General features: G+C 48.9%; 110 protein-coding genes, 2 tRNA genes, 1 other RNA gene and 1 pseudogene (2 of these 114 only partly in view). 71 read left to right on the forward strand and 43 right to left on the reverse strand.

Going from position 1 to position 112959, the window contains the following annotated elements; translation table 11 throughout:
- On the reverse strand, window positions 1–340 hold the start of the coding sequence (locus tag ACTHTS_RS03935) for a rod shape-determining protein (protein ID WP_039862245.1). Its footprint begins 698 nt before the window's first position; only the first 340 of its 1038 coding nucleotides appear in the window; the start codon lies at window positions 338–340; its stop codon lies beyond the left edge, outside the window.
- Between the two features lie 224 nt (window positions 341–564).
- Here ACTHTS_RS03935 and gatC point away from each other — a divergent pair, with 224 nt between their 5' ends.
- The 6 genes from gatC to ACTHTS_RS03965 all read left to right on the forward strand — a co-directional run bounded on the left by gatC (window position 565) and on the right by ACTHTS_RS03965 (window position 6608).
- Window positions 565–855, forward strand: a complete 291-nt coding sequence (gene gatC / locus ACTHTS_RS03940; RefSeq protein WP_003685110.1) for an Asp-tRNA(Asn)/Glu-tRNA(Gln) amidotransferase subunit GatC — start codon at window positions 565–567, stop codon at window positions 853–855.
- 150 nt (window positions 856–1005) lie between these two features.
- The gene (gene gatA, locus ACTHTS_RS03945) at window positions 1006–2454 is read left to right on the forward strand and encodes an Asp-tRNA(Asn)/Glu-tRNA(Gln) amidotransferase subunit GatA (protein WP_440369277.1); all 1449 of its coding nucleotides are present in this window, start codon (window positions 1006–1008) and stop codon (window positions 2452–2454) included.
- A gap of 14 nt (window positions 2455–2468) precedes the next feature.
- Window positions 2469–3344 (forward strand): VirK/YbjX family protein, encoded by an 876-nt coding sequence (locus ACTHTS_RS03950; RefSeq protein WP_440369278.1) that lies wholly within the window; start codon window positions 2469–2471, stop codon window positions 3342–3344.
- 28 nt (window positions 3345–3372) lie between these two features.
- On the forward strand, window positions 3373–3993 hold the full coding sequence (locus ACTHTS_RS03955; protein WP_128581776.1) for a trimeric intracellular cation channel family protein: 621 nt from the start codon (window positions 3373–3375) through the stop codon (window positions 3991–3993).
- Window positions 3994–4093: 100 nt separating this feature from the next.
- The gene (gene gatB, locus ACTHTS_RS03960; protein ID WP_315038393.1) at window positions 4094–5524 is read left to right on the forward strand and encodes an Asp-tRNA(Asn)/Glu-tRNA(Gln) amidotransferase subunit GatB; all 1431 of its coding nucleotides are present in this window, start codon (window positions 4094–4096) and stop codon (window positions 5522–5524) included.
- Between the two features lie 79 nt (window positions 5525–5603).
- The gene (locus ACTHTS_RS03965) at window positions 5604–6608 is read left to right on the forward strand and encodes an FAD-binding oxidoreductase (RefSeq protein WP_440369279.1); all 1005 of its coding nucleotides are present in this window, start codon (window positions 5604–5606) and stop codon (window positions 6606–6608) included.
- 338 nt (window positions 6609–6946) lie between these two features.
- Here the strand turns inward: ACTHTS_RS03965 and ACTHTS_RS03970 are convergent.
- Both ACTHTS_RS03970 and ACTHTS_RS03975 read right to left on the reverse strand, forming a co-directional pair.
- Window positions 6947–7970 (reverse strand): annotated as a pseudogene (locus tag ACTHTS_RS03970) (IS5 family transposase).
- Window positions 7971–8077: 107 nt separating this feature from the next.
- Window positions 8078–10189, reverse strand: coding sequence for a LysM peptidoglycan-binding domain-containing protein (locus ACTHTS_RS03975; protein WP_440369280.1), 2112 nt, complete (start codon window positions 10187–10189; stop codon window positions 8078–8080).
- Window positions 10190–10345: 156 nt separating this feature from the next.
- Between ACTHTS_RS03975 and ACTHTS_RS03980 the strand changes: the two genes are divergently transcribed.
- From ACTHTS_RS03980 to ACTHTS_RS04000, 5 genes are all read left to right on the forward strand, one after another.
- The gene (locus ACTHTS_RS03980) at window positions 10346–11005 is read left to right on the forward strand and encodes a class I SAM-dependent methyltransferase (RefSeq protein WP_440369281.1); all 660 of its coding nucleotides are present in this window, start codon (window positions 10346–10348) and stop codon (window positions 11003–11005) included.
- Window positions 11006–11049: 44 nt separating this feature from the next.
- Window positions 11050–11877 (forward strand): DNA-formamidopyrimidine glycosylase, encoded by an 828-nt coding sequence (gene mutM / locus ACTHTS_RS03985; RefSeq protein ID WP_440369282.1) that lies wholly within the window; start codon window positions 11050–11052, stop codon window positions 11875–11877.
- A gap of 64 nt (window positions 11878–11941) precedes the next feature.
- Window positions 11942–12727, forward strand: coding sequence for a 1-acylglycerol-3-phosphate O-acyltransferase (locus ACTHTS_RS03990; RefSeq protein ID WP_440369283.1), 786 nt, complete (start codon window positions 11942–11944; stop codon window positions 12725–12727).
- 188 nt (window positions 12728–12915) lie between these two features.
- Entirely contained in the window at window positions 12916–13653 is a 738-nt protein-coding gene (locus ACTHTS_RS03995) for a redoxin family protein (RefSeq protein ID WP_004520136.1), read from the forward strand.
- A 252-nt stretch (window positions 13654–13905) separates the two neighbouring features.
- Complete coding sequence (locus ACTHTS_RS04000) at window positions 13906–15312, forward strand: dihydrolipoyl dehydrogenase (RefSeq protein WP_049331494.1); 1407 nt, start codon at window positions 13906–13908, stop codon at window positions 15310–15312.
- A 74-nt stretch (window positions 15313–15386) separates the two neighbouring features.
- On the opposite strand, the gene ACTHTS_RS04005 is transcribed toward ACTHTS_RS04000, so the two are convergent.
- A complete protein-coding gene (locus ACTHTS_RS04005; protein WP_440369284.1) occupies window positions 15387–16517 on the reverse strand; it encodes a PilT/PilU family type 4a pilus ATPase in 1131 nt (376 codons plus the stop codon).
- 204 nt (window positions 16518–16721) lie between these two features.
- Between ACTHTS_RS04005 and ACTHTS_RS04010 the strand changes: the two genes are divergently transcribed.
- The 3 genes from ACTHTS_RS04010 (at window position 16722) to lepB (ending at window position 20368) form a co-directional block, all read left to right on the forward strand.
- A complete protein-coding gene (locus ACTHTS_RS04010) occupies window positions 16722–17423 on the forward strand; it encodes a 5'-methylthioadenosine/adenosylhomocysteine nucleosidase (protein WP_440369285.1) in 702 nt (233 codons plus the stop codon).
- Window positions 17424–17555: 132 nt separating this feature from the next.
- Window positions 17556–19349, forward strand: coding sequence for a translation elongation factor 4 (gene lepA / locus ACTHTS_RS04015; protein ID WP_440369286.1), 1794 nt, complete (start codon window positions 17556–17558; stop codon window positions 19347–19349).
- Entirely contained in the window at window positions 19349–20368 is a 1020-nt protein-coding gene (gene lepB, locus ACTHTS_RS04020) for a signal peptidase I (RefSeq protein WP_063068814.1), read from the forward strand. The genes lepA and lepB overlap by 1 nt, the downstream gene beginning before the upstream one ends.
- A gap of 53 nt (window positions 20369–20421) precedes the next feature.
- On the opposite strand, the gene ACTHTS_RS04025 is transcribed toward lepB, so the two are convergent.
- A complete protein-coding gene (locus ACTHTS_RS04025; RefSeq protein WP_440369287.1) occupies window positions 20422–21300 on the reverse strand; it encodes a DMT family transporter in 879 nt (292 codons plus the stop codon).
- 238 nt (window positions 21301–21538) lie between these two features.
- On the opposite strand from ACTHTS_RS04025, the gene ACTHTS_RS04030 reads away from it, so the two are divergent.
- The 12 genes from ACTHTS_RS04030 to greB all read left to right on the forward strand — a co-directional run bounded on the left by ACTHTS_RS04030 (window position 21539) and on the right by greB (window position 30784).
- Window positions 21539–22078: a gamma carbonic anhydrase family protein gene (locus tag ACTHTS_RS04030; protein ID WP_440369288.1), complete on the forward strand. Its 540-nt coding sequence runs from the start codon at window positions 21539–21541 to the stop codon at window positions 22076–22078.
- 14 nt (window positions 22079–22092) lie between these two features.
- Window positions 22093–22692 carry a Maf family protein gene (locus tag ACTHTS_RS04035; RefSeq protein ID WP_440369289.1) on the forward strand — a complete coding sequence of 200 codons (600 nt, stop codon included), beginning with the start codon at window positions 22093–22095 and terminating at the stop codon, window positions 22690–22692.
- An 88-nt stretch (window positions 22693–22780) separates the two neighbouring features.
- A complete protein-coding gene (gene rsmA, locus ACTHTS_RS04040; RefSeq protein ID WP_049329405.1) occupies window positions 22781–23560 on the forward strand; it encodes a 16S rRNA (adenine(1518)-N(6)/adenine(1519)-N(6))-dimethyltransferase RsmA in 780 nt (259 codons plus the stop codon).
- 61 nt (window positions 23561–23621) lie between these two features.
- A complete protein-coding gene (locus tag ACTHTS_RS04045) occupies window positions 23622–23888 on the forward strand; it encodes a hypothetical protein (protein WP_440369290.1) in 267 nt (88 codons plus the stop codon).
- Entirely contained in the window at window positions 23888–24616 is a 729-nt protein-coding gene (locus ACTHTS_RS04050) for an amino acid ABC transporter ATP-binding protein (protein ID WP_003747231.1), read from the forward strand. The genes ACTHTS_RS04045 and ACTHTS_RS04050 overlap by 1 nt, the downstream gene beginning before the upstream one ends.
- Before the next feature lie 63 nt (window positions 24617–24679).
- On the forward strand, window positions 24680–25039 hold the full coding sequence (locus tag ACTHTS_RS04055; protein ID WP_440369291.1) for a hypothetical protein: 360 nt from the start codon (window positions 24680–24682) through the stop codon (window positions 25037–25039).
- Window positions 25040–25043: 4 nt separating this feature from the next.
- On the forward strand, window positions 25044–25496 hold the full coding sequence (locus ACTHTS_RS04060; protein ID WP_440369292.1) for a protein YgfX: 453 nt from the start codon (window positions 25044–25046) through the stop codon (window positions 25494–25496).
- A gap of 38 nt (window positions 25497–25534) precedes the next feature.
- The gene (gene folC / locus ACTHTS_RS04065) at window positions 25535–26818 is read left to right on the forward strand and encodes a bifunctional tetrahydrofolate synthase/dihydrofolate synthase (RefSeq protein ID WP_440369293.1); all 1284 of its coding nucleotides are present in this window, start codon (window positions 25535–25537) and stop codon (window positions 26816–26818) included.
- 13 nt (window positions 26819–26831) lie between these two features.
- On the forward strand, window positions 26832–27989 hold the full coding sequence (gene ftsN / locus ACTHTS_RS04070; RefSeq protein ID WP_440369294.1) for a cell division protein FtsN: 1158 nt from the start codon (window positions 26832–26834) through the stop codon (window positions 27987–27989).
- Window positions 27982–28515 (forward strand): CvpA family protein, encoded by a 534-nt coding sequence (locus ACTHTS_RS04075; RefSeq protein WP_063068803.1) that lies wholly within the window; start codon window positions 27982–27984, stop codon window positions 28513–28515. The genes ftsN and ACTHTS_RS04075 overlap by 8 nt, the downstream gene beginning before the upstream one ends.
- A gap of 152 nt (window positions 28516–28667) precedes the next feature.
- The gene (purF, locus tag ACTHTS_RS04080; RefSeq protein ID WP_440369295.1) at window positions 28668–30218 is read left to right on the forward strand and encodes an amidophosphoribosyltransferase; all 1551 of its coding nucleotides are present in this window, start codon (window positions 28668–28670) and stop codon (window positions 30216–30218) included.
- A gap of 74 nt (window positions 30219–30292) precedes the next feature.
- Window positions 30293–30784 (forward strand): transcription elongation factor GreB, encoded by a 492-nt coding sequence (greB, locus tag ACTHTS_RS04085; protein ID WP_440369296.1) that lies wholly within the window; start codon window positions 30293–30295, stop codon window positions 30782–30784.
- Between the two features lie 86 nt (window positions 30785–30870).
- On the opposite strand, the gene plsY is transcribed toward greB, so the two are convergent.
- Window positions 30871–31482 carry a glycerol-3-phosphate 1-O-acyltransferase PlsY gene (gene plsY, locus ACTHTS_RS04090; RefSeq protein ID WP_440369297.1) on the reverse strand — a complete coding sequence of 204 codons (612 nt, stop codon included), beginning with the start codon at window positions 31480–31482 and terminating at the stop codon, window positions 30871–30873.
- Window positions 31483–31539: 57 nt separating this feature from the next.
- Here plsY and folB point away from each other — a divergent pair, with 57 nt between their 5' ends.
- From folB to ACTHTS_RS04105, 3 genes are all read left to right on the forward strand, one after another.
- The gene (folB, locus tag ACTHTS_RS04095) at window positions 31540–31890 is read left to right on the forward strand and encodes a dihydroneopterin aldolase (protein WP_440369298.1); all 351 of its coding nucleotides are present in this window, start codon (window positions 31540–31542) and stop codon (window positions 31888–31890) included.
- Window positions 31891–31936: 46 nt separating this feature from the next.
- Entirely contained in the window at window positions 31937–32584 is a 648-nt protein-coding gene (locus ACTHTS_RS04100; protein WP_440369299.1) for a nuclease-related domain-containing protein, read from the forward strand.
- Window positions 32585–32669: 85 nt separating this feature from the next.
- Window positions 32670–33206: an NUDIX hydrolase gene (locus ACTHTS_RS04105; RefSeq protein ID WP_440369300.1), complete on the forward strand. Its 537-nt coding sequence runs from the start codon at window positions 32670–32672 to the stop codon at window positions 33204–33206.
- 129 nt (window positions 33207–33335) lie between these two features.
- Here ACTHTS_RS04105 and ACTHTS_RS04110 read toward each other — a convergent pair whose 3' ends face one another.
- Window positions 33336–33974 (reverse strand): alpha/beta hydrolase, encoded by a 639-nt coding sequence (locus tag ACTHTS_RS04110; RefSeq protein WP_440369301.1) that lies wholly within the window; start codon window positions 33972–33974, stop codon window positions 33336–33338.
- 41 nt (window positions 33975–34015) lie between these two features.
- Window positions 34016–34810, reverse strand: coding sequence for a polyamine aminopropyltransferase (locus ACTHTS_RS04115; RefSeq protein ID WP_107810602.1), 795 nt, complete (start codon window positions 34808–34810; stop codon window positions 34016–34018).
- A 215-nt stretch (window positions 34811–35025) separates the two neighbouring features.
- Between ACTHTS_RS04115 and ACTHTS_RS04120 the strand changes: the two genes are divergently transcribed.
- The 7 genes from ACTHTS_RS04120 to ACTHTS_RS04150 all read left to right on the forward strand — a co-directional run bounded on the left by ACTHTS_RS04120 (window position 35026) and on the right by ACTHTS_RS04150 (window position 41695).
- A tRNA-Thr gene (locus ACTHTS_RS04120) sits at window positions 35026–35101 on the forward strand.
- Between the two features lie 36 nt (window positions 35102–35137).
- A tRNA-Thr gene (locus ACTHTS_RS04125) sits at window positions 35138–35213 on the forward strand.
- Window positions 35214–35341: 128 nt separating this feature from the next.
- A complete protein-coding gene (gene panB, locus ACTHTS_RS04130) occupies window positions 35342–36133 on the forward strand; it encodes a 3-methyl-2-oxobutanoate hydroxymethyltransferase (protein WP_049333454.1) in 792 nt (263 codons plus the stop codon).
- A 119-nt stretch (window positions 36134–36252) separates the two neighbouring features.
- Complete coding sequence (gene panC, locus ACTHTS_RS04135; protein WP_063068796.1) at window positions 36253–37089, forward strand: pantoate--beta-alanine ligase; 837 nt, start codon at window positions 36253–36255, stop codon at window positions 37087–37089.
- Between the two features lie 68 nt (window positions 37090–37157).
- Entirely contained in the window at window positions 37158–38108 is a 951-nt protein-coding gene (locus tag ACTHTS_RS04140; RefSeq protein WP_440369302.1) for a DUF4424 family protein, read from the forward strand.
- A gap of 97 nt (window positions 38109–38205) precedes the next feature.
- Entirely contained in the window at window positions 38206–40806 is a 2601-nt protein-coding gene (gene mutS, locus ACTHTS_RS04145; RefSeq protein ID WP_440369303.1) for a DNA mismatch repair protein MutS, read from the forward strand.
- Between the two features lie 37 nt (window positions 40807–40843).
- A complete protein-coding gene (locus ACTHTS_RS04150) occupies window positions 40844–41695 on the forward strand; it encodes a DUF5672 family protein (protein WP_440369304.1) in 852 nt (283 codons plus the stop codon).
- Window positions 41696–41738: 43 nt separating this feature from the next.
- Here ACTHTS_RS04150 and ACTHTS_RS04155 read toward each other — a convergent pair whose 3' ends face one another.
- Window positions 41739–42575 carry a DUF4198 domain-containing protein gene (locus tag ACTHTS_RS04155; protein WP_440369305.1) on the reverse strand — a complete coding sequence of 279 codons (837 nt, stop codon included), beginning with the start codon at window positions 42573–42575 and terminating at the stop codon, window positions 41739–41741.
- A gap of 391 nt (window positions 42576–42966) precedes the next feature.
- Between ACTHTS_RS04155 and ACTHTS_RS04160 the strand changes: the two genes are divergently transcribed.
- The 3 genes from ACTHTS_RS04160 (at window position 42967) to ACTHTS_RS04170 (ending at window position 45998) form a co-directional block, all read left to right on the forward strand.
- Window positions 42967–44016, forward strand: coding sequence for a sulfate ABC transporter substrate-binding protein (locus ACTHTS_RS04160; RefSeq protein WP_440369449.1), 1050 nt, complete (start codon window positions 42967–42969; stop codon window positions 44014–44016).
- Window positions 44017–44093: 77 nt separating this feature from the next.
- On the forward strand, window positions 44094–45152 hold the full coding sequence (gene dinB / locus ACTHTS_RS04165; RefSeq protein WP_440369306.1) for a DNA polymerase IV: 1059 nt from the start codon (window positions 44094–44096) through the stop codon (window positions 45150–45152).
- A gap of 114 nt (window positions 45153–45266) precedes the next feature.
- A complete protein-coding gene (locus ACTHTS_RS04170; RefSeq protein WP_440369307.1) occupies window positions 45267–45998 on the forward strand; it encodes a phosphoadenylyl-sulfate reductase in 732 nt (243 codons plus the stop codon).
- Window positions 45999–46056: 58 nt separating this feature from the next.
- Here ACTHTS_RS04170 and recB read toward each other — a convergent pair whose 3' ends face one another.
- From recB to ACTHTS_RS04190, 4 genes are all read right to left on the reverse strand, one after another.
- Window positions 46057–49713, reverse strand: coding sequence for an exodeoxyribonuclease V subunit beta (gene recB / locus ACTHTS_RS04175; protein WP_440369308.1), 3657 nt, complete (start codon window positions 49711–49713; stop codon window positions 46057–46059).
- A gap of 144 nt (window positions 49714–49857) precedes the next feature.
- On the reverse strand, window positions 49858–53616 hold the full coding sequence (locus tag ACTHTS_RS04180) for a hemagglutinin repeat-containing protein (RefSeq protein WP_440369309.1): 3759 nt from the start codon (window positions 53614–53616) through the stop codon (window positions 49858–49860).
- A gap of 255 nt (window positions 53617–53871) precedes the next feature.
- Window positions 53872–55539 (reverse strand): ShlB/FhaC/HecB family hemolysin secretion/activation protein, encoded by a 1668-nt coding sequence (locus ACTHTS_RS04185; protein WP_440369310.1) that lies wholly within the window; start codon window positions 55537–55539, stop codon window positions 53872–53874.
- A 211-nt stretch (window positions 55540–55750) separates the two neighbouring features.
- Window positions 55751–56659 (reverse strand): Dyp-type peroxidase, encoded by a 909-nt coding sequence (locus tag ACTHTS_RS04190; protein WP_070459946.1) that lies wholly within the window; start codon window positions 56657–56659, stop codon window positions 55751–55753.
- Window positions 56660–56762: 103 nt separating this feature from the next.
- Between ACTHTS_RS04190 and ACTHTS_RS04195 the strand changes: the two genes are divergently transcribed.
- Together ACTHTS_RS04195 and ACTHTS_RS04200 are read left to right on the forward strand one after the other, a co-directional pair.
- Window positions 56763–57851 carry a metallophosphoesterase gene (locus ACTHTS_RS04195; RefSeq protein ID WP_440369311.1) on the forward strand — a complete coding sequence of 363 codons (1089 nt, stop codon included), beginning with the start codon at window positions 56763–56765 and terminating at the stop codon, window positions 57849–57851.
- Between the two features lie 142 nt (window positions 57852–57993).
- Window positions 57994–58584 (forward strand): LemA family protein, encoded by a 591-nt coding sequence (locus tag ACTHTS_RS04200; RefSeq protein ID WP_440369312.1) that lies wholly within the window; start codon window positions 57994–57996, stop codon window positions 58582–58584.
- Window positions 58585–58692: 108 nt separating this feature from the next.
- Here the strand turns inward: ACTHTS_RS04200 and ACTHTS_RS04205 are convergent, their stop codons facing one another.
- From ACTHTS_RS04205 to ACTHTS_RS04220, 4 genes are read right to left on the reverse strand one after another with little or no spacing between them, the layout of a single operon-like run.
- Complete coding sequence (locus ACTHTS_RS04205) at window positions 58693–59805, reverse strand: SGNH/GDSL hydrolase family protein (protein WP_440369313.1); 1113 nt, start codon at window positions 59803–59805, stop codon at window positions 58693–58695.
- A complete protein-coding gene (gene patB, locus ACTHTS_RS04210) occupies window positions 59802–60830 on the reverse strand; it encodes a peptidoglycan O-acetyltransferase PatB (protein ID WP_440369314.1) in 1029 nt (342 codons plus the stop codon). The genes ACTHTS_RS04205 and patB overlap by 4 nt, the downstream gene beginning before the upstream one ends.
- A gap of 10 nt (window positions 60831–60840) precedes the next feature.
- The gene (locus ACTHTS_RS04215) at window positions 60841–62277 is read right to left on the reverse strand and encodes an MBOAT family O-acyltransferase (protein WP_440369315.1); all 1437 of its coding nucleotides are present in this window, start codon (window positions 62275–62277) and stop codon (window positions 60841–60843) included.
- 46 nt (window positions 62278–62323) lie between these two features.
- A complete protein-coding gene (locus ACTHTS_RS04220; RefSeq protein ID WP_070592086.1) occupies window positions 62324–62962 on the reverse strand; it encodes a DedA family protein in 639 nt (212 codons plus the stop codon).
- Window positions 62963–63192: 230 nt separating this feature from the next.
- On the opposite strand from ACTHTS_RS04220, the gene hda reads away from it, so the two are divergent.
- The 4 genes from hda (at window position 63193) to ACTHTS_RS04240 (ending at window position 65848) form a co-directional block, all read left to right on the forward strand.
- Complete coding sequence (gene hda, locus ACTHTS_RS04225) at window positions 63193–63861, forward strand: DnaA regulatory inactivator Hda (RefSeq protein ID WP_003682428.1); 669 nt, start codon at window positions 63193–63195, stop codon at window positions 63859–63861.
- Entirely contained in the window at window positions 63858–64526 is a 669-nt protein-coding gene (locus tag ACTHTS_RS04230; protein ID WP_070646826.1) for an HAD family hydrolase, read from the forward strand. The genes hda and ACTHTS_RS04230 overlap by 4 nt, the downstream gene beginning before the upstream one ends.
- Window positions 64527–64584: 58 nt before the next feature.
- On the forward strand, window positions 64585–64899 hold the full coding sequence (locus tag ACTHTS_RS04235) for a TonB family protein (protein WP_003747161.1): 315 nt from the start codon (window positions 64585–64587) through the stop codon (window positions 64897–64899).
- Between the two features lie 157 nt (window positions 64900–65056).
- Window positions 65057–65848, forward strand: a complete 792-nt coding sequence (locus ACTHTS_RS04240; protein WP_308538305.1) for an endonuclease/exonuclease/phosphatase family protein — start codon at window positions 65057–65059, stop codon at window positions 65846–65848.
- A gap of 157 nt (window positions 65849–66005) precedes the next feature.
- Here ACTHTS_RS04240 and ssrA read toward each other — a convergent pair.
- From ssrA to ACTHTS_RS04255, 3 genes are all read right to left on the reverse strand, one after another.
- Window positions 66006–66368: a transfer-messenger RNA gene (gene ssrA / locus ACTHTS_RS04245) on the reverse strand.
- 112 nt (window positions 66369–66480) lie between these two features.
- Window positions 66481–67695: a pyridoxal phosphate-dependent aminotransferase gene (locus tag ACTHTS_RS04250; RefSeq protein WP_070646838.1), complete on the reverse strand. Its 1215-nt coding sequence runs from the start codon at window positions 67693–67695 to the stop codon at window positions 66481–66483.
- A gap of 84 nt (window positions 67696–67779) precedes the next feature.
- Window positions 67780–67995, reverse strand: coding sequence for a tautomerase family protein (locus ACTHTS_RS04255; RefSeq protein ID WP_063068770.1), 216 nt, complete (start codon window positions 67993–67995; stop codon window positions 67780–67782).
- A 165-nt stretch (window positions 67996–68160) separates the two neighbouring features.
- Here ACTHTS_RS04255 and ACTHTS_RS04260 point away from each other — a divergent pair, with 165 nt between their 5' ends.
- Window positions 68161–68760 (forward strand): MlaC/ttg2D family ABC transporter substrate-binding protein, encoded by a 600-nt coding sequence (locus ACTHTS_RS04260; protein ID WP_254323780.1) that lies wholly within the window; start codon window positions 68161–68163, stop codon window positions 68758–68760.
- 59 nt (window positions 68761–68819) lie between these two features.
- Here the strand turns inward: ACTHTS_RS04260 and efp are convergent, their stop codons facing one another.
- The 3 genes from efp to ACTHTS_RS04275 are packed head-to-tail and all read right to left on the reverse strand — an operon-like array spanning window position 68820 to window position 70890.
- Window positions 68820–69380, reverse strand: a complete 561-nt coding sequence (gene efp, locus ACTHTS_RS04265; protein WP_440369316.1) for an elongation factor P — start codon at window positions 69378–69380, stop codon at window positions 68820–68822.
- Between the two features lie 42 nt (window positions 69381–69422).
- Window positions 69423–70580 carry an elongation factor P maturation arginine rhamnosyltransferase EarP gene (earP, locus tag ACTHTS_RS04270; protein ID WP_440369317.1) on the reverse strand — a complete coding sequence of 386 codons (1158 nt, stop codon included), beginning with the start codon at window positions 70578–70580 and terminating at the stop codon, window positions 69423–69425.
- Between the two features lie 31 nt (window positions 70581–70611).
- Window positions 70612–70890 (reverse strand): hypothetical protein, encoded by a 279-nt coding sequence (locus tag ACTHTS_RS04275; RefSeq protein ID WP_377073023.1) that lies wholly within the window; start codon window positions 70888–70890, stop codon window positions 70612–70614.
- A gap of 102 nt (window positions 70891–70992) precedes the next feature.
- Between ACTHTS_RS04275 and nadE the strand changes: the two genes are divergently transcribed.
- On the forward strand, window positions 70993–71781 hold the full coding sequence (gene nadE, locus ACTHTS_RS04280) for an NAD(+) synthase (protein ID WP_440369450.1): 789 nt from the start codon (window positions 70993–70995) through the stop codon (window positions 71779–71781).
- Between the two features lie 68 nt (window positions 71782–71849).
- Here the strand turns inward: nadE and ACTHTS_RS04285 are convergent, their stop codons facing one another.
- A complete protein-coding gene (locus ACTHTS_RS04285; protein WP_137040909.1) occupies window positions 71850–72050 on the reverse strand; it encodes a protein MIGRI in 201 nt (66 codons plus the stop codon).
- A 116-nt stretch (window positions 72051–72166) separates the two neighbouring features.
- Here ACTHTS_RS04285 and metX point away from each other — a divergent pair, with 116 nt between their 5' ends.
- Window positions 72167–73306 (forward strand): homoserine O-succinyltransferase MetX, encoded by a 1140-nt coding sequence (gene metX, locus ACTHTS_RS04290; RefSeq protein ID WP_440369318.1) that lies wholly within the window; start codon window positions 72167–72169, stop codon window positions 73304–73306.
- Window positions 73303–73884: a methionine biosynthesis protein MetW gene (gene metW, locus ACTHTS_RS04295; RefSeq protein WP_003684992.1), complete on the forward strand. Its 582-nt coding sequence runs from the start codon at window positions 73303–73305 to the stop codon at window positions 73882–73884. Before metX ends, metW begins: the two co-directional genes overlap by 4 nt.
- Before the next feature lie 94 nt (window positions 73885–73978).
- Here metW and ACTHTS_RS04300 read toward each other — a convergent pair whose 3' ends face one another.
- Window positions 73979–74443, reverse strand: coding sequence for a low molecular weight protein-tyrosine-phosphatase (locus ACTHTS_RS04300; RefSeq protein WP_440369319.1), 465 nt, complete (start codon window positions 74441–74443; stop codon window positions 73979–73981).
- Between the two features lie 86 nt (window positions 74444–74529).
- Complete coding sequence (locus ACTHTS_RS04305; protein ID WP_440369320.1) at window positions 74530–75630, reverse strand: conjugal transfer protein; 1101 nt, start codon at window positions 75628–75630, stop codon at window positions 74530–74532.
- 204 nt (window positions 75631–75834) lie between these two features.
- Between ACTHTS_RS04305 and gloA the strand changes: the two genes are divergently transcribed.
- Window positions 75835–76248: a lactoylglutathione lyase gene (gene gloA / locus ACTHTS_RS04310; RefSeq protein WP_039864394.1), complete on the forward strand. Its 414-nt coding sequence runs from the start codon at window positions 75835–75837 to the stop codon at window positions 76246–76248.
- A gap of 53 nt (window positions 76249–76301) precedes the next feature.
- Here gloA and ACTHTS_RS04315 read toward each other — a convergent pair whose 3' ends face one another.
- Window positions 76302–77051: a lysophospholipid acyltransferase family protein gene (locus ACTHTS_RS04315; RefSeq protein ID WP_440369321.1), complete on the reverse strand. Its 750-nt coding sequence runs from the start codon at window positions 77049–77051 to the stop codon at window positions 76302–76304.
- Between the two features lie 58 nt (window positions 77052–77109).
- Window positions 77110–77865, reverse strand: a complete 756-nt coding sequence (locus ACTHTS_RS04320; protein ID WP_440369322.1) for a GNAT family N-acetyltransferase — start codon at window positions 77863–77865, stop codon at window positions 77110–77112.
- 307 nt (window positions 77866–78172) lie between these two features.
- Here ACTHTS_RS04320 and ACTHTS_RS04325 point away from each other — a divergent pair, with 307 nt between their 5' ends.
- The 4 genes from ACTHTS_RS04325 to ACTHTS_RS04340 all read left to right on the forward strand — a co-directional run bounded on the left by ACTHTS_RS04325 (window position 78173) and on the right by ACTHTS_RS04340 (window position 82069).
- Window positions 78173–79504 carry a YadA-like family protein gene (locus ACTHTS_RS04325; RefSeq protein WP_440369323.1) on the forward strand — a complete coding sequence of 444 codons (1332 nt, stop codon included), beginning with the start codon at window positions 78173–78175 and terminating at the stop codon, window positions 79502–79504.
- 93 nt (window positions 79505–79597) lie between these two features.
- Complete coding sequence (locus ACTHTS_RS04330; RefSeq protein WP_440369324.1) at window positions 79598–80530, forward strand: AEC family transporter; 933 nt, start codon at window positions 79598–79600, stop codon at window positions 80528–80530.
- A 182-nt stretch (window positions 80531–80712) separates the two neighbouring features.
- Window positions 80713–81186: an iron-sulfur cluster repair protein DnrN gene (gene dnrN / locus ACTHTS_RS04335; protein ID WP_004519850.1), complete on the forward strand. Its 474-nt coding sequence runs from the start codon at window positions 80713–80715 to the stop codon at window positions 81184–81186.
- A gap of 157 nt (window positions 81187–81343) precedes the next feature.
- Window positions 81344–82069, forward strand: coding sequence for a hypothetical protein (locus tag ACTHTS_RS04340; RefSeq protein WP_107867565.1), 726 nt, complete (start codon window positions 81344–81346; stop codon window positions 82067–82069).
- Between the two features lie 41 nt (window positions 82070–82110).
- On the opposite strand, the gene ACTHTS_RS04345 is transcribed toward ACTHTS_RS04340, so the two are convergent.
- A complete protein-coding gene (locus tag ACTHTS_RS04345) occupies window positions 82111–83076 on the reverse strand; it encodes a tRNA dihydrouridine synthase (protein WP_440369325.1) in 966 nt (321 codons plus the stop codon).
- Window positions 83077–83241: 165 nt separating this feature from the next.
- Between ACTHTS_RS04345 and ACTHTS_RS04350 the strand changes: the two genes are divergently transcribed.
- Both ACTHTS_RS04350 and ACTHTS_RS04355 read left to right on the forward strand, forming a co-directional pair.
- Window positions 83242–83994, forward strand: a complete 753-nt coding sequence (locus ACTHTS_RS04350; protein WP_070826161.1) for a glycosyltransferase family 2 protein — start codon at window positions 83242–83244, stop codon at window positions 83992–83994.
- Between the two features lie 155 nt (window positions 83995–84149).
- The gene (locus ACTHTS_RS04355) at window positions 84150–85478 is read left to right on the forward strand and encodes an anaerobic C4-dicarboxylate transporter (protein ID WP_314575707.1); all 1329 of its coding nucleotides are present in this window, start codon (window positions 84150–84152) and stop codon (window positions 85476–85478) included.
- A gap of 70 nt (window positions 85479–85548) precedes the next feature.
- Here the strand turns inward: ACTHTS_RS04355 and ACTHTS_RS04360 are convergent, their stop codons facing one another.
- Window positions 85549–85974 (reverse strand): DUF4124 domain-containing protein, encoded by a 426-nt coding sequence (locus tag ACTHTS_RS04360; protein ID WP_440369326.1) that lies wholly within the window; start codon window positions 85972–85974, stop codon window positions 85549–85551.
- A gap of 189 nt (window positions 85975–86163) precedes the next feature.
- On the opposite strand from ACTHTS_RS04360, the gene guaB reads away from it, so the two are divergent.
- Together guaB and waaF are read left to right on the forward strand one after the other, a co-directional pair.
- Window positions 86164–87627: an IMP dehydrogenase gene (gene guaB, locus ACTHTS_RS04365; RefSeq protein ID WP_440369327.1), complete on the forward strand. Its 1464-nt coding sequence runs from the start codon at window positions 86164–86166 to the stop codon at window positions 87625–87627.
- Between the two features lie 294 nt (window positions 87628–87921).
- Window positions 87922–88941, forward strand: a complete 1020-nt coding sequence (gene waaF, locus ACTHTS_RS04370) for a lipopolysaccharide heptosyltransferase II (RefSeq protein WP_440369328.1) — start codon at window positions 87922–87924, stop codon at window positions 88939–88941.
- A gap of 143 nt (window positions 88942–89084) precedes the next feature.
- Here the strand turns inward: waaF and ACTHTS_RS04375 are convergent, their stop codons facing one another.
- The 3 genes from ACTHTS_RS04375 to ACTHTS_RS04385 all read right to left on the reverse strand — a co-directional run bounded on the left by ACTHTS_RS04375 (window position 89085) and on the right by ACTHTS_RS04385 (window position 91455).
- A complete protein-coding gene (locus tag ACTHTS_RS04375; RefSeq protein ID WP_440369329.1) occupies window positions 89085–90059 on the reverse strand; it encodes a class 1 fructose-bisphosphatase in 975 nt (324 codons plus the stop codon).
- Between the two features lie 67 nt (window positions 90060–90126).
- Window positions 90127–90480: a hypothetical protein gene (locus ACTHTS_RS04380; RefSeq protein WP_440369330.1), complete on the reverse strand. Its 354-nt coding sequence runs from the start codon at window positions 90478–90480 to the stop codon at window positions 90127–90129.
- Between the two features lie 129 nt (window positions 90481–90609).
- Window positions 90610–91455, reverse strand: a complete 846-nt coding sequence (locus tag ACTHTS_RS04385; protein WP_440369331.1) for a 23S rRNA (adenine(2030)-N(6))-methyltransferase RlmJ — start codon at window positions 91453–91455, stop codon at window positions 90610–90612.
- 125 nt (window positions 91456–91580) lie between these two features.
- Between ACTHTS_RS04385 and ACTHTS_RS04390 the strand changes: the two genes are divergently transcribed.
- Window positions 91581–92195 (forward strand): riboflavin synthase subunit alpha, encoded by a 615-nt coding sequence (locus ACTHTS_RS04390; RefSeq protein ID WP_440369332.1) that lies wholly within the window; start codon window positions 91581–91583, stop codon window positions 92193–92195.
- Window positions 92196–92212: 17 nt separating this feature from the next.
- Window positions 92213–93079, forward strand: coding sequence for an ATP-binding protein (locus tag ACTHTS_RS04395; RefSeq protein ID WP_440369333.1), 867 nt, complete (start codon window positions 92213–92215; stop codon window positions 93077–93079).
- Between the two features lie 65 nt (window positions 93080–93144).
- Here the strand turns inward: ACTHTS_RS04395 and ACTHTS_RS04400 are convergent, their stop codons facing one another.
- On the reverse strand, window positions 93145–93573 hold the full coding sequence (locus ACTHTS_RS04400; RefSeq protein ID WP_049336552.1) for a Spy/CpxP family protein refolding chaperone: 429 nt from the start codon (window positions 93571–93573) through the stop codon (window positions 93145–93147).
- Between the two features lie 277 nt (window positions 93574–93850).
- Between ACTHTS_RS04400 and rpe the strand changes: the two genes are divergently transcribed.
- Window positions 93851–94531 carry a ribulose-phosphate 3-epimerase gene (rpe, locus tag ACTHTS_RS04405; RefSeq protein ID WP_440369334.1) on the forward strand — a complete coding sequence of 227 codons (681 nt, stop codon included), beginning with the start codon at window positions 93851–93853 and terminating at the stop codon, window positions 94529–94531.
- Between the two features lie 105 nt (window positions 94532–94636).
- On the opposite strand, the gene ACTHTS_RS04410 is transcribed toward rpe, so the two are convergent.
- Both ACTHTS_RS04410 and ypfJ read right to left on the reverse strand, forming a co-directional pair.
- The gene (locus ACTHTS_RS04410; protein ID WP_440346290.1) at window positions 94637–96019 is read right to left on the reverse strand and encodes a phosphomannomutase/phosphoglucomutase; all 1383 of its coding nucleotides are present in this window, start codon (window positions 96017–96019) and stop codon (window positions 94637–94639) included.
- Between the two features lie 121 nt (window positions 96020–96140).
- Window positions 96141–96980, reverse strand: coding sequence for a KPN_02809 family neutral zinc metallopeptidase (ypfJ, locus tag ACTHTS_RS04415; RefSeq protein ID WP_440346291.1), 840 nt, complete (start codon window positions 96978–96980; stop codon window positions 96141–96143).
- Between the two features lie 186 nt (window positions 96981–97166).
- Here ypfJ and ACTHTS_RS04420 point away from each other — a divergent pair, with 186 nt between their 5' ends.
- Window positions 97167–97664 carry a YbhB/YbcL family Raf kinase inhibitor-like protein gene (locus ACTHTS_RS04420; RefSeq protein ID WP_440369335.1) on the forward strand — a complete coding sequence of 166 codons (498 nt, stop codon included), beginning with the start codon at window positions 97167–97169 and terminating at the stop codon, window positions 97662–97664.
- Between the two features lie 75 nt (window positions 97665–97739).
- Here the strand turns inward: ACTHTS_RS04420 and ACTHTS_RS04425 are convergent, their stop codons facing one another.
- The 3 genes from ACTHTS_RS04425 to ACTHTS_RS04435 form a co-directional block, all read right to left on the reverse strand.
- Window positions 97740–98249, reverse strand: coding sequence for a peptidylprolyl isomerase (locus tag ACTHTS_RS04425; RefSeq protein WP_004519830.1), 510 nt, complete (start codon window positions 98247–98249; stop codon window positions 97740–97742).
- Between the two features lie 118 nt (window positions 98250–98367).
- Entirely contained in the window at window positions 98368–99783 is a 1416-nt protein-coding gene (locus ACTHTS_RS04430; RefSeq protein WP_440369336.1) for an SLC13 family permease, read from the reverse strand.
- Window positions 99784–99976: 193 nt separating this feature from the next.
- Complete coding sequence (locus ACTHTS_RS04435) at window positions 99977–101149, reverse strand: sugar transporter (RefSeq protein ID WP_440369337.1); 1173 nt, start codon at window positions 101147–101149, stop codon at window positions 99977–99979.
- A 144-nt stretch (window positions 101150–101293) separates the two neighbouring features.
- On the opposite strand from ACTHTS_RS04435, the gene ACTHTS_RS04440 reads away from it, so the two are divergent.
- From ACTHTS_RS04440 to ACTHTS_RS04465, 6 genes are all read left to right on the forward strand, one after another.
- Window positions 101294–101503: a heavy-metal-associated domain-containing protein gene (locus tag ACTHTS_RS04440; protein ID WP_004519826.1), complete on the forward strand. Its 210-nt coding sequence runs from the start codon at window positions 101294–101296 to the stop codon at window positions 101501–101503.
- Between the two features lie 152 nt (window positions 101504–101655).
- Window positions 101656–103818, forward strand: a complete 2163-nt coding sequence (locus tag ACTHTS_RS04445; protein WP_440345710.1) for a heavy metal translocating P-type ATPase — start codon at window positions 101656–101658, stop codon at window positions 103816–103818.
- A 72-nt stretch (window positions 103819–103890) separates the two neighbouring features.
- Complete coding sequence (locus ACTHTS_RS04450; protein WP_440345709.1) at window positions 103891–104373, forward strand: sel1 repeat family protein; 483 nt, start codon at window positions 103891–103893, stop codon at window positions 104371–104373.
- Window positions 104374–104459: 86 nt separating this feature from the next.
- A complete protein-coding gene (locus ACTHTS_RS04455) occupies window positions 104460–104717 on the forward strand; it encodes a hypothetical protein (protein WP_440345708.1) in 258 nt (85 codons plus the stop codon).
- A gap of 122 nt (window positions 104718–104839) precedes the next feature.
- The gene (locus ACTHTS_RS04460) at window positions 104840–105406 is read left to right on the forward strand and encodes an SGNH/GDSL hydrolase family protein (RefSeq protein WP_070460885.1); all 567 of its coding nucleotides are present in this window, start codon (window positions 104840–104842) and stop codon (window positions 105404–105406) included.
- Between the two features lie 119 nt (window positions 105407–105525).
- Window positions 105526–105840: a CsbD family protein gene (locus ACTHTS_RS04465; RefSeq protein ID WP_070460884.1), complete on the forward strand. Its 315-nt coding sequence runs from the start codon at window positions 105526–105528 to the stop codon at window positions 105838–105840.
- A gap of 64 nt (window positions 105841–105904) precedes the next feature.
- Here ACTHTS_RS04465 and trpD read toward each other — a convergent pair whose 3' ends face one another.
- Both trpD and ACTHTS_RS04475 read right to left on the reverse strand, forming a co-directional pair.
- Window positions 105905–106933: an anthranilate phosphoribosyltransferase gene (gene trpD, locus ACTHTS_RS04470; RefSeq protein ID WP_107723128.1), complete on the reverse strand. Its 1029-nt coding sequence runs from the start codon at window positions 106931–106933 to the stop codon at window positions 105905–105907.
- Between the two features lie 88 nt (window positions 106934–107021).
- Window positions 107022–107612: an aminodeoxychorismate/anthranilate synthase component II gene (locus ACTHTS_RS04475; protein WP_440345706.1), complete on the reverse strand. Its 591-nt coding sequence runs from the start codon at window positions 107610–107612 to the stop codon at window positions 107022–107024.
- A 175-nt stretch (window positions 107613–107787) separates the two neighbouring features.
- Here ACTHTS_RS04475 and ACTHTS_RS04480 point away from each other — a divergent pair, with 175 nt between their 5' ends.
- From ACTHTS_RS04480 to kdsA, 3 genes are all read left to right on the forward strand, one after another.
- Window positions 107788–109329, forward strand: a complete 1542-nt coding sequence (locus ACTHTS_RS04480) for a YdgA family protein (RefSeq protein WP_440345705.1) — start codon at window positions 107788–107790, stop codon at window positions 109327–109329.
- Window positions 109330–109407: 78 nt separating this feature from the next.
- Window positions 109408–109791 carry an aspartate 1-decarboxylase gene (gene panD / locus ACTHTS_RS04485; RefSeq protein WP_003678944.1) on the forward strand — a complete coding sequence of 128 codons (384 nt, stop codon included), beginning with the start codon at window positions 109408–109410 and terminating at the stop codon, window positions 109789–109791.
- A gap of 74 nt (window positions 109792–109865) precedes the next feature.
- Window positions 109866–110708, forward strand: coding sequence for a 3-deoxy-8-phosphooctulonate synthase (gene kdsA, locus ACTHTS_RS04490; RefSeq protein ID WP_440345704.1), 843 nt, complete (start codon window positions 109866–109868; stop codon window positions 110706–110708).
- 57 nt (window positions 110709–110765) lie between these two features.
- Here the strand turns inward: kdsA and mutL are convergent, their stop codons facing one another.
- Window positions 110766–112730: a DNA mismatch repair endonuclease MutL gene (gene mutL, locus ACTHTS_RS04495; protein ID WP_440345703.1), complete on the reverse strand. Its 1965-nt coding sequence runs from the start codon at window positions 112728–112730 to the stop codon at window positions 110766–110768.
- A gap of 36 nt (window positions 112731–112766) precedes the next feature.
- Window positions 112767–112959, reverse strand: partial view of a GNAT family N-acetyltransferase gene (locus ACTHTS_RS04500; RefSeq protein WP_440345702.1) — the final stretch only. The gene runs 290 nt beyond the window's last position; 193 of the gene's 483 nt are visible here — the last part of the coding sequence; the start codon falls outside the window, past its right edge; its stop codon occupies window positions 112767–112769.

Below are 112959 nucleotides of genomic sequence, written 5' to 3' on the forward strand. Positions count from 1 at the left end.
CCGGAACACAGATAACCACACGGGGCGGAACCAAAGACCGTCCTTCGGTGGCTTTTTTAATCAACATACCCAGCATACGCTCGGTAATCACAAAATCGGCAATCACGCCGTCCCTCATCGGACGGACGATTTCAATATTGCGCGGCGCACGGCCCTGCATTTTTTTGGCTTCCGTGCCCACTGCCATAATTTTACTTTTATTGCCTGCGCCGGATTGAATCGCAACCATAGACGGCTCATCCAAAACAATCCCTTTGCCGCGTACAAAAATCAGCGTGTTGGCCGTGCCCAAGTCGATGGCAATATCATTGGAGAGGAAACGAGATAACAGACGAAACATAGGATTCCTGAAATTCCGGCCCAGCCCGGATGTGTTTAGCATTATTTAAAATAAGAAAAACAGGTACACGGTTTAAGACGGATAAATGCCCCCTTAAAAGGCCATCTGAATTAAAACACCATGCCAACCTGTTTGGTTTTCGGTTATAATTCTTCGCTTCATAGAAGACGAAATGCAATGATACCCCAAACCTAAGAGGCATTGCTATCAGACAAGGATTTTTTATGGCTTTAAGCTTAAATGATGTGGAAAAAATCGCAAAACTCTCGCGCCTCACTTTAACGGACGAAGAAAAAAACAAAACGCTTGCCGAGTTGAACGACATTTTCGCCATGGTTGAAAACATGCAAAGCGTCAATACCGACGGCATTGAACCCATGGCGCATCCGCACGAAGCCGCTTTGCGCCTGCGCGAAGATAAAGTGACTGAAACCGACCACGCTGCAGAATATCAGGCTGTTGCCCCCGAAGTGCGCAACCGCCTGTATATCGTTCCTCAAGTAATTGAAGAATAAGGTTTCATACGGCCTTTGCTTATCGGCAAGCCCCTATTGCAAGGCCGTCTGAAAGGATACTTTGTTCAGACGGCCCGATTTATTGATTTAAACGGATGTTTTCAATATCTGTTTTGAAAGCAAAAACTGTTTTATAGAAAGTACGGCACAATGACCGCTTACACGCTCAAACAAGCCAGCAGCCTGCTGCAATCCAAACAAATTTCCGCAGTCGAATTGGCGACCGAATATTTGGCCGCTATTGCTGCGAAAAATCCTGCCATCAATGGCTACGTTACCATCGATCAAGATAAAACCCTTGCTGAAGCTAAAGCAGCCGATGCGCGTATCGCGGCCGGTAATGCAACGGCTTTGACCGGTGTGCCGGTTGCTTACAAAGATATTTTCTGCCAAACAGGTTGGCGCAGTGCATGCAGCTCCAAAATGTTGGATAACTTTGTTTCTCCTTATACTGCCACTGTGGTGCAAAACCTGTTGGATGCCGGCATGGTGACCCTTGGCCGTACCAATATGGACGAATTCGCCATGGGTTCGACCAATGAGACTTCATTCTACGGCGCAACCAAAAACCCGTGGAATCTTGAACATGTTCCCGGCGGTTCGTCAGGAGGTTCGGCTGCCGTGATTGCAGCGCGTTTGGCGCCTGCTTCCTTGGGTTCGGATACCGGCGGTTCTATCCGTCAGCCTGCATCGCATTGCGGCATTACCGGCATCAAGCCGACTTACGGTACGGTTTCACGATTCGGTATGGTTGCTTATGCTTCCAGCTTTGACCAAGCCGGCCCTATGGCGCAAACGGCCGAAGACTGTGCGATTTTGTTGAACACCATGGCCAGCTTTGACGAGCGTGATTCCACCAGCTTGGAACGCGACCAAGAAGACTACACACGTGATTTGGACAAGCCGCTCAAAGGTTTGAAAATCGGTTTGCCTAAAGAATATTTCGGCGAAGGCGCTGATGCCGATGTTCAGACGGCCTTGCAAAGTGTTATCAATTTGCTCAAAGTCCAAGGTGCGGAGACTGTTGAAGTTTCCCTGCCTCAAACATCATTGTCGATTCCTGCTTATTACGTTCTCGCCTCTGCTGAAGCAAGTACCAACTTATCCCGTTTCGACGGCGTACGTTATGGTCATCGTGCGGCGCAATTTGGCGATTTGGAAGAAATGTACAGCAACACCCGTGCCGAAGGTTTCGGCAGTGAGGTCAAACGCCGTATCATGATCGGTACTTATGTATTGAGCCATGGTTACTACGATGCGTATTACCTGAAAGCGCAAAAATTGCGCCGTCTGGTTGCCAATGATTTTCAGACGGCCTTTGGTCAATGTGATTTCATTTTGGCGCCGACTGCACCGACTGCCGCGCCAAAACTTGGCAGCGACATCCACGACCCTGTCCAAATGTACTTGTCCGATATTTACACCATCGCCGTGAATCTTGCCGGTTTGCCTGCACTGACTCTGCCTGCCGGTTTCAGCGCAAACGGCCTGCCGGTTGGTGTGCAATTTGTCGGCAACTATTTCTCCGAAGCCAAAATTTTGGGTGCCGCACATCAAGTTCAGCTGAACAGCGATTGGCACACTAAAGCTCCGAAATAAGGTAGGGAGTCTATATGCCTGAAAAGTTTTCTTTTCCGGAATTTAAAACTGTTTATCAGAATGCGCCAAAGTTTAAAACGCAACATTTAAAATTTACATTGCGGACATTGTGGTATCGTAAAGAAATTAAGGCATTTGAGCAGTTTGTAAATGCTTCAGAAATATGCCAAGGTTTTTTTAGTCAAATGCCCCAAGATGCTTATCCTTTGATACATGAGTTTGTTGATAAGAAATTTAGTGGTCAAGATAGGTTAAAAATTATGCAGTCAGATTTTGAGGCTGCAGAAAAGCTGTTTGGAAAAGAAAGAGTAATGGGTATGAAAACCCGTTCCTTTCATATTGTTTTGGCAAAACCTTCAGATGGCCTTGAGATTTGGCTTAACCGAAATGACAATTGCGTCGATGAGGGAATGTGGTCTCTTTCTTTACGAGAAAGCAATGGAAGACGTCTGTATATGACAACATTCGCTTTTGTAAATAATATGCTGCTTGCAGCCTCCCTTCAGGGGCCGGCAGGAGAAGAAGCGAAAGGTACTGTACGAGGTTTAACTAAGAAGCTACATGGATTGCGTCCTCAGCAATTGATGGTGCATGCACTGCAATATTTTGCTATTGCATTAAAGCTGGATGGTGTGATTGGTATCACACAAGATAGGCAAGTTAAGCTACGTTGGCGCTTGAAGAAACGTGTCAAAATGAACTATGACCAATTTTGGCAGGAGCATGGTGCTCAAAAAGGTGTTGATGGATTATGGCATCTTCCAAAAGAGCCGGTACGTAAAGATTTTGAGGAAATTGAAAGCAAAAAACGGTCTATGTATCGTAAGCGTTATCAGATGTTAGATGAAATAGAAGAGCAAATAAGAAATGGTTTAGCGCCTATAAAATAAACTATCATTTGATGAATAAAACATATATATGAATACAACCGACTTCATTCAAATCATTGGGACAGCCGCGTTTGCCATTTCCGGCTATTTGGTCGGCTACAACAAGCGTTTGGATGTACTCGGTGTCGTCATTACTGCGTTACTGACGGCTGTCGGCGGCGGCATGATACGCGATGGCTTGGTCGGCCGGATTCCGCAGGTGTTTTTGCAAACCGATGCGCTGATAGTCGTATTTGCCACGCTTGCCATCGCATGGTTGATAAGGGTGCAACGTTATCGCAGCACCTATTTGGCCGCTGCTTTTATTATTGCCGATGCCATCGGTTTGGCAGCGTTCAGCATTACCGGCGCACAAATCGGTATGGCCTTGCAGCTCAATCTGTTCGGCGTTATTTCTTTGGCTTTTGTGACAGCCGTTGGCGGCGGTATTGCGCGCGATATTTTGGTCAATGATGTGCCGATGATTTTGCGCACCGACCTTTACGGCAGCGTGGCTATTTTGATTGGCGGGCTGATTTATCTGTTCGGGCATTTGGGCTGGATTAATATTTTTACGTTAAACCTGCTCTTTGCCGGCGGATTGTTGTTTCGCTTGACTGCATACCGTTTCCATTGGCAACTGCCCGGTTTCCAACGCCGCAGGAAATAAACTTATCTTACAGACGGCCTGTTATGGTTTTTTATTCAGGCCGTCTGAAAAACGAATCACTCATTTAACCGATTAACTTTTTTTCGACAGAAAGACCCTTATGACTTGGGAAACCGTAATCGGACTGGAAATCCACGTCCAACTCAACACCCAATCCAAAATCTTCAGCGGAGCATCCACTGCATTCGGTGCCGAGCCTAATGCCCACGCCAGCGTGGTTGAGTGTGCGTTGCCGGGCGTATTGCCGGTAATGAACCGTGAAGTCGTCGAAAAAGCCATCAAACTCGGTTTGGCTTTGGATGCGAAAATCAATCAGAAAAACGTGTTCGATCGTAAAAACTATTTTTATCCTGATTTGCCGAAAGGCTATCAAATTAGTCAGTTGGATTTGCCGATTGTTGAACACGGCAAGCTGGAAATCGTAGTGGGCGATGAGGTTAAAACCATCAATGTTACTCGTGCGCACATGGAAGAGGATGCGGGTAAATCCGTACACGAAGGTTTGAATGGTGCTACCGGTATCGACTTAAACCGCGCCGGTACGCCTTTGTTGGAAGTTGTCTCCGAGCCTGAAATGCGATCTGCAGCTGAAGCCGTGGCATACGCTAAAGCGTTGCACGGTTTGGTGACTTGGCTGGATATTTGTGACGGCAATATGGCGGAAGGCTCGTTCCGTGTTGATGCCAATGTGTCTGTACGTCCAAAAGGTCAGGCAGAGTTCGGCACACGCCGTGAAATTAAAAACCTCAACTCTTTCCGTTTCTTGGAACAAGCCATTAATTATGAAGTGGAAGCGCAAATCGAAATCTTGGAAGACGGCGGTAAAGTACAGCAGGCAACCATGTTGTTTGACCCTGAAAAAGGTGAAACCCGTGTGATGCGTTTGAAAGAAGATGCACACGATTACCGCTATTTCCCGGATCCGGATTTGCTGCCGGTCATTATTTCAGACGGCCAATTGCAAAAAGCCAAAGAGCAAATGCCTGAATTGCCGCACGAAATGGCGGCGCGTTTTGTTGCCGATTACGGCGTGTCTGACTATGATGCGCGCCTGTTGACTGCCAGCCGCGCTCAAGCTGCCTACTTTGAAGAAGCAGCCAAAGCCTGCGGCCAAGGTAAATTAACGGCGAACTGGATGAACGGCGAGCTTGCAGCTACTTTGAACAAAGAAGGTTTGGAATTGGCTGAAAGCCCGATTACAGCTCCACGCCTTGCTGAGTTGGTTGCTAAAGTTGCAGACGGAACATTAAGCAGCAAATTGGCGAAAAAAGCTTTTGAAGCAATGTGGGCCGAGCCTGAAGCAGGTATTGCCGAAATTATCGAGAAACATGGTTTGCAACAAATTACTGATACTGGTGCAATTGAAGCGATGGTGGACGAAGTGTTGGCAAACAATGCGAAAGCCATTGAGCAATTCCGTTCCGGCAATGAAAAAGCCTTGAATGCGATTGTCGGTCAAGTGATGAAAGCAAGTAAAGGCAAGGCCAATCCGGCTCAAGTTCAAGAGTTGATTAAAACCAAATTGGCTTGATAGATAGGACAGGCCGTCTGAAAACAGGTTTTATTTTCAGACGGCCTTTGTTTTTGATAATAAATTTATTCTAAATACCATGACACATACCATTACCTTACCAGATCAAACTACATTTACGGCGAATGAGGACGAAACTGTTCTTGCTGCCGCAACCCGTCAGAATTTAAATTTGCCTCATTCTTGCAAAAGTGGTGCCTGCGGGCAGTGTAAGGCTGAGTTGATTAGTGGCGAATTTGAAATGGGCAAACATATTGATAAAGCCATCAGTGAAGAAGAAAAAGCACAAGGTAAAGTGTTATTGTGCTGTACCACTGCAAAGAGCGACCTCAAAATCAATGTGCCGGGTTTTAATCAAAATGCTTTGCCGGTGCGCACTTTGCCTGTACGCATTGAAACGATTGAAATCAAACATGATGTTGCTTTGTTGCGATTGGCTTTGCCTAAAGCGCCGTCATTTGCATTTTATGCCGGACAATATATTGATTTGCTGCTTCCCGGCAATATCAGCCGCAGCTATTCAATTGCCAATTCTCCTGACCAAGAAGGTGTTTTGGACCTGCATATCCGCAAACGTGAAAACGGCGTATGCTCAGAAATGGTTTTTGGTGCCGAGCCTAAAATCAAAGAAAAAGGCATTGTCCGCGTTAAAGGGCCATTAGGTACATTCACTTTGCAACAGGACAGCAATAAACCGATTGTTTTGTTGGCAACGGGTACAGGTTACGCACCTATCCGCAGCATCTTGCTTGATTTGATTCATCAGAATAGCGAACGTCAGGTTCATTTTTACTGGGGAGCACGTCAGCAGGAGGATTTGTACGCATTGGAAGAAGCAGAAGCATTAATAGGCCGTCTGAAAAATGCAAAATTTTCGCCTGTTCTTTCTAAGCCTAATTCCGATTGGAAAGGGGAGAATGGATACGTGCAAAATGTTGCCGCACAAAATTATCCTGATATGGGGCAATATGAAGTTTATGCTTGTGGGTCACCAGCCATGACGGAGAATGCGCAAAGTTTGCTGACTCAAAATTGCGCTTTACCGGAAGATGCTTTCCTTTGTGATGCTTTTTCACCGGCATAATGATGTTTATACAGAATTTATATATTTGAATGCAGGTGTTAAGAGTAGAATTTGATGGCAATCTGTTTGAAAAAGAGTGTGTTTTTGTACACTCTTTTTTCTATGTCGCAGTTATTGAACAGATATTTATGGCTTGAATAACTATTTTGTTATCAAAATTGAATTTATTATTTATCATAAAGAAAAAGGCCGAGACCTTTGCAAAATTCCTTTTCTCCCAACAGCCGAAATCTAAATAAAGATTTTCGGCTGTTTTTGTTTCAAATATCCACTGATTCTATTCAAATACCCCCTTAATCCTCCCCGGACACCCGATAATCAGGCATCCGGGCCGCCTTTTAGGCGGCAACAGACACACTTAGCCTGTTGGCGGCTTTCAACAGGTTCAAACACATCGCCTTCAGATGGCTTTGCGCACTCACTTTGAGCAGCCCGAAATAGGCTGCCCGGGCATAGCGGAATTTACGGTGCAGCGTACCGAAGCTTTGTTCGACCACATAACGGGTTTTCGACAAATATCGGTTGCGTTTGGTTTGCGCTTCCGACAGCGGATGTTTACGATGGGCTTTGCGCATAATGCCATCCTGCAGCCGATGCTCTTCCAGATGTTGCCGGTTTTCCTCACTGTCATAGCCTTTATCGGCATAGACGGTCGTACCTTTGGGCAGTCCTTCCAATGGGCAGTCCTTCCAACAAAGGCGACAGGTGTTTGCACTCATGGGCATTGGCGGGGGTAATATGCAGTTTCTCGATATAGCCTTCCGCATCGGTACGGGTATGCTGTTTGTAACCGAGTCTGTATAAACCGTTTTTCTTTATCCAACGGGCATCGCTGTCTTTACTCGGTGTGGTTTGGCCGCTGACTTGTCCTTCTTCATCGACTTCTATGGCCTGGCGCTGTTTGCTGCCGGGGGTCTGAATAATGGTGGTGTCAATGACGGCGGCGTATACTTTCTCTACTTTTAGGCCTTTTTCGGCCAGTTGGCAGTTAATCAGTTTTAGCAGTTCGGACAGTGTGTCGTCTTGCGCCAGCCAGTTGCGGTAGCGGCATAAGGTGCTGTAATCGGGGATGCTCAGTTCGTCAAAACGGCAAAACAGGTTGAAATCGATGCGGGTGGTGAGGCTGTGTTCGAGTTCGGGATCGGAGAGGCTATGCCATTGTCCGAGCAGGACGGCTTTGAACATGGACAACAGAGGATAGGCGGGACGACCGCGGTGGTCTCGAAGGTAACGGTTTTTTTGACGATTCAGGTATTGTTCGATCGATTGCCAATCAATCACCTGATCCAACTTTAATAGTGGGAAACGGTCGATGTGTTTGGCAATCATGGCTTGGGCTGTTTGCTGGAAGAAGGTGCTCATGGAAAATCCCCTAAATGTCTTGGTGGGAATTTAGGGGATTTTGGGGAATTTTGTAAAGGTCTCAGGCCGTCTGAATATTTCAGACGGCCTTTGTTTTGAAGCAAGTATTAGCTACCGATCAGTTTCAAACGTTGACCAGGGGTCACGGTACGGGTATTGCGGTTCCAACGGCGGATCTCATTAACATCAACATTGAAACGGTTGGCAATGGTGTTCAAAGTATCACCTTTACGTACAGTGTAGGAAACGTTTTGAATCGGGTTGCTGCGGACTTTTGCCGGAGCAGCTGTAACACGGAGGATTTGGCCTTTTTTGATATTGTTACCTTTGATGTTGTTGGCAATAATCAAATCAGCTACGCTCAAGTTGTAACGTTTGGAGATGTTAAACAGCGTATCGCCATCTTCTACGCGGTGTGTGCCTGCTGCAAGTGCTGCAGTTTGTGTGTTTTGTTGTCCATTTACACGTGCAAGACGTGCATTGATGCGTTGTTGTTGTTTAACAGTATTGGCTGCGATACGTGCGGCACGAGCGCTTTCAGCAGTAACAACAGTTTGAATTTGTTTGGCTTCAGGAGTCGCTTCAGCAATAGTCGCTGCAGGTTCCTCTGCAGGTCGGCTTTGTACCAAGGCCATCAGGTCATCATGCTCTTCTTGAACCGGAGCAACAGCAACAGATTCAACTGCAGGAGTAGGGGCTACATCGTTTGCGGCAACAGTCGGCGCAGTCAAGTCGGCAGGGATGGCTGCTTTTGGTGCTTCTGCAACATTTATGGCAGCAGGCTCAGCAGTAGTATAGGGGGGCATGGCTACAACAGGGGCGGCTACTTCCGCATTTGCAACTTGAGGCTGTGCTTTGGTTTCTGTTACTGCTACAGAAGTAACGTTTTCAGCTTTGCTACGTGCAATAAAGTCAACCGGTTTGCTGGACTGTGGTACAACAGGCGCAACAATATTGGTCACGGTATTTTGAGCAACTTTAACCGGTTCTGCTACGCTGGAAGCAATAATTGGAGACATAGCCGGCATATTGGATTGGTAAGTATCCGGCGTATTGTCTTTGTCGATAAAGTTAATAATGTCTTGACTTTGGGTAGCTGAGTTTTTAGCCACCAAAATGCTGCGGCCTTCAGAAATGGCGCTACCGCTCAGGCCATTGAGGCGTTTGAGTTCGGCTACGCTCATGCCGGTATCGTTGGCAATGGCATTAAGTTTTTTGTTGCCCAAAGAAGTATAGATATCCCAAGACATCAGAGTATCTGGATTGGCATTGCGGTAGTTCTTCTCAAATGCGGAAACCGCAGAAACCGGCAACAACAGACGACGATTGTTTTTAGGGATAAATACCGGAGCATTGAAACCTGGGTTGAGTGCCAACAGTTCGCTTTCGCTGATGTTTGCAAAACGAGCGATTGTGCTGTTATCAATAGGTTTGTCGATGCTGACAGATTTGAAATACGGCTGATTGCTGATTTCGCTGATATTCATGCCAAAAGTTTGCGGATTGGCAACGATATTACGTACGGCTAAAAGTTTGGGGACGTAGTTGCGTGTTTCGTTCGGCATACGCAGATTTTCGTATGTCGGTTCCAAACCTTGCGCGCGAGCGCGGTTGACAGCGCGACCGACATTACCTTCGCCCCAGTTGTAAGCGGCAAGGGCCAAAGACCAGTCGCCGAACATACCGTGCAGGTATTGCAGGTAGTTCAATGCGGCATCGGTAGCAGCGTAAATATCGTGGCGGCCGTCATACAAAGGTGTTTTTTCCAAGCCGAAGTGGCGGCCGGTAGCCGGCATAAATTGCCACAGGCCGGATGCGCCGACGTGTGATTTGGCTTTGGTTACGAATGCGCTTTCAATGAAAGGCAGCAAAGCAATTTCGGCGGGCATATTGCGTTTTTTAACTTCATTGGCAATATGGTACATATAAGGTTTGCTGCGGGAGATGGTGCGGTCGAAATATGCGCTGTTTGCAGCAAATTTGTTTTCATGGCGGCGAACCAGTTCTGTGTTGACTTCGTTGATGCGGAAGTCTTTACGCAACGATGCCCATAAGCTGCCGGAGCCGAAGGTTTGTGCTTTGGCTTGATCGAGCAGGGCGGAGTTGAGGCGCATCATGGCCATGCCGACTTGGTTGGGCGTAGCGTTTTGCGCATAGGCTGTGGCGGAAACCGCCGACAGGCTTGAAACGGTCAGAGCGATGGTTTTTAGTTTTGCCATAGTAAATAAAGTTATCAAATATATAATAAAATTTCGTCTTTTTGATAGTATCGTTTCAGCATTTAAACGTCAAGTCGAGCAGGGAATTTGCTTGTGTGATGTGGCCGTGGTGTTAAAATTCTGTCACACAAGTCGGGATGCATAGGGGAGCCTTTAGTGGAAGTTTTTTTTATGCAAACGCCAATGGGGCAATATCTTGCTCAAAAAGAGGCGGATTTTTTCAGACGGCATTTGCAGTATTTGAATAGGCAGGTGGCGGTTCAATTGGGCGGTGTATGGCAGAGGCCGTCTGAAAACATGATTGTAGTGCCTCGCGATGTGCGGATGGATGCTGAAATGTTGGCATTTGAAACGCATTCCGTGGATGTGTTATTGATGCCCCATCTTTTGGAAGTTTCATCTGCAGATTTGGTGTTGCAAGAGGCGTTTAGGATATTAAAACCTGAAGGCAGGTTGATTTTGACGGGGTTCAACCCTAAATCTTTGTGGGGGTTGAGCTCTTGGTTTGATGGGGAAAAGCTGCCTTTGAAATCTCAATGCTTGGCTCTGGCTGAGTTGAAACGAAAAATTGCAGATATTGGTTTTGAAATAGAATATGGGCAGTTTATGGATTATCTGCCTGCTGTGAATTCGCCTTCTGCTTTGAAGTTTTGGCAGTTTATGGAAAAGGCAGGGGATAGGTGGTGGCCGCAGTGTGCAGCGGTTTATGGGATGGTGTTAACGAAACATTTGATTGGTGTCCATCCTTTGCCTGAATTGGAATCTGCATTTGATGGTAATACGGTTGCTTTAAGTACGGCACGTTTGGCCGAATAGTTTTCAGACGGCCTGTATATTAATGATGAATTTGGAGAAGAACGATGCCTGAATTACCTGAAGTGGAAACGACTTTACGCGGAATCGCGCCTCATATTGATGGCAAGAAGATAGAAAAAGTCATTATTCGCCAGTTTAAATTGAGATGGCTTATTCATCCAAACTTGGCGCAAATTTTGGCCGGGCGCAAAGTTTTGGCATGCAGTCGGCGTGCGAAGTATTTGATTATTACTTTTGAAACGGGTATTTTACTTATTCATTTAGGTATGTCCGGCAGTTTGCGGATTTTTACCGCCGATGATGAGCGTATCGCCACGCCGGATAAACATGATCATTTGGATTTTGTATTTAATGACGGTACCGTATTGCGTTATCACGATCCGCGTAAATTTGGTGCGGTATTGTGGTATGAGGGTATTGCCGAACATCATCCGCTGTTGGAAAAGTTGGGGCCGGAGCCGCTCTCGGGTGATTTTGATGCAAATTACCTGTATCAGAAATTGAAAACCCAAAAGCGTGCAGTTAAATTAGCGCTGATGGATAATGCGGTGGTGGTTGGCGTTGGCAATATTTATGCGAATGAAAGTCTGTTTAAGGCAGGTATTTCGCCATTGCGTCCGGCGAATAAGTTGACCAAAAAAGAATGTGCATTATTGGTGGAAACCGTTAAAGCGGTTCTGCAAAGGGCGATTGAAACCGGCGGCAGTACGCTGCGAGACTTCGTTAATAGCGATGGAAAAAGCGGCTATTTCCAGCAGGAATATACGGTCTATGGCCGTCATAACGAGCCTTGCGTTCAGTGTGGCGGGTTGATTTTTAAAGAAACTTTGGGGCAGCGTGGAACATTTTATTGTCCAAATTGCCAGAAATAGTTTCAGACGGCCTTAAATGTCAGAGGCCGTCTGAAAATAATGAATACCATACAGAAGAAATTTTATGTCTAAACAAAAAGCTCCTTTTTTTAAACGACTGGGCAGGCTTTGCCGTTTGGCAGCTTGGTTGTTCCGAACTGGTCGGAATTTGCGTGCCATCGATGGCAATAATGCAGAGGAACGCAATCATGCGGTGGTTGTTTTGGGAAAAGGCGCATTGGATGCTTTGGATATCGAATTGGAAATCGGCGTACCGCCTCAAGGAAATGTGAGCGGTACATTGGTAGTGGCCAACCATGTGTCTTGGTTGGATATTTTTGCCATGAGCGCCGTTTATCCGAGCAGTTTTATTGCCAAGCAGGAAATCAGCGGTTGGCCGGTTTTGGGAAAAATGGGTAAAAATGCCGGCACGGTGTTTATCAACCGCAATTCCCGCCGAGATATCGAGCCGATTAATCAGGCGATTTGTGCGGCATTGAAAGCAGGGCATAATGTAAGTTTTTTCCCAGAGGCGCGCACTTCTTCCGGCTTGGGTATTTTGCCGTTTAAAGCTGCCTTGTTCCAATCGGCTATTGATGCGAAAGCGCCGATTCAGGCGGTAACTTTGCGCTATTATGATGGCGAAGGACAACGGACGGACTTGCCATCTTATGCGGAGGTAAACCTGTTTCAATCTTTATGGCGCATTGTTTCGATGAAGAAAATCCGTATCCGCTTGGATTTCTCGCCTCAATACAAACCGACAGATATGCCGGATAAAGACCGCTATGCTTTGAAGGATATTGCGGAAACAGCCATCGGCGAAATTGTGGCTTCGGATTCGCCCGTTCAGCCCTTACCTAAAAAATAATTTCAGTCAGGTACTTGTTTTATTTCAGATAGCCTTCATTTAGAAGAATAGCTGTTTTCGGTTTAATTGAATTGATAGTTTGATGTAATTAATATTATTTGAACTATAAATTATACAAATCGATAAGCCTGCATTAAAATGCAAGCATTGATTCATTTCTCAAACCTGAATTTTTAAGGAGCTTAAAAATGGCTTTGCAAGATCGTACCGGTCAAAAAGTACCTTCCGTAGTATTCCACACTCGCGTTGGCGACACTTGGAAAGATGTTTCTACTGATGATTTGTTCAAAGGCAAAAAAGTAGTCGTGTTCTCTCTGCCTGGCGCATTTACTCCAACTTGCTCTTCTTCTCACCTGCCACGCTACAACGAATTGTTTGGTGCGTTCAAAGAAAACGGTGTTGACGCAATCTACTGCGTATCTGTAAACGACACTTTCGTAATGAACGCTTGGGCTGCTGAAGAAGAAGCCGACAACATCTACATGATCCCTGATGGCAACGGTGAATTCACTGAAGGCATGGGCATGTTGGTTGACAAAGAAGACTTGGGCTTCGGTAAACGCTCTTGGCGTTACTCCATGCTGGTTAACGACGGCGTGGTTGAAAAAATGTTTATCGAACCTGAAGAACCAGGCGATCCTTTCAAAGTGTCTGACGCTGACACTATGTTGAAATACATTGCTCCTGACTGGAAAGCTCAAGAGTCTGTTGCCATCTTCACCAAACCTGGCTGCCAATTCTGCGCTAAAGCTAAAAAAGCGCTGCAAGACAAAGGCTTGTCTTACGAAGAAATCGTATTGGGCAAAGATGCAACTGTTACTTCCGTACGCGCTATTACCGGCAAGATGACTGCTCCTCAAGTATTCATCGGCGGCAAATATATCGGCGGCAGCGAAGACTTGGAAGCTTACTTGGCTAAAAACTAATTGCCTGTATGCTTGAGACGGCTTGAAAAGGCCGTCTGAAAGACCAAATATAGAGTTATTCAGACGACGTTTGCAAATCGGCGTTCTGAATAACTCTATATTTACAAGTAGAATTTGAGATTATTGTTTTAAATCGATATTTAGGTATTGGCTATTAATTTTTAAATTTTGATAGTTTATGAAGTTTAGGCCGTCTAAAAACGGATAACCTGATGGCAATATCGGTTTGGATATAGACAGTAAGGATAAAATATGAAAAAGATTCAAGCAGATGTGGTAGTACTGGGTGGCGGTACAGCCGGTATGGGCGCATTTCGTAATGCCCGACTTCATACAGACAATGTTTACCTGATTGAAAACAATGTATTCGGAACAACTTGTGCACGTGTCGGCTGTATGCCGTCCAAATTGCTGATTGCGGCTGCGGAAGCTCGCCATCATGCTCTGCATACTGATCCGTTTGGTGTGCATTTGGATAAAGACAGCGTAACGGTAAACGGCGAAGAAGTCATGCACCGCGTGAAGTCCGAACGCGACCGTTTTGTCGGTTTTGTGGTCAGCGATGTAGAAGAGTGGCCTGCCGACAAGCGCATTATGGGTACGGCAAAATTTGTTGACGAACACACCGTCCAAATTGATGACCATACTCAAATCACTGCAAAAAGTTTTGTAATTGCCACAGGTTCGCGCCCTGTGATTTTCCCACAGTGGGAAGTTTTGGGCGATCGCTTGATTGTGAACGATGATGTTTTCTCTTGGGATACCCTACCTAAGAGTGTGGCCGTATTCGGCCCTGGCGTAATCGGCTTAGAGTTGGGTCAGGCTTTGCATCGTTTGGGCGTGAAGGTTGAAATTTTTGGCGTGGCCGGTGCTATTGGCGGTATTTCCGATCCTGTTGTCGCTGAAGAAGCCAAAACCGTTTTTGGTGAAGAGTTGACTTTGCATTTGGATGCTAAAACCGAAGTCAAATTGGACGCAGAAGGCAATGTTGAAGTTCACTGGGAACAAGATGGCGAAAAAGGTGTGTTCCATGCCGAATATGCTTTGGCTGCCGCCGGTCGCCGTCCGAACGTGGACAATATCGGTTTGGAAAACCTGAATATCGAAAAAGATGCGCGTGGCGTGCCTGTTGCCGATCCGCTGACCATGCAAACCAGCATTCCGCATATCTTTATCGCAGGCGATGCGTCCAATCAATTGCCTCTGCTGCATGAGGCTTCCGACCAAGGCAAAATTGCCGGTCACAATGCCGCTATTTTCCCGAATATTGAGGGTGGTTTGCGCCGTAGCGTAATCGGCGTGGTATTCACCAGTCCGCAAATTGCCACTATCGGTTTGAAATACGCGCAAGTTGCGGCGAAATATCAGCCTGATGAGTTTGTCATCGGAGAAGTTTCCTTCCGAAACCAAGGCCGCAGCCGTGTTATGTTGGTAAACAAAGGCCATATGCGTTTGTATGCTGAGAAAGCAACCGGCCGTTTCATTGGTGCGGAAGTTGTCGGCCCTGCTGCCGAACATTTAGCACACTTGATGGCTTGGGCGCATCAAATGAAGATGACGATTCCGCAAATGCTGGATATGCCGTTCTACCATCCGGTTATCGAGGAAGGTCTGCGTACTGCATTGCGTGATGCCGATGCAAAATTGAAACAGGCTTGATTATTTGATGGAATAAAGGCCGTCTGAAACTCGTGGTGAGGTTTCAGACGGCCTTTTTTTATGCTTTGAAGCTGTTAAATCAATTCTAAATCCGGACCGGCATTTTGCGCACGACGGCTTCGTAATTGAATATCTAAGCGCAAATCATGGGCGGAGTCGGCATTTTTAATAGCATCTTGATAGCTGATATCGCCGTTTTCATACAAATCATACAAGGCTTGGTCAAAAGTGATCATGCCCATGCCGGTTGATTTTTTCATCATTTCTTTGATGTTGTGAACTTCGCCTTTTTGAATCAAGTCGGCAATAATCGGCGAATTGAGCAAAACTTCAACCGCCGCCACACGACCCCGTCCGCTTTCACGGGGAATAAGTCGTTGTGAAATAAAGGCTTGCAGGTTGAGCGATAAGTCGGTCAGCAACTGGGTACGGCGCTCTTCGGGGAAGAAGTTGATGATGCGGTCGAGCGCTTGGTTGGTACTGTTGGCGTGCAGTGTCGCCATACACAAATGGCCGGTTTCCGCGAAGGAAATGGCGTAATCCATGGTCTCGCGGTCGCGGATTTCGCCAATCAGAATGACATCCGGTGCTTGGCGCAGGGTATTTTTCAATGCAATCGGCCAATTTTCGGTATCTACGCCGATTTCGCGTTGGGTGATGATGCAGTTTTTGTGTTGGTGGATAAACTCAATCGGGTCTTCGATGGTGATAATGTGGTCGAAGCTGTTTTCGTTTCGATAGTCGATAAGAGAGGCGAGGGAAGTGGACTTGCCCGAACCTGTACCGCCGACAAAAATAATCAGGCCGCGTTTTCTGAGGGCAATGTCTTTCAGAATAGGGGGCAGATTGAGCGTTTCAAATTTTGGAATATTGCTGGTAATGGAGCGGAACACTAAAGCAGTTGCACCGCGTTGAACCATAGCATTGACACGGAAGCGGCTGGTATCGGGCAGGCTGATGGCGAAGTTGCATTCGTTGGTGGAAGAAAATTCTTCGATTTGTTTGGAAGACATAATCGAAAAAGCGATTTCCATACATTTTTCAGCACTCAGCGGCTCATCGCTCAGTCGCGTGATTTTGCCGTCCACTTTCATGGCCGGCGGGAAATTGGTGGTAATGAAAAGGTCGGAGCCTTTGTATTTGTTCATATGGCGTAGCCAAGCGAACAATTCTTCTTTTGCGTCCGGAGTATTTTCGTTAAACATAAGAATTTAGGTATTTAAAATAGAGTTATTTTATTGAGAATAATTATAACAGAAGCAATCATTATTTGCTGTTTTGCCAGCTAGAGTGGCTATCTGTTTTAAATTGAGTGTCGTGCTGGGAATATAGCAGATTTTTCAGCATCCCTGTGATTTTAAATTCTGCTGTTATAATGTTGCCCGATTAGTGAATGGAAAGGTAATGAGATGTCAGTACAAACAATTGCTGTGGTCGGCGCAATGGAACAGGAAATTGAGCTTTTGCGTGAAAGCATGGCCAATGTCAAGCATGTGTCTTTCGGTAAATTCTCAGCGTATGAAGGCGAATTGGCCGGAAAACGCATGGTATTGGTTTTGAGCGGTATCGGTAAAGTCAATGCGGCGGTTTCGACTTCTTGGGTCATTCATCAGTTTGCACCGGATTGCGTCATCAATACCGGCAGTGCAGGCGGTTTGGGCAAGGGCCTGAAGGTCGGTGATGTGGTCATCGGCGAAACTGTGGCGCATCATGATGTTGACGTAACGGCTTTTGGTTATGTTTGGGGACAAGTACCGCAACTTCCTGCCGTGTTTGCATCGGATTCAAACTTGATTCGCCAAGCAGAAAAGGCGGCGCAAGTGTTTGACGGAGCGGCTGTCACGCAAGGCCTGATTGTCAGTGGCGACCGTTTTGTGCACAGCAGCGAAGGTGTCGCGGAAATCCGCAGCCATTTCCCAGAAGTAAAAGCAGTGGAAATGGAAGCTGCGGCGATTGCGCAGACTTGTTACCAGTTGGAAGTGCCGTTTGTGATTATTCGCGCGGTATCCGATTCGGCAGATGAGAAAGCGGACATCAGCTTTGAAGAGTTTTTGAAAACGGCGGCTGTCAGCTCGGCGAAGATGGTAACCGAGATTGTCAAATCGCTATAAAATCATGCAGAAACGTTGAATTTCCGTTAGAATACGGAACGATTCAACCTTATTCTAAGGCCGTCTGAAAACCGAATCCCTGTTTTTTCAGACGGCCTTTCCGACTTTAATTGCATTTATCTTAATAACAATATGAAAAACATACGGAATTTCTCCATTATTGCCCACATCGACCACGGTAAATCGACGCTTGCCGACCGTTTTATCCAATACTGCGGCGGTTTGGATTTGCGCGAAATGAGTACGCAGGTGCTCGACTCCATGGACATCGAAAAAGAGCGCGGTATTACCATTAAAGCGCAAACCGCCGCGCTCAACTATAAAGCACGCGACGGGCAGGTGTATCAGCTCAACCTGATTGATACTCCGGGACACGTTGACTTCTCTTATGAAGTTTCCCGTTCGCTGTCAGCTTGCGAAGGCGCGCTTTTGGTGGTCGATGCGTCCCAAGGTGTAGAAGCGCAAACCGTGGCGAACTGCTATACCGCGATTGATTTGGGCGTGGAAGTTGTGCCCGTTTTGAACAAAATCGACTTGCCTGCCGCAGAACCCGATCGCGTGGAGCAGGAAATTGAAGACATTATCGGCATTGATGCCGTTGGTGCGGTGCAATGTTCTGCAAAAAGCGGCATTGGTGTGGAAGATGTTTTGGAAGAAATCATTGCCAAAATCCCTGCGCCGACCGGCGATGAAAATGCGCCGTTGCAAGCGGTGATTGTCGATTCGTGGTTTGACAACTATGTCGGCGTAGTCATGCTGATTCGTGTGAAAAACGGTACCATCAAGCTGAAAGACAAAGTGCGCTTTATGAGTACTAAGGCGGAAACACAGGTTGAGCAGCTGGGCGTATTCACGCCGAAATCAGTCCAAAAACAAGAACTCAAAGCCGGCGAAGTAGGCTTTTTGATTACCGGCGTAAAAGAATTGGGTCAGGCTAAAGTCGGCGATACAGTTACTTTGGTTGCCAACCCTGCCTCTGAGCCGTTGCCCGGTTTCCAAGAAGTACAAAGCCAAGTATTTGCCGGTCTCTATCCCGTGGAAAGCCACGACTACGAAGCCTTGCGCGATGCGTTGGAAAAATTGCAGCTGAACGATGCTTCGTTGAAATTTGAGCCTGAGGTTTCCCAAGCATTGGGCTTTGGCTTCCGCTGTGGCTTCTTGGGCCTGTTGCATTTGGAAATCGTGCAGGAACGTTTGGAGCGCGAGTTCGACATGGACTTGATTACCACTGCGCCAACGGTGGTTTATGAAGTTGTGTTGAAAAACGGCGAGAAAATCGAAGTTGAAAATCCGTCCAAACTGCCTGAAATCAGCACTATCGAAACCATTCTTGAGCCGATTATCACTGCGACCATTCTTGTGCCGCAGGAATATGTCGGCAACGTCATGACTTTGTGTAACCAAAAGCGCGGCGTTCAGGTCAATATGCAATACATGGGCCGTCAAGTCATGCTGACTTATAATTTGCCGATGAACGAAGTCGTAATGGATTTCTTCGACAAACTTAAATCGACTTCGCGCGGTTATGCTTCGTTGGACTACCATTTCAAAGAATTCCAACCGTCTGATTTGATTAAGCTCGACATTATGGTCAATGGCGAAAAAGTCGATGCCCTAAGCCTGATTGTCCACCGTCAAAGTGCCGTTCACCGCGGTCGTGAGCTGGCAGCAAAAATGCGCGAACTGATTCCACGCCAGATGTTTGATATTGCTGTACAGGCCGCCATAGGCAGTCAGATTATCGCCCGTGAAAACGTTAAAGCCCTGCGTAAAAACGTTTTGGCGAAATGTTACGGCGGCGATATTACGCGTAAGAAAAAACTTCTTGAAAAACAAAAAGCAGGTAAGCGCCGCATGAAACAAGTGGGCAATGTGGAAATCCCGCAAAGCGCGTTCTTGGCGATTCTGCAAGTGAGTGATAAATAATGAGTATAAATCTGACTTTAGGCGCAATCGTTGTACTGCTGGCCGGCTTGGTCCTCAACTTCAAAAGCAGCAAAGAGCGTCAGGAAAACGGAGAATGGAGCTCTGGCCTGCAATGGAGTTATCTCTTGTGCATGGTCGGCGTATTCGGCATTTTGTCCGAATTTATGAGCTTTACCGCCGTATTACTGGTGTTTGTCGTGTTCACCGGTATTGTTTGGGCAATCCATAAAGGCCGTCTGAAAAAAAGCGAGACCGGCGAAGACAATGCGCATTTTACCGACTATATGGGCGGCTTTTTCCCCATCATCTTGGTTATCTTTGTGTTGCGCAGCTTTATTGCCGAACCGTTCCAAATTCCGTCCAGCTCCATGCGTCCGGGCTTGGTCAAAGGCGATTTTATCTTGGTGAACAAATTTTCTTACGGGATCCGCCTGCCGATTTTGAATAAGGTCATTATCCCTGTCGGCAACATTGCCCGAGGCGATGTCGTGGTGTTCAATTACCCACTTCAGCCTGAGATGAATTACATCAAACGTATCGTCGGTATTCCGGGCGACGTTGTGGAATACCGTGATAAGGTTTTGACTGTTAACGGAGAAATTATTTCCGAAAAACCAAATGGCAATTATCAATACGCAGATGATACTGATCCGTCTATGATTCATACGCTTGAGCGTTTTCAGACGGCCTTAAACGGCAAAAATTTTGACGTTATCAAAGAGGCCGGTCAGCCTTCCGTATCTATTGCCGTATTGAACAAATATACTTCCGAAGTGATGCCTGAAAGCAATTACTCGCTTGAAACAAGCGGTTTGGAAAATTGCGAATACGCAGAAGACGGTAATGGCTTTATCTGTAAAGTTCCTGAAGGCCGTTATTTCGCGATGGGCGACAACCGCGACAACAGCGCCGATTCCCGTTATTGGGGATTTGTCGATGACAAACTGATCGTCGGTAAAGCCTTCTTCGTTTGGATGAACTTTGGTGAACTCAGCCGTATCGGTACCAGTATCAAATAAGCAATAACAGATGAAAAGGCCGTCTGAAATTTTTCAGACGGCCTTTTTTGTATCTATTTTTTGTCTTTTAACGAACCTAAATAAATCGCCAATAAAGTCAAAGCGGCGCCACTCCATTGGACGATATTAATCGGTTTATCCAGCCAGAAATAATCGATCAACATGGCGGCGACTGGTTCGGAGAGTAGTAGTAGGCCGGTCAGTGACAAGGATAAAAGCGGGATGGCGTAAGCAATCAATGCCCAAGCAAAACATTGCATAACGATGCCGTAGATGGAGACTAGAATCACATCGTTTAAAGTTTTGGGGTAAAGATGGGCGGCATCGAATAGCAGCGATGGGATAACCAGCGCTATTGCGCCGCCGAAGCTTAAAATCATCATCAGCGGAAACAAACCGACTTTTTCCTGATCATGGGTTTTGCGTACAAAGACCATAGACAGGGCCAGCATGGCACCGGACACTACGCCGCTGATAAATCCCCATGCGGCATTGTTGTTATGACCGAACTCTGGACTGCCGATCAAGGCTACGCCTATGGTGGCCAATATCAAACTTAAAATTTGCAGGGTGCTTAGACGTTCTGAATAAAAGAAGAAGCCAATGGCGGCTAAAAAGAAAATCTGCAGACTGTTGAGCAAGGTGGAAATGCCGGGGCCTACGGCATGGATGCTTTCGTGCCAAAGGGCGAGGTCGAATGCGAGGAAAACGCCGGATAAGATTGCGTAGCCAACCGTTTTTCTTTTTGTGGGCATTTTTTGTCTGAAAAAACGCCCGAGCAGGAAGAATATAGGAGCGGCGATCAGCAAGCGCCAGAATGCGATGGCGTAAGAGCCGACATCGACAAATTTGACGATCAAGCTGCCCAAGCCGAAGACGATGCAGCCGACGACCAATAGGGGCGCTGCATAATTTCCCGAACGTGTGTTCATCGGCTTCTCCAAGAATCAAATGAAGGCGATTATTCCATAAAAGATAGCTGGGGCGCTAATGATAAATAGTCGTAAGCCAAGATAAAGGGTTTATGATGAAAGGCCGTCTGAAAACTGTTTCAGACGGCCTTTTGATGATTTTCTGGCTTGATTTTGTATTGTTGTAGTATAAAATCGTTTTACGCCGTATTTTCAGACGGCCTGATCAGTTTTGGTTTTGAGAAAAGGATTATTGGAAATGGCAAACCCTATTCGTGCGTTTTTGGATTATGTGCCGTCGGTTAATGAGTCTTGTTTTGTAGATGAGACTTCGGTAGTGATTGGCGAAGTGTCGCTGGCGGAAGATGTATCAATTTGGCCTTATGCTGTATTGCGCGGCGATGTGAACAGTATTTCCATCGGTAAGCGCAGCAATGTGCAGGATGGCAGTGTTTTGCATGTGTCGCATAAGAATACGGCAAAGCCTGACGGTTCGCCTTTGATTATCGGCGATGATGTGACGATTGGGCATAAGGTCATGCTGCATGGCTGCCGAATTGGGAATCGTGTGTTGGTGGGCATGGGTTCGATTATTTTGGATGATACGGTTGTCGAAGATGATGTGATGATAGGCGCGGGCAGTTTGGTGCCGCCGCGCAAGCGTTTGGAAAGCGGTTTTTTATACGTCGGCTCGCCTGTGAAACAAGTGCGTCCGCTGACTGATGAGGAAAAGGAATTTTTGACGTATTCGTCCGCGCATTATGTCCGCCTGTCCGGTCAGCATAAAATTTCAAAATAAGGAAAACCAATACAATGAACGCAATTTATCTGGCTTCGGGCAGTCCGCGCCGTCGTGAGATTTTGGAGAATTTGGGTTTCACGGTACGCCGCCTTCCTGCGGATATTGATGAAACCCCTAAAGAAGGCGAAGCCGCAGTAGAGTATGTACGCCGTATGGCCTGCGAGAAAAATCAGGCTGCGGTGGCGCAATGGTTTGCTGCTCATGACGAAGAGCCTGAGTTTGCTGTATTGACGGCGGATACGACGGTGGCGGATGGTGAGGCTATTTTGGGTAAACCGGAGTCCGAGGCGGATGCAGTCGATATGCTGGAACGTTTATCCGGACGGACGCATCAAGTGCTGACGGCTGTATGCGTTTATTGGCAGGGCGTGCGCCATGATGTGGTGCAGACGAGTGAAGTGCGCTTTAAAACGTTGACGGCTGAGGAGATTGCAGCCTATGTTGCCAGCGGCGAGCCGATGGATAAAGCCGGTGCGTATGGGATTCAGGGCTTGGGCGGCGTATTTGTCGAGCATTTGCAGGGCAGTTTTACCGGCGTGATGGGTTTGCCGGTTTATGAGACCGCGCAACTACTGAAATCCTTGGGTTTGGAAGCGCCGCCGTTTGCTTAAAATTAGGCAAATGCCGTCTGAAAGCGTGCCGACAAAAACGCTTGTTTCAGTTACAATACTGCCTTAAACAGCTTGCTTGAAGAAAGATATGAAAGAACATAAGGCCCGGAAACGCTTCGGGCAGAATTTTTTGCAGGATACACGGATTATTAGCGATATTGTCAACGCGGTCAGACCGCAGCCCGATGATATCGTGATTGAAATCGGCCCGGGCTTGGCAGCCATTACCGAGCCTTTGGCGAAAAAACTCAACTGCCTGCATGTTTGCGAAATCGACCGCGACATCGTACGCCGTCTGAAAACCTTGCCGTTTGCAGATAAATTGGTGATACACGAAGGCGATGTATTGCAGTTTGATTTCAACAGCATTGAAGGCAAGAAAAAAATTGTCGGCAATCTGCCATACAATATTTCCACGCCGCTTTTGTTTCGATTGAGCGAAGTGGCAGACGATGTGATCGATATGCACTTTATGCTGCAAAAAGAAGTGGTCGAACGCATGGTGGCGCAGCCGAAAACCAACGACTATGGCCGTCTGGGCGTCATGCTGCAATATTTCTTCGATATGGAAATGTTGATTGAAGTACCGCCCGAGTCCTTTGATCCTGCGCCGAAAGTGGATTCGGCCGTGGTGCGCATGATTCCGGTGAAACACCGTATCGGTAAAGCGGAAGATTTTGAACATTTTGCCAAACTGGTGAAACTGGCTTTCCATCAACGCCGCAAAACCATACGCAATAATCTGAAAGAACTTGCCGGCGATGATGATTTGCAGGCAGTCGGCATCAATCCGCAGGACAGGGCAGAGCACATCGCCGCTGAGAAATATGTGGAATTGAGCAATTATCTGGTTCAAAAGGCCGTCTGAAACAGTGATGGCAATTTTTAAGCAACCTCCTATTCAATGAGGGTTTCTGGGTGATTCATATTTGTGGCGCGAGTTGGCGTATTTTTCCGGTAAGGACATGCCGCCTGATCGGCACCGTTTTGAAGCGGTAATTATCGGCGCAGTTTGGGTATTGACCGGGCATCGTCTCGATAGGGAAGAGCAATTTAAAGTCAATCGGTACAATAAAGGCGGAATCTCCGGCGGCATAGTCAATTGCCGCTTTTGGCTGGAAACGGCCATTCCTTTGCTTTGGCAGCGGCAAGCGCAACTCAAGCCCCGAAAATTTTGGCAGTTTGGAAAGAAATAATGATTAAATTCAAAAATGTACATAAACATTTTAAAGATTTGCACGTTATCAACGGCGTGAATCTGGAAGTCAAACAAGGCGAAGTGGTCGTTGTATGCGGTCCTTCGGGCAGTGGCAAATCGACGCTGATTCGTACGGTAAACCAACTCGAGCGCATTGAAAGCGGCGAGATTTGGGTGGACGGCATCAATGTTGCCGATCCGAAAACCGATTTGAACAAAGTGCGCGAAGAAGTGGGCTTTGTGTTCCAAGGGTTCAATCTGTATCCGCATTTGACTGTCTTGGAAAATATTATTCTTTCTCCGATGAAAGTGAAAAACCAAAGCCGTGAAGAGGCGGAAAAGAAAGCGATGGAGCTTTTGGAACGTGTCGGCTTGGCGCATAAAAAAGACGCGCTGCCCGGCCAGCTTTCCGGCGGTCAGCAACAGCGTGTGGCGATTGCACGCGGTTTGGCGATGGAGCCGCGCGTGATGTTGTTTGACGAGCCGACTTCCGCACTTGATCCTGAAATGGTCGGCGAAGTATTGAAAGTGATGAAAGACTTGGCGGAAAGCGGCATGACCATGATGTGTGTGACCCATGAGATGGGTTTTGCGCGCGAAGTCGCCGACCGTGTGATTTTTGTCGATAAAGGCCAGATTCTGGAAGATGAAACGCCGGAAGAATTTTTTACCAATCCGAAACACGAGCGTGCCAAACAATTCCTGCAACAGGTGATGACACATTAAACTCGGGCCGTCTGGAATTTCAGACGGCATGATCGGTTTGAATGATTTTGAAAGTTGAAAATAATGTATTTTGTTGACCGTACTGCTGTTGTGCTGAAGCCGACCGCCCGTTTTTTGGAATGGCTGAAATCCGCCGATGAAAATATGCCCGACCTGACCGTCGAGCAATTGCGCACCAACTGTTCTGTATTCCTTGTGCCGCAATTTGACGAACCCGAATCCGTCATTTCTTATTTTGACGAACGCTACCAGCAGATTTTTGAAGCCGAATTGGCAGGCTGGGACATCGATAAAAGCAAATGGCCGCAAGACATGAGTTTGAAGGCTTTTTGGGAATTTTTCGATACCGAAATCCACGATATGGTTTTGGATATGGAAGAGGCGGAATTGAACATTACGTCTGTTTTCGACAATATGATGTAAAGCCGTGCGAAGTTTTCAGACGGCCTTAAAGCCCTCGCGTTCTTTGAAAATTCTGATTGTCTTCTTACACCTTTCGGCGTTGGCCTTATGCCTTGCCGAGTTTTACGGTTGGATGATGTGGCTGGGTTTGGCGGCATTGGCCGGCAGTTTTGCCTATGCTTGGCGCAGCGTTAATTTTCAGACTCAAAATGCGGTCAGAAAAATCATCATCGACCGCCAATACCGTGCGACGGTTTACTTGAATGGCAAAGAAGAGGGAAGAAGCGCGGTTTTGCAAGACAGCAGTATGTTGACGGTTTATGCTTTGTTTTTGCAATGGAATATTGACGGAAAAATAGTCAAACACTGCATCTTGCCCGATATGGCCGACCGCGGTGCCTACCGCCGTCTGAAAGTGTGGGCGCGCTGGTGTCGTGAAAAAGAAGACAAAGCAGAACTTGCGGCAGATATGGATTAAACGGCTGTTTCAGACGGCCTTTTGAAGCGATAAATACAATGAAAACATTACAAGACTGGCTGTCTCATTTGGAGACTGCCCATAGTTCCGGCCTTATCGATATGGGTTTGGAACGCGTGGGAGAAGTAAAAAAACGCATGAATTTGGTGCCGCAGTGTCCTGTCGTTGTGGTGGCGGGCACCAATGGCAAAGGCTCTGTATGCGCTTATTTGTCGCATATTTATAAAGAAGCCGGTTTTAAAGTTGGTACGCTGACCAGTCCTCATCTTCTGCGTTACAACGAACGAATCGCCATCAACACTCAGCCGGTTTCAGATGAATTGATTGTTTCCTCATTTGAGCGTATCGAAGCGGCGCGCGGCGAAATTTCGCTGACGTATTTTGAGTTTAATGCTTTGGCTGCCGTTGATATTTTCATGCATGAAAATGTGGATGTAATGATTTTGGAAGTCGGTTTGGGCGGACGGTTGGATGCTGTGAATGTATTTGACGGCGACTGCTCGGTTGTTACCAGCGTGGATTTGGACCATCAGGCATTTTTGGGCGATACTGTCGAGCAGGTCGGTTTTGAGAAAGCCGGAGTGTTCCGTAGTGGCAAACCAGCCGTATGCGGTCAGAATCCTGCGCCTGAATCATTGCTCAAACACGCAGAAGAAATTGGTGCAAAACTGTTGATGGTTCAGCGAGATTTTGATTTTGCGTCAATGGAAAGCGTACAGTGGAACTACCGCTTCCATCCGCAATCTTCAGACGGCCAAAGCCGTAACCGCAATTCCTTGCCGTTTCCTGCTTTGCGCGGTGCCTATCAGTTGTCCAATGCCGCGTGTGCATTGACGGTGTTGGAATGTTTGAACGAACAATTGCCGGTTGATATCGGCGCGATTAAACGCGGTTTGCTGTTGGTTGAGAATCCTGGACGTTTCCAAGTTTTGCCCGGCCGTCCGCTGGTGGTTTTGGATGTCGGCCACAATCCGCACGCAGCCCGTGCTTTGCGCCGCAGCCTGATTAATCTTGCCTTTGCCCAAAAACGTACCGCCGTATTCAGTATGTTGTCCGACAAAGATATTGATGGCGTGCTGGAAATCGTTAAAGATCAGTTTGACGAGTGGAATATCGCGCCTTTAGATGTGCCGCGCGGCATGACGGTAGAGGCTTTGCAGGCCAAATTGGCTGAACACGGTATCGACAATGTAAATGTTTTTGAAACCGTCGCTGCTGCCTACCGCGCTGCTTTGGCGAAAGCAACCGAAAATGATAGAATCGTTGTTTTCGGCTCATTCCATACTGTTGCCGATGTAATGGCTGTTTTGAAAGAACACTAACGAGGAAATTATCATGTCCGACAATAAACAAAAAGAAACTCCAAACGGATACGATTTAGACGGTTACGAACAACTCAAACGCCGCAACCGCCGCCGCTTGGTTTTGGCCTCTGGCTTGGTGGTGGCATCGGGTATGCTGTTCGGTCTGGCACTGACTTCCGGCGACGATAAAAATTCACCGTTTAAGGAAGCACCTGTCGGTCAGAGCCAAGTCAAAACGGCTGATGAGCCCAGCAAGGCTGTTGTCCTAGAGCCGAATAAAGAGGATGTTGCGATGGCTGAAGAAGCAGCCCGCCATGCGGATGCCGAAGCGCAAAGCAAACCTCAAAATGCAGGCGACGAAGAAGACAATGCACCGGTTGAAGTATTGAAGCCAAACCGTGAATCTGCTCCCGAAGATGTCGGTGAGCCGTTGGTTTTGATCAACGATACTTTGGATGACGGTAATATTAAAGGCTTGGAAGAGTCCGAACGTATTCAACGCGCTGAGGCCGCCAAACGCGAAGCCGCGGAGCGCCGAGCCGAAGAACGCCGCCAACGTCAGGCTGAGCAACGTGCTGCTGCGGCCCGTAAAACACAAGCCCAACAGGAAGCTGCTGAGAAAGAAAACGCATTGGCAGCTAAAAAACGTGCACTTCAAGCGCGTGCTGAAAAAGCAGAGCGTGAAGCGGCTGCCGAACGCAATAAATTGGCACAATTGGAAAAAGCAGAGAAAGCCATTGCCGAGCGTAAATCTGCCAAAAATAGCAAAGACAGCAAAGACAGCGTAAAAGACAAGGCAGAATCTGCTAAGAAAGCAGAAGCCAAAGTTGAAAAACCAAAAAATGAAAAGGCTAAACCAGAAACGGCCAAAGCAGAAAAGGCCGATAAGGTAAAAACTGCCGAGAAGCCGTCTGAAAAAGCCAAACCTAAAGCTGAAAAAGAAACAGCAGAAGCCAAGCCTGCTAAAAAAGCCGCTATTCAGGCTGGTTATGCTGAAAAAGAACGTGCGCAGAGCCTGCAACGTAAAATGAAAGCCGCAGGTATCGATTCGACCATTACTGAAGTGATGACCGATAAAGGTAAGGTGTATCGCGTGAAATCAGCCAGTTATAAAAATGCACGCGATGCAGAGCGCGATTTGAACAAATTGCGTGTACATGGCATTGCCGGTCAGGTGACCAGTGAGTAATCTGCCTGTTGCCGATTTGTTGGCTGCCGCCGTCATCGTCATCTGCATCATTATCTCGTTGACACGGGGTATTATTGCTGAAGCAGGGGCGATGGTGGCCTGGGTGGTATCGTTTATTGCAGCCAGAACGCTCGCCGTGCCGTTTGCCGATGTGGTCTTTAAATCGGTTGAGCCGCATTCCTTGGCGGTTGCGATGGGTTTTGCTGCTGTGTTTTTTCTGGCATGGCTGTTGCAGAAACTGGCACGATCGCTGTTGAGCAGTTTGATGTCTGCCGTTGGTTTGGGAAGCATCAACCGTTTGCTTGGCGGCGTATTTGGTGCAGTGAAAGGTGTGATTTTGGTGACACTGGCAGTGATGGTTTTTTCACACACTGATTTGCCGAAAACGGAAGAGTGGCAAAGTTCGCACACAATTCCATATTTTGAATCACTTGCCGATGCTGCGATGCCTTATCTGCCAGGGAAAGATACCGCAATGCCGCATCTTTCGGGTAAAGCAGCTGAAGTTGAAGAGTTGGATGATTAAGTTTGACGGATTCAGACGGCCTATGGGTCATCTGAATCCGTTTTTATTTGCATAAATTTGATATCATATTGTCAACAATTTGAGCAAACTCATCTAAATTATTTTATAATGACAGCTTACCCATTTAATCTTCAAACTCGGAGAAGCACGATATGTGTGGTGTATTAGGTTTGGTTAGTCATGAGCCGGTCAATCAGATGTTGTATGATGGTTTGCAGATGTTGCAACACCGTGGTCAGGACGCAGCAGGCATTGTTACTGCCGAAGGCAATATATTTCATATGCACAAGGGCAAAGGCATGGTGCGCGAAGTGTTTCGTACCCGCAATATGCGCGACTTGGTCGGTAATGCAGGCATTGCACATGTCCGCTATCCGACTGCAGGCAATGCGGGCAGTAGTGCAGAGGCTCAGCCGTTTTACGTCAGCTCTCCATTCGGCATTGTTTTGGCACACAACGGTAATCTGACCAATACTGAAGAGCTGTATGAAAACGTTTGCAACAAACACCTGCGCCACGTTAATACCAGCTCCGATTCTGAAGTCCTACTCAATGTATTCGCGCACGAATTACGCCGCGAAGTCTCTAAAAATACAGCCCCTTATCAACTTACCATCGACAATATTTTCAACGCCGTTTCCGAAGTACACCGCTTGGTGCGCGGCGCATACGGTGTCGTAGCCATGATTGCCGGATACGGCATGCTGGCTTTCCGGGACCCTTTCGGTATCCGTCCGTTGGTTTTGGGTTCGCAAATTGACGAATCCGGCAAAAAATCTTATGCCGTTGCCTCCGAATCCGTTGCCTTTAATGCACTTGCCTATGATTTGGAACGCGATATCCAGCCGGGCGAAGCCGTATTTATTGGTTTTGACGGCACGATTATTTCCCGTCAATGCAGCGATAAAGCCAAATTAAGCCCTTGTCTTTTTGAATATGTTTATTTTGCCCGCCCAGACTCCGTCATCGATGGCGTTTCCGTTTATCAGTCCCGTATGGATATGGGCGTATCTTTGGCAGAAAAAATCAAACGCGAGCTGCCTGTCGATGATATCGATGTCGTGATGCCGATTCCCGATACCAGCCGACCCAGCGCGATGGAGCTTGCTGTTCATCTCGAAAAACCTTACCGCGAAGGTCTGATTAAAAACCGCTACATCGGCCGCACCTTTATTATGCCCGGCCAAGCAACACGCAAAAAATCAGTACGCCAAAAACTCAGCCCGATGGAAACCGAGTTTAACGGCAAAAGCGTTTTATTGGTGGATGATTCCATTGTACGCGGTACGACCAGCCGTGAAATCGTCGAAATGGTACGCGCGGCAGGTGCACGCAAAGTCTACATTGCTTCTGCCGCTCCTGAAGTACGCTATCCGAATGTGTACGGCATCGATATGCCGACCCGTGAAGAACTGATTGCAAACGGCCGCAGCGCAGCAGAAATAGCAACCGAGATTGGCGCAGACGGCATCGTCTTCCAAAACTTAGAAGATTTGGAAGCAGTAGTCAAAGCACTCAATCCAAAAATCGAATCCTTTGATTCTTCATGCTTTAACGGTGTTTATCAAACCGGCGATATTGACGAAGCATATCTGAACCGTCTCTCTACCGAAAAATCAGGTTGTGGTGGCTTGAAGGTACATCCAAGTAAAATGGAACACAGCATCAGTATCAGCGATAGCGATAGTGATGATGAAGAGTAAAGTAAATTGACTTACAATAAAGGCCGTCTGAAAATTAACGTTCAGACGGCCTTTAATTATGTTTTAGACACATCATGAGTACCGAAACCAAAAATTACATCACGCCTACCGGTTGGCAGGCATTGAAAGACGAACTTTATCACCTGGTCAACAAAGAACGCCCGGAAATCGTCCAAATCGTTAACTGGGCGGCAAGCAATGGAGACCGCAGCGAAAATGGTGACTATCTTTACGGCAAACGCCGTATGCGCGAAATCGATCGCCGTATCCGCTTCCTAACCAAACGCTTGGAAGCCGCCGTCGTTGTCGATCCAGAAGCGCGCGAAGCCACGGACCAGATTTTTTTCAGCGCCACCGTTGGTTTATTGCGCGGAGACGGTCGTGAACAAACCGTCAAAATCGTCGGCGTAGATGAAATCGATACCTCTAAAAACAAAATCTCATGGATTTCCCCTTTGGCACGCAGCCTGATTAAAGCACGCGAAGGCGATGAAGTTGTCTTGGATACACCGGAAGGACGCGAGATTATAGAGATTCTGTCGGTGGAATATATTAAGGTTGACTGATTATGCGTGAATAAAGCAAGTGAACTACAAAAGGCCGTCTGAAAAATATACTTTCAGACGTCCTTTGATTGATTGTATCTACGTTTTTAAGATTTTCCGGCTTTATCTCCGATTTTGCTTTCTTTGCCTTGAATCAGGTTTTGAATATTGCTTTTATGGCGGTATAACACCAATGCAGCAATGAATACGGTTGCCCATGCCCAAGAGGCGTACGGCATCATGAAGAAGGCGAAGATGGGTGCGCAGACGGTGGCGACCAGTGCGGCGAGGGAGGACACTTTGAAACCGAACGCCATGACCAGCCAAACCAAGGTGCAGAGCAGGGCGGTTGCAGGGGAGAGGGCGAGCAAGACGCCCAATGCGGTGGCTACGCCTTTGCCGCCTTTAAAATTGAAAAATATTGGCCACATATGGCCGACCAATGCGGCGATGGCAACCAGTGCTATCGTTGCATCAGACAAATTTAAAGCATCTTGCAGACAGCGTGCCAAGATGACGGCAACCAAGCCTTTTACTGCATCGCCGAGCAAGGTCAGTGCGGCCGCTTTTTTCTTACCGCTGCGCAAGACGTTGGTGGCACCGGGGTTGCCGGAGCCGTAAGTGCGCGGATCGTCCATGCCGTAATATTTTGATACGATGACGGCAAAAGACAGGGAGCCGATAAGATAGGCGGCAATAATGGCGAGTACATTGAACATTTTGGGTGCTTTACTTAAAATGGGAACGGTTATTCTATCAAAAAAACGGACAGGCAAATGGATAAAATCTTTTTGTACGGCATGAAGGCCGATACTTTAATCGGCGTATATGATTGGGAACGCGAGCGTAAACAGACTTTGATTTTGGATTTGGAAATCAGTATTCCCGAGCGTACCGGCACGAGCGACGATATCGGCGACACCATTCATTATGGCGAAGTATGCGAAGTCGTACGCCGCAGCCTTGCCGAACAGGATTTTTTACTGTTGGAAACTTTAGCAGAACATATCACCCAATTGATTTTAAATGATTTTGGTGCGGCCAAAGTGCGCGTACGTATTGTGAAACCCGGTATCTTGGCTGATGTGGCGCAGGTCGGTATTGAAATTGAACGCGCTCGGGAATAAACCATAAATATATAAATTTTTAGTTTTAAATAAAAAAGAAAACGTCATGATTGAACAAATATTGGGAAGTATGTCAGGTATATTTTGGATTTTTCTGATCATTATTCCTTTGCTTTTATTAAAAGCACTGCTGAAAAATCCTAAAATAAAGGGAAGCCTGGGGGAAATAGCAGTTCGTTCTGCAATTGGAAAAAATTTAGATGAGAAAACTTATTCTGAGTTTCACGATTTAATTATTCCATCTCGAGATGGTACGACACAAATTGATCATATTTATGTCTCAATTTTTGGGATATTTGTGATAGAAACTAAAAATTACACAGGTTGGATTTTTGGTAGTGAAAAGCAATCTAAATGGACGCAAATAATCTATAAACAGAAACATTATTTTCAAAACCCGTTGCGTCAGAATTATGCTCATATCAAAGCATTGTCAGAACTATTGCAATTTCCTGAGGAAAAGTTTCATTCAATGGTAGTTTTCTTAGGTGATTGTGAGTTGAAATCGAAAATGCCACCAAATGTTTGCCGTATTAGGCAGGCGGCGGCTTATATTAAGAATTTTCAGACGGCCTTATTGCTTCCTCATGAGGTAGAGGCAATAGTTGCTGTATTGTCTTCAAGTGACTACCAAGCAAATAGTGAAAAGCTGCGAACACATACGGAGCGTTTGCAACAACGACATCAGCGGTAACATTAGAAAAGGCATCCTCTGAGTTTATTTCTGTAAAATTTCAGACAGCCTTTAATATTTAATAATTTGGAAATGAGGTAAAAAAATGGATTTGAAAGAAACTAAATTAAGCAGTGAGCCAATCTATGAAGGTTCTTTTGTTACCATCAGCCGCGATCGGGTGCGCCTGTCCAACGGCAACGAAAGCCAACGGGTTGTGATCCGCCATCCGGGTGCTGCGTGTGTATTGGCTGAAACGGAAGACGGTAAAGTTGTTTTGGTGCGCCAATGGCGTTATGCCGCCGATCAGGCGACTTTGGAATTGCCGGCGGGTAAATTGGATGTGGCGGACGAAGATCCTGCCGAATGCGCTTTGCGTGAGTTGGCGGAAGAAACGCCATATGTCGCTGACAGCGTCAAACTGTTGTACTCCTTTTATACTGCAGTCGGTTTTTGCGATGAAAAAATGTATCTCTACCAAGCGCAAGGCGTGCGTTTGGGTAGTGAATTGAGCAATGATGAAGATGAAATTACAGAAACTGTCCTGATGAGCAAGGAAGAGGTGCGCGCTGCATTGGCAAACGATGAAATCAAAGATGGTAAGACTTTGATTGGTTTGCAGTATTGGTTGACTCAGAATTGATATGTTAAGCAGAAAATCCTTGATGGATTTCTGAATACTTGAGCCTGATATTTAGAGAATAAGGTTTCATATAAACAAGGCCGTCTGCAAAAGCTTTCAGACGGCCTTGTTTTATTGTGTAGCCGGATTTTAACCTAATAAAGCCGGTGCAAACCGTGTGATCGTATCGCGCAAAACGATGAGTTTGCCGTGGAAGAAGTGGGACGAACCGGCAATGGTTACAACTGGCAGGCCTTGTGGTTCTGCCCAGGTCAGGGCTTTGTTGATTTCGACGACTTCGTCTTCTGCGCCATGAATCATCAATGTTTGGGCAACGTCGGGAACGTCGGATGGTTCCGGACGGTCGGTGTAGTGATGGACGGCTGCGCCCATCAGCAACAGTAAATCAGGCGTGCGTTCTTGGGCGGCAAAGGTGGAAACGTAGCCGCCGAATGAGAAACCTGCCAGGGCGAATTGCGGTGCGTCTGGATGTTGCGCGCGGGCGTAGTCGATAACGGCAATGCAGTCTTGCGTTTCGCCGCGGCCGTAGTCGTGTTCACCTTCGCTATTGCCTACGCCGCGCAAATTGGGCAGGTAGCAATGGAAGCCGAGTTGCGATAAGGCTTTGGCGGCGGTTTGGATGACTTTGTTGGTGTTGGTGCCGCCTTGCAGGGGATTGGGGTGGTTGATGACAGCAACGCCGCGGGCGGATTCTTGTGTGCTTGGCAGGTAGATGGTTTCCAGTAAACCGGCCGGACCGGGGATTTGAATGATGTCGGGTTTGAGCATGAGTGTGTCCTTGTTTGTTTTTTCAGACGGCCTGAAGCGGTTTACAGATAAAAATTTTTACCGTTGTTTTGATTGTTGGCTTTCAAATCAGCAAGCATCCGTTTGAAATCCAAGCCGTATTTTTCGCTTAATTTTTCGGCGCGTTTTTTTAAGTTGTCGAGATTTTGTTCTTTGGGGCTGCTTTGGAACGCCATGACCGCTACGTTGCCGTGGCTTTCGGCAGGCAGCTCGAGCACGCGGCCGTCAAAGACGTTGAGCAGGCGTTCGACAAAGCGTTGATAACGCTGGTCGCCGCTCCACCAGTTGGTGACAAATACGCCGTCGGGAGAGAGGGCATTGCGGCAGTCTTGGAAGAAGGGCTCTTCCACCAAAGCATCGATAATCTGTTCGCCGTCAAAACCATCTACCAAAATCACATCGGTATTGTGGCGGAACACTTTAATATATTCCGCGCCATCTGCCTCGATAATTTCAAAATTTTCGCCTTCGTGCGGCAATTCAAACAGGCTGCGCGCCACGGCGATGACTTGCGGATTGATGTCAATGGCGGTTTGCTTGGTATCGGGCAGGTAGCTGTCTATCCAACGGGCAAACGAGCCGCCGCCCAAGCCAATTTGGGTGATGTGTTTGGGCGGGGTTTCTGCAAACAGCAGCCAACCCATCATGGCGCGGCTGTACGACAACACAAGCTCGGACGGATGATCGACATTCATGGAGCTTTGAATGGTGTCGCTGCCCAAGTGCAGGGAACGGATATTGCCTTCTTCAGAAATACCAACTTCGGGCAGATGGGATTTGGCTGGGCGCAGGCGGCGGTAAGGATGGCGGGGTGGCATGTGTGCAGACGAAAGATGTGAAAGGCGTTATTTTAACAGAAACCATGATGTTTTGCGCTGGGGCGGTTTTCAGACGGCCTTTGAGCGTGTTGGATGGCAAGATAAGGCATGTATTTAATTTTCTTTAAAATCATTGGTTTTTATAATTTCGTGAGTAACTTTGTTTTAAAATGCTTGCCAAGATGGGAACTTATCGGCATAATGCCGACTTCCTTGCCGGTATAGCTCAGTTGGTAGAGCACCTGACTTGTAATCAGGGGGTCCCGAGTTCGACTCTTGGTGCCGGCACCAGTTAAAGACTGATGGTGCCGCAAGGCATTTCAGTAAGCCGGTATAGCTCAGTTGGTAGAGCACCTGACTTGTAATCAGGGGGTCCCGAGTTCGACTCTTGGTGCCGGCACCAATTAAAAGCCCGATTGTGAAAGCAGTCGGGCTTTTTGCTTATGCTTTAATATTTTAAAAGCAGACCTTATAATACCGCGTTTCCATTACAACAAAGGGCTGCCCGTCGGGCGGAACACACAAAACACCATGATTACCGTAAACACTTTGCAAAAAATGAAAGCAGAGGGCGAGAAAATCGCCATGCTGACCGCTTATGAATCCAGCTTTGCCGCGCTGATGGACAATGCCGGCGTAGATGTATTGCTGGTCGGCGATTCTTTGGGCATGGCGGTGCAAGGTCGTCAGTCCACTTTGCCGGTGAGCTTGCAGGATATGTGCTACCACACTGAATGTGTGGCTCGCGGTACTAAAAATGCCATGATTGTCAGCGACTTGCCGTTTGGCGCGTATCAGCAGAGCAAAGAGCAGGCATTTGCGGCGGCGGCTGAGTTGATGGCGGCCGGCGCGCATATGGTCAAGCTCGAAGGCGGTGTTTGGATGGCTGAGACCACTGAATTTCTGCAAATGCGCGGTATCCCTGTTTGCGCCCACATCGGCCTGACCCCGCAATCCGTGTTTGCATTCGGCGGCTATAAAGTACAAGGCCGAGGCGACAAGGCGGAAGCGTTGCTCAACGACGCCAAAGCGCATGATGCGGCAGGTGCGGCAATCGTATTGATGGAATGCGTTCCTGCAGAGTTGGCGAAAAAAGTAACCGAAACCGTTTCTTGCCCGACCATCGGTATTGGCGCAGGCGTGGATTGCGACGGTCAGGTTTTGGTGATGCACGATATGCTCGGCATTTTCCCCGGTAAAACTGCCAAATTCGTGAAAAACTTTATGCAGGGCAAAGACAGTGTTCAAGCTGCGGTCAAAGCCTATGTGGATGAAGTCAAAGCAAAAACTTTCCCATCTGTCGAACATACGTTTGCCGGATAAAATAAAAACCAGGCCGTCTGAAACTTATTTCAGACGGCCTTTTTAATGAATAAAAGCGTATAATCGGCGCGTGATTTCCGTTGATGAAACAGCGGAAAAGATAAAGGATTTTTCAAACCATGCAAATTATTCATACGATTAAAGAATTGCGCGAGTGGCGCAAAACTGCCGGAAAAGTGGCATTTGTGCCGACCATGGGCAATCTGCACGAAGGCCATCTTGCGCTGGTGCGCGAAGCGAAAAAACGTGCCGATAACGTTGTGGTCAGTATTTTTGTCAACCGCCTGCAATTCGGACAAGGCGAAGATTTCGACAAATATCCGCGCACTTTGCAACAAGATGCCGACAAATTGGCAGGCGAGGGCGTTGCCGTCGTATTTGCGCCTGATGAAAAAGAGCTGTATCCGAATGTGGAACAGCGTTTCAATGTCGAGCCTCCGCACCTGCAAAACGAATTGTGCGGCAAATTCCGTCCGGGCCATTTCCGCGGCGTTGCGACCGTTGTGACTAAGTTGTTCAACATTGTTCAACCCGATACCGCCTGTTTCGGTAAAAAAGACTATCAGCAGCTGGTGATTATCAAAGGCTTTGTCGAAGACTTGAATTTCAATATCGAAATCGTCCCGGTCGACACCGGCCGTGCTTCAGACGGCCTGGCACTTTCCAGCCGCAACCAATATTTAAGCGAAGCAGAGCGCGCAGAAGCGCCACGCCTCTATCAAGAGTTGCAAAACATTGCCGCCGCCCTGAAAAACGGCAATCTGGATTACGCCCAGCTTGAGGCCGAATGTATCCGCCGTTTGACCGATGCCGGCTGGGTGGTTGATTACGTTGAAATCCGCCATGCACACAGCTTGGCAGTGGCTCATGTTGGCGATAAAGAATTGGTGGTGCTTGCCGCCGCCCGTTTGGGTACCACGCGCCTGATTGATAATTTGGAAGTGGCTTTGGCTTAAAACCAAGCTGCTGTTAAAGGCCGTCTGAAACCTGTTTTTCAGACGGCCTGTTTCAAAGGGGTTAAATCATGAAACAAAAAGCTTTAATCTTGCTTTTTCTGCTGGCTGGGGCCGCTCATGCCAATGACAGTATGGGTACGGTCAGTACAAGCGGCATCAAATATCTGAAAAATCCGCATATCGATATGCAGAGCGAAGATTTGCACATCAGCGAAAGGCAAATCCGCGTGCATTACAAGTTTAAAAACACCTCCTCGCAAGACATTACTGAAACTGTTCTTTTTCCTTTGCCCATCGTTCCTGCGGCTACAGTTTCCGACTTTGCCGACACCAAGGGCTTGGTTGACAGCTTCCGCATTTACGCCGACGGCAAACCTGTCCGCCCGCAAGCCTACGTCCGTGCCTATTTTGAACGTAGTAACGGAACGTTGGTGGATGTAACCGCCGACTTGAAAAAATGCGGTTTGAGCGATCAGGAGTTGATGCACCCATGGACGCAAAACAAAGATATCGAAAAGCTCAACAAGAAAATTCGTACTTGCAGCTCGCCTAAAATCAAATCCTTGCTTCCAGCCAGCGAATTGAACACAATGGGCTGGACGTATTGGTCGGCGCAGATTATTTACAGCTGGAAGCAAACCTTTAAAGCCAACGCTGTAACCGAAATCAAACACCAATACACCCCGTTGGTTGGCGGCAGCTTCCTGCCTTCGCTCAAAGCCAAAGACAGCAAAGCATTCATAGATGAGTACTGTATGGATGAAAACTTCCTTAAAGGCTTTAAAAATGTGAAAGAAGCTACGAAGGTCTATCACCATTTGGGCTATGTCCTGACCACAGGTGCCAACTGGGCAAAACCCATCGGTAAATTCACCTTAACTATAGAACGCGAGCCCAATACCGTGATTTCGCTTTGTTGGGACAAATCCCTGCGCAAAGTAGGGCCGAACCGCTTCCAAGCAGTCAAAGAAAATTTCCTGCCGAAAAAAGACTTAGATATTATTTTCGTTTATGACTAATCTTATTCGACATATATAAAAGGTCGTCTGAAAGCTTATTTAGGTTTTCAGACGGCCTTTTGTTACAATAACGCTTTTGCGTTTCTAAGGCTTTTCCATGTCCAAACCCACCGTTTCCCCGATGATGCAGCAGTATCTCGCCATCAAATCTCAACATGCCGACAAGCTGGTGTTTTACCGCATGGGCGATTTTTACGAGCTGTTTTTGGATGACGCGGTGGAAGCGGCGAAGCTGTTGGACATTACCCTGACCACGCGCGGGCAGATGGACGGCGTGCCGATTAAGATGGCGGGCGTGCCGTTTCACGCGGCGGAGCAGTATCTGGCGCGGCTGGTGAAGATGGGCAAAAGCGTGGCAGTGTGCGAGCAGGTGGGCGAAGTCGGTGCGGGCAAAGGGCCGGTGGAGCGCAAAGTCGTGCGCATCGTAACGCCCGGCACGCTGACCGACGCGGCGTTTTTGGAAGACAAGGAAACCAACCGCATTGTGGCGGTGAACACAGACAAGAAAAACGTTGCCATCGCATGGGCTTCTTTGCAAAGCGGCGAATTCAAAACCAAGCTGACGACGGCGGACAAACTCGCCGACGAGCTGGCGCGTTTGCAGGCGGCAGAAATCCTGTTGCCCGAAGGCAAAAGCCTTCCTGATGGGTTTAAGACGACCTCCGCCAACATCACGCGCCTGAACTCGTGGCAGTTTGCCGCCGACGCGGGCGCGAAATTGTTGACCGAATACTTCGGCTGCCAGGACCTGCACGGCTTCGGTTTGGACGGCAAGGAACACGAAGCCGCCGTCGGCGCGGCGGGCGCGCTGTTGAACTACATCCGCCTGACGCAAAACCTGATGCCGCAACACTTAGACGGCATTTCGCTCGAAACCGACAGCCAATATATCGGCATGGACGCCGCCACGCGCCGCAATCTCGAAATCACGCAAACCCTCTCCGGCAAAAAATCGCCGACCCTGTTTTCCATACTCGACGGCTGCGCCACCCACATGGGCAGCCGCCTCTTGGCACTTTGGCTGCACCACCCCCTACGCAGCCGCGCCCACATCCGCGCCCGCCAAGAAGCCGTTGCCGCGTTGGGTTCGCAATACGAAACCCTGCAAGGTCGTCTGAAAAACATCGCAGACATCGAACGAATCGCCGCCCGCATCGCCGTCGGCAACGCCCGCCCGCGCGATCTCGCCGCCCTGCGCGACAGCCTGTTTGCCCTGTCCGAAATCGAATTGTCCGCTTCAGGCAGCAGCCTGTTGGAAACCCTCAAAGCCGTTTTCCCCGAAACCCTGCCCGTCGCCGAAACCCTCAAAGCCGCCGTGATGCCCGAACCCGCTGTCTGGCTCAAAGACGGCGGCGTCATCAACCAAGGCTATTGCGCAGAACTCGACGAGTTGCGCCACATCCAAAACCACGGCGACGAATTCCTGCTCGACCTCGAAGCGCGCGAACGCGAACGCACCGGCCTCTCCACCCTCAAAGTCGAGTTCAACCGCGTCCACGGCTTCTACATCGAGTTATCCAAAGTCCAGGCCGAACAAGCGCCTGCCGACTACCAACGCCGCCAGACATTGAAAAACGCCGAACGCTTCATCACCCCCGAACTCAAAACTTTTGAAGACAAAGTCCTGACCGCGCAAGAGCAGGCATTGGCATTGGAAAAACGCCTGTTTGAAGCCCTGCTGAAAGAAGTTCAGACGGCCTTGCCGCAGCTTCAAAAAGCAGCCAAAGCCGCCGCTGCCCTCGACGTACTTTCTACGTTTGCCGCGATTGCGGCCGAACGCGGCTTCGTCTGCCCCGAGTTTGCCGACTATCCGGTCATCCATATCGAAAACGGCCGCCATCCCGTCGTCGAGCAGCAAGTGCGCCACTTCACCGCCAACCACACCCGCCTCGACCACAAACACCGCCTCATGCTTTTAACCGGCCCCAACATGGGCGGTAAATCCACCTATATGCGTCAGGTTGCCCACATCGTCCTCATGGCGCACACCGGCAGCTTCGTGCCTGCCGATTCAGCCCAAATCGGCCCCATCGACCAAATCTTCACCCGCATCGGCGCATCGGACGACTTAGCTTCCAACCGCTCCACCTTCATGGTCGAAATGAGCGAAACCGCCTACATCCTCCACCACGCCACCGAGCAATCCCTCGTCCTCATGGACGAAGTCGGTCGAGGAACTTCGACTTTTGACGGCCTCGCCCTTGCCCAAGCCATTGCCGAACATTTGCTGCAAAAAAACAAATCCTTCAGCCTCTTTGCCACCCACTATTTCGAGCTGACCAAACTGCCTGAAGCCCATGCAACGGCAGTCAACATGCACCTCTCCGCGCTTGAGCAAGGGCAGGACATCGTCTTCCTCCACCACATCGAGCCAGGCCCTGCTAGCAAAAGCTACGGTATCGCCGTTGCCAAACTCGCCGGCCTGCCCAACCGCGCTTTGAAAGCAGCTCAAAAGCATTTAAACGATTTGGAAAACCAAGTCGCCGCCAACCGTCCGCAGTTGGATATTTTCAGCGCCATGCCGTCTGAAAATGGGGCGGATGAGGAAGGGAAAGAACAAGAAGTTGAGCCTGTTGATAATTTGCAGACCAATGAATTGACTGAAGCGTTGGCGCAAATTCAGCCCGACAACCTCACGCCGCGCGAAGCCTTGGATGCCTTGTATCGTTTGAAAGATATCTGCAATAAGGTGTCGTAAATAACTCAAAGGCCGTCTGAAACAGGAGAAACATATAATGAGTTTTGCTGACATTACCGTGGTTGGTATTACCGGTGCAGATTCTTATACCGAGGGCACGATGTATGCCATTATCCGCAGCTGTGCCGAATTGCCCGGAAGCCGTGGATTGCTGATCAGCCCGAGCTGTCCGCAAGGTTTGCCGGAAAATATCCGACATCAGCCTTGCCGGAAATTCGGTTATCTGGAATACAATCTGTTTGTTTTGTACCAACTAATGTATTACATCAATACTGATTATTGTTTGATTGTTCAAAATGACGGATGGGTATTGAACGGTCAAAACTGGCAGGATGCCTATCGGGAATATGACTATATTGGCGCACCTTTGCCAATTTTGTTGGAAACCGAAGCCGACGGGCAGTTTTTTCTGAAGGGAACCGACCAATATTTGGCCAAACAACATCTGATTCAGACTTCTCCGAATTTGGACGAGCCGCAGAACGGCGGTTTCAGCCTGCGCAGCAGACGGCTTTTAACCATGCCGCGACAGCTGGGCTTAAATGTAGAAATCCGGCCGCCTTTGCCGCCGGAAGACGGAAAAATTGCCGATATGGAATGGCTGGTACGGCTGCACCACGAAGATATGTTTTTGACGGCGCAACACCGTTATAGATTGCAGGACTTGGGTTTGAAATTCGCGCCTCCGAATATTGCGACGCAATTTTCTTCAGAAGTACCGTTGATCAATCAAATGAGGAATGTCCCTTTAGAGCGCGTCTTTGGGGCGCACTGGATGGGTAATGTAGTCTTGACCGGCCGTAACCGTGTCCGGTTTGCCCAATTGAATGAGGATAAATTGGAAACATACTCCCGTTTTTTTAGAAATTTGGGTTATGAATGGGAATAAATTAAGGCCGTCTGAAAGTTCAGACGGCCTTTTTTAATGGCTGTTAATGTTGATGATGGTGGGCATGGCGTGCAGCCGCGCGTTTGGTACCGACAGGCACAATCAGCGTTGCGTAAGCTTTGTCTTGTTGGCATACGCTTTTATCGCTGTAATCGGTCTCGTTCACCACTTTGATTTTCCACAAGCCGTCAATCAGCGTAATCACATTGACCACGCCGTTTTTATCGGTTTTGCCGGAGAAGCCTTGAGGCTCGCGGTGGTCATGGGTCGATTCCAAGTCCATTTCGGCCAAAGTGTCCGAGCTGGCGGTAACGGTGGCTTTAACTAAAGGCTCGCCTTTGTACAGGACTTTGACCGGCAAAATGCCGCCGGCTTTGACTTCGTTCGGATTTTGCAGCGGAACCAGTTCCAGCTCTTGGCCGATAGGGCGGGTCAATACCGCTTCATCAACTGCGCCGTTGCCCACTTGGACAAAGCTTTTGCCGAACATTTGTGCCTGTTCGCAATAGGTGGCACCGGCCAGTTGTTTTAAGGTTTGCTGTTTCCAGCCGTCTTGGTTTTTCGACCAGAAAGTCGGTTTGTAGGTTGCGCTGACCCAGTAGGAGCCTTCAGGCAAAGCGGCTTTGGAAACGTATTGATAGTTCTCGCCTTTATTTACCAAATCAACGGTTTTCTTTGAGCTGCCGGTCAATTGCAGCGGTTTGAAAATATGCACGCGGTCGTCGGCGATTTTTTCGACATTGGGGAAGTCATGGCTGTAACCCAAATCCGCATGCAGGATTTTACCGGCAGGCTGATGTGTCGGTGCGGCCACCCAAACATCGTGCGCCTGCGCCACTGCGCCCAATCCCAGCAATCCTAAAAGCATCCATTGTTTCATAGTTTCTACACTCCATTTTGTTGTTGAATGAAAGGCGAGGCCTTGTATTTTGGCGAGTAGAAACATTACTCTTATTTGCATTTTTTGTAAATAATAAGAACTATATTTTTTAATTATAAATAATTATTTATATTGAATTTTCAGACGGCCTGACGTATTGGTAATGCTGTTTGCAACGTATGTTTATCTTGTATAAATAGCTGCTTTAATCTTTATCTGATTGATGTATATATAATTTATTGTGATTTTTGTCTGAGTGGGCATTTTTTTCCGACTTCCGCCCGGATTGTATATAACCAAAACTGATAAACGCGAAAGCAAACATTATTTCCAGTTTGCATCCAATCCCGATAAAGTGCTCCCATATTTTCAACAGGAGCCGATCATGAATATCCGTACGTTTTCTTTTGCCGCATTGACTGCCGCGCTGGCTTTGAGCGCGTGCTCGCCAAAAGCCGAACAATCCGCCGACAATGCTTCTCAAGCTGCCGGAGGTAAGGGAGGAGAGGTCAAATTGCTGAATGTCTCCTACGATGTCGCCCGCGATTTTTATAAAGAATACAATCCTTTATTTGTCAAAGAGTTTGCCGCAAAAAACGGCGGACAATCGGTTGCAGTCCAACAGTCGCACGGCGGCTCCAGCAAGCAGGCTTTGGCTGTCGCCAACGGTTTGGCTGCCGATGTGGTGACCATGAACCAGACTTCCGATATCGAGCTTTTGGTGAAAAAAGGTTTGGTCAAAGCCGATTGGAACACCCGTCTGCCGGACAATGCCGTACCTTATACCAGCAACGTCGTTTTCTTGGTGCGCAAAGGTAATCCGAAACACATCCAAGACTGGGGCGATTTGTCCAAAGACGGCGTGCAAATCGTTTTGGCCAATCCGAAAACCACCGGTAACGGCCGCTACGCCTTTTTGGGTGCGTACGGTTATGGTTTGAAAGTGAATAACGGCGATGAAGGCAAAACCAAAGATTTTGTGGCCGCATTGCTGAAAAACACGCCTGTGTTTGAAAACGGCGGCCGCGCGGCAACGACGACTTTCAGCCAACGCAATATCGGCGATGTCTTGGTTACCTTTGAAAACGAGGCCAACTACGTCAGTAAAAAGCTGACCCAAGACCAATTTGAAATTGTCTACCCAAGCTACACCATTCTTTCCGAAGCGCCGGTTGCCATCGTGGACAGCGTAGTCGACAAAAAAGGCACACGCGCCGCTGCCGAAGCCTATCTGCAAAACCTCTGGAGCGAACCGGCTCAAGAATTGGCCGCTAATCTTTACTTGCGTCCTCGCAACGCTGAAGTATTGGCGAAACACAAAGCCGATTTCCCTGAGATTGAGACGTTTAATCCGAATGAGAAATTCGGCCCGTGGGAAGAAATCATGAAAAAATTCTTTGCCGACGGCGGATTATTTGACCAGCTTTCCAGTAAAAAATAAGGCTTAAACATAGAGGCCGTCTGAAACTTCAGACGGCCTTTTGTTACAATAAGCCTTTTTCTTATCCATCTTTTCCCATGTCTCAACGCAAAATCATCCATATCGATATGGACGCATTCTACGCTTCGGTAGAACTGCGCGAGCAGCCGCAATTGAAAGGGCTGCCCGTCGTTGTGGCGTGGGACGGTACGCGGTCGGTCATTTGTGCCGCTTCTTATGAGGCGCGCAAATTCGGTTTGCACTCGGCCATGTCGGTGGCGACGGCGAAAAGGCTGTGTCCGCAGGCGGTGTTTGTGCCGCCGCATTTCGATTTGTACCGCCAGGTATCGGCGCAGATTCATGCCGTGTTTCGGCGTTATACCGATTTGATCGAGCCTTTGTCTTTGGATGAAGCCTATTTGGATGTTACCCGAAATTTTGAAAATATCCCGTACGCTAGCGAGGTGGCCAAACGTATTCGTGCCGAAATTTTTGAAGAAACCGGTTTGACGGCCTCCGCAGGCATCGCGCCCAATAAGTTTTTGGCCAAAATCGCTTCCGACTGGCGCAAACCGAACGGGCAGTTTGTGTTGTCGCCGCAAAAAATCATGGCGTTTTTGGAGAGCTTGCCGTTGGGTAAGATTCCCGGTGTCGGCAAAGTTACGCTGAAAAAAATGAACGCCCTCGGTATGCAGACTGCCGGCGATTTGCGCCGTTTTGAGCGCGGCGAACTTTTAAACCATTTCGGCCGCTACGGCTACCGCCTTTACGATTTGGCACGCGGTATCGACGAGCGGCCGGTCAAAGCCGAACGTGAACGCTTGCAAATCTCAACCGAAATCACCTTGCCCGAAGATTTGTCTTTGGCGCAGGCTTCAAGCCATTTGCCGCACCTTGCCGAAGACCTCTGGCGGCAAATCGAACGTAAAAACGTCGAAGCCAAAGGCGTTACCCTCAAACTCAAAACCCACGATTTCCGCATTATCACACGTTCGCTGACGTATTCTTCCGTCCTTCCCGACAGCGCCTCGCTGCTTCAGGCGGCGCATACTTTGCTGCAACGCATACCGCCGCAACGCGAAGACGCCTTCCGCCTGATCGGTATCGGCGTGAGTCATTTGCTGCCGAAAAACCAGCAGCAGACGCTTTGGTTATAAAGAAATAGAAAAGCATTCTTTCCGTTTGAAGATAGGGCGCAGGACAATATTGTTCCATAACATATCGGCAGCCGTTTAAACAGGCCGTCTGAAAATTATTAGGAACAACCAGCCATGTCTTTATTCCGCCCACAATTCTGGAAAATCCCCGAAATCAGCGATGACGAACGCCACCGTCTGCCTGAGTTGGCGGCTGCTTTGGAGTGCCGTTTGCAAGACATTGCCGCGCGCTATCCGCAAGCCGTGTTCGCATCCAGTCTTGCGGTTGAAGATATGGTCATTACCGATGCCGTGTGCCGTCTGAAACTGCCCATCCGCATCATCACGCTCAATACGGGCAAACTCAATCCCGAAACCGCCGCGCTAATTGCCGAAACCAATGCGCGTTATCAAACCGAATTGGAAGTGTTTTATCCCAACCAGCAAACCGCCGCCGAATTTGAAGCGGAGTTTGGTACGGCCGCGATGTACGACAGCGTCGAGTTGCGCCGCCGTTGTTGCCATATCCGCAAAATCGAACCGCTCAACCGCGCTTTGCACAACGCCCCCGCATGGCTGACCGGACAACGCCGCAGCCAGTCCGAAACGCGCAGCGAATTGAATTTTGAAGAGCTGGATACCGGCCGCAACATCGCCAAATTCAATCCTATTTTCGATTGGGAAGAGCAGGATGTTTGGGCATATGCGCACGAGCACAAAGTTCCGCTCAATGCGCTGTATCATCAGGGCTATCCCAGCATTGGGTGCGAACCCTGCACGCGTCCGGTCAAGCTGGGCGAAAATATCCGTGCCGGGCGATGGTGGTGGGAAAGTAAAGACAGTAAGGAATGCGGTTTGCACAAATAATCAAAGGCCGTCTGAAAACGTTTCAGACGGCCTTTTTGACGGTTTAACAATTGATTAATCAAGTATTTGCTTTTCGCTCAACAAAAGTGGAAAGCAGGGCGGTATCGATGTCCCATTTCCAAATGCCTTGATCCGAGCCGTCCATGCCGCGCAGGAAGAGGTAGCGGATGGCGATTTTGGGCAACGGCTTGCCGCGCAGGGCATAGTAGCGCGCGATGGCAACGGCGTAGATCAGGGCTTGCAGGTAGTAGTGATGATGCGCTACGGCTTCGTTCATCGCCTGTTGCGTGTACGCACTTGCATCGTTGCCCAAATGGTTGGATTTGTAGTCGATTAAAATGACATTGCCGTCTGAATCTTGGCAAACCATATCGATAAAGCCGTTCAAATAGCCTTGCAAATCATGGAAATCAAGCAGTTGCGCGGCTTGGACGCATTCAGGTGGCAGGTTTGCTTCGCTTGAGGCAAACCAACGGCGCAAGTCGTCCAGTTTGAAATCGTCCATGTACAGGGTGAACCCCATTTCGGGCAGGCGTCGGGTCGGCGGAATCTGCGACAGGCTTTCGTTGATTAAAGGCGTCAGGCGGCAGGTGTCGAGCATGGCGCTCACCGTCGGCAGCCATTTGTCTTCAAAGCTGTGGCGTTGCAAAACTTCGGCAATCATTTCGGATTGGCTCTCGGCAGAGGCGGCGAAGTCGAGTTTTTCCAACATTTCATGCAAACATACGCCGGCATTGGTACCGCGGGGGAAATGGTGGATATCGAGGCCGTCTGAAAGTGGGGACGGCAGGTTTTCAGACGGCATGGCACGGTCTGCGCTTTCTGCCGGGTCGATGGCAGGTTGCAAAGGCTCGTGTTGTTCGTCGGTTGACTTGGTGTGCCTGCTCAAGCCGGTAAAGCTGGTGTGGCGGATAAAGTCAAAATCGCGGCGTTTGATGCTATGCGCGCTAAAAGCTTGGTCTTGCTGGCGGCTGTATTGATAGACGGTTTCCGGCGGGGCTTCTTCCGTGAAGGCAAACTCTGTATTTTCAGGCGCGTTTTTGATAAAGCGTTGCCAGTTGGTTTTGAGCATTTCCACAACGTCTGTCGCGCTTTTATAGCTTTGGCTGACGCTTTCGCGGCCGGCATCCGGCAAACCTTCGAGCAGATAGGCAAAAGGATTGTTTGGCGTACAGTTTTTGTTGGCGGCGGCGTAGATGTTGAGCTGTTCTTCGGCGCGGGTAAGGGCGACATAAAGCAGGCGTAAATCTTCTGCCGTCTTTTCGTCGGCAAGATGGCTTAGTTCTGCTTCCGAGGTTTGCGATTTTGCCAGCAGTTCGGTTTCGTGGTTGTCCGTATGCAGGATTTTCCAGTTTTCTTTGGAATTGTCTTTGGTATCCCACGCGAAGGGGCAGTACACCAAAGGATATTGCAAACCTTTCGAGGCGTGCATGGTAACGATTTTGACCAATTTTTCGTCGCTTTCAAGACGGATGGTTTGCGCGTCTGATGGGAAATGGCTGCTGCGCGCACGGCTGATTTGTTCGTTTAACCATTTATGCAGAGTGGCAGGGTTGCGGCTTTGGCTGTCTTCTTCGGCCAATAGCTCCAGAATTTGATAGTAGTTGGTCAGGCTGCGTTCGTTGCCGCCTTTAAGCAGGCGTGTTTCGATGTCATGTAGGGCGGCAAACTGCTGCACGGCGGCAAAAATGCCGCCTTTCCGCCATTTTTCCATGGCTTGGGCAGATGACTCCAGCCATTTCAGCAGCTGGTGTTCGTTGTGGTTGAGTTCGTAAATCTCTTTGGCGGTATAGCCGAACAAAACGCCGGTTAAGACAAAGCGCAGCCAGTCGGTTTGCCTTGGGTTGAGCCAAAAGCCGATCAGTGCGGACAGCGAGTCGGCCTCGACGGAATCGAAAACGGACTGGCGCGACAGTAACACGCTTTGGATGCGGCGCTGTTTCAGTTTTCCGGCAATCATCGCCGCTTCGTTGTTGGTGCGCACCAAGACGGCAATATCGCCGGATTCCAGCGCGCGGCCTTTGAAATTCAGACGGCCTTCGGCTGCTTCATTGAGTGCAAAGGCAATTTCATCGCCGCAATATTCGGCGGCACGGCCGCGCAAAATCTCCTTGCCGGTTTGGTCGTCCGTATTGAGCCAGCGCACTTGAATGGCAGGGCGGTGTGGCGACAGCCGGCTTTCGGCGCGGCTGGCGGAGACATCGCTGTAATCGATGTTTTCCAATACAAAGGGGTGTTTTTTTTGTTTGAACAAGGCGCTGATGCCGTTAATCAGCTTGGCATGGCTGCGGTAGTTGACGGCAAGGGTGTAATGCCTGTCCGCATCTTGTGCGGCTTGCAGATAGGCGTAAATGTCCGCACCGCGAAAGCTGTAAATTGCCTGTTTGGGGTCGCCAATAAGAAACAGCGGGCAGCCTTGTTCGATAAAAATTTGGCGGAAAATTTCGTATTGCAGCGGGTCGGTATCTTGGAATTCGTCAATCAGCGCGATTTCCCAGTTTGCCGCCGCCGCTTTTGCCAACGCGTTGCCGTGTTCATTGGTGGTCAATGCCTGATGGACATCCAGTAGCAAATCGTCAAACACGCGCTCACGGCGTGATTTTTTTTGTTCGGCAATGGATTGGTTGATGTAGGAAAGGAGGTCGAGTTGCAGGCAGATGAAGACCGCTTCTTCCGCGCTTTCCATTGCCTGCAAATCACGACCGAGATTGGCTAAGGCTTGCAGCTGAATAATTTCCGGCGCATCGGCATCGGCTTTATATTCTTTTTTCAGTTTGCTGTTGAGTGTATCGACACTGAAATGGTTTAGTTTTCCTAGTGTTTGTTTGCTCAGGCGGGGCAGACGGCTGGATTCGGCGTTTGTTTTTAAATCGGTAAAAACATTTTCAAAGGTATTTCTTTTGTAGGTCTGGCCGTTAAGTTTGGGCAAGATTGTCCAAAACGCTTTTTCCAAGTCTTCCAACTGGCCGCAAACTTTTTGCCATGTTTCTTGAAGGTTGGCTTGGGCTTCTTTCAAATCGCCTTCAGGCCGTCTGAATTTCAGATAGGGGCGGCCGGTATAGCTTTTGATTTCGGCAAGCATTTCTTCAGGCGTGCATTTTCGGTCAAAAACCAATTGTGCCAATGTGGCATCGGTTACCACTTTCTGCCGCCAAAAGTCCTGTGCAGGAATCAGCAGCCTCTCGCGCGAGTCGTCCGACAGCTCGACATCCAAAGGCGCGCCGCACAAAAACGCATAATCGCGCAAGACGCGCTGACAGAAGCCGTGGATGGTGTAAATCGATGCGTTGTCAAACTGGCTCAGCGCGGCTTTGAGGCGGAGAACCAGGCGATGGCAGCTTTCTTGTCCGTCTTGCTCGCCTAAAGCCAAAGGAATCAAGCGATTGAGAAAGTCATCGGGGGATTTTTTTTCTTTTTCGTAATATTTGTTCAGGCCGTCTGAAATATGTTCCGGCTCGCCGCCCAAGGTTTGGATTTCGTTCAAAACCTGCAACACTTCGTCCAAACGCGCGCGCAAACGGGTTTTCAGTTCCGCCGTCGCCGCTTTGGTAAAGGTAACGACCAGAATTTTCTCGATGTCTTTTTTTTCTAAAACAATCAGTCGGGTAAAGAGCGCGGCAATGCCGTAGGTTTTCCCCGTACCGGCAGAAGCTTCGATTAGGTTGGTGCCGTCGATGGAAAGTGTGAGCGCGTCAAAAGGAAGGGCGGAAGACATGGTAGGAACGGAATAATATTAGCGAGGCATTATCATAACAGAGATAGTGTGTTGTTTTGCATTGATGATAAAAATGCCGTCTGAAAACTTTCTGTTTTCAGACGGCATGTCTTAATGGCTATTAAATGACTTCAATAGTGCATCTTAGTAGCGCAAACGGCGTCTGGCGTAGCTTGGTTGGCGAGGACGGTAGGTATAACGGTTCGCCGCAGGAGCTTTACTGTCGTCATAGTAGTACGCAACATTATTACCGTTGATGGTCGTATTGTTGACGCTCAAACCGGTTGGAGAGCCGGTAGTAATAACAACATTGTCGCTTTGGATGACGTTTGCCGTATTGGTTACGGTGGCTTCGTTTTTACCTTTGGCGTTGATGCCGCCGTTTGGTTTGCCTGAAGCGTAGCTGCCGTTGACATTGACGGTCAGATTTTTTTCGTTAACGCTGCTGATCGCGCCGGAAGTATTGACTTTGTTGCCTTCTACTTCAACGGAGTTGTTGGATACCAAGTTGGTACCGTGCAGGTTGACGTCGCCGTTGTTGGCATTGATTTTAATGTCGTTGCCGGCCGCTACATTTGCGCCTGTGGCGGTAGAAGAAGCGTTATCAGTTTTGTTGACGCTGACAGAGCCATTGACGTGCGGAACGGCAACACCGGTTTCAACATTGATTGTCGCGCCAGCGCCGATACCGACATTAACGGCTGTACCTTGGTTGGAGGCAGTATTGGCTGACTCGGTGAAGGTTACGCCGTTGCCTGCGGTAATGTTGACGTTGTTGTTGGCAGTAATGTTGGATGCGATTTCAGCAGAGTCTTTGGCGTTGATGACAACATTGGTCGCATTCATATCGCCTTTGACGGCGGTAGATTCTTTTTTGTTTTCATCAGCGTAGTTGACGTTCAGGTTGGCATTCACATCTACGTTTGAACCGTCTTTGGTGTACGCGCCGACAGTCAAAGAAGCACCGCCTTGTTTGCTGCTGCTGTTGCTGGTGTTGTGGGCGGCAGTGTTGTGGTATGAACCTGCATCAATGTTGATCGCACCGGTAACATCATATTTTGTACCTTCATCAGACACTTTGTCATTTGCCAAAACGATGGCATTGCCTGCGTTGATGGTGGTTACGGTTGCAGTGGATTCATTGTGGGTCGAAGAATTGCCTTGACCTTGTGCAGTGATTTCACCGCCGATGCCTTTGTTGGTGCTGATGCCGGCAGAAACGACCAAACCGCCGCCGTTTTGTTTCACATCGGATTTTGCACCGCTGTGTGCCGCTGCATGAGTAACGTTTTTGGCAGCTTCAACCACATTGCCAGTCGCATTAATCACGGTACCTTCTTGATTAATATTGCCGTTTGCAGTGATGGTGGTGTTGCCGCCGGTGTTGATGTTGGATACATGAGATGTATTCGTTACGGTAGTCGCATCTGTTTTGGTGCTTGTAATGCCGACAGATACGCCGACTCCTGCAACGTTATTTTTTTCGTATGCAGTAGCAGATACGCCCAAATCGGTTACGCGGCCGGATTCGGTCACAGTGTTGCTGCCTTTGGATGCAACAACATTGACGTCATTGGCTGCGGAAATGTTGACGGATTCTTCGCCGTTGACTTGGCTGCCGCTGACGGTAACGTTTGAGTTGGAAGACAACTGGGTGTTTTTACCGGTCAAAATGCTGCCGTTCAGGCCGACAGAATGAGTATCGGTGTGGGTATCGGTGAATTTGATACCGGCTTTGGCAGTCACGCTGCCGTTTTCTTTATTGGTTTCGGTGCCAGAGTAGCCTTTGATGGAATACTCGTTGACCTGTTTGTTTTCTACCGCTTTGGCAGCATCAATGGTCAAATCGCCTGCGGAAGAAAGTTGCAGTTTTTGTGCCGCAAACAATGCAGAACCGATCACATTGATGTCTTTGTTGGAAACAACGGTCAGGTCGGCATTGGAAACCAGGGTGGAACCGGTTACTTTTTCAATGCTGCTGTTGCTGCTGGTTTTAGAGGTCGTGATATTGAAAATCGTACCTTTACGCGCGCTTTGTGCGGAAGTGTCGGTGCTGGTGGCGTTTTTAATATCAACATTGCCTGCTTTGGAGCTGACGAATGTACCGGCTTGGCCTTCAACGGTACTGCCGTAAACGTTGACGCCGTTTTTTGCACCCAAGACTACGTTTGAGTTGGCAGTAATGCTGCTGCCGTGCAGGTTTTCGGTACGGTTGTTTTGAACTTGGCTTTCACCGCCGAACAGGCCGCCCCAGTATTTTTTCTGGTCGTCGAGGTTGTTGGTGTTGATGGTGGTTTGAGTGCCCAAGTTGATGTTGTTGACATCGGTAACGACATTGCCGTTTGCCGCAATGCTTGCGCCGTAAGTGCTCAAATCGCCTTCGGAAATCAAACCGATATCACCGGCTGCGGAAATTTTGGTTTGATGGGCGGTAGAGTTTTTGGAAGATTTTGTAGCGATACCGGTTTTCAGGGCAGCAGTTTCATTTTTGAAGCTGACATAAGTCGAGCTGCTGTCGGTTTCGCTGTTGCTGCTCAATACGATGCCTTGTTGGGCGGCAATGCGAGCATCAGCAGCCGAGTTCAGTTCGGTCGCGTCCAATTGGACTTTGCCTGTGGTGGCAATATTGACAGAACCGGCATTGATTTTGGTTTGATGCAGGCTTTCGTCAGCAGAAGAGCTCAGGTTGTTGTTGTACCAAAGGCCTTTGCTTTGAGTATGGTCGGATTCTGTACGGTTGGTTGTTTTTACCGCGTTAGAATTGATGTTGCCCGTGGCAGATGCAGTCAGCGCACCGGCATTGATGTTGGCCGCGCTCAGGTTGAGGCTGCCGCTGTTGTTCAAAGTCAATGACTCGGATGCATTGATATTGCTGGCGGTAAAGTTTTCCGTTTTGTTGCGGTCTGAACGGAAGTGTTGAACATTTTTTGCCTCTTTGCCGCTGGAAGATTTGTTGGCGGAATGGCTGGTAACCGTGCCTTTGATGTCGGTATCACGAGCAAATAATTCCATTTGTGCGCTGGTCAGATTGGCTGACTGGATGCTCAGGTTGCCTTTGCTGTCGATATTCAGGTAGCGGGTGCCGGTAATGGCGGCATTTTGAATGTTTTGTTTGGCGCGTTTGTCGGTCGCGTGGATGCGGATGGTACCGGCGCGCATACTGCCGAAGATATGGCCGTCAAGCACCGGCGCATTTGAAGCAGCGTCCAATGCTTCGATTTGTGCGGTTTTGTAGTCGAAGTTGCTTTTACCTGAAGAAATGTTGATGGCGTCGGCGGCATTAACGTTGGCTGATTTGCCGACTACAACTTGCGGCGCGAGCAGGTCAACTACGCGGTTGCCGCTCAAATTGCCGTTTACTTGCAGTTGTTTGCCATTGTCGCTGATATTGAAAGATTTCAATGCGCCGTCTGAAACAGTTGGCGTACCGACAACCAAGGATGCGCGGTTGGCATTCAGGATGCTGCCGCCGTTGTGGGTAATGCCGTTAGGGTTTGCCAAAACATAGTCTGCGGCAATACCGAAGATCTCTTGCTGACCCAAGATCAGGGAAGGGTTTTTGCTGACCACTTCATTCAAGATCACAGATGCGGCCTGACCTTGGAAGTTTTTGTTGGCAGACAGGTTTCCGGCCAGTTGGGATTTACCGGCAGACAGGGCATTATTCAAAACGGCGCCGTGTTGGGAAACGTTGTACTTATTATATTGGTTGTGAGAAAGACCTTGGGCCGTCGGTGCGGCAATGTTGACGATGTCAACATTGTGCTGCTGCTGTACCGAAGTTTGGCCGATGGCTTCGATATTGGCGGCTACCGCTGCATTTCCCAGGAATGCAAAGCACACGGCGACAGTTACTTTGCCGGAAGCTGAGAGCTTAGGCTGATATAAAGTGTCGATTTTCATGGATTTTAATCCTTATTTATCGTGATGGAGATTGAATCAGAAATCCCATATCGAGTATTGGATTTCTGTTGAGGAAATTTTTGAATGTATTAACATTGTTATGAAATTTTTTACAATCATACCACCAGTATGGCCTTGTGTGCACTATTTCAAATGCAAATAAAAACCGCTCATCTCATTGATATTAATGGAAAATTAATAACGTTAAGATGGGCGGTTTATATATTGGATAAAAGGATATGTATTTACATAACTTTAAAATGGAATGCGTAAAGAAACGGTCACATGATCCTGTATTTCGCTGTTTGATTGGTTGGGCATGCGCGCAAAACCTTTGCCGTAGTCGGCAGAAAGCTGCCATTTGTCCGCCTTGCCCAAATTCAAACCTGCAACCACACCTATAGCGCGTTGCGAACCTTCGTTATTGTTTTTGGCAACGCCGATGTCCGCGCCCAGATAAGGCTCGATATAGATGCCGTGAGGCGTATTGCGGCGGAAATAAACGGTATTGCTTAACAGGACTGCGCTGTTTGCGCTCACAGAAGTCGAACGGAAACCGCGTACATTTTGATAGCCGACGATGTCCATTTCTTTGGCGGCAAACAAATCATGAGGGCTATATTGGGCATCGATTTGGTGATGGTTGCGCACGATCCATTTACCCAATGGACGGTTTTGAATCAAATTGCTTTGCAAGGATACAGAGGTATAGCGTTTGTCGAACGGCGTATGTTCGGTATTTTTCGCAAACCCTTGTTCCACGCCGATATTGTTGAGCCAAATGCCGTTTGGCAGGATGGCTGTATGCGACAGGCCGACTTGTGCCGAATAGATTTCAGGGCTTTGCAATTCCAGTTTGCTGTCGGCAAATTTTGCAGTCTGTTTCACATAATCGATGCCGGCATAGGCGGAGGCAATGTGTTTTTGACTGCGTGAGAATACGCGGTCTGCTTTGATTCCTGCCGCTTTGGATTGGGAGCGGTAGGCGTAGCGCGTTACGCTGGGTGTTAGGATGCTTTGCGATTGCGACGCGGCAGCGTAAGTGCTGAATGTCCATGCGCCATAAGGAACTTGGTAGAACAGGCTGCCGCCGCGACTGTAATGGCTGTCGTGGTTGTTTAGATTGGTGTAGCCGTTTAGATAAAGGGAGTCGCTCAATCCCAACGGGCTGCCGATATTCAGGCTGCTGCGCAGTGTCGTGGTATTGGGTTTGCTGCCTTTATTGTCGATAGTCACGCTACCGCCCCAATGTTTTTCGGCATCGTTGTTGAGTTGGATGGAGGCGGTGCCGTCATCATGCGGATAAACATCGATGCTGACGTTGTTGCCGGCAACATGGTTTGCCTGTTCGATACCTTGGTCGAGGTATTGAATGTTCAGCGGTTTGCCTTGATGATTGGGGAAGAGGGTGTCGACGTTGACCGTACGGGAGCCGCCGGTAATCTCACGGATTTTGCCTTCGATGACGGCCAATTTCAGGATGCGTTCAGGCGTGGTTTCAAATTTGATTTGCGTGTGCGGATAGCCTTGAGCGATATATTCGGCAACGATATCCCGGTTCAGTTGGTTGATGTTGTTTTGATTGATGCATTTGGGGAGCTTGGCTTCAATCTTTTTGGAATCGATGAGCGTAATGCCGGAAAGTTCGATACCGGTGTAATCCAAACATTCGGTATTGTTTTCAGACGGCACCTCTTGTGCAACCGTGTCGTTATCTTGTTTTTTCTGTAAATCCCATGCCGACTGCTCGCGTTTTTGGATTTCGACCGAATGAATCTGATCGAGATTGTCGCGGAAGTCTTTGTCGAATTGGTTGGGTACGTTTTTATCGATTTGATTAAGCGGATTCGGTGTATTGGCCGCATAGGCGTTTAGCGCGGAGAGAATCAATACGGGCAGGGGAAGAAGGCGGGATTTATACATGGTGTCGTAATTTTATAGGGATAATAATTGGGTTTATTTTATCGAAAATAGCTGCTTGGGGCGTATCGGTTTTTATCCTTGTCTGCAATCAGGGTTTATTAAGCAACAATGGGATAAATTTTTATGATAATACCATAAAAATATTAAGGGAATTTAAATAACAAAAACCTGCCTTTGAAAAAGCAGGTTTTTTCAGACGGCCTGTGAGCCGTTAAAGATTTTGCAAACGCTCGACAGAAGGCGCGTAGTAGTAAGCACCTGATACGGCTTTAGACAAATGTTTCAACAGCAAGTCGGTTTTGCCGTCAGATTCGCCGAACATATTGAGCAGTTGAACTTCAATATTGTGCAGCGTGTTGCAATAGGAAGTGAACATCAAACCATGTTCGCCGCTGAGTTTGCCGAAGGGCAGGCTGCGACGGACGATTTTCAGGCCAACGCCGTTTTCTTTGACATTGACGCGGCCAAGATGGGAGTCGGGCAGGCGTACATCTTTGCTGAATTCGTCATTGGTTTCTTTGCTGCGGCCAACGCTGGCTTCTTGTTCGGCAGTAGGGACGGCATCCCATTTTTTCAAATCGTGCAGGTATTTTTGCAGCAAAACATAGCTGCCGCCGGCATCCGGTTTGCCTTCGGGAATAATGGCGACATTGCGCACATTGTCATCGCCCTGCGGATTTTCCGTACCATCGACAAAACCGTCCAAACCACGGTCTTCATACAGGCGCAGGCCGTGTTCTTCAGTGGCTACGCGGATGCTGTCTCCGAATGCGCTGAAAACAGATTGTGCCAAGGCATAGGCGGCTTTTTGCTCGGTGGCTTGAATGTGGATATAGAGATCGTGTTGGGTGGAGGGGGCGAGGCCGTTGCCCAATTCAGGGAAAGGTTTGATTTCACTGCCTTCGTCAGTATGGCCGAACGATTGCCATGCGCGGCTGCCAAAGGCAATGGTCAAACCCAAAATATCATTTGGAAAACGGGTTTTTAATTTGGCCAGAGCCTCCAAAGAAAGACGGCAGGCGGATTTGATGTCTTCGTTGCGGCCGTCTGAAATGTCTGCTTCGATAAAAATACCGGCTTGTGCGTGATCAGGAATAATAGCTGATTGAGGGTGGCTCATGATGATTCCTTTCAAAATATTATGGGTTTTTACGTGGGGGATTATACACTGAAAGTTTCAGACGGCCTAAAATCTGCCTTTTGATTTTTTAGGGCGGAAAGGCATGTTTGGCAAGATGTTTTTTGTGAGCGTCATTCTATTGCAAGTGTTTACATTCGGGCTCGGGCGTTCGCTGCAATGGCTGTTTGCGCCTTGGATTGGCAAAGTCGGCAGACGTTGGCTGATGGGTATTTCCTATTTCATTACAAACGGCTTGTTGGTCGGCTTGCTGCTGGAGTTGGGACATATAATGTTCCGCGTGGTGGCGTTTTGGATGGTAATCTTACTGTTTGTGATGTATGCCGCGTTGGCGACATTTATCCTGTATCTTTTGCTGCGCCGTTTTATGGCGCGCCAACCGCTGTCACGAAGTCTGCGGCTGTTTGCACCTTTGTTTGTGGCCGGTTTACTCGGTTTTGGGATGTATAACGCCTATACGCCCGTTGTCCGCCATCAAACCGTATTCATCAATAAGAAAATGGATAAGCCGCTGCGTATCGGCGTGGCCAGCGATTTGCACTTGGGGATTTTGTTTGGCGCGCGTCAATTAGACAAGCTGACGGACATCATGAAGCAGGAACAAGTCGATATGGTGTTGCTGCCGGGCGATTTGATGGACGATACCGTCGACGCGTACTTGAAAGAAAACATGAAACCGCATTTGCAGAAGCTGACTGCACCGATGGGCGTTTACGCCACTTTGGGCAATCATGACTGGTTCCGCGATCAGAAGCGTATCAAGCATGAATTGGAAGCGGCAGGTTTGACGGTTTTGGCCAATCAGGTTTTGGAAGTGAATGGTGTGTTGCTGGTAGGGCGGAGCGATGATTTGGATCGCAAGCGCCCCAGTGCGGAGCAGCTTTTGGAAGGTCAAAATACCCAATTACCGGTTTTATTGATGGACCACCGTCCTACTTCAATCGAAGCCCATGCCCGGCTGCCGATAGATGTGCAAGTTTCCGGCCATGTTCACAACGGACAAGTTGCACCTGCCAACCTTATTGTCCGTACGCTTTATCGTCTTGCTTACGGTTATGAGGCGATCGGCAACGGCCATTTCTTCACCACTTCGGGCTACGGTTTCTGGGGCATTCCCCTGCGTTTGGGTTCGCAATCAGAAGTGTGGGTTATTGACATCAAGTCAAAGCATTGAAATAGAAATATAAACTTCAGGCCGTCTTAATTTCAGACGGCCTTTTTTATGAAAATTGGGAAAAAATATTGAAATTGGATTATAATCGATGTTAATAAAATCAGCCACCGATATGAGTGGCATCATAACTAGGGAACTCACTATGGGCATTATTAGTCTTGTACTTATCTTCGTATCAATCGCCGCCGTCTTATTGTATTTCAAACAACAGTTGAAAGACCGCAAAAAAGACTGTCGCGAATCCTTTGTCTCTTTGCGCATTGCGCTCGACTGCCGACATCAGGCCGTCCGTCATGTATTGGATGCATACAGCAAACACCTGCAAGAGCAGGACATTGTATCGGATCAAAACGTTCAGCAGATGTGTGCCGAAGTCGAAACCGCATTGGCGCAAACCGCCAAAACATTTTCCGAGTCCAAAATCAAACATCTGTGTGAAGCCGAAACAGCATTGAATCATGCGCTGAAAAAATTGCAAACTGCCATCAACGGCATTTTGAAACAGTATCCTGATGAGAAATTGGCCGGTTTGATGGAAATGCTGGATGCAGCAGAAGCTGAGGTCGCATCGGCACGCCGCACTTACAACCGCAGAGCCGGAAGCTACAACCATCATTTAAACAAGCTGCCCAACCGTCTTGTCGCCAAGCCATTAGGCTTTGACAAGCAGGCAAGATTGGTTCGTTTTACGGAAAACCAAACGCAACGAATGAGCAGCAATATGTTGGCTTAAATATTAAGCAGTTTGCTGAATAAGCGATAAACAAAAGGCCGTCTGAAATATTAATTTCAGACGGCCTTTTGTGTGCTGTTAATGAAAAGCACTTAGGCTTTTGCCAATTTATTGGGCAAAGCGGATCAGGCTGTCGGCAAGCTTATCAGCTGCAGTTTCATAACCTTGTGCAGAGAAGTGAACGCCGTCTTTGGCTGCCAAGCCTTGAGCCATCCAGTTTTTCATACTGCATGCTCCGCCCATCGCATCCTGCCAAGACCAAAACATGATTTTTTCGTCACGGGCAACGCGTTGCTGCATTTGTTGTACTTCGCTGAGCAAGACAGGACGGTTGCCGCAGCTGCCGTAGGCGGTTTTCAAAGATTCCGGAGCACCGAGGATCAGGATACCTGCGTTGGGCAGGGTGTTTTTGATTTGACGGATGTAATTGCGCCATGTCCGCTCGGTAGAGGAAATATCGAGGTTGCCGGAAAAGGCTTCGTTGGTACCGTAGGCAAGGATGATTAAATCGGCTTTGGTTTGTGCCAAATCTTCCCACATACCCGGCCGCCATTTTGACCATTGAGATAACTGTGCGCCGTTGATGCCCATGGCGGAAACGGTTACGCCGCGTCCGGGGCGTTCGATATTAATGAAACCGATTTGCCAAGGCATGCTGCTGCTTAGGGTCATCGGCAGGGAAGCATTGGTACGTATCAGTTGCCAACCGTTTTGTGTGGCAGGGATTTCGCGGCCGTTGACGGTCAGGGTTTGCTCGGACCAAACCGGTTTGCCGAAAATGGAGATTTGTTGCATATCCATGCTGCCGTCGGCTGCGCTTAAGGTAACGCTGCCGCCATCGGCGCGTGCTTCAATACCGCCGAAAGAAAAATCGCTGTGTGATTTGCGGCTGCTGATGGTGTTCCAACCGCTGCCGTTGTAACGGACGGTTGCCATACGCTGGCCTTTGACAGTGTTGGGATAAACCCAACCAATGCCGCCGTTGCCCCATTGTTGTTGCAAACGGCGACGCAGGCGGTCGGTGAAATAGTCGCCGGCGGTGTGGGAGTCGCCAACTTGGATAATGCGGAATTTGCCGTCTGAAGTATGGTTGAGCTGTTGCAGTTTGTTCAGCCAGGCAGGGTGGTTGGAGCCGTAGTTGCTTAACAGGCCGTCATTGGTTGCGCAGGCGGTAATAGGGAGAGCGAGAAGCGTGAGGAGTAAGGTTTTATTAAATTTCATGGTTGTGTATCGTGTGTAAAATTAATTTTTTCCATAATTTTTCCGGCCAATAGTTTTTGGCCTTCTGCGGAAAAGTGAATGCCGTCCTTGCTGCGGTAACGGATGATTTTTCCATCTACTTTGACAGAGTCGGCATATTCTTCTGCGCCATTGCTCAATAGTTTGTCGGTCGGCAGCCAGATGGCTTGAGGCGACACCGTACCCGACAGGATTTTGTCGAGGTAGCGCATCTGTTCGTTGAGCTTGGCTTTTTTCATGTAAGGAATGCCCAGCCAAATGACTTGGACATCATGTGTGGAGGCTGCATCAAGAATACGGCGGACGCGGTTGAGATATTCTGCCTCCCATTCGGGGGAGGCGAACTTCAGGTATTTTTTACCCATCGGGAAATCCCAAGGGTCGTTGGGGCCTAAGAATACAACCAAAACGCGGATGTCGGGTTCTTTTTGCAAAGTTTGTTCGATGGTTTTCGGCCAGTCGAAGAAATTGGGGTAGGATAAACCAGTGCTTTGTTTGCTGAGGTTGACTGATTGTACGCCATATTCTTGCTTGAGGTGTTTTTGTACGAAAGGTGCAACGCCCTGCATCAGCGAGTCGCCGGCAAAGAAAACTTTATTGCCTTTTTTCAACACGACCTGTGTTGCCGACTGATCGTCCTGATTGCTTGGATCGCTGGCTGTGGTATCTGTATTGTTAGTCGCATCGGAAGCAGCAGAGTCTTTTTGATTGTCGGATACTTCAATGTTTTCCGTATTTTCAGACGGCCTTGTTGTTTCAATATCAGAGTCTTCTGAAGCTAAAGCGTCTTCTGCTTCCAGCGAAGCTTTCAGGCCGTCTGAAAATTCGTAAGCTTTTTGTTGCCAATCCGCACCGATACGCCACCAAGCGTATTCGGATAAAGGCTCAAGCGGACTATTCTCATGATAGGTCTGCTGCCAATAGGCATTGATGGAGTTTTGGGCAAACCACGTCAGCGCAACTGCACTGAGCAGAATAGAAACAAACAGGGAGATAAAGCGTTTCATGTTCTGCTCCTTAGAAGTTGGCGTAAATAAAGCCGGGAATGCCGGACGGGGCGAAGACGATAATCAGGGCAAGGATCAGCGTGATGGGGATAAACCACAGCCATGCAGGCAGTTTGTCCAAGCCTTTTACCGATGCTTTAAATAAGCGAAGCAAATACGGGTACAGTAAAAGCATCAGTGCAAATGTACCCAGCAACATGAGGTCGGTCGGCAGAGGCGCGTTCCAACCTTTGTCATTGGCAAATAAGGCGCTGAACAGCATTTCCGTATCGGCAAGCGTTGCGCTGTTGAACACGACAAAAGCGAAACAAACGAAATGGAAAGTAAACAGCCAGGCGAGCGGTTTGCCGATTTTCAGACGGCCTAAGGCATTGCGGCCGACGATTTTATCGCCGCAATTAAGAAATACTAAAGCCGCACCGTGCAGCGCGCCCCAAATTAAAAAGCTCCAGCCATAGCCATGCCAAATGCCGGAAAGCAACATGGCAATCATCAGATTGAGCTGGGTGCGGCCGAAGCCTTTTTTGCTGCCGCCCAAAGGGATATAGATATAGTCGCGAATCCAAGTGGACAGGCTGATGTGCCATCTGTCCCAGAAGTCGCGGATGTTGATGGCGCGAAGCGGCGCGGCAAAGTTTTTCGGCAGCTGGAAGCCGAGCAGCATGGCCAGGCCGATGACCAAATCCGAGTAGCCGGAAAAGTCGAAAAAGAGTTGGAAGGTGTAGCCATAAATCGCAGACAACACGCCCCAGCCGTCGAACTGGGCCGGATTTTCAAAAACAGGCGATACCCAGCCTTCCGCCAATACGCCGGCAAGCCACCACTTTTTGGCAATGCCCAACACAATCAGGCCGACCGCCAACGCTGGATAAATCAGTTGGCGTGCCTGTTTGGTGCGGATTTGCGCCAATGCGCCTGCCTGTTCTCCGTCTATGCTTTTAAAAGCGGCCGCACGGATAATCGGGCCGGATGTGATGGTGGGGAAGAAGCTCAGATGCAGTAGGAGCTCGTGCCATTCAAAACGGTCTCCCTTAGGCTCGCGGTAGCAATACACCAAGTAAGCCAGCGATTGGAAAGTGTAATAAGACAAGCCCAGAGGCAAAAGGATGTCGATGACGGTGCTTTGCCCCGTATATTGCTGAATAATCGGGCGGAAAAAGTCAAAATATTTGAAGAAACACAAAACAGTCAATGCCGCTGAAATACCGCAACCCAGCCAAAATTTGCGGATATTCTCGTTTTCAGAAAACATCAGTACGCTGACCAGGTAAACCACAGACGAGTAAACCAAAATCAGCGCGGCAAAAATAGGGTCGATACGGTAAAGCCAGCCCAGTCCGGCAACCAAAAGTAAAACATTTTGAACTTGCGGCAAACGTGCAAATGCCCAGTACAACGGCAAAAACATGATAAAAAATACCGCAAATTCAATAGACAGCAACGGCATGACAATTCCTTGATGTGTTTAAACTTTCAAACTTTTCGATTGATTGTTATTTTTTGGCGTTAAGTTTGGCACGGATAACTTCGACTACCGCGGGTAAAATCGAAATCACGATGATTGCCGCCATGACTAAGCCCAGATTGTTTTTGACGACGGGGATATTGGCGAAGAAGTAGCCTGCATAGGAAAACGACAATACCCACAACACTGCGCCGATAATGTTGTAACGGATAAACGTGCCATAGTGCATATCGCCCATGCCTGCGACAAATGGCGCAAACGTCCGCACAATCGGCACAAAGCGCGCAATGATGATGGTTTTGCCGCCGTGTTTTTCATAGAACGCATGGGTTTTTTCCAAATACGAACGGCGGAAAATTTTGGAATCAGGATTGGCAAACAGTTTTTGTCCAAAATACTTGCCGATCATAAAATTGGCCGCATCGCCTAAAATGGCGGCCGCTAAGAGCAGCAATACCATGACGTGGATATTCATGCCGCCGATGGCCGCAATACCGCCTGCGGCAAACAGCAGTGAGTCGCCGGGTAAAAATGGCGTTACGACCAAACCGGTTTCGCAGAAAATTACAACAAACAAAATCGCGTAAATCCACGGGCCGTATTGGGCAGAGAGGTGGACAAGGTGTTGGTCGATATGGAGGATGAAATCAATAAGGGTAGAAATCACTAGGGTTCCCCAAATAAAAAGGCCGTCTGAAAAAGAACAGACAAATGTTTCGGCGAGAAGTTCGACATTGTAAAACCAAAGCGGAATAAAACCAATGCCGTGAGCGCGTCAAGATATGTTTAGAAGTGCAGATATGTTGCAGGTATAGGCTTCAGACGGCCTTTATCCTTGATGGTGGACGGCAAAACAACGTAAAATAAAGCCGATTTCAACCTAACCGGTGCGCCTTTGTGAACCAGCTCATCTTCGATTTTGCCAGCCATGATTATCCCGGCTTCGACAAGTTTCTGGGAACAGAAAATGCCGAGCTGGTGTATGTGTTGCAGCACAAACATGGGCAATTTATCTATGTTTGGGGCGAAGAGGGCGCAGGCAAAAGCCATCTCTTGCAGGCATGGGTCGCCCAGGCGCTCGATGCCGGACGAAATGCCCTCTATATCGATGCCGCCGCCACGCCGCTGACAGAAGCCGCGTTGGATGCGGAATATCTTGCCATTGACCAAATCGAAAAGCTTAATAATGAAGAACAGGCTTTACTGTTTGCCATCTTCAACCGCTTCCGCAACAGCGGCAAAGGCTTTTTGCTTTTGAGTTCCGAATATACGCCGCAGCAACTCGTTATCCGCGAAGACCTGCGCACACGCATGGCGTATTGCTTGGTTTACGAAGTCAAACCGCTGACCGACCGGGAAAAAATCGATGCGCTCGTCAGCATGGCCGCCGCCCGCCAGGTAACCATCGATCCGGAAATCTTCGAATACCTGCTGAACCATTGGCGGCGCGATATGGACAGCCTGATGCAAATGCTCGATACCCTCGACAACTACGCCGTTATGATGGGCAAGCGCATTACTTTGCCGCTTTTGCGCCAGCTTTTAAAACAACAGGAAACCCAATGAAAAACCTTGCCATTTTCGACCTCGACAATACTTTAATCAATACCGATTCGGATCACTCCTGGCCGCAATACCTGATTAAAAAGGGCATAGTGGATGCGGCTGAAACCGAGGCGCAAAATGAAAAGTTCTACCAAGACTATCAAAACGGTTGTCTTGATATCGATGCTTTCCTCAAATTCCATCTCGCGCCTTTGGCCCGTTTCAGCAAGGAAGAATTGGCTGAGTTTCACCGCGAGTTTATGGCCGAATATATTGTTCCGCATATTTCACCGATGCAGCGTATGTTGGTGCAAAGCCATCAAATGGCGGGCGATGAAATGTTGGTTATTTCTTCGACCAACGAATTTATCATTACCCCTATCTGCCATCTTTTCGGTATTCACAACGTCATCGGCACACAGCTTGAAACCGGTGAAGACGGCCGATATACCGGCAACTATGTCGGTACGCCCAGCCTGAAAGAAGGCAAAATTACCCGATTGAACCAATGGCTTGCCGAGCGAGGCGAGACCTTTGAAAGCTACGGTAAGGTTTATTTTTACAGCGACTCCAAAAACGATTTGCCGTTGCTGCGTATTGTGGACGAACCTGTCGCCGTCAATCCGGATGCAGAGCTGGAAAAAGAAGCCAAAGCAAAAGGTTGGCCGATTTTGAATTTCAAATAACGACGAATCAGGCCGTCTGAAATATTTAACCTAACCACAACCTAATAAGGACTAAAACATGAAAACGACTAAACTCCTCGCCTCAGCCCTGTTGTTTGCCGCTGTATTCGGTACTGCACAAGCAGCCGATACCGAAACTCTGGAAGCCATGAAAGCGCAAAACGGCAGCGTTAAAACCGTTTTGATGGATGTCTTCACAACTCCTGCCGGCAACGTTGACCGCGTGAATATCATTCAATCCAGCGGCAATCCTGAAATGGACGAACGCGCAGTGAAAAGCGTTTCTAAATATCCTTATCCGAAACGCAAAACCGCCTCTAAATACCAACATACCGTTACTTTTGAGACCAATGTTGAAGTAATCAACAACTGATTTGGACGCAAGGCCGTCTGAAAGACAGAAGGCGTTTTGATTGGGAAATTCCCTGTCAAAACGCCGTTTTATTCTTTAAACAAGTATAACCAAAATTGCCGTAAAACCACACGTTCCGGTGCTATACTGAAACAAATAAACCGCTTCATCACACATCATGTCTCCCCGTTCAGTTACCATTACTTCCTACAATATGCACAAAGGCATGTCTGCGCTCAACCGCAAAGTGCAGGTCAACCGCATGGCTGACGCGCTGGGTGCATTGGGTTCGGACGTTTTGTTTTTACAAGAAGTCCAAGGACAACATCTCAACAGAAGCCGCCGTACCGACTTCCCCGATGCGCCGCATTACGACATCATCGGCGACAGCCTCGATTATCATCGCAGCTACGGCAAAAATGCCGTGTATCCCAAACGACACCACGGCAACGCCATTCTCAGCCGCCTGCCGCTGAAAACGGAAAACAACCTCAACATCAGCGTCAACAAACTCGAACAACGCGGTCTGTTGCATTGCGAAGTCGTGCCCGAAGGTTGGGAAGATCCGCTGGTGTGTTTGTGCGTCCATCTCAACCTGCGCGAGCCGGATCGTCTCAAACAATACCGAGCCATCAGCGACTACGTTGGTCGATATATTCGTCCGGAAAGCCCGTTGATTATCGCCGGAGATTTTAATGACTGGCGGCAGAAATCAGCGCGTGAGCTGGGCAGGGCATTAGATTTGAACGAAGTATTTGTCGATAATACAGGTAAACGCCCCAAAACCTTCCCTTCGCGCCTGCCCATCCTCAGCCTCGACCGCATTTACACGCGCAATCTTGATGTCATCGATTCTGAAATCCACAACAGTAAAGACTGGCAGCATTTGTCAGATCATCTGCCATTGAGTGTAACGGTTAGACCTCATCGTAAAATGAATATGAAATCAGATAGAAAAATGCAAGGCTGAAATTTTTTTAAAACACTATTGGCAATAGATTGAAAGAAAAAGTTTTTTCGCTCAGATATTTGAGACAAAAACAGGCCGTCTGAAAAATTTCAGACGGCCTGTTTAAGTTTATAAAAAAGCGCAAACCTTTTTATATCAAAAGTTTGCGCTTTAAATCTGGTGGAGGCGGGGGGAATCGAACCCCCGTCCGAAAGTCCTCTACAGAGCGTTCTACATACTTAGTTGTGTCTATTTAGAATCTCGTCCCCATCATGCCGACCAACAGGCCTTCAGAGAACCAGTTACCTTAAATCTCGTTTCCTGCCAAGTAACCCGACAGAAAACCAGTCAATGTAGAATGACGTTGCGGTAGCTTGCGCTACACAGCCCATTGACCAACTGCTGCAACGGCAGGCCTTAAGCGGCCAGTGCGTAAGTTTCGTCGTTTGCGACTATTTAAATTCAGTGTTTAACGGGAAATCTGAGACCCCGGTATGCCCGCATCTGCTTTGCAACCCCCGTCGAAACCAAGATCGCCCCCAGATAGGAAAGGTTGATTATACGCATGTCAGCAGGCTTTGCCAAGTTGCTGTTTGATTAAAAAGGCCGTCTGAACAGCGGTTTGCTTTTTCAGACGGCCTCTTTGTTTAGGTTTATTGATGGTAGTTTTGCAAGAAGCGTTTGAGTTTGTCCATGGCTTCTTCGATTTGATGAACGGGCGGCAGGGTAACGATACGGAAGTGGTCGGGGCGTATCCAGTTAAAGCCTGTGCCTTGTACGAACAGGACTTTTTCACGTACGAGTAAGTCGTAGATGAATTTCATGTCGTCGTGGATGCTGTACATTTCGGTATCGATTTTGGGGAACATATACAATGCGCCCATGGGTTTGACGCAGGATATGCCCGGAATCTGGTTGACCAGTTCCCATGCTTTGTTGCGTTGCTCGAGCAGGCGGCCGCCGGGGAGGAGGAATTCGTTGATGCTTTGGTATCCGCCCAAGGCCGTCTGAATGGCGTGTTGCATGGGTGTGGTGGCACAAAGGCGCATAGACGAGAGCATGTCGAGGCCTTCGATATAGCCCTTGGCATGATGTTTCGGGCCGTTGAGTACCATCCAGCCTTGGCGGAAACCGGCCACGCGGTAGGCTTTGGAGAGGCCGTTAAACGTAATGGTCAGTAAGTCGGGGGCGAGGGCGGCAATGTGATGGTGTACGGCACCATCGTAAAGAATTTTGTCGTAAATTTCATCGGCAAAAATAATCAGGCCGTGTTTACGCGCCAATTCGGCGATTTCAAGCAGGATTTCTTTGCTGTACACCGCGCCGGTAGGGTTGTTGGGGTTGATGATGACGATGGCTTTGGTTTTCGGTGTAATTTTGGCTTCTATATCGGCCAGATTCGGGAACCAGTCGTTTTCTTCGTCACACAAATAATGACGCACATTGCCGCCGGCCAGTGTTGCAGCGGCGGTCCACAGTGGATAGTCAGGTGCAGGAATCAGGATTTCATCGCCGTCGTTGAGCAATGCCTGCATGGACATGGTGATCAGCTCGGACACGCCGTTGCCGATGTAAACGTCGTTGACGGTAACGTCGAGCAGTCCTTTGGTTTGATAGTAATGAACGATGGCTTTGCGTGCGGAATAAAGACCTTTGGAGTCGCAATAGCCTTGAGAAGTGGGCAGGTTGCGGATAACGTCAACCAAAATTTCATCAGGCGCTTCAAAGCCGAACGGGGCAGGGTTGCCGATATTGAGCTTGAGGATTTTGTTGCCTTCTTCTTCCAGTTGCAGGGCTTTTTTATGAACCGGGCCGCGGATGTCGTAGCAAACGTGGTCCAGTTTTGATGATTTGGGGAATTTCTCCATGATGTGTGTTCCGTAAAATTGTAGACAATGGGATAAATGTACTCTTTTTGCGGGTAAATTAAAAGGGTTTCAGACGGCCAAAGCTTACTTATTGTGCGCTTCGGCACGGCGAACCGTCACGCTTTTGCCACCTATGCCCCAGTTGTCCATATCGATTTCGTCAATAACGACGACGGTCGTCTCGGGATTTTTGTTGAGAACGCGTGAGAGTAATTCGGTTACTCCGCGGATTAATTCGGCTTTTTGCTCTGCACTCGGGGCTTCGCTGCCGCCGGTTACTTTGATGTTGACGTAGGGCATGGCTTTTTCCTTTTAAAATAGTGTTCACATGTTATCTTATTTTTATCAGGCCGTCTGAAATTTGATTGCAGGATTTTTCATTGCTCATGACTGCTTTTACAAAGAATTAAGTTTTTTGGAATAGATTGTTTTTACAATGCGGTTTTATTTTGGATGGATATCGTCATGAACCGTTTTCTTCAGACTTTGATTGTGGCTGCACCGATGGTGATTGCCGCGCCTTATGTGGCGGCGGAAACGCATCCGGCGCAAAAACAGATGCAGCAGAACATTGATGCCGTGTTGAAAATTGCACGTAACACGTCTTTGACAGAAGCGCAGCGTGTGAAACAGGTTGAGCAGTATGCCAACCGTTATCTGGATTATGAGCGTATTTCGGCTTTGGCTGTCGGCGCGCCATGGCGTGAATTTTCTGCCAAACAGAAAACCGATTTTATCCGTGCATTCAAAGATATGGTGATTGCGATGTACTCGCATTCTGCGTTGATTGGTGCGGCGGATGCGAATGTGCGCCTGTTGCCGAAGATGACGGCAAACGGCAATAAGTTTGACGTTTTCTCAGAAATTCAAACCAAAAAAGGCACCAAGTATGAAGTAGCCTACCAGCTTTACCAAAGCGGCGGTGCGTATAAGATTTACAACATCCGCGTGGACGGTACCAGCTTGGTAACGGTATACCGAAATCAATTTGGCGAGCTGATTAAGAACAAAGGCATTGACGGTACGATTGCGACTGTCGAAGCCAAGGGCTTGAAGAAACAATAAGGCAGATTGATAAAAAGGCCGTCTGAATATTCAGACGGCCTTTTTGTGTTACGGGCTGATTAAGCACGTTTGCGGAATTCGCCGGTACGGGTATCGATTTCGACTTTGTCGCCGTTTTCGATGTAAGACATCACTTGGATTTCAGTGCCGCCAACCAGACGTGCGGTTTTCATTACTTTACCGGAGGTATCGCCTTTAACGGCAGGCTCGGTGTATTCAACTTCGCGAACGATGATGGTAGGCAATTCTACGGAGATTGGGTTGCCTTCGTAGAAAGTAACTTCGCATTGGTCTTCCATGCCGTCAACGATGAATTTCAACGCGTCGCCGATGTTGTCAGCTTCGATTTCGTATTGGTTGAATTCTTCGTCCATGAAGACGTACATTGGGTCGGCAAAGTAGCTGTAAGTACAGTTTTTGCGGGCCAAGATTACGACGTCGAATTTGTCGTCGGCTTTGTAAATGGTTTCGGAAGCGGCACCGGTCAGCAGGTTTTTCAGTTTCATGCTGACTTTGGCGGAAGAGCGGCCGCCTTTGATGTATTCGGTTTTTTGAACGACCATAGGATCGTTGCCGACCATGAATACGTTGCCGGCGCGCAGTTCTTGTGCTGTTTTCATTGTGGTTTTCCAATCAAATCGGTTGTAATAAAACGCGCTATTTTAGCGTATTTTTTTGTGCTTTGAAATAAAGGCGGCAAGTTTTTCAACGGCACTTTTTTGAGCAAAAAGTCCGTCCCGCCATTTTGCCGCGCTTTGCCGCCATTCATTTTGGTGTGCAGTCAGGGTTTGCCATGCCTGCAGGCGCTGGCTGTCGCTGAGTGCTTCTCCGTTGTTGAGTTCATCGGAAAGGTGGTGGTGTGCCGTGGCGACAACATCCGGATAAACCTGATGCGCTTTGTCCCAAAACGCGTGCAGTTTGTCGAGATGGATATTTTCTTCTTGCGGATAGATGTGCCAAAAGAAAGGCTTTCCGGCAAGTTGGGCACGAACAAAGCTGTCTTCGCCGCGTATGACGGCGCCGTCGGCAAGGTTGAGCAGTTTGTCGAAATCTTGTTGGGCAACGAAAGGGATTTTGTTCAGGGTAACGTGTTCGCTCTGATACACATCGCCGTCTTCAAGCAGGGCGTTTTGCGGCACTAGGCCGCTGTTTTTCAGGCTGGCGATGATTTGTGTACCTGCAAGTAGCAGGGTAATGGGTTGGCCGGCCTGTTGCCACATAGTCAGCCATTTTGCCCAAATATCGCTTTGATAGCCGAAAAGCAGCCACTCGGACGCGTTTTTTGCGGGAAGTTTGAGTTGTCGGCGTAAGGCTTCCGTATCAAATCCGGCAGATTCGGCGTAATCGCGTTCGCGCAGCAGGCCACCGCTTTTTTCGCTGAAACCCATAAACCAAAAATATTTCTGTATGCCGCCGGCTTGAGGCGAGGGCATTAAGTGCAGCCTCTCGTTGCTGTCTTCCGCGCTGAGGTATTCCCAGTTGAGCCAAAGCGGTCGGTCTTGGTGGATGATGGATTGAGCGTTGTCGGGCAGTTCGCAGGCGAAGGTTTCGATGACAATGTCGGGTGTAGGGGCTGTATCGGTATCTTCGGCATAATCGGCTTGCCAAGCGTGAATGCCGATGCCTTGATGGATATTGGGAATCGAGGCCAAGTCAGGGCAGAGTGCCTGAAGGGATGGGAAATCGTCTGTCCACAAATGCACTTGCCAGCCGAGTTCGCGTTGCAAAACACGCGCCAGCCGCCATGAAACGCCGATGTCACCGAAGTTATCGATGACGTTGCAGAAAATCCAGCAGGTATAAGGTGGGGTGGTGTTCATGGAAAAATATGCCCAAGGCCGTCTGAAAACATCAGAATGCGCCGAAATAGTGGAACAAATAAACAATCAGCAAAACAATCGGGATAAACATCCAAATGTTTTGCCGTTTCAATTCAGGCTCTTGTTTGAGGTGGTGTTTGATGACGTCAAAGAGGACGAATTTGAATAGGAACGTGGCTTCGCAGGCAAGGATGATGCCGTTGATGAGGTGTTGCGTTTTGTCTTCGGGCGGGTTGAGGGCAAACCACAAAAGGGTGGCGAGCGGAATCAGGCAGACAACGAGCCAGCGCAGAAGGATGGGTTTGGACATGGTGTGTGTGCAAGAAATAAAAAGGGCATTATACCCTGTCGTCTTTCAGACAAGTGCAAATCAGGCTATCATTCGTTTTATTTGAAGCGAACATTTATCCCTATGCAAACCCAAGCCATCATCCGCCATATTGTTCAATGGCTCAAAGATTACGCCGAGCAGGCGCGTGCCAAAGGTTTTGTCATCGGCGTATCCGGCGGCATCGATTCTGCCGTGGTTTCCACACTTGCTGCGCAAACCGGTTTGTCGGTTTTGTTGTTGGAAATGCCGATTCGTCAGAAAGCCGACCAAGTCAACCGCGCGCAAGAACACATGGGCCGTCTGAAACAGCGTTATCCCAATGTGAAAGCGCAAAGTGTCGACTTGACCCAAACTTTCGATACGTTTGCCGATACCGTTGATGTCAGCGAAACCGAATTTCCCAACAAACAGTTAGCACTTGCCAATGCACGCAGCCGCCTGCGCATGACGACGCTTTATTATTACGGCCAGCTGCATGGTTTGCTGGTGGCGGGGACAGGCAACAAAATTGAAGATTTCGGCGTCGGTTTCTTCACCAAATACGGCGACGGCGGCGTGGACATCAGCCCGATTGCCGATTTGACCAAAACTCAAGTGTACGCGCTGGCAGCCGAACTGGACGTATCGGAAGACATTCAAAAAGCCGTACCGACGGACGGACTTTGGGATACCGAGCGTACCGATGAAGAGCAAATGGGCGCATCTTATCCAGAACTCGAATGGGCGATGAGCGTGTACGACAGTCACAAGCCTGAAGATTTTGAGGGCAGACAGCGCGAAGTTTTGGCAATCTATACCCGATTGCACAAAGCCATGCAGCACAAAGTCAATCCGATTCCGGTTTGCAAGATTCCGGAAGAGTTGTTTTAAGTTTGAACATCAAAAGGCCGTCTGAAAACGCTGGATTAAGGTTTTCAGACGGCCTTTTATATTTTATTTCAATAAGAATTGGGAATATGCTTGAAAAACAGCATCATCAGATACCAAAACAGCGTAGCCGCCGCTGCGCCCAGCAATACCCACGCGCTGATTTTGGCGATTTCACGAATGGTGCGCTTTTGTTTGCAGCTGAACAAACGGTTCACAATCAATGCCGCTATGGCGCAAAAGAAAAAAAATCGCAAAAGCCTGCCAATCATTCCACATTCTCCCAAAAATATTGCCTTTAATCAGGGCAGGCCGTCTGAAGCCTCATGCACAAAACAAAAACGAAACGTTATAATACCCCTTTTGCCGCTTCACTTGGAAATTACAAATGACAACAAATGCCTCAGTGGGCATTGTAACGCCCCAGAAAATCCCGTTTGACACACCGCTTGCTCTGGAAAACGGCAAAACCTTACCCCGTTTCGACCTGATGATTGAAACCTACGGCACGCTCAACGCCGACAAAAGCAATGCCGTCCTTATCTGCCACGCCCTGTCAGGCAATCATCACGTTGCCGGCAAGCACAGTGCGGAGGATAAATACGCCGGCTGGTGGGACAATATGGTCGGCCCCGGCAAACCCATCGATACCGAACGCTTTTTCGTTGTCGGTTTGAACAACTTGGGCGGCTGCGACGGCAGTACCGGCCCTTTATCCGAAAATCCTGAAACCGGCCGCGAATATGGCGCGGATTTCCCTGTCGTAACCGTCAAAGACTGGGTGAAGTCCCAAGCCATGCTTGCCGATTATCTCGGCATTCAAAAATGGGCGGCCATTGTCGGCGGCAGCTTGGGCGGTATGCAGGCATTGCAATGGACGATTTCTTTGCCTGAACGCGTTGCCCACGCGCTCGTTATTGCTTCTGCGCCTAAACTCTCCACTCAAAACATCGCGTTTAACGATGTTGCCCGTCAGGCTATTTTGACCGATCCCGATTTCCATGAAGGCAATTACCGCAGCCATCAAACCGTTCCTTCACGCGGTTTGCGTATTGCGCGCATGATGGGGCACATCACCTATCTTGCCGAAGACGGCTTGGGTAAAAAATTCGGCCGCGATTTAAAATCAGACGGCTATCAGTATGGTTACGGCGTTGAATTTGAAGTGGAATCTTATCTTCGCTATCAAGGCGACAAGTTTGTCGGCCGCTTTGATGCCAACACTTATCTGCTGATGACCAAGGCACTCGACTATTTTGACCCGGCCGCCGATTACGGCCACAACCTCACGCGCGCCGTAGAGAATGTGCAGGCCAAGTTTTTTGTTGCCAGCTTCAGCACCGACTGGCGCTTCTCGCCGCAACGTTCGCATGAATTGGTCAAGGCATTAATCGCCGCGCAAAAATCCGTGCAATACATTGAAGTCAAATCTAATCACGGCCACGATGCCTTCTTGATGGAAGACGAAGCCTATATCCGCGCGGTTGCCGCTTATATGAACAACGTTTACAAGGACTGCCAACAATGAATCTGCGCGACGATTTGCAACTCATTTACGATTGGATACCCGAAGGCAGTCGCGTACTCGATTTAGGCTGCGGCGATGGCGAACTGTTGGCCGCGTTGGTGGAACATAAAAATTGCACTGGTTACGGCGTTGAAATCGATACCGACAGCGTGATTGCCGCCATATCCCGCGGTGTGAACGTCATTCAAGCCGATTTGGAAGAAGGTTTGGTGGCTTTTGGCGATCAAAGCTTTGATGTGATTGTCTTGAGCCAAACCATTCAGGCGATGCAGAACACGGAAAAAATCCTGCGCTGCCTGATGCGCGTGGCCAAGCAGGCTATTGTCAGCTTCCCTAACTTCGGCTACTGGCGCAACCGCTTTCAAATCGCTATTGGCGGCCATATGCCGGTTTCCGAGCGGATGCCGTATCATTGGTACGATACGCCCAATATCCATTGGTGTACCCTCAAAGACTTTGATTTGCTGTGTGCCAAAAATAAAATCCGCGTGTTGGAACGTGCGGTCATGACCGGCAATAAACAGATTAAACATCTGCCGAATTTATTGGGCAGCCTGGCGTTTTATCGTGTAGGTTGATTGCGGTAATCAATAGGGCCGTCTGAACAGGTAATCACGAAAGCATGGCTTTTGCAAATACCTGTTCAGACGGCCTTTTATTATTAAAGTCGGTTTAAGCCTGTTTCAGTTTTTCCAACAAGGCCAAACTGCCGGCATCGACCAGACGGTAGGTTTCGTCAAAGTCGCCTGTGTACCACGGATCGGGAACGTGGTTGTAACCTGAATCGGGGATAAGGTCGGTCAGTTTGAAGATTTTGCCGGGGTGGAAGCCGAGCTGCTTTTCGGTTTCTCTGAGGTTGTTGTCGTCCATCACGATGATGTAGTCGAAATGTTCGGCATCGCTGGGTTTGATTTTGCTGCTGGTAAAGCCTGACGGGTCGATGCTGTGTTGCTTGAGCGCGCGGCGCGTGCCTTCGTGCATGTTTTCGCCATCGTGCCAGCCTGATGTGCCTGCGCTGGCAGTAATGACGGCATTGCCCATGCCTGCTTCGCGGGCGCGGTGGCGCAGGACATATTCGGCCATGGGGGAGCGGCAGATGTTGCCGAGGCAGACGAAAAGGATTTTGTGGGTTTTCATATGCGTGAAAATGAGCGGTAAGGTTTGAAAATCAATGCAACACGCTAAACCATTTTCAGACGGCCTTGGCGTGTTGCATTTTCAATTTAGTTTACATTGCTGAAGAAAGGATTATGACCTTCCAGTTTCAACGCTTGGGCATAAGTAGGGATGTTCTCATTTTCGCCCAATGGGTTGTGCAGCAGGTAGAGGTGCTCGATTCGGCATTCGGCCATCAGGTCGAGGAAGTTTTGCTGAATGATGGCGATATTGTCGGTTGAGGCCAGCTCCCAAGTGAAGGTCTGCGGAACAATTTCAAACGCGCTGTCTGTCGCGTTGAAGCTGAACTGGAGCTTGCCGTCCGCCTTGGCTGCGGCAACAACGCCGACACGCGGGCTTTGCATACGGATGGCGCGGATGGCGTTGGTGGCAAAAACGTCCATGGCCATACGTTGGCGGGTGTGGCTGCCGTCGGTAAGCGCGTCAAGCGGTGTATTGGGCGAGAGCGGGTTGGTAAAGAGGGTAACGCCGTCGAGGGAGAGATGCTCTTGCCAAACCTGCATCAATGGCAGGCCTGCCTGTTGCAGGTTGAGGCCCAGGGCCGTCTGAATGTCTTTATTGCCGTAGCCCAGTGCGTAAACAACATGGACGGATTGACCTTCGGGCAGCGTTAATGGTTTGTATTCGAATTTTTGCAGGAATGCGCCTGCCGCTTCATCGTTTTGCTTGGCTTGGAACCATTCGCCCGGGGTAACGCTGCTCAAATCGGTAGATTGGACGAGGTAGGGCAGCCATTGTGTGTTTTGCGTGAGGGTGCGCAGGTTGGGGTAGTTTTGCAGGCAGGCGAAGAGGGCTTCGGTAGGCAGCGTGAGCGGCAGGGTTTGTTCTTTTTTGCAACCGGCGACCAAAACGACAGGCAGGGCAAACCATTGGGCTTCGTTATCGTTTTCTGCTTTCAGGACTTCGCCCACGCTTTGAATCAGGCTGGTGTAAGTGCCGACATCGGGCGCCATAGTCATCGCCAATGAAAGGTTGATGTAATGGTTTTGGCTGAGCATGGTGCGGATTTCGGTTTGTAGTTGGCCGGCCGAAAGCTTGCGTGATGCGGAGGAGGAGTTATGCGCCAGCTGATAGGCATTGAGCAGAAGGTAGTTTTTGATAGGGCTCTGAGGATAAGGGCGGGTATCTGGAAGAACAAAGGTTTTCATGACGGTTTGAAGTGTTGTGTTGTAATTGTGGCGATTATAGCAATTTAGTCAGTCGGTGTGCTTGTTAATACATGAAATTCAAATGGCGGCAGGGTGTGTGCTTCATTTTTATGCAGTTTCAGTGTCGGTATTTTGAGGCTGAAGAGGATGGTGCCCGATGTGTTATAATCCATGACCAAACATAATTCAGAAAGGAACAAAATCATGCGCTTGCTTCATACTATGCTGCGTGTCGGCAATCTCGAACGCTCTTTGGATTTCTATCAAAACGTATTGAATATGCAACTGCTGCGCCGCCGCGATTATCCTGAAGGCCGTTTTACTTTGGCTTTTGTCGGTTATGGCGATGAAGCGGATCATACTGTTTTGGAACTGACCCACAACTGGGATACCGAGTCTTACAACTTGGGCGATGCTTACGGCCACATTGCGATTGAAGTCGATGATGCTTACGCCGCGTGCGAACGTGTCAAAGAAATGGGCGGTAAAGTGGTACGCGAAGCCGGTCCGATGAAACACGGTACGACTGTGATTGCGTTTGTTGAAGATCCGGACGGTTACAAAATTGAATTTATTCAAAAGAAAAGCGGTAGCGATTCGGTGCAATATTCATCTTAAGACATAAGATAATGGAAAAGGCCGTCTGAACATTCAGACGGCCTTTTTTTTGATCAGCCCAGCTGTTTTTGCTTTTCGCTCAACAGGGCGTGTACTTGAAGCGCGGTAGCGTAGCGGTCTTCTCCTGCTTCAATCGGATCGAGGAAATGCAACTCGACTGTACTGGAAGGCTGGCTGATGACCATGCAGATGGATTGCCAGAGGCTGATGTCGCCGTAGTAGGCAGTGTGCGGATTGGGGCTGCTGCCGTCCGGATTCGGATAGCGGCAGAGTGCCGGAATAATCGGTACGCCTGCATCATAGGCCGTCTGAAAAAAGCTAGGTTTGAACGGCAGGATTTCACGCCCTTCGGTACTGGTGCCTTCGGGGAAAATGGTGACGGTATCGCCGTTTTTCAGTGCTTCGGTTACGCCGGCGATTTTGGCAGAATTACCTTTGATGCCGCGGTTGCGCGAGACATAAACCGTTTGCGCCTGCGTGGCGAGATAACCGACCACCGGCCATTTGGCTACATCGTCTTTAGCCACGAAACGGCCGGGGAAAGCGCCGTTGACCGCCATAATGTCTAACCATGAAATATGGTTGCTGATAAGCATTTGGCCACGGCCTTCTTGCGGCGGCGTGCCGAAAGTTTGCAGTTTCATGCCGCAGGAGGCGAGCACGCGCAGCGACCATAATTGAATCGCGCGCAGTTTGCGTTTGCTGCTGTAAAAGGGAAACAGAAAAAACATTTCGGCCATGCCGTACAAAAGGCAGCTGGCAATACAGAGAAGACGGAAGATAAAACGGATTTTGGCGGTCATTGTGTGTGTTTTTTTATAAAGATTAGGCAGGCCGTCTGAAGTTTCAGACGGCCTTTTATTATAAATCGGTTTTAGGGGCAAAACGCTGCAAGTAGCGGTCGGAAAGGTGGCTGATGTCCATCATGATCAGAACATCCGCGCAGTTGAACGCTTCATCGACGCAAGGCTCGCCGCAGAACCACGCGCCTGCTTTGAGATAGCCTTTGATCAGGGCAGGTACAGGCGGATTTTCAGACGGCGTGATGCTGTCCCATTTGAGTGGGTTGAGCGGTTTGACACACCATTGTGCCGGAGCGAGGTATTTGTCTTTCAAAGCATGATACAAGCCGGCCGCATCGTTGCCGCCGTCGCGCATTTCGATACTGCCGCAACCAATCATAAAGCGCAGGTTTTCGTCTTTCATGAATTTGACCAAACCGGTCCACAACAGCATGACCAAGCCGCCGTTGCGGTAGTCAGGATGCGTACAGGCGCGGCCGAGTTCGACGGTTTGCGGCAGAATGTCTTTCAAAGGCTCAAGGTCGAATTCATGCTCGCTGTACCAGCCGCCGACTTTTTTTGCGGTTTCTTCGGTAATCAGGCGGTAGCAGCCGATAACTTCGCCGGTTGCATCGTCAAACGCGAGCAGGTGGTGGCAATGCTCATCATAAGGATCGACATCGCGGCCGTCATCACTTTCGATTTCCGCCCCCAATTCTTGGGCAAAAACCTGATAGCGCAATCTTTGGGCGGCTTCGATTTCAGCTTGGGTTTCTGCAAGGCGTACGCTCAGGCCGATTTTGGGGCCCGTTTGATTGAAACGGCTGGGGGACATGATGTTTCCTGTTTGAAGAAAATGGCTGATTATAGCGGATATACGGACAGATTTATATTGATTTGCTTTGCGGTAGGGCAAATTATGTCGGGTTGTTGGAAAAAGGCTTCAGGCCGTCTGAAACTGATGGCTGTTTCGAAGTATGGTCAGGAACATTTGCCAGGATGTTTGAAATTTATGACACAAATCAAAATATTTATCCAAACTATTTAATATTAGAATAAAAATATATACAATATAACTAGTTCAAAAGTATTAATATAATTGAACGAGATATTTTTAATATTTAAAAATGGAGAATATAAAGATGAAACTGAATGTATCGCTCAGTCCTTTGTGTTTGGCTTTAGCGCTTTTTTCCGGTACTGCGTATGCGGATGGAGGTATTGTTGCCGGAACCATGTACAAGACGGGTTCTTTGGCTGTCGGTAAAGAATCCGTATCGGGCGAAAATGCCGCTGCAGTTGGCGACAAGGCTAAAGCAAGTGGCTATAAGGCGGCGGCTTTTGGTTATGATTCTGCCGCTTCCGGTTTGAGCGCAACTGCTTTGGGTGGCGAATCCAAGGCGGAGGCATTGCGGTCGGTGGCGGTTGGCTTTCGGGCTCACGCCAAGGGAACAAATGATGTAGCAGTCGGTGGCGCAGCGGCTGCTTCTGGCGGTCAATCCGTTGCAGTCGGTCTGCTGTCCAAGGCTTCGGCTTTGCGTGCCGTTGCAGTAGGTAATGGCGCGCAGGCAAGTAATATTGATGCAGTAGCTATCGGCAGAGATAGTGAGGCGGATGCGCTCAGTGCGACGGCTTTAGGTGATCGAGCTAAAGCACGTGGGACTCAATCACTTGCTCTGGCATCGGCTGCTGAAGCAGAAGGTTATCAAGCAGTGGCGGTCGGTACGCGTGCGGTATCGAATGCCGTAAACAGTGTAGCTTTGGGTGTCGAGTCTTCCGCCACGGCCTTGAATGGTTTGGCTGTCGGCACCAGCTCCAGCGTGCGTAAAGAAGGTGGTACGGCAGTCGGCGGCGGTGCATCGGCTTTGGAAGAGAAATCTTTGGCACTCGGTTTCCAAGCCAAAGGTAAAGCCGAGAAAGCGGTGGCTCTGGGTGCGCAAAGCATCGCAGATTTGGCTGCAGGTCAGGCAGGCTATGATTTTGCGACACAGTCGGCAAGTCAATCTGAAGACACGACATGGAAATCGACATTAGGCGCGGTTTCGGTTGGCAATGAAAAGGACAGCCGTCAAATTACCCATGTGGCTGCCGGTACTCAGGATACGGATGCGGTAAATGTGGCTCAGGTCAAAAGGCTTGCGGAAAGATGGCAGGCCGACAGTCAGCAAAAAGAGTCGGCAGTGGCTGCTCAAATCAATCAGATACGCGCTGAAACACGTGTAGAAATGAAAAAACTGGAAGACCGTGCGGATGCCGGCTCTGCCGCTGCGATTGCGGTGGGTAATCTGGGACAAGCTTATCAGCCGGGACAGGGTGCGGTATCCATTGGCAGCGGCGTTTGGCGCGGAAAGGCCGGTTTTGCTGTCGGAGTATCGAAAGTATCCGCCAGCGGCAAATGGCTGGTGAAAGGTTCGGCTGTCGGCGCATCTAAGGGTGGTGCAGGCGGTGGAGCCAGCGTAACCTATCTGTGGTAGAAAATTTCAGATGGCCTTGAATGCTGAGGCCGTCTGAATTTGGCATGCGAAGCGGTAGAAGCGTAAAATCAACGTTTTTGCCGCTTTTTTATTATGGAAACCTCTTTCCTGCTTGCCGGAAAAATTACCGAGCTGACGCTGATTGTTTTGATGGGCGTGGCCTTGGTGAAGGCCGGGCTGTTGAAATCGGAAAACAGCTACACGCTCTCGGTCATCGCGCTTTACCTGATCAGCCCGTCCGTCATGATTCACGCTTTTCAGATGGACAATACGCCGCAGATTATCGAAGGGCTGAAGCTTTCCGTCATGCTGGCGGTGTTTTTCCATGTGGTGTTGATTGTTTTAGGCAGGGTGTTTAAACACTTGTTCAAACTCGATGCGCTCGAACATGCGGCAACGGTGTACAGCAATTCGGGCAACCTGATTATCCCTTTGGTAATGTCGGTCTTTGGTGCGGAATGGGTGATTTACACCAGCGGTTTTATCATGGTGCAGACGTTTTTATTTTGGACGCATCTGCGCCTGTTGATTTGCGGCCGAGGCAATGTGGCTTGGAAAACCCTTTTTACCAATATCAACATCTTATCCATGCTGGTCGGGCTGCTGATGTTTGCCTTTCAAATCAAGCTGCCGCACATTGTCGATAATACTTTGGCGACGGTGGGCAGTATGATTGGCCCAGTTGCCATGTTGGTGGCGGGTATGCTTTTGGCTTCTTTGCCGCTACGCTCGATTATGTGGACGCCGAGGCTTTATCTCGTTGCTTTTTTAAGGTTGATTTTGATTCCGATATTATTACTTTTTGCCGTCAAAGTTTGCGGTTTTTCCCATCATGATGCGCATGCGGATACGGTTGTTTTAATCAGCTTTTTGGCAACGACTTCGCCTGCCGCCGCGACGGTTACCCAAATGGCGGTTGTTTATGGCAAAAATGCCCAAAAAGCCAGCGCGATTTATGGGCTGACAACCTTGCTTTGTGTGGTAACCATGCCGGTGATGATTGCGTTATATCGTTGGATTATTTAAGAAAAGGGCAGGTCGTCTGAAACTTCAGCCTTATGTTTCAGACGGCCTGTTTGGTATTTTAATTTTGAAAATAACTTTTATTATCAATTAATTAAGCAATTAAAAAACTATACAAAGCCGTTTGCAGCGTGTATCCTTATGTCTAACATTCATCCAATATCAATCTTTAAAGGAACAAAGCCATGACCGACTTTACCGTTTGGGAAACCGCACCTTTCAATTCCACCATCGACCATATCTTGCAGCGTTACCACAATGTCCACCGCGCCCAGTTTGAAGAGTTGGTTCCGCTGGCGCAAAAAGTGGCGCAGGTTCATGCCGACACTTTCCCTGCCGAAGTTCCTGATTTGTTGGCCTATATGCAAAACGAGCTGTTGATGCACATGATGAAAGAGGAGCGCATGTTGTTCCCGATGATTAATCAGGGTGTGGGTCGCGGCGCGGCCATGCCCATCAGCGTGATGATGCACGAGCATGAAGAACACGACCAAGCCATCGCGCGTTTGGAAGAATTGACCAACAATTTTGAGCTTCCCGAAGGCGCTTGCGGCAGCTGGACCCGTTTGTACACTTTGGCCAAAGAGATGGTGGATGATTTGAAAGACCATATCCATTTGGAAAATGAGATTTTGTTCCACCGCGTTTTGGCTTCTTAAAATTTGAGCTTAATCAAGGCCGTCTGAATGTTCAGACGGCCTGTTCTTTAATCCCTTGCTAAGTTAGTATAATAGTTCTAAAATTTTAATAAATAAACAAAATTAGGCAGTAAAGGCACACATCCGTTCTTTTGTTTACTTGAGAAGGAGTTTATGAATGAAACATTCTAAAGTTTTACTATCGGGTATTCTGTTTGTTGCTCTGACTGCGTGCGCCCAAACGACGGACGGCAGCTGGAGTGCCCTGCAGGATACGAAAACAGGCGTGCAGTCGCGGCCTTATTATGAATTTGGCAATGTGGTTCAGAAGATTTCTTTTAAGAAAACCGGCAATCCGGAAAATGGTCTGAAAAAGCCTGTCTTGACTGTGTATCGTCAGGGCAAGCTGTTGGGCGAAGCATATAATTTGGAAGCCTCTCATGGCAGCCCCTTGTTGCCAACCCTGTTTCTGGTAAACGGCAAGTCATTAAATGTAAATGACGGCAACGATAGAAAACTGTTGGCTTCTGCGAAGAGAATCGATTTTTACGATTTCGGCCACGGCCGTATCGGCCATGCAGTCTTTACCGCGCCTAACGGCATCTGTCAGGATATGAAACACGGCAAAGGCGTTTCCTACAAGCTGGTTACCAACTATGTTAATTTTCCGGATTATCCTTCACCTGAAAATATCTTGATTATTACTGCGCAAGGCAAATATGAGCAAGACGGGTTTATATTGGATTCCACTGAGTCAAGGGTGACCAGTGCCAATAAAGAGTTTGCCAGAAAATATGGCGAAGCCCTGAAATCTAAGAATGGCCCTGAGACCAGACAGGTGAATATGGCTAATGCAGCCAGTGCGGAAAAAGGCAGACTGTTGGCTGATTATATCTGTCAGTAATCATATTAAAGGCCGTCTGAAATTCAGACGGCCTTTTTGAATCATGAATGCATCTCTTGTTCAAACGACAGCAGAATCTGTTTCACTTCATCCGCTTCTTTGACGGCGCGGATGCGGTCAAACAATATCTGCGCCTGTTCAAACTCTTTTTTCATCATGCCCAGCCACTGTTTCAAACGGGCAACCGGATATTTGTTGTTGGCTTCTTTGGCAAGGCACAAGTCGAAGAATTGGACTATCCATGAGGAGACTTCGGCAAAGTCGGTGTCTTTCACTGTTTCGCCGTTTTCATATTGCTTGATTTGCCGCGCCAAGTCTGGACGGATCACCGCGCCGCGCCCGAGCATCACGCTGTCGCAGCCGCTGACAGTTTTAATGTCGAGATAGTCTTGAAGGCTGAATACATCGCCGTTGGCAGTAACGGGAATACTGACTGCATCACGGATTTTGCGCACCCATTCCCAATGAGCCGGCGGTTCGTAGCCTTCGACTTTGGTGCGCGCATGGACGGTTAACGCGCAGGCTCCGCCGTTTTCAATCGCGGAGGCGCATTCCAATGCCAGACTTTTGTCTTCATAACCGAGCCGCATCTTGGCAGTCAGCGGAATGTGTTGCGGAAGGCGTTGACGCAGGGTGTGGACGATGTGGTAAATCAAGTCGGGCTCTTTGAGCAAGACCGCGCCACCTTTGTGTTTGTTGACCGTCGGCGCGGGGCAGCCGAAGTTGAGGTCGATTTTGTCCGCACCGAAACGCACGGCTTCCAAAGCATTGACGGCCATGTTTTCCGCATCGCTGCCCAAAAGCTGGACAGTACAGGGCGTACCGGCCGGCGTGCGGTTGGCATGGGCGATTTCGGGAATATATTTAAGCCAAGTGGCGCGTGAGTGGACCGTGTGCGTAATGCGGACAAATTCGCTGACACATTCGTCAAATCCGCCGATGCGCGTCAACAGGTCGCGCATCACATCGTCCACCAGCCCCTGCATGGGGGCAAGAATAAGCTGCATGAGTCAGGCCGTCTGAAAAAAGGAGGACATATTGTAGCGGTATATCGGTTAAAATACACTCTTAAATCATGTTTTGCCTAACTTAGAATGAATCCCATAAATTTTATTTACACAAAATTTTGTTAGTTTGTAGGTAAGTTGGGAGTCATGCCATTAAGGATAATTATGAATTCAACTATTAGCTTGCTTATCCTCGCCAAAAATGAGGAAAAAAATATTGGGGAGTGCATTAAAAGCTGTACTTTTGCCAATGAAGTTATTGTTATTGATGATCATAGTAATGATGAAACTCCTATAATTGCTGAAAGTTTAGGAGCTAAGGTAATTACTAGAGATATGAATGGAGATTGGGGAAAACAACAAACGTTTGCGATAGAGCAGGCAAAATCAGATTGGATTTTTTTTATTGATGCTGATGAACGTTGTACGCCAGAGTTGTGTAAAGAAATTGAAGAGGTTGTTGCACAAGGACAGCCTTTTGGTTATTGGGTAAAACGTCTTAATCATTTTCAACGGAAATTAGTACGTCATGGTTCTTTAAGTCCTGATTGGGTTTGCAGGTTGATGCCAAGAATAGGTAGTTATGTAGAAGGAGTTGTACATCCTAAAATCGTCCATCAGCATGGCAATAAGAAGCTTCGTGCTCCTATGCTTCACTACACTTATGAAACATGGGAACAATATTTGAGAAAGATGAATCAATACTCTACGCTTGCAGCTGAAAAATATAAGCAAGAGGGTAAGTCTAGCTATCCATTTTTTGATTTGATTTTGCGACCATTATTCGCATTTATCAAAATGTATTTCTTAAAGAGGGGCTTCTTGGATGGTATGCTGGGCTATATCCTGTGTAAAAACTACGCGAACTATACAATGAATAAATATGTAAAATTAAAGTACCTTCTTTCGAAAAAATAGGTGTTAAGTATAGGATAATACTGAGAGTTCACTTAAGAATGAAGATGTATTTATTTGGGTAAAAGATGGTTACATTGTTTAGAGTAATCTATAATTCCAACCGTTTGTAATTTTATTTCGGCGAAGGCCGGATTTTGGGAGTTGTGATGTCAACTATGTTTTTTATCCAGTTTGCCGTTGTGCTGCTGTGTATCCTGATTGGTGCGCAGGTTGGCGGTATTGGTTTGGGCGTGCTCGGCGGTATCGGCTTGGCCGTATTGTCTTTTGGTTTCCATCTTCAGCCGACCAGCCCGCCGATTGATGTGATGCTGATGATTATGGCGGTAGTGTCTGCCGCGGCGGCCATGCAGGCCAGCGGCGGTTTGGACTATATGATTAAGATTGCCACGCGTGTGCTGCACCGCAATCCGAAATACATCACCTTTATCGCACCGGCGGTAACATACACTTTCACCGTCTTGGCAGGTACGGGCCATGTGGCTTACTCGGTCTTGCCCGTGATTGCCGAAGTCAGCCGCCGCAATGGCATCCGTCCTTCCCGTCCTTTGACAATGGCGGTTATCGCTTCCCAATTTGCGATTGTCGCCAGCCCGATTGCCGCTGCCGTTGTTGCCTGCGTCTCCATGCTTGAGCCGCAACACATCACGATGGCAGATGTGTTGAAAGTGACCGTTCCGTCCACGATTTTGGGTATCGGTTTGGCTTGCGTGTTCGTAAACAAACTGGGCAAAGAATTGAAAGACGATCCGCATTATCAGGCTTTGCTGAAAGACCCGAACTATGTGAAAGAATACATCGATGTGGAGGAGCAACAAACCGATGTCGTCATTTCGCCGAAAGCCAAATTGTCGGTCGGTATTTTCTTGGCTGCGGCATTGCTGGTGGTTGTGATGGGTGCGCTGCCTGAGCTGCGTCCTGCTTTTGAACACGATGGCGCGATCAAGCCTATGGGCATGGCGCATACGATTGAAATCGTGATGCTGTCTGCTTCTGCGCTGATTATTTTGGCGTGTAAACCCAATGGCGATGCGATTACCCGAGGTTCGGTATTCCACGCCGGTATGCGTGCCGTGATTGCAGTGTTTGGCGTAGCTTGGTTGGGCGATACCTTGATGAACGGCCACTTGGCAGAAGTGGAATCGACCGTCAGCCATTTGGTCGAATCTGCACCGTGGACCTTTGCCTTTGCCTTGTTTATCTTGTCGGTATTGGTCAACAGCCAAGGCGCGACAGTGGCAACGCTGTTCCCAATCGCTATCAAACTGGGTATTCCTGCGCCCATCATTATCGGCACATTTGTCGCGGTAAACGGCTATTTCTTCATTCCAAACTACGGTCCGATTATTGCCGCTATCGACTTCGATACAACCGGCTCAACCAAAATCGGCAAATTCATCTTCAACCACAGCTTCATGATTCCGGGCCTGTTGAGCATGGCATTTAGTCTGGCTTTCGGTTTGTTGTTGGTTCAGCTGTATTATTGATAGGCTGAAAAAATGAAGGCCGTCTGAAATTAAATTTCAGACGGCCTTTTTGATATTGTTATTCGAGAGCTTAATTGCAGTATTTATTGATGTCGTTTTGGTATTGCTTAATCAGGCTGTCGCGATTGGCCAAGCGTGCGCTTTCGGCGACTTGGCGGTTGATTTTGGCGATTTTGCAGTTTTCCAGCTTGTTTTGGCGGTTTTGCTCTTCGATTTTTTTATTGCGCTCTTCAATTTGTTTATTTTGTTCCGCGACCTGTTCATTAGGCTGCTCGGCAACCGGCTCAGATGCCGCAACAGCAGGCGCAACGGCAGGTTTGACGTTGTGCGTGCGGATGTTGACCACGCCGGAACGCTTCGGTTGCAGACGGTTTGGCGTATCGGAATAGCTGTTGCCCGACGTGCCTTTCCAAGTGTACACCTCGGCCGCGCCGGTCAGGGCGGCGGAAGAGAGAAGGGCTGCAATCAGACAGGTTTTGAGTACGGAAGATTTCATGGGTTTCCCTTATGTAAATGATGTTCTCATGCGGCTTATTTTACTTGAAACTGCAATGCGTTGGCATATTTTTGTACGCCAAATCAAATCATGTAAAAAAATAACGTTAAAACGTGTATTGCCAATGTTAGCATCAAGCCGGTGTGATATAATGCCGTGCATCTTGCACAAACTGAAAGACCGAGCATCATGCGTATTGTAGAAAAAGCCTATACTTTCGACGACGTTTTGTTGGTTCCAGCGCACTCAAACGTGCTGCCTCGAGATGTCAAACTTCAAACCAAACTCACCCGCGATATCACGCTCAACCTCCCTCTACTTTCTGCTGCAATGGATACCGTTACCGAAGCGCGTCTGGCCATCTCTATGGCTCAAGAAGGCGGCATCGGCATTATCCATAAAAACATGACGCCGGAGTTGCAAGCGCGTGCCGTTTCCAAAGTGAAGCGCCATGAGAGCGGCGTGGTGAAAGATCCCGTTACCGTTGCGCCGACCGCATTGATCCGCGAAGTCTTGGAAATGCGCGCACAACGCAAACGCAAAATGTCCGGTCTGCCTGTTGTTGAAAACGGCAAAGTGGTCGGTATCGTGACCAACCGCGATCTGCGTTTTGAAAACCGTGTCGATCTGCCGGTTTCTGCCATCATGACCCCCCGCGACCGTTTGGTTACCGTTCCCGAAGGTACCAGCATCGATGAAGCCCGCGAAATCATGCATGCGCACAAAGTTGAGCGCGTTTTGGTGTTGAACGACCAAGACGAACTCAAAGGTCTGATTACAGTTAAAGATATTCTGAAAACAACCGAATTCCCTAATGCCAACAAAGATGCCGAAGGCCGTCTGCGCGTCGGTGCCGCGGTGGGTACCGGCGGCGATACCGAAGAGCGCGTCAAAGCATTGGTAGAAGCAGGCGTGGACGTGATTGTGGTCGATACTGCCCACGGTCATAGCCAAGGCGTTATCGATCGCGTGCGCTGGGTAAAAGAAACCTATCCGCACATCCAAGTCATCGGCGGCAACATTGCTACTGCTAAAGCCGCTTTGGATTTGGTGGCTGCCGGTGCGGATGCTGTTAAAGTCGGTATCGGCCCGGGCTCGATTTGTACGACCCGTATCGTGGCAGGCGTGGGCGTGCCTCAGCTGACTGCGATTCACAATGTTTCCGAAGCCCTGAAAAGTACAGGCGTTCCCCTGATTGCCGACGGCGGTATCCGCTTCTCCGGCGATATTGCCAAAGCTCTGGCAGCAGGTGCATACAGCGTCATGCTCGGCGGTATGTTTGCCGGTACGGAAGAAGCACCGGGCGAAATCGAACTCTACCAAGGCCGCTCTTACAAGTCTTACCGCGGCATGGGTTCGTTGGGTGCGATGAGCCAAGGCTCTGCCGACCGCTACTTCCAAGACAAAACCGACAGTACAGACAAATATGTTCCTGAAGGCATTGAAGGCCGCGTTCCTTACAAAGGTCCGATCGTGAACATCATCCACCAGCTGACCGGTGGTCTGCGTTCCAGCATGGGTTATTTGGGTTGCGCTAATATTGCTGAAATGCACGAGAAAGCAGAATTTGTGGAAATCACTTCTGCCGGTATGAGCGAATCCCACGTTCACGACGTACAAATCACTAAAGAAGCGCCTAACTACCATCGTTAACCCACTATAAAAAGGTCGTCTGAAAATATTTCAGACGGCCTTTCTGTTTTTATAAGGTTTTAAAAATGAAGCAAATATTGCTTGCCGCCGTTTGGAATGGTGTTTCAGGTTGCGTATTTGCAGAACTTACCGGATAAATTGGGAAGACAAACGCTTCACGCGCTCAAACCAGAGTGCATCTGTGGAAATAATATGTATCAACTAGTATGTTTCGAACTGAGCGATTAAACCGAGTTTCAGACGGCCTTTTAAAAATCGTATTACAATAAGCCAAAATTAAAAACACATTCCATTATGTCCAAAAAAATCCTGATTATTACCCCAAGCTGGATTGGCGACTGCGTCATGACCCAACCGCTTTATCGCCGTTTGCATGAGCTACATCCCGGCTGCACCATTGATGCTTTTGCCCCCAAATGGTCGATGGCTGTATTTGAGCGTATGCCTGAAATCAACCGTGTGATAGAAAATCCGTTTGGACATGGTGCGTTGGAATTGAAAAAACGTTGGCGTATCGGGCGTGAATTGGGAAAAGAAGGCTATGATCAAGTGATTGTTTTGCCCGGTTCGCTCAAATCCGCCATCATTGCCTTGGCTACGGGCATTAAGCAGCGTACGGGCTACGTCGGAGAGTCGCGCTATTTTTTACTGAACGATATCCGCAAGTTGGATAAGGTCGCGTTGCCCCTGATGGTCGACCGCTATACTGCGCTGGCGCACCCGACCCAAGCGGATTTTAACGGGCATTCCGATAATCCCTGTTTTAAGATTGATCCCGAAAGCCGTCAAGCCGCTTTGGCAAAACATGGTTTGACGACGGATAAACCGATTTTGGCATTTTGTCCCGGTGCGGAATATGGCCCGGCCAAGCGTTGGCCTGCGCGTCATTTTGCCGAACTTGGCCGCCGCTATTTGGCTAAGGGTTGGCAGGTTTGGCTGTTTGGTTCGCAAAAAGATTTCGATATTGCAGATGAAATCAACCGACTTTCAGACGGCCTGTGTACCAATCTTTGCGGCAAAACCAATCTTCCTGAAGCCATTGATCTGTTGTCTTGCGCCGATACGGTCGTGTGCAACGACAGCGGTCTGATGCACCTTGCGGCCGCGCTTGATCGGAAATTGGTTGCGGTTTACGGCTCATCCAGCCCTGACCATACGCCGCCTCTAAGCCAAAAGGCAAAAATCGTCAGTTTGAATTTGGATTGCTCGCCTTGTTTCAAGCGAGAATGTCCGTTGGGGCATACGGATTGTTTGAACAAGCTGACGCCGGATATGGTGCAAAAAGCGGCGGAAGAGCTGGCTCGTTCGGCGTAATCCAATAAAGATTAGATGGAAAACAGTAAAGGACAGATTTGAGTCTGTCCTTTTAATCTTTCGTTTCTTTTATTTTTTAACAAAAGGCCGTCTGAAAATCATATTTCAGACGGCCTTTTTTGGTTTGAAATCAATACATCTGATTATTTTTGATGCAGATTATAAACGTATTCCACTTCTTCGCGGCTGCCCATGAATACGGCAACACGTTGGTGCAGGCCGGTAGGTTGGATGTCGAGCATGGCTTCGATGGCGTCGTTTGATACGCCACCGGCCTGTTCCATAAGCAGGCTCATCGGGTTGGCTTCGTACATCAGGCGCAGTTTGCCCGGTTTGGATGGGTCGCGTTTATCTTGCGGATACATGAATACGCCGCCGCGCATCAGGATGCGGTGGATTTCGGCAACCATGCTGGCAACCCAGCGCATATTGTAGTTTTTGCCGCGTACGCCGGTTTCACCTGCCAGCAATTCGTCAATGTATTGTTGAACAGGGGCGAACCAATGTCTTTGGTTGGACATATTGATGGCGAATTCTTTAGTGGATTCGGGAATGCGTGGATTTTCTTTGGTCAGCAGGAATTGGTTGGCATCATCCAGAGTGAAGACAAATACGCCATGACCGACAGTCAGTACCAGTTGAGTTTGCGGACCGTATAAAACATAACCTGCGGCCACTTGGTCGCGGCCTTTTTGCAGGAAAGACTCGGTAGTCAATGCGCCTTCAGGTTTGGCCAAGACGGAGAAAATGGTGCCGACGGAGATGTTGACGTCGATATTGGAAGAGCCGTCCAACGGGTCAAACAATACCAAATAGCCGCCGTTTTCGTATGTGGCGACATAGGTGTCTTCTTCTTCGCTGGCAAGGCCTGCGATGTTGGTATTGGCTTTTAAAACATCAATCATGATGTTGTTGGCGATGACATCGAGTTTCTTTTGGTCTTCGCCTTGGATGTTGCCAGTACCTGCCATGCCCAAAACGCCGGAAAGCGCGCCGAGGCGGACTTTGGCGTTGATGTCCAAACAGGCGGCGGCTACGGATTCCAGTACGCTGGCCAGCTCTTGCGGCAGTTTGTGTTCGGGCAGGTGTTGGGCTAAGAATTGGTTCAGTGTCTTCATGGTTTCACTCTTTTCCTAAGTTTGAATCGAATATTTTTCAATTTCAGGCCGTCTGAAAACGGCGTGTTCATTTGGTTTTGCTCTCGGCCATGCCTAAAACTTCTTTAGTGCAGGCGATGCTGGTGTCTTTGATGCGTTTTTTCAGCTCGTCGCTCATGGAGTCGCTGCCGCCCAAAAGCGATGTCGCTTCTTCAGGATTGATTTGGTCGACTGTTTTTTCGCCGATACAGCGGCAGATTTTTTCAGTGGTCGCGGAATCAAACGGGCTTTTTCCTGCGGCTTTTTCTACGCAGGCTTCGGTTGCCGAGCGGACAAATTCGGTGCGGAAACTTTGGGTAAATTCTTCTTTAAATTCGTTTTTTGCTGATTCGCTGCACGCGCAAAGTAGGAGCGTGCAGGCTAGGGGTGTGCGTATATTCATGAGTGGACGGCCGTTAATTGTTATGTTGTGAATTGTAGTGGAAAAAGGCTTAAGTATAAAGGGTTAAGGCCGTCTGAATGGGTATGGCGGCAAAATCGAAGCGCTTGGTATGCGTTCAGACGGCAGCGTTTATTTCGTTTTGCTTTCCAATACATAATGCGCGCCTGCATCTTGCGCCAAAATTTTGGCAAGTTCGGGCAGATTGTTTTGCAACTGTTCGGCAAGCATATAGGGCGGGTTGATGACAAACATACCGCTGCCGTGCATACCGAAGCCGTCGCTGCGCGGCGTATGGACATGAAGCTCGGCGTGCAGATAATTGTCGGGAGCGATTTTTTTGAGTTCGTCCGGCAGTTTGCGGCTTTCTTCGCGGCTCAGGCAAGGATACCAAACCATGTAGCAGCCGGTTTCAAAGCGTTTTAAAGCATCTTTCAAGACTTGGACGACACGGCGGTAGTCTTGTTTTTCTTCGTAGGGCGGATCAATCAAGACGGCGGCGCGGCGCGGCGGAGGAGGCAAGAGTGAAATCAGGCCTTGATAACCGTCCGCTTGGCTGACTTGTACTTTGCGCGGTGGACGGACTTCGCGCATATTGTTTTGCAAATGGACAAAATCGGTAGGGTGTAGCTCAAAGAGGCGCATTTTGTCGTTGTCGCGCGTGAGCGCCTGTGCCAGCCAAGGCGAGCCGCAGTAAAGGTTGTCTTGCGGCAGTATTTGTTTCAGACGGCCTACAAATTCGGCCAATTCGGCAGGCAGCTTGTCAGCTTGTTCCAAGAGCGCAATGCCTTGTTTGTATTCGCCGACTTTTTGCGCTTCATCGCCGCTCAAATCATACAAACCGGCACCGCTGTGCGTATCGATATACCAATAAGGCTTGTCTTTACGGTTAAAATATTCGAGGACGAGGAAGAGGGTAAAGTGCTTGAGCATATCGGCATGGTTGCCGGCATGGAAGGCGTGGCGGTAGCTGAGCATGATCGGGCTGCGGAAATAAAAATCCGATTATACCCCAAACCATCGCCATCACCGCTTTCAGACGGCCTTTGTACCTGGAAAATGCTACAATATCCGCCTTATCGTACCATCGGAAAGAAGACATCATGTTTACAGGCATCGTACAAGGCATGGGCAAAATTACAGACATCGCCCAACCTTCGCCCGACTTTCGCACCCACACTGTCGAGCTGCCCCCCGAAATCGCCGACAATCTGCAAACTGGCGCCTCTATCGCCAACAATGGCTGCTGCCTGACCATTACCCGAATCGACGGCAACAAGGTTAGCTTTGATTTGATGGACGAAACCTTACGCAAAACCAATCTCGGCAGCTTGAAAGTCGGCGACAGTGTCAATTTGGAACGCGCGGCGCGGTTTGGCGATGAAATCGGCGGTCATGTGATGAGCGGCCATGTGATGGCGGTTACCCGAATTTCCCGAATTGAATCCAGCGAGTTTAACCGTACAGTTTGGTTTGAGCTGCCGGAAAACCTCAAGCCCTACATCCTGACCAAAGGCTTTGTCGGTTTGGACGGTTGCAGCCTGACCATAGGCGAAGTCAGCGAAAGCGAATTTTGCGTACACCTGATTCCGGAGACTTTGGAGCGCACCCTGTTTGGCAGCCGCAAAGAAGGCGACCTCATCAATATTGAAATCGATCCGCAAACCCAAGCCGTTGTCGATACCGTTATGCGAGTATTGGCACAAAAGGCCGTCTAAAAAAAAAGAAAGCCGAAATGAAATTATCCAATTTTTTGAAAAAAGCGAATTCCGTTTTAAACCGTCTGGATTTAATCCTGCCTGACGAAGCCGGTAAAACCGACTGGCGCGCTTTGGCCTACCGTTGGCACAGCGTGGGCAAAAAAGGTATTTTGGAAAGCCTGCCGCGTCCGCATACGTTTCCTTTGAGCAGATTGGCGGCAGTCGGTTCGCAAACCGACAGGCTGAAACGCAATACCGAGCAATTTTTGGCAGGCTGTCCGGCAAATAATGTCTTGATGACCGGCGCGCGCGGTACAGGCAAATCCTCCTTGGTTAAAGCGTTGTTGCACGAATACGCCGAGCGCGGCCTGCGACTGATTGAAGTGGACAAAAGCGATTTGATCAGTCTGCCGGCTTTGTTGACGCTGTTGTCCGAACGTCCCGAGAAATTTATCGTTTTCTGCGATGATTTGTCGTTTGAAACCGGCGATGAGACCTATAAAGCCTTGAAAACTGCTTTAGACGGCGGACTGTCGCAACGTTGCACCAATGTTTTGGTTTATGCCACTTCCAACCGCCGTCATTTAATTCCCGAATACATGGATGAAAACGGCGGTACTACGGGCACTCGTGGCGAAATCCATCAGAAAGAGGCCGTCGAGGAAAAAATCTCCCTTTCCGACCGCTTCGGCTTATGGCTGAGTTTTTATCCTTTCGATCAAAACGATTATCTGACCGCTGTTGCCAACTGGTTGGACGATTTCAATGTGCCTTTTGACGATACGGCGCGCCAAGCCGCATTGCAATGGGCGCAAATGCGCGGCAGCCGTTCAGGCCGCTCGGCATGGCAGTTTGCCTGCGACTGGGCAGGCCGGTTGCCGGAAGAAAGAGTGTTGGATTAAGGCTGAAAAAGCAAAGGCCGTCTGAATATGGTTTCAGACGGCCTTTTTGTATTTTTATTTATCCATCAGCGCAAGCATGAAGACAACCATTGCTGGCGCTGGCGCGGATTGAGCAGATGATAGAGGCGGTATTGGATTTCCATTTCATCCACCGCATAGTCCATGCTGGAGAGGTAGCGGTTTTCAACATAATCGCGGGCGGCGTTTGAGTCGAATGAGTCGCCGGAGAGGATTTTGATGATGGTTTGACGGCGGTTGCGGTCGGAGCGTACGGTTTTACGGTAGGCTTTATCGTTGATTTGTTTGAAGTCGGTACGCAGGCGGCGCAGGGCGGCGTGTTGGTCGGCGGATAAATTAAGCTGTCGGATGTCGCAATTCGGGTGGAAGTCGTCCAAAGTGGCCAGAAACGGACCGGCATGTGCAGGCAGACTGGAACAGAGTAGGGCGAGTGCTAAGAAAATAAAAGTCGGATAGCGGGAAAGTGCAACAGACACGGTGTTTTCCTAATGTTTCATCAGGTTTGGAAATATAACCGATAAGCGTGTGAAAGGCAGTATCAATGCAGTTAACTTTTGTTAATGATGTTAGATTTTTTTGCACATGTATGTAATATAATAATTTATTTTCAAAGCCTTACTATGTGATTATAAGTTTCATTAATGTATATGAAATGTAAATTCATAAAAATGACGGCAGAGATGTTGTCGGCGGCATACAACATAGGGTTAAAAATGCGATAATGACAAAGGAACACACTTTAGGAGAATAAACATGACCGACTACCGTATTGCCCCCAGTATTTTGTCTGCCGATTTTGCCCGTTTGGGCGAAGAGGTTGCCGAAGTTATCCGTGCCGGTGCGGATTTGATTCATTTTGACGTGATGGACAATCATTATGTACCGAATCTGACTTTCGGCCCTATGGTTTGCGCGGCTTTGAAACCGTATGCAACCGTGCCGGTCGATGTGCATTTGATGGTTGAGCCGGTGGACGATTTGATTCATGCGTTTGCCAAAGCCGGTGCCAATATCATTACTTTTCATCCGGAAGCCAGCCGCCATGTCGACCGCAGCTTGGGTTTGATTAAAGAATACGACTGTCAGGCAGGCTTGGTATTGAATCCTGCTACGCCGGTCAATATTTTGGAAAACGTTTTGGACAAACTGGATATGGTTTTGCTGATGTCGGTCAACCCAGGCTTTGGCGGACAAAGCTTTATCCCGAATACGCTGGTAAAAATCCGCAAAGTGCGCGAGATGTTGGACGAGTATGAACGGCAAAGCGGCCGCCATATCGCATTGGAAGTCGATGGCGGCGTGAAGACAGACAATATTGCTGAAATTGCGGCAGCAGGTGCGGATACGTTTGTGGCCGGTTCGGCGATTTTTGGCAAATCGGATTACAAAGCCGTTATCGATGAAATGCGTCAACAGTTGGCGCAAGTCGGATAACTAAGCCGGGATATTCTTGGTTTTTCAAACGTTGGAATAACAATATTGAATATTAAAGGCCGTCTGAAATGATTTTCAGACGGCCTTTTGTTTTAGCCTAAACCCTTACAGCGGCCATTTCAATGCAGGATTACTTTCAATGACTGCTTTGAATTGGTTTTGAATACGCTCAATCGCTTCTTGCGTATCCGCTTCAAAACGCAATACCAAAATCGGCGTGGTATTGGAAGCACGCATCAGGCCGAAGCCGTCAGGGAATTCAACGCGCAAGCCGTCGATGGTGATAATTTCGGTCGCACCTTCAAACTTGGCATTGGCAGCCAGCTCTTCAATCACTTTGTGGCCGTTGCTTCCTTCCGGCAGGTCGATGTTGAGTTCCGGAGTGGAAATGCTTTGCGGCAGCTTGTTCAATACTTCGGACGGATTGTCGAAGTTAGACAGGATTTCCAAGAGGCGTGCGCCGGCATACATGCCGTCGTCGAAGCCGAACCAGCGTTCTTTAAAGAAAACGTGGCCGCTCATTTCGCCGGCAACCAGTGCGCCGGTTTTTTTCATGGTGGATTTGATGAAGCTGTGGCCGGTTTTTTCCATCACAGGTTCGCCGTCGTGTTCTTTAATCCAAGGCGCGAGCAGACGGGTAGATTTGACGTCGAAAATCACTTTGGCTTTAGGATTGCGGCTCAACACGTCTTGCGCGAAAAGCATCAGTTGGCGGTCTGGATAGATGATGTTACCGTCTTTGGTGACTACGCCCAAGCGGTCGGCATCGCCGTCAAATGCCAAGCCGATTTCGGCATCGCTGTTTTTAAGCTCGACGATGAGGTCTTGCAGGTTTTTCGGTTTGGAAGGATCAGGGTGGTGATTAGGGAAATTGCCGTCCACTTCGCAGAAAAGTTCGGTAACTTCATTGCCCAAACCTTTGTAGAGTTTGCCTGCAAATGCGCCGCCGACACCGTTGCCCGCGTCAATCACGATTTTCATCGGGCGTTTGAGCTTGATATGGCCGACGATGTTGTTGTGGTATTCGCCGGAGATGTCTTTTTCGGTTACGCTGCCTTGTTTGTCGGCGGCAACAAAACCGTCTTTTTCAATAATGGCTAAAAGTTCTTGAATGGCTTCTCCTGCGAGCGTGTCGCCGCCGAGCATCATTTTGAAACCATTGTAATCAGGCGGATTGTGGCTGCCGGTAATCATTACGCCGCTGCCGCCGCATTCGTTGATGGCTGCGAAGTAAAGCATAGGGGTGGCAACCATGCCGACGTTGAGGACGTCGATGCCGCTGTCTGTAAAACCGCGTTGAATTTGTGCCATCAGGCCGGGGCCGCTCAAACGGCCGTCGCGGCCGAGTGCGATGCGTGTAATGCCTTTTTCGGAGGCTTTGGTGGCAATGGCTTTGCCGATTAAGTAGGCAGCTTCGTCGGTCAGGGTCTTACCGACGATGCCTCGGATGTCGTAGGCTTTGAAAATGTCGCGGGCGATATTTGCCATGTCGATTTCCTTTGAATTTAAGGGAAAATAATAGGCGTTATTCTAACACGGCTAAAAGGCCGTCTGAAGAATTCAGGCGGCCTTTTGTCGTTACATCAAAGAACAGTGTTGTTTGGACGAATCAATTGTTGAAAGTGTTGCACTGGTTAATGTCGCCGCTTTCCAAGCCGCGTTTGAGCCAAGTCATGCGTTCTTCGGACGAGCCATGGGTAAAGCTGTCGGGAACGACATAGCCCTGAGCCTGTTTCTGCAAGCGGTCATCGCCGACGGATTCGGCAGCCAGCATCGCTTTTTGAATGTCTTCGGCTTTGAAGATATTGTTGTTGACGGCGTAGTGTCCCCAAATACCGGCGAAGCAGTCGGCCTGCAATTCGAGTTTGACGGAAAGAGCATTGGCCTCTTTCTTGCCGACTTGCTGTTGCATTTTGTGGACTTTAGGCAGAATGCCGAGCAGGTTTTGAACGTGATGGCCGACTTCATGGGCAATAACGTAGGCAAACGCAGCATCGCTGGCCGATTCGAGCTTGGTGCGCATGTCTTCGTAGAAGCTCAAATCCAAATAAACTTTTTGGTCGCCCGGGCAGTAAAACGGGCCCATGGCAGATTGGCCCGTACCGCAGGCGGTGGACGTACCGCCTTCATACAACACCATGGTTGCCGGTGTATAGCGTTGGCCGTGTTGTTGGAAATATTTGCTCCATGCTTTTTCCGTATCGGCAAGGACAACGCGGGACAGTTCGTTCAATTCGGCTTCTTGTTGGCTGTCGAGTCGGGAAGCTTGCTGGGTAGGAATGCTCATCGAAGATGAGCCGCCAACCAAACCGCTCAAATCCACGCCGTAATATGCGCCGATCAAAACCACGATAATGCCGAGTATGCCCGGTGTTTTGCCGCCACCGCCGCCGCGGCTTCCGCGGCGATCTTCGACGTTTTGGCTTTGTTCACGACCTTTCCAATCCATAATGCGTATCCTGTGTAGTTTTCATGCGGCGGATTATACTATGGAATGCCAAATGTGTTTGATCGAGTTGTGAATATTGCTTGAGGCCGTCTGAAAATGCGACATCTGGAAAGTGAAAACGGCAGTATCTTTCAGACGGCCTTGGTGTTTGTTAGAATGAATAAACCTACTATTGGGAGATATAAGATGAAAGTCAGCAGTAAAGCTATTGTCAACGGCGAATTTGAAGACAAATACGGCAAGCGCGGCAGCCAGTTCAGCCCGAGCGGTATGCCTTCTTATTCGATTCCTTTTGAGATCGAAGATGTACCTGAAGGAACAAAATCGTTTGCCGTGGTGTTGGAAGACAAAGATGCCATTTCAGCATCGGGTTTCGTATGGACGCATTGGTTGATTTCGGATTTGAAACGTACTTTCGTGGCAGAAAATGAAAGTATTTCTGCAACAGATTTTACGCAGGGTGCAAACACTTGGGCGAGCGCATTGGGTAAATTTGAAATTGAAGAGGCTTCTTTTTACGGCGGTATGGCGCCACCGAACAACCGCCATCGTTATGAACTGATTGTGTACGCGCTGGATACCGTTTTGGATTTGCCGCGCGGTTTCCGCTTTAATGAGCTGCATTTTGCCATGCAGGGCCATGTTTTGGATTCGGCATGCGTGGTCGGTACTTATGATGTATGACGGTATGCGTCATTATTGAAAACAGCCTGTCCGTTTTTAATTCGGACAGGCTGTTTTTATGGGAAATCAAATCAATTAAACCACTTCGGCTTTAGTGATGATGACAGGTTCGCTCGGTACGTCGTCGTGGTAGCCGTGACGTTTGGTAGAAACGCCTTCGATAGCATCGACAACGTCAAAACCGTCAACGACTTTACCGAATACGGCATAGCCCCAGTCTTGGACAACGGTTTTGCCGTACAGCTCTTTAGAACGGAAGTTCAAGAAAGCGTTGTCGGCAGTGTTGATGAAGAATTGCGCGCTGGCAGAATGAGGATCGGAAGTACGTGCCATGGCGATGGTGTATTTCTCGTTAGGCAAACCGTTGGATGCTTCGTTTTGAATCGGATCACGGGTTTCTTTTTCGTTCATGTTTTCATCCATGCCGCCGCCTTGAATCATGAAGCCTTTGATGACGCGGTGGAAGATTACGCCGTCGTAGAAGCCGTCTTTAACGTATTGCTCGAAGTTTTTAGCAGTAACGGGGGCTTTGTCGAAATCGAGTTCGATTTTGATGTCGCCTTTGTTGGTGTGCAGGATAATCATGGGTTTCCTTTCGTTAGAATCCGGTTTTGAATCATTCGTTAAATTGTGTCTGAACGACAAACTTCAAGGCCGTCTGAAAAATATTCTTTCAGACGGCCTTGTTGTTTAGGTTGATGGTTTACATCAGTACAGCATAAGCCCACAGAGCAACCAATACTACGCAGAGGATGTTCAGCAATAAGCCGACATTCATCATTTCGCGTTGCTTGATTAAGCCTGTACCGAACACAATCGCGTTAGGCGGTGTGGCAACCGGCAACATGAAGGCACAAGATGCACCGACACCGATGACGAATACCAAGACTTGTTCCGGCAGACCCATTTGCGCGGCAATGCTGGCGAAAATAGGCACAAGCAGGGCGGCGGAAGCCGTGTTACTGGTGAACTCGGTCAGGAAGATGATGAAGGTGGCAACCACGAAAATCACCAGCAATGCAGGAGAATGGGAGAATGTGGAAGCAACTTGCTGACCCAATGCTTCAGATGCGCCAGAAGATTGCAGCAACGCGCTCAAGCTGATACCGCCACCGAAGAGCATCAATACACCCCAGTCGGTATTACGGGCAACTTCTTTCCATTGCGCCACGCCGAATACGACGACGGCAACGGCGGCAATCAGGGCGATAACGGTATCGGGGTTGGAAATACCGAATGCGGCTTTGATTTTGGAGCTGAATACCCAAGCGATGGCGGCTGCCAAGAAAATCAACAACGCGATAACGCGGTGCAAAGTCCAAGGGATAGATTCGGCTTTAACTTCCACGCGCTCGTTCAAATTAGGTTTGAGGATGACGTACATGGAGAACAGCATCAACGGCAGAATCAACAGCATCATCGGCAGGCCGAGCTTCATCCAGCCGACGAAGTCCAAGTTCAGCGCTTTGGCGGCAATCATGTTCGGCGGAGAACCGACCACGGTACCCAAGCCGCCGATACTGGCGCAGTAGGCGATACCGAGCAGGACGAAAACGTAGGTTTTGCGTTCTTTTTCTTGATCGAGGTGGCTCATCATACCCATTGCCAAAGGCAGCATCATCGCGGCAGTCGCAGTGTTACTGATCCACATAGACAGGAAGGCGGTAACGGCAAACAGCATCAATACGGCAACTTTCATATTGCCGCGGGACAGGCGCAACAGGCTGACGGCGATTTTACGGTCGAGACGTTGCATGTGCAGTGCGGTAGCAAGTGCGAAGCCGCCGAAGAAGATGTAAATCGTCGGATCAGCAAAGCCTGCCATTGCTTTTTTGATGTCCATATCCGGGAAGCCGAGTACAACGGCAAGGATAGGGATCATCAGCGCGGTAACGGTAATGTGTACGGCTTCGGTAAACCAAAGTGCCGCAACGAAAATCAACAGCGCGATACCTTTGTTGGCATCAGGGCTATAAGGAAGTATGTAATAAATGCCGAAGCAGACGACGGCGGAGATGATGGTGGTCAGCAGGCCTTTAAAGTCGGTAATCGGCTTTTGTGCACTGAGCAGCTCGACGTTTTCCGGATGCTGGGTTTTGTCCTTTGCGTGCAGATCCATAGAATGTTCCTCTGAAGTTTGCTGGTTTTTCTTTTACGCTTGTGCCGGCCGTTTTCAGACGGCCTGACAACGACAGTATATTTGTAATTTAATGTAGTGTAAATAAATTGTAAATTATTTTTTAAAATAAAATAAAAAACGGACAAGCAGCAGGAAGGCTGTTTGTCCGTTCGATTAGGAAAGTGATTGGATTTTAAACATTTTGCGTCAGATTGTCTTGTTCCTTAAACAACAAACCGCAAACGGCCAGACCTGCCGCCGCCAGCAAGGCTCCGGCAATGCCGATATTGGAAAGGCCGAACCAGACGGTTACATAATGTCCCAAAAGCGCACCGCCGCCGATGCCGACATTGTACAAACCTGAATAAATCGAGTTGGCCACATCTGTTGCATCCGAGGCGAATGCCAAGACTTTCGATACCATCCCCAAGCTGACGATGACGATGGCCACGCCCCAAATAAACACCAGCGCGTATACCGCATAAGGGAAAGAGACAAACGGCAGAAGCAGCAGGGCAGAGAGCAGGATGACCGCCACCGCGCCAAGCATAAACAGGCGTTGCGATTTGGCAAACCATTTGCCAAACAAATAAGAAGCGGCAAAGCCTGCCAAACCGTACAGGCTCAAAACGATGGTGACCTGTTCAGCCTTAAATCTGCCAACTTGCAATACAAAAGGCTCGATATAGCTGTATGCCGTGAAATGTGCCGTAATAATCAACACCGTCATGGCATAAAGCAGCATCAGGTTGCGACGTTTGAACAAACTCGGCAGGCTGCTTAAAGAGCCGGTATTTTGGCTGGGTAAAGCAGGCAGGTTTTTGGCCAACACCAGCATTACGCCGGCAGCGCAGACCCCGATCAACAGGAAGCTGAGCTGCCAGCCGAAGTACTGCCCGACCACGCGCCCCAGCGGAATACCCAAAACCATCGCTAAAACCGTACCCGTACTGAGCAAGCCCAAAGCCTGATTGGTTTTGCCGGTGGGCGCAAGCCGTACCGCCAAAGAAGCCGTAATCGACCAAAAGACCGCGTGTGTCAGCGCAATACCGATACGGCTGACCAAGAGGATGTTGAAGTTCCAAGAAAAAAACGACAGCGCGTGAAACAGCGCAAACAGTGCAAACAGCATCAGCAATAATTTGCGCCGTTCGATGTTTTTCGTCATCAGCATCAGCGGCAGCGATAGGAGCGCAACAATCCACGCATACACCGTAATCATCATGCCCACTTCCGTTGCCGCTTTGCCAAAGCTCTGACCGATGTCGCTCAAAAGCGCAATCGGAATATATTCGGTAGTATTGAAAATAAACGCACCCACCGCCAGCGCGCATACGCTAACCCATTGTTTGAATGTTGAAGTCATTATTATGTCCGTTTGATGAAGCAAAAGGTGTTATTGTACGCCTATCTGCATTTTTCAGACGGCCTTAATGAAGAATTTGCAAGCTGTTTGCGTAAGGAGTAAAGTGTTCGGCAACCATATTTGTTTGAATGAAAGGAAATACAAATGCAAACTGTTACCCTCAATATCGACGGCATGACCTGCGGCGGCTGCGTGAAAAGCGTAACCCGTCTTTTGGAAGGCGTAGAAGGCGTGGAAAAAGCAGAAGTCAGCTTGGAAAACAAAAATGCAGTGATTACTTTTGATGAAAGCAAGACAGATACCGATGCGCTGATTGATGCCGTAGAAGATGGTGGCTACGATGTGGCTTTGTAACCGATAAGCGTATTTTGAAAAGGCCGTCTGAAACGCTTCAGACGGCCTCTGTCTCTTGATAACTTACTTTTTGCCATTATTTGGATTACACCGCCACATGGGTAAACAAAAGTTTTCGCGCATAGCCCAACCACATTCAGAAGGAAGAAACCATGCAACAAAAAGTCCGTTTCCAAATCGAAGGCATGACCTGTCAGGCCTGCGCTTCGCGTATTGAAAAAGTGTTGAACAAAAAAGATTTTGTCGAATCGGCAGGGGTGAACTTCGCCAGCGAGGAGGCGCAGGTTACGTTTGACGACAGCAAAACTTCCGCTGCCGACATTGCCAAAATCATTGAGAAAACCGGCTACGGCGCGAAGGAAAAAACGGAAGACGCGCTGCCGCAGCCCGAAGAAACCGCGCATGTAAGCTGGCGGCTGTGGCTTTTGCTGGCCATTAATATTCCGTTCCTTATCGGCATGGCAGGCATGATGATCGGGTGGCACGATTGGATGATTCCGCCGATGTGGCAATTTGTGCTGGCAAGCATAGTGCAACTTTGGCTGGCCATCCCGTTTTACAAAAGCGCGTGGGCGAGCATTAAAGGCGGACTGGCGAATATGGATGTGCTGGTTACCATCGGTACAGTGTCGATTTATCTGTATTCTGTCTATATGCTGTTTTTCAGTCCGCATGCGGCGCACGGCATGGCGCATGTGTATTTTGAAGCAGGCGTGATGGTGATTGGTTTTGTGTCGCTGGGCAAATTTTTGGAACACCGCACCAAAAAATCCAGCTTGAACAGCTTGGGCTTGCTGCTCAAACTCACGCCGACCCAAGTCAATGTACAACGCAACGGCGAATGGCAACAGCTTCCCATCGACCAAGTGCAAATCGGCGACCTTATCCGCGCCAATCACGGCGAACGCATTGCCGCCGACGGCATTATTGAAAGCGGCAGCGGTTGGGCGGACGAGAGCCACCTTACCGGCGAATCCAATCCCGAAGAGAAAAAGGCAGGCGGCAAAGTGTTGGCAGGCGCGCTGATGACCGAAGGCAGCGTGGTGTACCGCGCCACGCAGCTCGGCAGCCAAACCCTGCTCGGCGACATGATGAATGCGCTCTCTGAAGCACAAGGCAGTAAAGCACCGATTGCGCGCGTAGCCGATAAAGCGGCGGCGGTGTTTGTGCCTGCTGTCGTGGGCATCGCGCTTTTGACTTTTATCGCCACTTGGCTGGTTAAGGGCGATTGGACGATTGCGCTGATGCACGCCGTTGCCGTTTTGGTGATTGCTTGTCCGTGCGCGCTCGGTCTGGCGACCCCTGCCGCGATTATGGTTGGCATGGGCAAAGCAGTGAAACACGGCATTTGGTTTAAAGACGCAGCGGCAATGGAAGAAGCCGCCCACGTCGATGCCGTCGTGCTGGACAAAACCGGCACGCTGACCGAAGGCAGGCCGCAGGTTGCCGCCGTTTATTGCGTTCCCGACAGCGGCTTTGACGAAGACGCTTTGTACCGCATCGCCGCCGCCGTCGAACAAAACGCCGCCCACCCGCTCGCCCGCGCCATCGTCTCCGCCGCCCAAGCGCGTGGCTTGGAGATTCCTGTCGCACAAAACGCGCAAACCGTTGTCGGCGCAGGCATTGCCGCCGAAGTGGAAGGCGTAGGTTTGGTGAAAGCAGGCAAAGCCGAATTTGCCGAACTGACCTTGCCGAAGTTTTCAGACGGCGTTTGGGACATTGCAAGCATTGTTGCAGTCTCAGTTGACAACAAACCTATCGGCGCATTCGCACTTGCCGACGCATTGAAATCTGATACCGCCGAAGCCATAGGCCGTCTGAAAAAACATAATATTGATGTTTACATTATGAGCGGCGACAACCAAGGTACGGTCGAATACGTAGCCAAACAACTGGGTATCGCACACGCCTTTGGTAATATGAGTCCGCGCGATAAAGCTGCCGAAGTGCAGAAACTCAAAGCTGCCGGCAAAACCGTGGCGATGGTCGGCGACGGCATCAACGACGCACCTGCGCTCGCCGCCGCCAACGTCAGCTTCGCCATGAAAGGCGGTGCGGACGTTGCTGAACACACCGCATCCGCCACACTGATGCAGCATTCGGTCAACCAGCTCGCCGATGCCCTGCTGGTGTCGCAGGCAACTCTGAAAAACATCAAGCAAAACCTGTTTTTCGCCTTCTTCTACAATATTTTGGGCATTCCGCTCGCCGCGCTTGGCTTTCTAAACCCTGTTATCGCAGGCGCGGCAATGGCGGCAAGCTCGGTTTCCGTGTTGAGCAATGCCTTACGCCTGAAACGGGTGAATATTGAGTGATAATATAAAGGCCGTCTGAAGACTGTTTTTTCAGACGGCCTGTCATTTAAGTATTTTTGAAGGAATAATCATATGAAAACACTTCGTTTATTGTTTGGCTTGGCATTGGTTGTTACTGGGTTTAGCGTGCAGGCTGAGGATTACAGCGAGAAGCAGCACGATAAGCTGATACGAGAATGTAATCGAAACAATCTGGAGAGTTGCGTCACTGCGGCCATTTGGATGCGCGATTATCTTGAAGCGCCTGCTCATGCGTATCCGTTTCTGAAAAAAGCCTGCGATGGCGGCAATATGCGCGGCTGCAATGTTTTGGGTAATCTGTATCTCAATCCGTCCAGCGGTTTAGGCATGGATTATGCCGCCGCGGTCAAGCTCTACGAGCGAGCCTGTAAAGGCGGTTATGAAAATGCCTGTACCAATTTTGAAGAAACTAAAGCAGAGATGGCGCAAGGCAATACACCAGACCGCGACAGCCGTTTAAACCAACTGAGCGAATCTTGTGCTTTGGAAAACGAAGCTGCTTGTCAGGCGTTAATGATGGAAATGCAACGTTGAGTATGACGTTAAGGCCGTCTGAAATCGGTTTTCAGACGGCTTTCAATCTATATTTTCTGATTGAGTGATCCACTGGGAGATGTCGTATGGACATGATGTTGTTTACCAATATTGTATTGATTGTTTTATGTATTTTTACCATGTTGCTGGTGTGGTCGCGCAACTGGAAACGCAAGCAGGCGTATTTTGAGAAAATCAAAAGTAATCCGGAAAACCTCAAATGGGTTGGGCAAAATCTGACCGATCAGGAATGGAAGGATTTGAAAGTCGTAAGCGACCGTTTTGGGCTGCCCATGTTGCAGGCCAAGCAATTAATTGATTTTTATAAAAACAGTCAGCGTTAATTGATGATTTAACGATAGAACTTGACTGAAGTTAAGGCCGTCTGAAATAGCACTCTTATAATAATATAAGTGATATTTCAGACGGCCTTGCTGTTGATTCAAATAAAGGGAGGAGAACAAAAATGACCGTTTACTTAATCGGCGACTCCGTTCGGCTTGCTTCGGAGCCTTACACGCGCGCCGCTTTGCCTGAGGTGGATATTGTTTCTCCATCGGAAAACTGCCGTTCGTCGCATGATGTGTTAGAGCATATCAGGCAATGGACAGAGGGCGCGACTGTGGGAGACATTATCCACATCAATTGCGGTTTGCACGACATCCGCCACAATCAAGGCTGTAATGAGCCGGTGGCCGATATAAAAACCTATCGCAGCAACCTGATTCAAATTTTCGATTATCTGAAACAGACAGGGGCAAAAATTATTTGGGCGAGCAGTACGCCGTTTTTGGAAAGCGTACACAATATCGTCAAACCCTCGCGCCGCTATCTGGCCGACTTGAAGGCCTATAACCGTGTGGCGGAGGATTTGGCAAGGCAATATGGTTTTACCGTCAATGATTTATACAGTCTGATGTTTGAGCAGGATTTGACCGATGTGATGCTGTGCGATGGACTTCATTTCAATGAGTTCGGCAGCAAGATGATAGGCGAGGCAGTAGCCGAAGCGATATTGAAACAGTTGTGCTAACTTGACGTAATCCATTTTTATTATGTTTTTAATATTGAGACAGACTTTAAGTTGCAACCCAATATCTATTGGGGTATAGTGATTACTCTTATCAACATGAAACTAAGAAGGAATAAATGATGACTGGCAAATTAGATCAAATCAGCGGTGAAGTAAAAGAGAAAGCCGGCGAAGTTCTTGACGATTCCAAACTCAAAGCTGAAGGCGTAGTTCAACAAGGCGTCGGTAAGACAAAAGAAGTTGCTGCGGATGCTAAAGAAAAAGCAGAAAACTTTGCAGGCGAGGCTAAAGAAAAAGTAGAAAACTTTGCAGGTGAAGCTAAAGAAAAAGCAGCTCATTTAGCCGGTGAAGCCAAAGAGAAAGTAGCACACTTGGCTGAAGAAGCCAAAGAAAAAGCTGAAGGCTTGATTAATGATATTAAAAGCAAATTTTAATATTTAAAGAATAAAAGGCCGTCTGAAAGATTTTTCAGACGGCCTTTGTTTATGGTTTTAAAGTTTAGGCAAACTGTTTGCCAAATTCGATAAACTCGTCTTTTTTGGCTTTGGCTTTGCCGGAGTCGATGGCTTCTTGCGCGGCTTTGACACCGTCCGCCAGCGATGCGACCACATTTCCTGCGTAGAGCGCGGCGGCTGCATTGAGGACGACGATGTCGCGTGCGGCACCGACTTTGCCATCCAGCACTTCGTTCATTTTTTGCAGGGATTCTTGCGCGTTTTCGACTTTGATTTCGTCCAAATTGCGGCGGATTTCCATGCCGAAATCGGCCGGGCTGATATCGTATTCGGTGATTTTGCCGTCTTTCAGTTCGGCAACGCGGGTTTTGCCGGTCAGCGTGATTTCATCCAAACCGCCTTCGCCGCACACAACCAAAACATGTTTGGAACCAAGCTGTTGCAATACGCGGGAAAGAATGCCGCACAAGTCGATGTGGAACACGCCCAAGAGTTGGTTTGCCGCGCCGGCAGGATTGGTCAGTGGGCCCAAGATATTGAAGATGCTGCGGAATCCGAGCGAACGGCGGACAGGGGCAACATAGCGCATGGCGCTGTGATGGTTGGGCGCGAACATAAAGCCGATGCCGGTTTGCTGAATGCTTTGGGCAACCTGTTCGGGGTTGAGATTGAGGTTGGCGCCCATTTGTTCCATGACATCGGCAGCGCCGCTGGATGAAGAAACGGAGCGACCGCCGTGTTTGGCAACTTGCGCGCCTGCCGCAGCCGCGACAAACATAGAAGTCGTGGAAATATTGAAAGTTTTGGCACCATCGCCGCCCGTGCCGACAATATCGACCAAGTCATCGGCGTTTTCCAGCGGCACTTTAGTGGCAAATTCGCGCATCACGCTGGCTGCGGCGGTAATCTCGGAAACGGTTTCAACTTTAATCCGCAGGCCGGTCAGGATGGCGGCGATTTGCTCGGGCGGAACTTGGCCACTCATGATTTGGCGCATGAGGTCGGTCATTTCATCGTAGAAAAGTTCGTTGTTGCTGATGAGGCGTTCAATCGCTTGTTGAGGGGTAATCATGATTTTTCCTTTGTTCGTGTCCGATGTGATTCAGGCCGTCTGAAAATGCGGTTTGAACATTGTCAAACTCCTTTCAGACGGCTTTTCATTAAGATTTTTGCGGGCGATAGTCTTTGAATTCTTCCAAGAAGTTTTTCAGCATATCGTGGCCGTGTTCGGTCAGCAGGGCTTCGGGGTGAAACTGTACGCCTTCGACGGCATATTCTTTGTGGCGTACGCCCATGATTTCGCCGTCTTCCGTCCAAGCGGTAATTTCGAGGCAGTCGGGCAGGGTGGAGCGGTCGATGGCCAGGCTGTGGTAGCGCGTGCAGTTGACCGGATTGGGCAGGCCTTTAAACATGCCTGTGCCGTGATGGAAAACGGGGGAGACTTTGCCGTGCATCATCGTTTGCGCGCACACGACATTGCCGCCGAACGCTTCGCCTATAGTTTGATGGCCGAGGCACACGCCCATGACGGGCAGCCTGCCGGCAAAGTGCTGCATAGCTGCAACAGAAATGCCTGCCTCTTTAGGGGAACAAGGGCCGGGGCCGATGACCAGATATTGCGGCTTTAGGGCTTCGATTTCTTCGATGGTGATTTCATCGTTGCAACGTACCAAAACTTCCTGCCCCAATTCGGCAAAGTATTGGACGATGTTGTAGGTGAAGCTGTCGTAGTTATCAATGAATAAAAGCATTTGCAAACCTTTAATGACATTTTGGCAGACAGGGTAAGGTCTGCCAAAATTGTAAAAATCGTTTATGTTTGCATAATATCACAATCTTTACCTAAAGGCCGTCTGAAACGGCGGATAAGACAAAACAGCTAAAAAATGCTATGCTTTACGCTTTGAACCTAATCTGTTTGAAGTGATGAAAAAGTATCTTATCCCGACTGCCGCCGTTGTTGTCGCCGCTGCGCTCGGCACGCCTTATTATCTTGGTGTCAAAGCGGAAGAAAGCCTGACCGAGCAACAAAAGCTGTTGCAGGAATCCGGTTTCCTGACCGTTGAGTCCCACCAATACGATCGCGGCTGGTTCAGTTCAACCGAGACGACCGTCATCCGCCTCAAGCCGACCCTGCTTCAAAATACGCAAAAATACCTGCCGGACAATTTGAAAACCGTCCTGCAAGAGCCGATTACGGTCATTAACCATGTGACACACGGCCCGTTTGCCGGCGGCTTCGGTACGCGTGCCCACGTGGAAACCGAGTTCCAATACCATCCGGAAACCAAAAAAGTTTTAGACCGCTTCTTCGGCCAGCAAACGCCGTTGACCATGACCAATACGGTTTACCTTTCCGGCGACGGCAAACTCAGCCTCAATATTCCCGCCTTCGATTATGAAGAGCTTTCCGGTATCAAGCTCAACTGGAAAGGCTTTAGCGGCAATACCGATTACAGCCAAGGCTTCAAAAGCTATCGCCACGATTACCTTGCGCCGTCTTTGCAAGTCAAATTGGCCGACAAAGGCGATGTGTCTTTGGAAAACCTGCGCTTCCAATCCGAAACGGAAGACGGCCTGACCAAACTTGCTTTGGGTAAGAGCAGCATTACGCTGGATAAATTCCTGCTGCAATGGAAAGAAAACATTGATTACAACGTTAAGTTGAATGAGTTGGTCAACCTTGTGACCAACCTGCAAATCGGTGCATTTATCAATCCGACCGGCACGATTGCTCCGTCTAAAATCGAAGTCAGCAAACTGCGTTTCGATACCCAGACCGGCGAAGTCGATAAATTCATCAACAGCGAAGGCCGCTTCCAATTTGAAAGCCTGACTTATGGCGAAGATAAATACGGCCCTCTGGATATTAATGTCGCTGCCGAGCATTTGGACGCCGCATCACTTTTGGCATTGAAAAACAAAATTGCCGAAGTGTCCGTGAAGAAAATGAGCGAAGAAGAAATTCAGGCTTCCTTGATTCAGACGGCCAAAAACGAGGCTTCGGGCCTGTTTACCAACAATCCGGTTTTAAACGTCAAAACTTTCAAATTTACCATGCCTAATGGTGATGTCGATGTCAGCGGCAAGCTTGCCTTTAAAGGTTTGACGGCCAAAGACCTCAACAGCCTGGGCGATATGCTGAAAAAAACCGAAGCCGACTTCAACATGAGCGTACCGCAAAAATTGTTGGAACAACTCGCCGTTAACCAAGCAAGCAGCCTGTTTAGCGTCAATGCCGAAGATGAAGCCGCAGGCCGTGCCAGCATCGACGATATCAACGAGACCTTGCGCCTGATGGTAGACAGCACCATTAAAAGCATGGCAAGCGAAAAATATTTGTCCTTAGAAGACGATAATGTCAAAACCCATCTGACTCTGCAAAACAGCGAGTTGAAATTAAACGGAAAAGTCCTTCAAAGCGACCCGGAACCCGAGTTTGATGAATCAGACTTTCCCAATAACTAATCCTCAATCACACAAACAGCGGTTTTAGCTTCACTGAAGTTAAAACCGCAAATCAACCCACAATCAAAAAGGAAACCCATGTTTCGTACCATGCTCGGCGGCAAAATCCACCGTGCCACCGTTACCGAAGCCGACCTCAACTACGTCGGCAGCATTACCGTTGACCAAGACCTGCTGGATGCGGCAGGTATTTGCGTGAACGAAAAAGTCGCTATCGTCAACAATAACAACGGCGAACGTCTTGAAACCTACACCATCCCCGGCGAACGCGGCAGCGGCGTCGTTTGCTTGAATGGCGCGGCTGCGCGTTTGGTTCAAAAAGGCGACATCGTGATTATCATGTCTTACGTTATGTTGTCCGAACCCGAAATTGCAGCGCATGAGCCGAAAGTCGTCCTCGTCGATGAGAACAATAAAATCCGCGACGTGATTTCTTATGAGCCGCCGCACACCGTGTTGTAATATTCAAACAAAGGCCGTCTGAAACGTTTCAGACGGCCTGTTTCCCAAATTCAACTTATCTGAAAGGCTTTGCCGTGAATATCCAAATCAACAACATCACCGTCAGCAACGATGCGCCCTTTACCCTTTTCGGCGGCATCAATGTCCTTGAAGACCTTGACTCTACGCTGAAAGCCTGTGAGCAATACGTTAAAGTAACCGATAAGCTCGGCATCCCTTATGTGTTCAAAGCCTCTTTCGACAAGGCAAACCGCTCTTCCATCCACTCTTTCCGCGGTGTGGGTTTGGACGAAGGCATGAAGATTTTTCAAGCGGTGAAGCGCGAGTTTAACGTTCCCGTGATTACCGACGTTCACGAGCCTTACCAATGCCAACCGATTGCCGAAGTCTGCGATGTTATTCAGCTGCCTGCCTTCTTGGCACGCCAAACCGATTTGGTGGTGGCAATGGCGAAAACCGGCAATGTCATCAACATCAAAAAGCCGCAATTTCTCAGTCCGTCTCAAATGAAAAACATTGTGGAGAAATTCCAAGAAGCAGGCAACGAACAAATTATTTTGTGCGAACGCGGCGCAAACTTCGGCTACGACAATTTGGTGGTCGATATGCTGGGCTTTGGCGTGATGAAAAAAACGTGTAACAACCTGCCCGTTATTTTTGACGTAACCCATTCCCTGCAAACACGCGAATCCGGTGCCGCCGCATCTGGCGGCCGTCGCGCCCAAGTATTGGACTTGGCGCTTGCCGGTATGGCAACCCGATTGGCCGGTTTGTTCCTTGAATCTCATGCTAATCCCGACCAAGCCAAATGCGATGGCCCAAGTGCATTGCCGCTTGCACAATTGGAAGACTTCCTGACCCGTGTTAAAGCAATCGATGAAACCGTGAAATCGTTTGCGCCTATGGATATTCGTTAAGGGCAAATAAGTTAAAAGGCCGTCTGAAAGCATTTTCAGACGGCCTTTTTATTGGCATTACTGTCCGCGTAAAAACAACGCATCCAATTCTTTTAAAGTCAGTTTGACCCAAGTCGGACGGCCGTGGTTGCACTGGTTGCTGCGCGGTGTGTTTTCCATATCGCGCAGGAGTGCGTTCATTTCGGGCAAAGTCAGTTGGCGGCCGGCGCGGACGGAGCCGTGGCAGGACATGGTGGCGAGGATGTGGTTTTCGTGTTCCTCGATGGTTTGGCTGCTGCCGACTTGGGTGAGTTCGCCCAATACATCTTTGGCCAGTGAAACGACGTCGGCTTTGCCGAGCATGGCGGGAACTGCGCGGACGGCAAGGGTATTACCGCCCATGTCGGACAATTCCAGCCCGAAGCCTGCCAGCGTTTCGGCATGATCGGCAAGGGCGGCACATTCTTCGTGGGATGCGGCAAAGGTTACGGGAATAAGCAGACGCTGGCTTTGCAGGTTGCCGTTTTCCTGACGTTGGCGTTTCATTTTCTCGTAGTTGACGCGCTCGGCGGCAGCGTGCATATCGATGAGCAACAGACTGTCTTCTGCTTGGGCAAGGATGTAGATGCCAAGTAATTGGGCAATGGCAAAACCGAGCGGCGGCAGTTCGGATTGTGATGGAAGGCCGTCTGAAAGTGGCGTATCTGTTTTGGGAGTAGGCATTTCAGACGGCATATTGCCGAAACGTGCCTGCTCGAATTGGCCCAACTCAAGGTCGATGTCGTCGGTTTTTTTGTAAAGCTCGGCGTAAGTATTCATGGCCGCGCGGCTTTCGCGCAGGGACAGGCTGCGTTGTTGCGGCGCACGCGCTGCTTGGTAAGGCATGGGCGCGGTTTTGCCTGATGTGCGTGTATCGGATTTGTTGCCCGTCGGGTAGTTGGATGCGCTATCAAACAGATTTTCGCTGTCGTTTTCAGACGGCATTGGTGCAGGCGTAACGCCGGTAATGTCATGCAGTACTTCGCCTGCGTTGCTGACGCTTTCGGTCAAGTCGGCGCGCGTGTCGGCAAGGGCTTTGTTGAGCGTGTGGAACACGAGTTGGTGTACTTGTTGGCTGTCGCGGAAGCGGATTTCGGTTTTGGTTGGGTGTACGTTGACATCCACGGCTTCTGGCGGCAGGTCGAGAAAGAGGACGAAAGCAGGCGTCAGCGCGTTGTGCAATACGTCTCGGTATGCCTGCTTGACGGCATGGAGCATGACTTTGTCGCGGACAAAACGATGGTTGACGAAGCAGTATTGTTTGTCAGTTTTGCCTTTGGCGAAAGTCGGCTTGGCAATCGCGCCATAGAGCCGTAATGCGCCATTGCCGCTGTCAATTTCCAATGAGGCCGTCTGAAAATCATCGCCGACAATGGCGGCGATACGTTCATGCAGGCTTTGTGCAGGAAGTTTGAACACTTGTTTGCCGTCGCGTTTGAGTGAGAAGGCAATGTGCGGATGCGCCAGCGCGAGGCGTTCGAGCATGGTAGCGCAGTGGGCGTATTCGGTGTTTTCAGATTTGAGGAACTTGCGCCGCGCCGGGGTATTGAAGAAGAGTTCGGCGGCTTCGATGGTGGTGCCGACGGGGTGGGCGGCGACGGTGGGGCTGCTGAGTTTGCCGTCTTCGGCTTTGACTTGGGTCGCATGCGTGCTGTCTTCTTGACGGCTGGTCAGGGTCAGGCGGCTGACGGAGGCGATACTGGCCAAGCCTTCGCCGCGAAAGCCCATGCTGGCAACGTGTTCCAAATCGTTTAAGGTTTTGATTTTGCTGGTGGCATGGCGGTGTAGTGCAAGCTCGATGTCGTCCGTATGGATACCGCTGCCGTTGTCGCTGACGCGAATCAGGCGGATGCCGCCGCCGGCCAGCTCGACATCAATCGTCGTCGCGCCTGCATCGATGCTGTTTTCAACGATTTCTTTCAAGGCGTTGGCAGGACGTTCGACCACTTCGCCGGCGGCGATTTGGTTGACAAGATGGTCGGGCAGGGCGGCAATTCGGGACATCGGTTTCTTTCAAAAAAGCAACAGAGGAAGGGGAAATTACAGGTATTTGCGCATCAATTCGCATTCGACGCGGATGGTTTTGTTCAGCTGCAATACGGCAGTGCCGAGCGATTCATAACGGTTGAGGCGATAAAAAGGCACGGAATTGAGCGAGGCATACAGTTTGAGAAAGCTGAGACCTGCATTTCGTGCCATTTCTTCGGCGCGGCTGAGCAGGGCCGTACCCAAG

Source organism: Neisseria sp. P0019.S003 (assembly GCF_051957115.1).
GTDB classification, from domain to species: Bacteria; Pseudomonadota; Gammaproteobacteria; order Burkholderiales; family Neisseriaceae; genus Neisseria; species Neisseria flavescens_D.

Bases quoted from the DNA above. Each gene is read 5' to 3' on its own strand.
- mutM (WP_440369282.1), top strand. From the start codon at position 11,050: ATGCCTGAATTACCTGAAGTGGAAACGACTTTACGCGGAATCGCGCCT.
- ACTHTS_RS04275 (WP_377073023.1), bottom strand. From the start codon at position 70,890: ATGTCCAAACCCATCCTTCTGCGCTGGCTCGTTGTCTGCCTGATTCCG.
- ACTHTS_RS04055 (WP_440369291.1), top strand. From the start codon at position 24,680: ATGTATTTTGTTGACCGTACTGCTGTTGTGCTGAAGCCGACCGCCCGT.
- ACTHTS_RS04285 (WP_137040909.1), bottom strand. From the start codon at position 72,050: ATGATTGGCAGGCTTTTGCGATTTTTTTTCTTTTGCGCCATAGCGGCA.
- ACTHTS_RS04180 (WP_440369309.1), bottom strand. From the start codon at position 53,616: ATGAAAATCGACACTTTATATCAGCCTAAGCTCTCAGCTTCCGGCAAA.
- ACTHTS_RS04360 (WP_440369326.1), bottom strand. From the start codon at position 85,974: ATGAAATCTTCCGTACTCAAAACCTGTCTGATTGCAGCCCTTCTCTCT.
- metW (WP_003684992.1), top strand. From the start codon at position 73,303: ATGAATCTGCGCGACGATTTGCAACTCATTTACGATTGGATACCCGAA.
- ACTHTS_RS04430 (WP_440369336.1), bottom strand. From the start codon at position 99,783: ATGGATCTGCACGCAAAGGACAAAACCCAGCATCCGGAAAACGTCGAG.
- ACTHTS_RS04185 (WP_440369310.1), bottom strand. From the start codon at position 55,539: ATGTATAAATCCCGCCTTCTTCCCCTGCCCGTATTGATTCTCTCCGCG.
- gatC (WP_003685110.1), top strand. From the start codon at position 565: ATGGCTTTAAGCTTAAATGATGTGGAAAAAATCGCAAAACTCTCGCGC.
- greB (WP_440369296.1), top strand. From the start codon at position 30,293: ATGAGTACCGAAACCAAAAATTACATCACGCCTACCGGTTGGCAGGCA.
- ACTHTS_RS04050 (WP_003747231.1), top strand. From the start codon at position 23,888: ATGATTAAATTCAAAAATGTACATAAACATTTTAAAGATTTGCACGTT.
- rpe (WP_440369334.1), top strand. From the start codon at position 93,851: ATGACCGACTACCGTATTGCCCCCAGTATTTTGTCTGCCGATTTTGCC.
- mutL (WP_440345703.1), bottom strand. From the start codon at position 112,730: ATGTCCCGAATTGCCGCCCTGCCCGACCATCTTGTCAACCAAATCGCC.
- ACTHTS_RS04215 (WP_440369315.1), bottom strand. From the start codon at position 62,277: ATGCCGTTGCTGTCTATTGAATTTGCGGTATTTTTTATCATGTTTTTG.
- ACTHTS_RS04385 (WP_440369331.1), bottom strand. From the start codon at position 91,455: ATGCTCAGCTACCGCCACGCCTTCCATGCCGGCAACCATGCCGATATG.
- lepB (WP_063068814.1), top strand. From the start codon at position 19,349: ATGAGTATAAATCTGACTTTAGGCGCAATCGTTGTACTGCTGGCCGGC.
- gatB (WP_315038393.1), top strand. From the start codon at position 4,094: ATGACTTGGGAAACCGTAATCGGACTGGAAATCCACGTCCAACTCAAC.
- ACTHTS_RS04440 (WP_004519826.1), top strand. From the start codon at position 101,294: ATGCAAACTGTTACCCTCAATATCGACGGCATGACCTGCGGCGGCTGC.
- ACTHTS_RS04190 (WP_070459946.1), bottom strand. From the start codon at position 56,659: ATGAGCCACCCTCAATCAGCTATTATTCCTGATCACGCACAAGCCGGT.
- earP (WP_440369317.1), bottom strand. From the start codon at position 70,580: ATGAACACCACCCCACCTTATACCTGCTGGATTTTCTGCAACGTCATC.
- ACTHTS_RS04030 (WP_440369288.1), top strand. From the start codon at position 21,539: ATGGCAAACCCTATTCGTGCGTTTTTGGATTATGTGCCGTCGGTTAAT.
- ACTHTS_RS04170 (WP_440369307.1), top strand. From the start codon at position 45,267: ATGTCTTTATTCCGCCCACAATTCTGGAAAATCCCCGAAATCAGCGAT.
- lepA (WP_440369286.1), top strand. From the start codon at position 17,556: ATGAAAAACATACGGAATTTCTCCATTATTGCCCACATCGACCACGGT.
- ACTHTS_RS04460 (WP_070460885.1), top strand. From the start codon at position 104,840: ATGACCGTTTACTTAATCGGCGACTCCGTTCGGCTTGCTTCGGAGCCT.
- ACTHTS_RS04205 (WP_440369313.1), bottom strand. From the start codon at position 59,805: ATGAAATTTAATAAAACCTTACTCCTCACGCTTCTCGCTCTCCCTATT.
- ACTHTS_RS04035 (WP_440369289.1), top strand. From the start codon at position 22,093: ATGAACGCAATTTATCTGGCTTCGGGCAGTCCGCGCCGTCGTGAGATT.
- ACTHTS_RS03950 (WP_440369278.1), top strand. From the start codon at position 2,469: ATGCCTGAAAAGTTTTCTTTTCCGGAATTTAAAACTGTTTATCAGAAT.
- patB (WP_440369314.1), bottom strand. From the start codon at position 60,830: ATGAAACGCTTTATCTCCCTGTTTGTTTCTATTCTGCTCAGTGCAGTT.
- purF (WP_440369295.1), top strand. From the start codon at position 28,668: ATGTGTGGTGTATTAGGTTTGGTTAGTCATGAGCCGGTCAATCAGATG.
- ACTHTS_RS04300 (WP_440369319.1), bottom strand. From the start codon at position 74,443: ATGAAAACCCACAAAATCCTTTTCGTCTGCCTCGGCAACATCTGCCGC.
- ACTHTS_RS04255 (WP_063068770.1), bottom strand. From the start codon at position 67,995: ATGCCCTACGTCAACATCAAAGTAACCGGCGGCAGCGAAGCCCCGAGT.
- ACTHTS_RS04235 (WP_003747161.1), top strand. From the start codon at position 64,585: ATGAAAACGACTAAACTCCTCGCCTCAGCCCTGTTGTTTGCCGCTGTA.
- ACTHTS_RS04115 (WP_107810602.1), bottom strand. From the start codon at position 34,810: ATGCCACCCCGCCATCCTTACCGCCGCCTGCGCCCAGCCAAATCCCAT.
- ACTHTS_RS04150 (WP_440369304.1), top strand. From the start codon at position 40,844: ATGAGTTTTGCTGACATTACCGTGGTTGGTATTACCGGTGCAGATTCT.
- ACTHTS_RS03990 (WP_440369283.1), top strand. From the start codon at position 11,942: ATGTCTAAACAAAAAGCTCCTTTTTTTAAACGACTGGGCAGGCTTTGC.
- ACTHTS_RS04465 (WP_070460884.1), top strand. From the start codon at position 105,526: ATGACTGGCAAATTAGATCAAATCAGCGGTGAAGTAAAAGAGAAAGCC.
- ACTHTS_RS04480 (WP_440345705.1), top strand. From the start codon at position 107,788: ATGAAAAAGTATCTTATCCCGACTGCCGCCGTTGTTGTCGCCGCTGCG.
- guaB (WP_440369327.1), top strand. From the start codon at position 86,164: ATGCGTATTGTAGAAAAAGCCTATACTTTCGACGACGTTTTGTTGGTT.
- ACTHTS_RS04475 (WP_440345706.1), bottom strand. From the start codon at position 107,612: ATGCTTTTATTCATTGATAACTACGACAGCTTCACCTACAACATCGTC.
- ftsN (WP_440369294.1), top strand. From the start codon at position 26,832: ATGTCCGACAATAAACAAAAAGAAACTCCAAACGGATACGATTTAGAC.
- ACTHTS_RS04005 (WP_440369284.1), bottom strand. From the start codon at position 16,517: ATGTTTAACGAAAATACTCCGGACGCAAAAGAAGAATTGTTCGCTTGG.
- ACTHTS_RS04315 (WP_440369321.1), bottom strand. From the start codon at position 77,051: ATGACCGCCAAAATCCGTTTTATCTTCCGTCTTCTCTGTATTGCCAGC.
- panB (WP_049333454.1), top strand. From the start codon at position 35,342: ATGATTACCGTAAACACTTTGCAAAAAATGAAAGCAGAGGGCGAGAAA.
- ACTHTS_RS04345 (WP_440369325.1), bottom strand. From the start codon at position 83,076: ATGCAGCTTATTCTTGCCCCCATGCAGGGGCTGGTGGACGATGTGATG.
- ACTHTS_RS03965 (WP_440369279.1), top strand. From the start codon at position 5,604: ATGACACATACCATTACCTTACCAGATCAAACTACATTTACGGCGAAT.
- ACTHTS_RS04010 (WP_440369285.1), top strand. From the start codon at position 16,722: ATGTCAGTACAAACAATTGCTGTGGTCGGCGCAATGGAACAGGAAATT.
- ACTHTS_RS04000 (WP_049331494.1), top strand. From the start codon at position 13,906: ATGAAAAAGATTCAAGCAGATGTGGTAGTACTGGGTGGCGGTACAGCC.
- ACTHTS_RS04340 (WP_107867565.1), top strand. From the start codon at position 81,344: ATGAAACATTCTAAAGTTTTACTATCGGGTATTCTGTTTGTTGCTCTG.
- panC (WP_063068796.1), top strand. From the start codon at position 36,253: ATGCAAATTATTCATACGATTAAAGAATTGCGCGAGTGGCGCAAAACT.
- folB (WP_440369298.1), top strand. From the start codon at position 31,540: ATGGATAAAATCTTTTTGTACGGCATGAAGGCCGATACTTTAATCGGC.
- ACTHTS_RS04325 (WP_440369323.1), top strand. From the start codon at position 78,173: ATGAAACTGAATGTATCGCTCAGTCCTTTGTGTTTGGCTTTAGCGCTT.
- ACTHTS_RS04240 (WP_308538305.1), top strand. From the start codon at position 65,057: ATGTCTCCCCGTTCAGTTACCATTACTTCCTACAATATGCACAAAGGC.
- ACTHTS_RS04305 (WP_440369320.1), bottom strand. From the start codon at position 75,630: ATGAAAACCTTTGTTCTTCCAGATACCCGCCCTTATCCTCAGAGCCCT.
- ACTHTS_RS03975 (WP_440369280.1), bottom strand. From the start codon at position 10,189: ATGGCAAAACTAAAAACCATCGCTCTGACCGTTTCAAGCCTGTCGGCG.
- ACTHTS_RS04105 (WP_440369300.1), top strand. From the start codon at position 32,670: ATGGATTTGAAAGAAACTAAATTAAGCAGTGAGCCAATCTATGAAGGT.
- ACTHTS_RS03955 (WP_128581776.1), top strand. From the start codon at position 3,373: ATGAATACAACCGACTTCATTCAAATCATTGGGACAGCCGCGTTTGCC.
- ACTHTS_RS04395 (WP_440369333.1), top strand. From the start codon at position 92,213: ATGAAATTATCCAATTTTTTGAAAAAAGCGAATTCCGTTTTAAACCGT.
- gloA (WP_039864394.1), top strand. From the start codon at position 75,835: ATGCGCTTGCTTCATACTATGCTGCGTGTCGGCAATCTCGAACGCTCT.
- metX (WP_440369318.1), top strand. From the start codon at position 72,167: ATGACAACAAATGCCTCAGTGGGCATTGTAACGCCCCAGAAAATCCCG.
- ACTHTS_RS04230 (WP_070646826.1), top strand. From the start codon at position 63,858: ATGAAAAACCTTGCCATTTTCGACCTCGACAATACTTTAATCAATACC.
- ACTHTS_RS04250 (WP_070646838.1), bottom strand. From the start codon at position 67,695: ATGGAGAAATTCCCCAAATCATCAAAACTGGACCACGTTTGCTACGAC.
- ACTHTS_RS04155 (WP_440369305.1), bottom strand. From the start codon at position 42,575: ATGAAACAATGGATGCTTTTAGGATTGCTGGGATTGGGCGCAGTGGCG.
- ACTHTS_RS04425 (WP_004519830.1), bottom strand. From the start codon at position 98,249: ATGATTATCCTGCACACCAACAAAGGCGACATCAAAATCGAACTCGAT.
- ACTHTS_RS04455 (WP_440345708.1), top strand. From the start codon at position 104,460: ATGGACATGATGTTGTTTACCAATATTGTATTGATTGTTTTATGTATT.
- panD (WP_003678944.1), top strand. From the start codon at position 109,408: ATGTTTCGTACCATGCTCGGCGGCAAAATCCACCGTGCCACCGTTACC.
- ACTHTS_RS04140 (WP_440369302.1), top strand. From the start codon at position 37,158: ATGAAACAAAAAGCTTTAATCTTGCTTTTTCTGCTGGCTGGGGCCGCT.
- ACTHTS_RS04420 (WP_440369335.1), top strand. From the start codon at position 97,167: ATGAAAGTCAGCAGTAAAGCTATTGTCAACGGCGAATTTGAAGACAAA.
- ACTHTS_RS04195 (WP_440369311.1), top strand. From the start codon at position 56,763: ATGTTTGGCAAGATGTTTTTTGTGAGCGTCATTCTATTGCAAGTGTTT.
- ACTHTS_RS04260 (WP_254323780.1), top strand. From the start codon at position 68,161: ATGAACCGTTTTCTTCAGACTTTGATTGTGGCTGCACCGATGGTGATT.
- rsmA (WP_049329405.1), top strand. From the start codon at position 22,781: ATGAAAGAACATAAGGCCCGGAAACGCTTCGGGCAGAATTTTTTGCAG.
- plsY (WP_440369297.1), bottom strand. From the start codon at position 31,482: ATGTTCAATGTACTCGCCATTATTGCCGCCTATCTTATCGGCTCCCTG.
- trpD (WP_107723128.1), bottom strand. From the start codon at position 106,933: ATGATTACCCCTCAACAAGCGATTGAACGCCTCATCAGCAACAACGAA.
- waaF (WP_440369328.1), top strand. From the start codon at position 87,922: ATGTCCAAAAAAATCCTGATTATTACCCCAAGCTGGATTGGCGACTGC.
- dnrN (WP_004519850.1), top strand. From the start codon at position 80,713: ATGACCGACTTTACCGTTTGGGAAACCGCACCTTTCAATTCCACCATC.
- ACTHTS_RS04350 (WP_070826161.1), top strand. From the start codon at position 83,242: ATGAATTCAACTATTAGCTTGCTTATCCTCGCCAAAAATGAGGAAAAA.
- gatA (WP_440369277.1), top strand. From the start codon at position 1,006: ATGACCGCTTACACGCTCAAACAAGCCAGCAGCCTGCTGCAATCCAAA.
- ACTHTS_RS04410 (WP_440346290.1), bottom strand. From the start codon at position 96,019: ATGGCAAATATCGCCCGCGACATTTTCAAAGCCTACGACATCCGAGGC.
- ACTHTS_RS04330 (WP_440369324.1), top strand. From the start codon at position 79,598: ATGGAAACCTCTTTCCTGCTTGCCGGAAAAATTACCGAGCTGACGCTG.
- ACTHTS_RS04200 (WP_440369312.1), top strand. From the start codon at position 57,994: ATGGGCATTATTAGTCTTGTACTTATCTTCGTATCAATCGCCGCCGTC.
- ACTHTS_RS04450 (WP_440345709.1), top strand. From the start codon at position 103,891: ATGAAAACACTTCGTTTATTGTTTGGCTTGGCATTGGTTGTTACTGGG.
- ACTHTS_RS04320 (WP_440369322.1), bottom strand. From the start codon at position 77,865: ATGTCCCCCAGCCGTTTCAATCAAACGGGCCCCAAAATCGGCCTGAGC.
- ACTHTS_RS04375 (WP_440369329.1), bottom strand. From the start codon at position 90,059: ATGAAGACACTGAACCAATTCTTAGCCCAACACCTGCCCGAACACAAA.
- ACTHTS_RS04110 (WP_440369301.1), bottom strand. From the start codon at position 33,974: ATGCTCAAACCCGACATCATTCAAATCCCCGGTCCGGCCGGTTTACTG.
- recB (WP_440369308.1), bottom strand. From the start codon at position 49,713: ATGTCTTCCGCCCTTCCTTTTGACGCGCTCACACTTTCCATCGACGGC.
- ACTHTS_RS04025 (WP_440369287.1), bottom strand. From the start codon at position 21,300: ATGAACACACGTTCGGGAAATTATGCAGCGCCCCTATTGGTCGTCGGC.
- ACTHTS_RS04380 (WP_440369330.1), bottom strand. From the start codon at position 90,480: ATGAATATACGCACACCCCTAGCCTGCACGCTCCTACTTTGCGCGTGC.
- ypfJ (WP_440346291.1), bottom strand. From the start codon at position 96,980: ATGGATTGGAAAGGTCGTGAACAAAGCCAAAACGTCGAAGATCGCCGC.
- ACTHTS_RS04390 (WP_440369332.1), top strand. From the start codon at position 91,581: ATGTTTACAGGCATCGTACAAGGCATGGGCAAAATTACAGACATCGCC.
- efp (WP_440369316.1), bottom strand. From the start codon at position 69,380: ATGAAAACAGCACAAGAACTGCGCGCCGGCAACGTATTCATGGTCGGC.
- folC (WP_440369293.1), top strand. From the start codon at position 25,535: ATGAAAACATTACAAGACTGGCTGTCTCATTTGGAGACTGCCCATAGT.
- ACTHTS_RS04355 (WP_314575707.1), top strand. From the start codon at position 84,150: ATGTTTTTTATCCAGTTTGCCGTTGTGCTGCTGTGTATCCTGATTGGT.
- mutS (WP_440369303.1), top strand. From the start codon at position 38,206: ATGTCCAAACCCACCGTTTCCCCGATGATGCAGCAGTATCTCGCCATC.
- nadE (WP_440369450.1), top strand. From the start codon at position 70,993: ATGCAAACCCAAGCCATCATCCGCCATATTGTTCAATGGCTCAAAGAT.
- ACTHTS_RS04435 (WP_440369337.1), bottom strand. From the start codon at position 101,149: ATGACTTCAACATTCAAACAATGGGTTAGCGTATGCGCGCTGGCGGTG.
- ACTHTS_RS03995 (WP_004520136.1), top strand. From the start codon at position 12,916: ATGGCTTTGCAAGATCGTACCGGTCAAAAAGTACCTTCCGTAGTATTC.
- dinB (WP_440369306.1), top strand. From the start codon at position 44,094: ATGTCTCAACGCAAAATCATCCATATCGATATGGACGCATTCTACGCT.
- ACTHTS_RS04100 (WP_440369299.1), top strand. From the start codon at position 31,937: ATGATTGAACAAATATTGGGAAGTATGTCAGGTATATTTTGGATTTTT.
- ACTHTS_RS04445 (WP_440345710.1), top strand. From the start codon at position 101,656: ATGCAACAAAAAGTCCGTTTCCAAATCGAAGGCATGACCTGTCAGGCC.